The organism is Amorphus coralli DSM 19760 (assembly GCF_000374525.1).
Lineage (GTDB): Bacteria > Pseudomonadota > Alphaproteobacteria > Rhizobiales > Amorphaceae > Amorphus > Amorphus coralli.
In genome coordinates, this window is record NZ_KB894574.1 from 57,672 (window position 1) to 173,014 (window position 115,343).

Annotated in this window: 99 protein-coding genes and 1 tRNA gene (2 of these 100 cut by a window edge); 40 read left to right on the top strand and 60 right to left on the bottom strand. The window is 66.9% G+C overall.

The features are described from left to right. Window positions 1-330: the start of an ABC transporter substrate-binding protein gene (locus tag C507_RS0113335; protein WP_018700206.1), read on the bottom strand. The gene continues 738 nt to the left of window position 1, outside the view; 330 of the gene's 1,068 nt are visible here — the first part of the coding sequence; the start codon lies at window positions 328-330; the stop codon falls past the left edge of the window. A 97-nt stretch (window positions 331-427) separates the two neighbouring features. Further along, a complete protein-coding gene (speB, locus tag C507_RS0113340) occupies window positions 428-1,339 on the bottom strand; it encodes an agmatinase (RefSeq protein ID WP_040401158.1) in 912 nt (303 codons plus the stop codon). Window positions 1,340-1,506: 167 nt separating this feature from the next. On the opposite strand from speB, the gene C507_RS0113345 reads away from it, so the two are divergent. From C507_RS0113345 to C507_RS21335, 10 genes are all read left to right on the top strand, one after another. Continuing rightward, window positions 1,507-2,466, top strand: a complete 960-nt coding sequence (locus tag C507_RS0113345; protein ID WP_018700208.1) for a LysR family transcriptional regulator — start codon at window positions 1,507-1,509, stop codon at window positions 2,464-2,466. Between the two features lie 196 nt (window positions 2,467-2,662). Next, the gene (locus C507_RS22450; RefSeq protein ID WP_018700209.1) at window positions 2,663-3,646 is read left to right on the top strand and encodes an IclR family transcriptional regulator domain-containing protein; all 984 of its coding nucleotides are present in this window, start codon (window positions 2,663-2,665) and stop codon (window positions 3,644-3,646) included. Continuing rightward, complete coding sequence (locus C507_RS0113355) at window positions 3,643-4,800, top strand: acyl-CoA dehydrogenase family protein (RefSeq protein ID WP_018700210.1); 1,158 nt, start codon at window positions 3,643-3,645, stop codon at window positions 4,798-4,800. The genes C507_RS22450 and C507_RS0113355 overlap by 4 nt, the downstream gene beginning before the upstream one ends. Continuing rightward, entirely contained in the window at window positions 4,797-6,953 is a 2,157-nt protein-coding gene (locus C507_RS0113360) for an acetate--CoA ligase family protein (RefSeq protein ID WP_018700211.1), read from the top strand. The genes C507_RS0113355 and C507_RS0113360 overlap by 4 nt, the downstream gene beginning before the upstream one ends. Window positions 6,954-7,033: 80 nt before the next feature. Continuing rightward, complete coding sequence (locus C507_RS0113365) at window positions 7,034-7,981, top strand: tripartite tricarboxylate transporter substrate binding protein (RefSeq protein ID WP_018700212.1); 948 nt, start codon at window positions 7,034-7,036, stop codon at window positions 7,979-7,981. 24 nt (window positions 7,982-8,005) lie between these two features. Next, a complete protein-coding gene (locus tag C507_RS0113370) occupies window positions 8,006-8,473 on the top strand; it encodes a tripartite tricarboxylate transporter TctB family protein (protein WP_156829303.1) in 468 nt (155 codons plus the stop codon). A 10-nt stretch (window positions 8,474-8,483) separates the two neighbouring features. Then, complete coding sequence (locus C507_RS21330; RefSeq protein WP_018700214.1) at window positions 8,484-9,977, top strand: tripartite tricarboxylate transporter permease; 1,494 nt, start codon at window positions 8,484-8,486, stop codon at window positions 9,975-9,977. 14 nt (window positions 9,978-9,991) lie between these two features. Further along, entirely contained in the window at window positions 9,992-10,966 is a 975-nt protein-coding gene (locus tag C507_RS0113380; protein WP_018700215.1) for a YhdH/YhfP family quinone oxidoreductase, read from the top strand. A 4-nt stretch (window positions 10,967-10,970) separates the two neighbouring features. Beyond that, on the top strand, window positions 10,971-11,786 hold the full coding sequence (locus C507_RS0113385) for an oxepin-CoA hydrolase, alternative type (protein WP_051089778.1): 816 nt from the start codon (window positions 10,971-10,973) through the stop codon (window positions 11,784-11,786). Then, window positions 11,783-13,561, top strand: a complete 1,779-nt coding sequence (locus C507_RS21335; protein ID WP_018700217.1) for a metallophosphoesterase family protein — start codon at window positions 11,783-11,785, stop codon at window positions 13,559-13,561. The genes C507_RS0113385 and C507_RS21335 overlap by 4 nt, the downstream gene beginning before the upstream one ends. Window positions 13,562-13,675: 114 nt before the next feature. Here the strand turns inward: C507_RS21335 and C507_RS0113395 are convergent. From C507_RS0113395 to C507_RS21340, 5 genes are all read right to left on the bottom strand, one after another. After that, window positions 13,676-13,752 (bottom strand) — tRNA-Arg (locus tag C507_RS0113395). Window positions 13,753-14,334: 582 nt separating this feature from the next. Beyond that, the gene (gene ftsY / locus C507_RS0113405) at window positions 14,335-15,732 is read right to left on the bottom strand and encodes a signal recognition particle-docking protein FtsY (RefSeq protein WP_018700219.1); all 1,398 of its coding nucleotides are present in this window, start codon (window positions 15,730-15,732) and stop codon (window positions 14,335-14,337) included. Next, window positions 15,729-17,054, bottom strand: coding sequence for a tRNA (N(6)-L-threonylcarbamoyladenosine(37)-C(2))-methylthiotransferase MtaB (mtaB, locus tag C507_RS0113410; protein ID WP_018700220.1), 1,326 nt, complete (start codon window positions 17,052-17,054; stop codon window positions 15,729-15,731). Before mtaB ends, ftsY begins: the two co-directional genes overlap by 4 nt. 72 nt (window positions 17,055-17,126) lie before the next feature. Beyond that, window positions 17,127-18,014 carry a diaminopimelate epimerase gene (gene dapF, locus C507_RS0113415; RefSeq protein WP_018700221.1) on the bottom strand — a complete coding sequence of 296 codons (888 nt, stop codon included), beginning with the start codon at window positions 18,012-18,014 and terminating at the stop codon, window positions 17,127-17,129. An 81-nt stretch (window positions 18,015-18,095) separates the two neighbouring features. Continuing rightward, window positions 18,096-18,668, bottom strand: a complete 573-nt coding sequence (locus tag C507_RS21340) for a L,D-transpeptidase family protein (RefSeq protein ID WP_018700222.1) — start codon at window positions 18,666-18,668, stop codon at window positions 18,096-18,098. A 176-nt stretch (window positions 18,669-18,844) separates the two neighbouring features. On the opposite strand from C507_RS21340, the gene C507_RS0113425 reads away from it, so the two are divergent. Beyond that, window positions 18,845-19,558: a response regulator transcription factor gene (locus C507_RS0113425; RefSeq protein WP_018700223.1), complete on the top strand. Its 714-nt coding sequence runs from the start codon at window positions 18,845-18,847 to the stop codon at window positions 19,556-19,558. Next, window positions 19,555-20,049: a Crp/Fnr family transcriptional regulator gene (locus tag C507_RS0113430; protein ID WP_026319079.1), complete on the top strand. Its 495-nt coding sequence runs from the start codon at window positions 19,555-19,557 to the stop codon at window positions 20,047-20,049. The genes C507_RS0113425 and C507_RS0113430 overlap by 4 nt, the downstream gene beginning before the upstream one ends. A 101-nt stretch (window positions 20,050-20,150) precedes the next feature. Here the strand turns inward: C507_RS0113430 and C507_RS0113435 are convergent, their stop codons facing one another. Then, entirely contained in the window at window positions 20,151-22,286 is a 2,136-nt protein-coding gene (locus C507_RS0113435) for a putative bifunctional diguanylate cyclase/phosphodiesterase (RefSeq protein ID WP_018700225.1), read from the bottom strand. A gap of 321 nt (window positions 22,287-22,607) precedes the next feature. Here C507_RS0113435 and C507_RS0113440 point away from each other — a divergent pair, with 321 nt between their 5' ends. From C507_RS0113440 to C507_RS0113450, 3 genes are all read left to right on the top strand, one after another. Then, entirely contained in the window at window positions 22,608-23,285 is a 678-nt protein-coding gene (locus tag C507_RS0113440; protein ID WP_018700226.1) for a class I SAM-dependent methyltransferase, read from the top strand. 119 nt (window positions 23,286-23,404) lie between these two features. Next, window positions 23,405-24,352: a DnaJ C-terminal domain-containing protein gene (locus C507_RS0113445; RefSeq protein ID WP_018700227.1), complete on the top strand. Its 948-nt coding sequence runs from the start codon at window positions 23,405-23,407 to the stop codon at window positions 24,350-24,352. Beyond that, a complete protein-coding gene (locus tag C507_RS0113450) occupies window positions 24,349-24,675 on the top strand; it encodes a chaperone modulator CbpM (RefSeq protein ID WP_018700228.1) in 327 nt (108 codons plus the stop codon). The genes C507_RS0113445 and C507_RS0113450 overlap by 4 nt, the downstream gene beginning before the upstream one ends. 31 nt (window positions 24,676-24,706) lie before the next feature. On the opposite strand, the gene C507_RS0113455 is transcribed toward C507_RS0113450, so the two are convergent. From C507_RS0113455 to C507_RS0113490, 7 genes are all read right to left on the bottom strand, one after another. Then, the gene (locus tag C507_RS0113455; RefSeq protein WP_018700229.1) at window positions 24,707-26,146 is read right to left on the bottom strand and encodes a UbiD family decarboxylase; all 1,440 of its coding nucleotides are present in this window, start codon (window positions 26,144-26,146) and stop codon (window positions 24,707-24,709) included. A 65-nt stretch (window positions 26,147-26,211) separates the two neighbouring features. Then, on the bottom strand, window positions 26,212-27,009 hold the full coding sequence (locus C507_RS0113460; protein ID WP_018700230.1) for an enoyl-CoA hydratase/isomerase family protein: 798 nt from the start codon (window positions 27,007-27,009) through the stop codon (window positions 26,212-26,214). Next, window positions 27,006-28,541, bottom strand: coding sequence for an AMP-binding protein (locus tag C507_RS0113465; RefSeq protein ID WP_018700231.1), 1,536 nt, complete (start codon window positions 28,539-28,541; stop codon window positions 27,006-27,008). The genes C507_RS0113460 and C507_RS0113465 overlap by 4 nt, the downstream gene beginning before the upstream one ends. Then, the gene (locus C507_RS0113470) at window positions 28,534-29,040 is read right to left on the bottom strand and encodes a (2Fe-2S)-binding protein (protein WP_018700232.1); all 507 of its coding nucleotides are present in this window, start codon (window positions 29,038-29,040) and stop codon (window positions 28,534-28,536) included. Before C507_RS0113470 ends, C507_RS0113465 begins: the two co-directional genes overlap by 8 nt. Further along, window positions 29,028-29,855 (bottom strand): FAD binding domain-containing protein, encoded by an 828-nt coding sequence (locus C507_RS0113475; RefSeq protein ID WP_018700233.1) that lies wholly within the window; start codon window positions 29,853-29,855, stop codon window positions 29,028-29,030. Before C507_RS0113475 ends, C507_RS0113470 begins: the two co-directional genes overlap by 13 nt. Next, entirely contained in the window at window positions 29,852-32,809 is a 2,958-nt protein-coding gene (locus C507_RS0113480) for a xanthine dehydrogenase family protein molybdopterin-binding subunit (protein WP_018700234.1), read from the bottom strand. The genes C507_RS0113475 and C507_RS0113480 overlap by 4 nt, the downstream gene beginning before the upstream one ends. Before the next feature lie 445 nt (window positions 32,810-33,254). Then, a complete protein-coding gene (locus C507_RS0113490; protein ID WP_026319080.1) occupies window positions 33,255-34,106 on the bottom strand; it encodes a helix-turn-helix transcriptional regulator in 852 nt (283 codons plus the stop codon). Window positions 34,107-34,553: 447 nt separating this feature from the next. Between C507_RS0113490 and C507_RS0113495 the strand changes: the two genes are divergently transcribed. Then, a complete protein-coding gene (locus C507_RS0113495; RefSeq protein WP_018700237.1) occupies window positions 34,554-37,229 on the top strand; it encodes a cation-transporting P-type ATPase in 2,676 nt (891 codons plus the stop codon). 274 nt (window positions 37,230-37,503) lie between these two features. On the opposite strand, the gene C507_RS0113500 is transcribed toward C507_RS0113495, so the two are convergent. Together C507_RS0113500 and C507_RS0113505 are read right to left on the bottom strand one after the other, a co-directional pair. Further along, window positions 37,504-38,991, bottom strand: coding sequence for a flavin-containing monooxygenase (locus tag C507_RS0113500; RefSeq protein ID WP_018700238.1), 1,488 nt, complete (start codon window positions 38,989-38,991; stop codon window positions 37,504-37,506). A 35-nt stretch (window positions 38,992-39,026) separates the two neighbouring features. After that, on the bottom strand, window positions 39,027-39,473 hold the full coding sequence (locus tag C507_RS0113505) for a cupin domain-containing protein (RefSeq protein WP_018700239.1): 447 nt from the start codon (window positions 39,471-39,473) through the stop codon (window positions 39,027-39,029). 197 nt (window positions 39,474-39,670) lie between these two features. On the opposite strand from C507_RS0113505, the gene C507_RS0113510 reads away from it, so the two are divergent. Continuing rightward, a complete protein-coding gene (locus C507_RS0113510; RefSeq protein WP_018700240.1) occupies window positions 39,671-40,663 on the top strand; it encodes an AraC family transcriptional regulator in 993 nt (330 codons plus the stop codon). A 40-nt stretch (window positions 40,664-40,703) separates the two neighbouring features. Here the strand turns inward: C507_RS0113510 and C507_RS23120 are convergent, their stop codons facing one another. From C507_RS23120 to C507_RS0113525, 3 genes are all read right to left on the bottom strand, one after another. Further along, window positions 40,704-40,901, bottom strand: coding sequence for a hypothetical protein (locus tag C507_RS23120; RefSeq protein WP_026319082.1), 198 nt, complete (start codon window positions 40,899-40,901; stop codon window positions 40,704-40,706). A gap of 106 nt (window positions 40,902-41,007) precedes the next feature. After that, window positions 41,008-42,303: a cytochrome P450 gene (locus C507_RS0113520; RefSeq protein ID WP_040401133.1), complete on the bottom strand. Its 1,296-nt coding sequence runs from the start codon at window positions 42,301-42,303 to the stop codon at window positions 41,008-41,010. After that, on the bottom strand, window positions 42,263-42,916 hold the full coding sequence (locus C507_RS0113525; RefSeq protein WP_018700243.1) for an acyl-homoserine-lactone synthase: 654 nt from the start codon (window positions 42,914-42,916) through the stop codon (window positions 42,263-42,265). Before C507_RS0113525 ends, C507_RS0113520 begins: the two co-directional genes overlap by 41 nt. Before the next feature lie 92 nt (window positions 42,917-43,008). On the opposite strand from C507_RS0113525, the gene C507_RS0113530 reads away from it, so the two are divergent. Then, complete coding sequence (locus tag C507_RS0113530) at window positions 43,009-43,782, top strand: helix-turn-helix transcriptional regulator (protein WP_018700244.1); 774 nt, start codon at window positions 43,009-43,011, stop codon at window positions 43,780-43,782. A 27-nt stretch (window positions 43,783-43,809) separates the two neighbouring features. On the opposite strand, the gene C507_RS21345 is transcribed toward C507_RS0113530, so the two are convergent. Further along, a complete protein-coding gene (locus C507_RS21345; RefSeq protein ID WP_018700245.1) occupies window positions 43,810-45,339 on the bottom strand; it encodes an O-antigen ligase family protein in 1,530 nt (509 codons plus the stop codon). A 257-nt stretch (window positions 45,340-45,596) separates the two neighbouring features. Next, window positions 45,597-46,310, bottom strand: coding sequence for a hypothetical protein (locus tag C507_RS22835; RefSeq protein WP_156829305.1), 714 nt, complete (start codon window positions 46,308-46,310; stop codon window positions 45,597-45,599). A 650-nt stretch (window positions 46,311-46,960) separates the two neighbouring features. Here C507_RS22835 and C507_RS0113545 point away from each other — a divergent pair. The 6 genes from C507_RS0113545 to C507_RS0113570 all read left to right on the top strand — a co-directional run bounded on the left by C507_RS0113545 (window position 46,961) and on the right by C507_RS0113570 (window position 54,478). Then, window positions 46,961-48,226 carry a sugar transferase gene (locus C507_RS0113545; protein WP_018700247.1) on the top strand — a complete coding sequence of 422 codons (1,266 nt, stop codon included), beginning with the start codon at window positions 46,961-46,963 and terminating at the stop codon, window positions 48,224-48,226. A 121-nt stretch (window positions 48,227-48,347) separates the two neighbouring features. After that, on the top strand, window positions 48,348-49,115 hold the full coding sequence (locus C507_RS21350; RefSeq protein WP_018700248.1) for a tyrosine-protein phosphatase: 768 nt from the start codon (window positions 48,348-48,350) through the stop codon (window positions 49,113-49,115). Between the two features lie 9 nt (window positions 49,116-49,124). After that, window positions 49,125-49,886 carry a polysaccharide biosynthesis/export family protein gene (locus C507_RS21355; RefSeq protein ID WP_018700249.1) on the top strand — a complete coding sequence of 254 codons (762 nt, stop codon included), beginning with the start codon at window positions 49,125-49,127 and terminating at the stop codon, window positions 49,884-49,886. 315 nt (window positions 49,887-50,201) lie between these two features. Next, window positions 50,202-52,409: a GumC family protein gene (locus tag C507_RS21360; RefSeq protein ID WP_018700250.1), complete on the top strand. Its 2,208-nt coding sequence runs from the start codon at window positions 50,202-50,204 to the stop codon at window positions 52,407-52,409. Between the two features lie 2 nt (window positions 52,410-52,411). Further along, complete coding sequence (locus C507_RS21365) at window positions 52,412-53,137, top strand: J domain-containing protein (protein WP_040401134.1); 726 nt, start codon at window positions 52,412-52,414, stop codon at window positions 53,135-53,137. Between the two features lie 114 nt (window positions 53,138-53,251). After that, a complete protein-coding gene (locus C507_RS0113570; protein ID WP_156829306.1) occupies window positions 53,252-54,478 on the top strand; it encodes a tetratricopeptide repeat protein in 1,227 nt (408 codons plus the stop codon). Window positions 54,479-54,497: 19 nt separating this feature from the next. Here the strand turns inward: C507_RS0113570 and wecB are convergent, their stop codons facing one another. The 4 genes from wecB to C507_RS0113590 are packed head-to-tail and all read right to left on the bottom strand — an operon-like array spanning window position 54,498 to window position 60,654. Then, complete coding sequence (wecB, locus tag C507_RS0113575) at window positions 54,498-55,616, bottom strand: non-hydrolyzing UDP-N-acetylglucosamine 2-epimerase (protein WP_018700253.1); 1,119 nt, start codon at window positions 55,614-55,616, stop codon at window positions 54,498-54,500. After that, on the bottom strand, window positions 55,613-56,869 hold the full coding sequence (locus C507_RS0113580; RefSeq protein WP_018700254.1) for a glycosyltransferase family 4 protein: 1,257 nt from the start codon (window positions 56,867-56,869) through the stop codon (window positions 55,613-55,615). Before C507_RS0113580 ends, wecB begins: the two co-directional genes overlap by 4 nt. A gap of 4 nt (window positions 56,870-56,873) precedes the next feature. Continuing rightward, on the bottom strand, window positions 56,874-58,514 hold the full coding sequence (locus C507_RS0113585; RefSeq protein ID WP_040401135.1) for a heparinase II/III family protein: 1,641 nt from the start codon (window positions 58,512-58,514) through the stop codon (window positions 56,874-56,876). Window positions 58,515-58,569: 55 nt separating this feature from the next. Then, window positions 58,570-60,654, bottom strand: a complete 2,085-nt coding sequence (locus C507_RS0113590) for a bi-domain-containing oxidoreductase (RefSeq protein ID WP_245559691.1) — start codon at window positions 60,652-60,654, stop codon at window positions 58,570-58,572. Between the two features lie 240 nt (window positions 60,655-60,894). Here C507_RS0113590 and C507_RS0113595 point away from each other — a divergent pair, with 240 nt between their 5' ends. Genes C507_RS0113595 through C507_RS0113605 form a run of 3 tightly spaced genes read left to right on the top strand, consistent with a single transcriptional unit; the run spans window position 60,895 to window position 62,970 of the window. After that, window positions 60,895-61,623 (top strand): DUF2793 domain-containing protein, encoded by a 729-nt coding sequence (locus tag C507_RS0113595; protein WP_018700257.1) that lies wholly within the window; start codon window positions 60,895-60,897, stop codon window positions 61,621-61,623. A 55-nt stretch (window positions 61,624-61,678) separates the two neighbouring features. Continuing rightward, entirely contained in the window at window positions 61,679-62,047 is a 369-nt protein-coding gene (locus C507_RS21370; protein ID WP_018700258.1) for a hypothetical protein, read from the top strand. After that, on the top strand, window positions 62,044-62,970 hold the full coding sequence (locus tag C507_RS0113605) for a hypothetical protein (protein WP_018700259.1): 927 nt from the start codon (window positions 62,044-62,046) through the stop codon (window positions 62,968-62,970). Before C507_RS21370 ends, C507_RS0113605 begins: the two co-directional genes overlap by 4 nt. Before the next feature lie 40 nt (window positions 62,971-63,010). Here the strand turns inward: C507_RS0113605 and asnB are convergent, their stop codons facing one another. From asnB to rfbB, 20 genes are all read right to left on the bottom strand, one after another. Beyond that, window positions 63,011-64,963 carry an asparagine synthase (glutamine-hydrolyzing) gene (asnB, locus tag C507_RS0113610; RefSeq protein WP_018700260.1) on the bottom strand — a complete coding sequence of 651 codons (1,953 nt, stop codon included), beginning with the start codon at window positions 64,961-64,963 and terminating at the stop codon, window positions 63,011-63,013. An 83-nt stretch (window positions 64,964-65,046) separates the two neighbouring features. After that, a complete protein-coding gene (locus tag C507_RS22840) occupies window positions 65,047-66,180 on the bottom strand; it encodes a glycosyltransferase (protein WP_083923545.1) in 1,134 nt (377 codons plus the stop codon). A gap of 50 nt (window positions 66,181-66,230) precedes the next feature. After that, the gene (locus C507_RS0113620; RefSeq protein WP_156829307.1) at window positions 66,231-67,742 is read right to left on the bottom strand and encodes a hypothetical protein; all 1,512 of its coding nucleotides are present in this window, start codon (window positions 67,740-67,742) and stop codon (window positions 66,231-66,233) included. Beyond that, the gene (locus tag C507_RS0113625) at window positions 67,739-68,812 is read right to left on the bottom strand and encodes a CgeB family protein (protein WP_018700263.1); all 1,074 of its coding nucleotides are present in this window, start codon (window positions 68,810-68,812) and stop codon (window positions 67,739-67,741) included. The genes C507_RS0113620 and C507_RS0113625 overlap by 4 nt, the downstream gene beginning before the upstream one ends. A gap of 75 nt (window positions 68,813-68,887) precedes the next feature. Continuing rightward, window positions 68,888-69,853, bottom strand: a complete 966-nt coding sequence (locus C507_RS22455) for a methyltransferase domain-containing protein (RefSeq protein WP_026319084.1) — start codon at window positions 69,851-69,853, stop codon at window positions 68,888-68,890. Window positions 69,854-70,026: 173 nt separating this feature from the next. Continuing rightward, window positions 70,027-70,764 (bottom strand): FkbM family methyltransferase, encoded by a 738-nt coding sequence (locus C507_RS0113635; protein ID WP_018700264.1) that lies wholly within the window; start codon window positions 70,762-70,764, stop codon window positions 70,027-70,029. Window positions 70,765-70,786: 22 nt separating this feature from the next. Further along, entirely contained in the window at window positions 70,787-72,295 is a 1,509-nt protein-coding gene (locus C507_RS0113640) for a lipopolysaccharide biosynthesis protein (RefSeq protein WP_040401137.1), read from the bottom strand. Next, the gene (locus tag C507_RS22460; RefSeq protein WP_018700266.1) at window positions 72,292-73,365 is read right to left on the bottom strand and encodes a CgeB family protein; all 1,074 of its coding nucleotides are present in this window, start codon (window positions 73,363-73,365) and stop codon (window positions 72,292-72,294) included. Before C507_RS22460 ends, C507_RS0113640 begins: the two co-directional genes overlap by 4 nt. Continuing rightward, window positions 73,365-74,324 (bottom strand): glycosyltransferase family 2 protein, encoded by a 960-nt coding sequence (locus C507_RS22465; RefSeq protein ID WP_018700267.1) that lies wholly within the window; start codon window positions 74,322-74,324, stop codon window positions 73,365-73,367. The genes C507_RS22460 and C507_RS22465 overlap by 1 nt, the downstream gene beginning before the upstream one ends. Then, window positions 74,321-75,022: a class I SAM-dependent methyltransferase gene (locus tag C507_RS22470; protein WP_018700268.1), complete on the bottom strand. Its 702-nt coding sequence runs from the start codon at window positions 75,020-75,022 to the stop codon at window positions 74,321-74,323. The genes C507_RS22465 and C507_RS22470 overlap by 4 nt, the downstream gene beginning before the upstream one ends. Then, complete coding sequence (locus C507_RS0113660) at window positions 75,019-76,146, bottom strand: glycosyltransferase (protein WP_018700269.1); 1,128 nt, start codon at window positions 76,144-76,146, stop codon at window positions 75,019-75,021. The genes C507_RS22470 and C507_RS0113660 overlap by 4 nt, the downstream gene beginning before the upstream one ends. Before the next feature lie 9 nt (window positions 76,147-76,155). Beyond that, window positions 76,156-76,737: an acyltransferase gene (locus C507_RS0113665; RefSeq protein WP_018700270.1), complete on the bottom strand. Its 582-nt coding sequence runs from the start codon at window positions 76,735-76,737 to the stop codon at window positions 76,156-76,158. Further along, window positions 76,737-77,849 carry a DegT/DnrJ/EryC1/StrS family aminotransferase gene (locus tag C507_RS0113670; RefSeq protein WP_018700271.1) on the bottom strand — a complete coding sequence of 371 codons (1,113 nt, stop codon included), beginning with the start codon at window positions 77,847-77,849 and terminating at the stop codon, window positions 76,737-76,739. Before C507_RS0113670 ends, C507_RS0113665 begins: the two co-directional genes overlap by 1 nt. Further along, complete coding sequence (locus tag C507_RS21395) at window positions 77,846-78,976, bottom strand: glycosyltransferase family 4 protein (RefSeq protein ID WP_169508972.1); 1,131 nt, start codon at window positions 78,974-78,976, stop codon at window positions 77,846-77,848. The genes C507_RS0113670 and C507_RS21395 overlap by 4 nt, the downstream gene beginning before the upstream one ends. Continuing rightward, window positions 78,864-79,691, bottom strand: coding sequence for a class I SAM-dependent methyltransferase (locus C507_RS22845; RefSeq protein ID WP_169508973.1), 828 nt, complete (start codon window positions 79,689-79,691; stop codon window positions 78,864-78,866). Before C507_RS22845 ends, C507_RS21395 begins: the two co-directional genes overlap by 113 nt. Window positions 79,692-79,801: 110 nt before the next feature. Beyond that, the gene (locus C507_RS0113685; protein WP_051089779.1) at window positions 79,802-80,809 is read right to left on the bottom strand and encodes a UDP-glucuronic acid decarboxylase family protein; all 1,008 of its coding nucleotides are present in this window, start codon (window positions 80,807-80,809) and stop codon (window positions 79,802-79,804) included. 69 nt (window positions 80,810-80,878) lie between these two features. Further along, the gene (gene rfbA / locus C507_RS0113690) at window positions 80,879-81,748 is read right to left on the bottom strand and encodes a glucose-1-phosphate thymidylyltransferase RfbA (RefSeq protein WP_018700275.1); all 870 of its coding nucleotides are present in this window, start codon (window positions 81,746-81,748) and stop codon (window positions 80,879-80,881) included. Further along, window positions 81,745-82,641 carry a dTDP-4-dehydrorhamnose reductase gene (rfbD, locus tag C507_RS0113695; protein ID WP_018700276.1) on the bottom strand — a complete coding sequence of 299 codons (897 nt, stop codon included), beginning with the start codon at window positions 82,639-82,641 and terminating at the stop codon, window positions 81,745-81,747. The genes rfbA and rfbD overlap by 4 nt, the downstream gene beginning before the upstream one ends. An 8-nt stretch (window positions 82,642-82,649) precedes the next feature. Beyond that, window positions 82,650-83,213 carry a dTDP-4-dehydrorhamnose 3,5-epimerase gene (rfbC, locus tag C507_RS0113700; RefSeq protein ID WP_018700277.1) on the bottom strand — a complete coding sequence of 188 codons (564 nt, stop codon included), beginning with the start codon at window positions 83,211-83,213 and terminating at the stop codon, window positions 82,650-82,652. A gap of 2 nt (window positions 83,214-83,215) precedes the next feature. Then, window positions 83,216-84,301 carry a dTDP-glucose 4,6-dehydratase gene (rfbB, locus tag C507_RS0113705; RefSeq protein WP_018700278.1) on the bottom strand — a complete coding sequence of 362 codons (1,086 nt, stop codon included), beginning with the start codon at window positions 84,299-84,301 and terminating at the stop codon, window positions 83,216-83,218. A gap of 246 nt (window positions 84,302-84,547) precedes the next feature. Here rfbB and C507_RS0113710 point away from each other — a divergent pair, with 246 nt between their 5' ends. Further along, window positions 84,548-85,360, top strand: a complete 813-nt coding sequence (locus C507_RS0113710) for a YdcF family protein (protein WP_026319085.1) — start codon at window positions 84,548-84,550, stop codon at window positions 85,358-85,360. Here C507_RS0113710 and C507_RS0113715 read toward each other — a convergent pair. The 4 genes from C507_RS0113715 to C507_RS0113730 form a co-directional block, all read right to left on the bottom strand. After that, window positions 85,348-86,370 (bottom strand): NAD-dependent epimerase, encoded by a 1,023-nt coding sequence (locus tag C507_RS0113715; RefSeq protein WP_018700280.1) that lies wholly within the window; start codon window positions 86,368-86,370, stop codon window positions 85,348-85,350. The two genes, C507_RS0113710 and C507_RS0113715, sit on opposite strands and share 13 nt — an antisense overlap. Before the next feature lie 73 nt (window positions 86,371-86,443). Then, on the bottom strand, window positions 86,444-87,727 hold the full coding sequence (locus C507_RS0113720) for a nucleotide sugar dehydrogenase (RefSeq protein WP_018700281.1): 1,284 nt from the start codon (window positions 87,725-87,727) through the stop codon (window positions 86,444-86,446). 143 nt (window positions 87,728-87,870) lie between these two features. Next, window positions 87,871-88,767, bottom strand: a complete 897-nt coding sequence (locus C507_RS0113725; RefSeq protein WP_018700282.1) for a methylated-DNA--[protein]-cysteine S-methyltransferase — start codon at window positions 88,765-88,767, stop codon at window positions 87,871-87,873. A gap of 79 nt (window positions 88,768-88,846) precedes the next feature. Beyond that, complete coding sequence (locus C507_RS0113730) at window positions 88,847-89,362, bottom strand: DUF2244 domain-containing protein (protein WP_018700283.1); 516 nt, start codon at window positions 89,360-89,362, stop codon at window positions 88,847-88,849. Between the two features lie 22 nt (window positions 89,363-89,384). Here C507_RS0113730 and nth point away from each other — a divergent pair, with 22 nt between their 5' ends. From nth to C507_RS0113750, 4 genes are read left to right on the top strand one after another with little or no spacing between them, the layout of a single operon-like run. Beyond that, window positions 89,385-90,134, top strand: a complete 750-nt coding sequence (nth, locus tag C507_RS0113735; protein WP_018700284.1) for an endonuclease III — start codon at window positions 89,385-89,387, stop codon at window positions 90,132-90,134. A 53-nt stretch (window positions 90,135-90,187) separates the two neighbouring features. After that, window positions 90,188-90,931, top strand: coding sequence for a trehalose-phosphatase (gene otsB / locus C507_RS0113740; RefSeq protein WP_018700285.1), 744 nt, complete (start codon window positions 90,188-90,190; stop codon window positions 90,929-90,931). Next, window positions 90,928-92,706, top strand: a complete 1,779-nt coding sequence (locus C507_RS0113745) for a glycoside hydrolase family 15 protein (protein WP_018700286.1) — start codon at window positions 90,928-90,930, stop codon at window positions 92,704-92,706. Before otsB ends, C507_RS0113745 begins: the two co-directional genes overlap by 4 nt. An 8-nt stretch (window positions 92,707-92,714) precedes the next feature. Beyond that, window positions 92,715-94,097, top strand: coding sequence for an alpha,alpha-trehalose-phosphate synthase (UDP-forming) (locus C507_RS0113750; RefSeq protein ID WP_018700287.1), 1,383 nt, complete (start codon window positions 92,715-92,717; stop codon window positions 94,095-94,097). Window positions 94,098-94,267: 170 nt separating this feature from the next. Here C507_RS0113750 and pdeM read toward each other — a convergent pair whose 3' ends face one another. Together pdeM and C507_RS0113760 are read right to left on the bottom strand one after the other, a co-directional pair. Beyond that, window positions 94,268-94,984 (bottom strand): ligase-associated DNA damage response endonuclease PdeM, encoded by a 717-nt coding sequence (pdeM, locus tag C507_RS0113755; RefSeq protein ID WP_018700288.1) that lies wholly within the window; start codon window positions 94,982-94,984, stop codon window positions 94,268-94,270. Next, a complete protein-coding gene (locus C507_RS0113760; protein WP_018700289.1) occupies window positions 94,981-97,506 on the bottom strand; it encodes a ligase-associated DNA damage response DEXH box helicase in 2,526 nt (841 codons plus the stop codon). The genes pdeM and C507_RS0113760 overlap by 4 nt, the downstream gene beginning before the upstream one ends. Before the next feature lie 192 nt (window positions 97,507-97,698). Between C507_RS0113760 and C507_RS23685 the strand changes: the two genes are divergently transcribed. Next, entirely contained in the window at window positions 97,699-98,103 is a 405-nt protein-coding gene (locus C507_RS23685; RefSeq protein ID WP_169508974.1) for a type II toxin-antitoxin system PemK/MazF family toxin, read from the top strand. A 165-nt stretch (window positions 98,104-98,268) separates the two neighbouring features. Here the strand turns inward: C507_RS23685 and C507_RS0113765 are convergent, their stop codons facing one another. From C507_RS0113765 to C507_RS0113775, 3 genes are all read right to left on the bottom strand, one after another. Then, complete coding sequence (locus C507_RS0113765; RefSeq protein ID WP_018700290.1) at window positions 98,269-99,660, bottom strand: ABC1 kinase family protein; 1,392 nt, start codon at window positions 99,658-99,660, stop codon at window positions 98,269-98,271. A gap of 257 nt (window positions 99,661-99,917) precedes the next feature. Beyond that, window positions 99,918-100,079 (bottom strand): hypothetical protein, encoded by a 162-nt coding sequence (locus C507_RS23290; protein ID WP_018700291.1) that lies wholly within the window; start codon window positions 100,077-100,079, stop codon window positions 99,918-99,920. Window positions 100,080-100,123: 44 nt separating this feature from the next. Beyond that, the gene (locus tag C507_RS0113775) at window positions 100,124-101,965 is read right to left on the bottom strand and encodes a M3 family oligoendopeptidase (protein WP_018700292.1); all 1,842 of its coding nucleotides are present in this window, start codon (window positions 101,963-101,965) and stop codon (window positions 100,124-100,126) included. Window positions 101,966-102,186: 221 nt separating this feature from the next. Here C507_RS0113775 and C507_RS21400 point away from each other — a divergent pair, with 221 nt between their 5' ends. Further along, window positions 102,187-103,839 carry a L,D-transpeptidase family protein gene (locus C507_RS21400; RefSeq protein ID WP_018700293.1) on the top strand — a complete coding sequence of 551 codons (1,653 nt, stop codon included), beginning with the start codon at window positions 102,187-102,189 and terminating at the stop codon, window positions 103,837-103,839. Between the two features lie 277 nt (window positions 103,840-104,116). Then, the gene (gene mepK / locus C507_RS21405; protein WP_245559692.1) at window positions 104,117-105,808 is read left to right on the top strand and encodes a peptidoglycan L,D-endopeptidase MepK; all 1,692 of its coding nucleotides are present in this window, start codon (window positions 104,117-104,119) and stop codon (window positions 105,806-105,808) included. A 130-nt stretch (window positions 105,809-105,938) separates the two neighbouring features. On the opposite strand, the gene C507_RS0113790 is transcribed toward mepK, so the two are convergent. Together C507_RS0113790 and C507_RS0113795 are read right to left on the bottom strand one after the other, a co-directional pair. Then, window positions 105,939-106,217 carry a DUF2312 domain-containing protein gene (locus tag C507_RS0113790; RefSeq protein WP_018700295.1) on the bottom strand — a complete coding sequence of 93 codons (279 nt, stop codon included), beginning with the start codon at window positions 106,215-106,217 and terminating at the stop codon, window positions 105,939-105,941. Window positions 106,218-106,488: 271 nt separating this feature from the next. Next, window positions 106,489-106,803, bottom strand: coding sequence for a DUF1244 domain-containing protein (locus C507_RS0113795; RefSeq protein ID WP_018700296.1), 315 nt, complete (start codon window positions 106,801-106,803; stop codon window positions 106,489-106,491). Window positions 106,804-106,990: 187 nt separating this feature from the next. On the opposite strand from C507_RS0113795, the gene C507_RS0113800 reads away from it, so the two are divergent. The 5 genes from C507_RS0113800 (at window position 106,991) to C507_RS0113820 (ending at window position 113,155) form a co-directional block, all read left to right on the top strand. Further along, window positions 106,991-107,914, top strand: coding sequence for a DMT family transporter (locus C507_RS0113800; RefSeq protein WP_018700297.1), 924 nt, complete (start codon window positions 106,991-106,993; stop codon window positions 107,912-107,914). A gap of 283 nt (window positions 107,915-108,197) precedes the next feature. Further along, on the top strand, window positions 108,198-108,653 hold the full coding sequence (locus tag C507_RS0113805; RefSeq protein ID WP_026319088.1) for a DUF1036 domain-containing protein: 456 nt from the start codon (window positions 108,198-108,200) through the stop codon (window positions 108,651-108,653). Then, window positions 108,650-110,086, top strand: coding sequence for a pyruvate kinase (gene pyk / locus C507_RS0113810; protein WP_018700299.1), 1,437 nt, complete (start codon window positions 108,650-108,652; stop codon window positions 110,084-110,086). The genes C507_RS0113805 and pyk overlap by 4 nt, the downstream gene beginning before the upstream one ends. A 329-nt stretch (window positions 110,087-110,415) precedes the next feature. After that, entirely contained in the window at window positions 110,416-112,581 is a 2,166-nt protein-coding gene (locus C507_RS21410) for a glycosyltransferase (RefSeq protein WP_018700300.1), read from the top strand. Window positions 112,582-112,663: 82 nt separating this feature from the next. Beyond that, entirely contained in the window at window positions 112,664-113,155 is a 492-nt protein-coding gene (locus C507_RS0113820) for a hypothetical protein (protein WP_018700301.1), read from the top strand. A gap of 38 nt (window positions 113,156-113,193) precedes the next feature. Here the strand turns inward: C507_RS0113820 and C507_RS0113825 are convergent, their stop codons facing one another. The 3 genes from C507_RS0113825 to C507_RS0113835 form a co-directional block, all read right to left on the bottom strand. After that, complete coding sequence (locus C507_RS0113825) at window positions 113,194-114,537, bottom strand: aspartate aminotransferase family protein (protein ID WP_018700302.1); 1,344 nt, start codon at window positions 114,535-114,537, stop codon at window positions 113,194-113,196. Window positions 114,538-114,657: 120 nt separating this feature from the next. After that, window positions 114,658-115,086 (bottom strand): universal stress protein, encoded by a 429-nt coding sequence (locus C507_RS0113830; RefSeq protein WP_026319089.1) that lies wholly within the window; start codon window positions 115,084-115,086, stop codon window positions 114,658-114,660. 29 nt (window positions 115,087-115,115) lie between these two features. Beyond that, a protein-coding gene (locus C507_RS0113835) for a TRAP transporter permease (protein WP_018700304.1) crosses the window boundary here: on the bottom strand, window positions 115,116-115,343 show its 3' portion. Its footprint extends 2,391 nt past the window's final position; the window shows 228 of its 2,619 coding nt (coding positions 2,392-2,619); the start codon falls outside the window, past its right edge — the gene reads right to left on this strand; it ends in the stop codon at window positions 115,116-115,118.

A 115,343-nucleotide genomic window follows, 5' to 3' on the forward strand; every position in this document is an offset into this window, starting at 1 on the left:
GATCGTGTCGGGCGCGGTGCCCTCCGGCAGCTCGCCGAGGATGCCGGCGTCGATCGCGCGCGGCACATCGATGCCGTCGATCACGAACACGTCCCAATCGCCGGGCCGGGACTGCTCCACCAGCGACAGGGCGGTGCCGGTGCCCTCATACTCCTTGAGATTGACGCGGACGTCGTGCGCCTCCTCGAAGGGCCGGATCAGCTCCGGATCGGTGTGGTCGCACCAGACCAGCGCGTTGAGTTCGCCGGCGGCCAGCGCCGGGCCGGCCGCGACCAGCGCGATGGCCGAGGTGCCGATGGCCAGGAGGCTCTTTCGCATCGTCGTCGTCATCATGTCGTTCCCCTGCAGGTTGTTCCGGTGAGGTGGATCGGCGCCGTTCGCGGCGCTCGGGATTGAAAGGTGTGTCAGGTGTTGGACGGGAGCGGCCCTAGTAGCGAACTCCCGGCAGGACGCAGAGCATCTCGTAGAGAAGGTTGGCGCCGATGAGCGCGGTGTTGCCGGAGGGATCGTAGGGCGGCGAGACCTCGACGAGATCGCCGCCGACGAGGTTCAGCCCCCGGCAGCCGCGCACGATCTCCAGTGCCTGCCAGGTGGTCAGCCCGCCGATCTCCACGGTGCCGGTGCCCGGCGCGAAGGCCGGGTCGAGGCTGTCGATGTCGTAGGAGAGGTAGACCGGGCAGTCCGGCCCGATCGTGCCGCGGATTTCCTCCATCAGCGGCGTCATCGACTTGTGCCAGCAGGCCTCGGCCGGCACGACCGTGAAGCCCTTCTCCCGCGACCAGTCGAAATCCTTGGGCGAATAGCCGGTGCCGCGCAGGCCGATCTGGAACACCTTGTCGGGCTGCAGGCAGCCGTCTTCGTAGGCGCGGCGGAAGGGCGTGCCGTGGCCGATGGTCTCGCCGAACATCAGGTCGTTGATGTCGGCGTGGGCATCGACGTGGATCAGCGCCACCGGGCCGTGCACCTTCGCGACGGCCTTGAGAATCGGATAGGTCAGCGTGTGGTCGCCACCAAGCGTCAGCGGAACGGGGCCGTGAGCGAGGATCGCGTCGTAGGCGGCCTCGATGATGCCCACCGTCTTCTTGAGATCGTAGGTGTTGATGGCGACGTCGCCGATGTCGGCAACCTGCAGGCTTTCGAAGGGACGCGCCCCGGTGCCGAGATTGAAGGGCCGCAGCATGCAGGATTCCGCCCGGATCTGGCGCGGGCCGTGGCGGGTACCGGAGCGGTTGGAGGTTCCGATGTCCATCGGCACGCCGACGAAGCAGGCGTCGAGCCCCTCGGCGGTCTCCGCCATGGGAAGGCGCATCATAGTGGCCGGGCCGGCAAAGCGCGGCATGTCGTTGGCCCCAAGCGGCTGGTTGAGAAGCCTGTCGTTCACCCGCGCATCCCTCGTCTGCCAATGGCGATGCTTTCGCCGTGAAGGAAAGCTTAGGGGATTGCGAAACGTTGAAAAAATAGGCCAGGCTCAAACGTTGTCTTGACGATCATCAAGGTATTGAAGCCATGCGCCTCGCCGGATCCGACCTCCGCCTGCTCGTCGTGTTCGATGCCGTTGTGCGCAACGGCGGCTTCTCCGCGGCGGAAGCCGAGCTGAACATCGCCGCGTCGACCATTTCCAACCACATGACAGCGCTGGAACAGCGGCTCGGCATCAAGCTCTGCCAGCGCGGCCGGGTGGGCTTCGCGCTGACGGAAAAGGGACGCAGGGTGCACGAGTCGGTGCGGCGGCTGTTTCGCTCCATGGCCGATTTCGAGGCCGACACGGAGGCGCTGCGCGGCCGGCTGACCGGCGAGCTCCGGATCGCGCTGGCCGACAGCATCCTCACCGACCCGAGCTGCCGGCTGACCGAGGCCATCGCCGCCTTCAAGACCACCGCGCCAGAGGTGTCGCTGTCGCTGGTGCAGGAGCGGCCACAGGAGCTGCAGGCGCGCATCCACGACGGCACCTACCATTGCGGCATCGGCAGCTTTCCCCACCCGGTCTCCGGGCTGGACCGGGCCTTCCTCTACGAGGAGACGCACGAGCTCTATGTCGGGCGCGGCCATCCGCTGTTCGACCGGCCGGAGACCGAGATCACCCCGGCGGCGCTGCAGAAACACGGCATGGTGCGGCGCGGCTACTGGCGCGAACAGGACCACAAGCGCTTCAGCCTGGGCCGGGCGGAGGCGACGGTGCACCAGATCGAGCCGCAGCTCATGCTGATCCAGTCGGGGCGCTATGTCGGGTTCCTGCCGGACCACGTGGCGGCGCCGTTCGTCGCCGACGGCTCGCTGCGCCGGCTCTGTGCCGGCGAGATCTCCTATGTCTGCCGGTTCGAGCTGGTGACCCGTACCGGCCACCGGATGACCGAGGTGCTGAGGACCTTCCTGCGCGCCTGCCTGGAGGCGCACGGCACCGACCCCGAGCGCGATGACACCGCTCCCCCGAGGAACTGCTGCCGCAGGCGCGGCCGACGCGGATAGCACGGCCGCTTAGCCAGCTCATCGTCCGGCTCACCCTGCATTGTTTCCGGATTCCGGAATGCGGCGGCGAAGGCCGTCGCCATGCGATTTCGCCTGTCCTGCGGCGATTTTCGCTCGTCCGTCTCCCCCCGGTTGACAGATCCGGAAAACGAATTCCTAATATCGGAAAATACCGATAATCGGAATACCTGAGGAAATGCCAGAACCCAAGAACCAGCTCCAGACGCTGCAGCGTGCGTTCGACGTCGTCCGGGTCGTGTCGGAGGCGGAGCGTCCGCTATCGACGTCCGAGATCGCCGAGGCGATCGGAACCGGCACCACGATCGCCCACCGCATCGTCCGGTCGCTGGAGGCGAACGGCTACCTCGTTCGCGACGCCGACAAGCGGTTCACCCGGCCTGAGAGCGGCGGCATGACCCGCACCCTCGACGAGGGGCTGCGCATCCTGCGGGAAGTGTCCGCGGCCGGGGCGCGGGGCGTCACCGCCGCGACGCTTGCCGGGCGGATGGGGCTGACCGCGAGCCAGGCGGACGCCGCCCTCGACCAGTTGGCCCGGGCCGGCCTGGTCGACACCCGCTCCGGCGGCGAATGGGCCATCTCTCCCGGCATCCTCACCTATGCCCGACCGGTTCTCAGCGAGAACGCCCAGCTGGCCGCCCTGCGCCCGCTGATGCGCGACCTCGCCGAGACCTACGGCGAGACGGTGACCTGGTTCCGCCGCGCCGGCTGGGACCAGGTGGTGGTGGAGATGATCCCGAGCATGCGGCCGGTGCGCTACGTGCTCGATCCCGGCACCCGCTTTCCGCTCTATGTCGGCGCCGGCGGCAAGGCACACCTGGCCCAGCTTCCCGGCGACGAGGTGGACGCCTATCTCGACGGCCTCTCACCGCAGATCTTCACGCGCTTTTCCGTCGATCTCGACGCGCTGCGCCAGGAGCTCGTGCTGATCCGCTCGCGCGGCTACGCGACGTCGATCGGGGAACGCGTGGAGGGGGCGGCGGCCGTCGCCGTGCCGGTGCCGACCCACGAGGGCGAGGTGGCCGGCGTGCTCGGCGTGATGATGCCGATCTTCCGCATCACGCCGGAGGATCTGGGCGCAATCGGCGACGACCTCGTGAGCCGTACGCGCGCACTCTTTTCCGGCGGGCTGACGCCGCCGATGACAGGCAGGACGGGATGATCCGGGACAACGACAAGCTCGATGCGCTTCTTTCCGAGGTCCACGACTGGGTCCGCGAGGTGGCGCACCCGAACGAGGACCGCGTCGCGGAGGCCGATGAGGTTCCCGCAGAGATCGTCGCCGACATGGCGGCGCGCGGCTTCTTCGGCTGGTCGATCCCGGAAGAGTATGGCGGGCTCGGCCTGACCACCGAGGAGCTGATCCTGGGCGCGCTGGAGCTCTCCCAGTGTTCCGTTGCCTACCGGGCGCGGGTCGGCACCAACACCGGCATCGGATCGGAGGCCCTGGTCGCCGACGGCACCGAGGAGCAGAAGCGGCGCTTCCTGCCGCGGCTCGCCAGCGGCGAGGCCACCGGCTGCCTGTCGCTGACAGAGCCGAACGCCGGTTCCGATGCCTCCAACATCGAGACCACGGCGCGCCGCGACGGCGACGCCTACGTGATCGACGGCCGGAAGTGCTACATCACCAACGCGCCGATCGCCGATCTCTTCACCGTCTTCGCGCGCACCGATCCCGACAGCACCGGCGCGCGCGGCGTCAGCGCCTTCATCGTTGAGCGCGGCACGCCGGGCCTGTCCACCAGCCCCGGCTACCGGATGATGGGCCAGGCGGGTTCGCCCGTCGGCGAAGTCATCCTGGAGAATTGCCGGGTTCCGGCGGACAACCTCATCGGCGGCGTCGAGGGCGTCGGCTTCAAGACCGCGATGAAGGTGCTGAACAAGCAGCGCATCCACCTGGCGGCGCTGTGCACCGGGCCGGCGATCCGCATGCTGGACCTGGCGCTCGACCACGCCACCACGCGCCAGCAGTCCGGCCGGCCCATCGTCGACTTCCAGCTGGTGGCCGCGCTTCTCGCCGACTGCCAGACCGAGATCCATGCCGCGCGCGCCCTGATCCTAGAGACGGCCCGGGCCCGCGACGAGGGCCGCGACATCGCGCTGGAAGCCTCGATCTGCAAGTACTTCGCCTCGGAGATGTGCGGCCGTGTGGCCGACCGCGCCGTGCAGGTATTCGGCGGCGCCGGCTACGTCGCCAACCACAGCCCCATCGAGCGCTACTACCGCGACGTGCGGCTGTTCCGGATCTACGAGGGCACCAGCCAGATCCACCAGCTCAACATCGTCAAGCAGACGCTGCGCCGGAGGGCCTCATGAGCGCTCAGGCAGCCGTGCTCGAGACGAGCGTGGCGCGCACCTCCACGGACGCGCCGGACCTGGAGCGGCTGTTCCGGCCGCACGCCATCGCCGTCGTCGGCGCCACCGAGACGCCCGGCGCCGTCGGCAGCCAGGTGGTGGAGAATTTGAAGCACCATGCCTATTCCGGCACCGTCTACCCGGTGAACCCGAAATATGAGCGGGTGCACGGCTTCCCCTGCCATCCGGACCTGGCCGCGCTGCCGGACACGCCGGACCTCGTGGCGATCGCGGTGCCGGCGAAACACGTGGCGGCGGTAGTGGAGGCGGCGGGCCGCAAGGGCATTCCGTTCGCGGTCATCTTCGCCTCCGGCTTCGCCGAGACCGGCGCGGAGGGTGAGGCACTGCAGCGCACCCTGTCGGAGACGGCGCGGCGCGCCGGCGTGCGCCTGATCGGCCCGAACTGCCAGGGCGTGATGAACATCGCCGACCGCATCCACGTGGGATTCGGCCCGCCCTACCGGCTCACCTACAAGCCCGGCTCGGTGGGCGTCGTGTCCCAGTCCGGCGCCTTCGGCAACTCGCTCATCATGGGAATGAGCGACGAGGACATCGGCATGCGCCGCTACGCCTCCACCGGCAACGAGGCCGACACCACCGCCCTGGCAATGATCGAGGGAATGGTCGAGGACGCCAACACCAGCGTCGTCGCCGCCTATATCGAGGGCTTCCGGGACGCCCGGCCGCTGCGCCGGATCGCGGCGCGCGCCCTGGAGCGCGACGTGCCTCTGGTCCTGTGGAAGGTGGGCAACTCCAAGGCCGGCGCGAGCGCCGCGGCCTCGCACACGGCCAACCTCGCCGGCGACCCGCGCTTCTACCGCGCCGCCTTCGACCAGCTCGGCATCGTCACCGCCGGCGACGTTGGCGACATGGCCGACTGCATCCGCGCGCTGTCCGCCAAGCGCTGGGCCTACGGTCCGCGCGTCGGGATCGTGACCATCTCCGGCGGCGCCGGGGTGGCCATGGCAGACCGGGCGGAGGAGCTGGGGCTTGCCATCGAGCCGTTCGCCGAGGCGACACTGGCCGACCTGCGCGAGCGGCTTCCGGCCTTCGCCTCGGTGGCCAACCCGCTGGACGTGACCGCCGGCGCGCTGACCGATCCGGACTCCGTGCGCGAGGCGATGGAAGCCGTCGCGCGGGATCCGAACGTCGACATGCTGGCCATCGCGCTGGCCGCCACGTCGGGCCCGGCGGCGGAGACCGTGACGGAGGCGCTGAAGGCGCTGGTCGCGCGCATCGATCTGCCGGTGGTGGTGGCGTGGAACGCGCCGCACGCCGGCAACGAGACCGCCTATGGCCGGTTGGACGAGACGGACATCCCGGTGTTCCCGACGCCGGGACGGGCCATCCGGGGCCTGTCCGCCGTCTACCGGTTCGGCCTGGCCAAGGCGACCCCGCCCGAGGGCCTGGAAGGCGCGGGCGCGGAACCGGCCGCGGCGACGCGCACGCTCAACGAGGCGGCATCGAAACAGGCCATCGCGGGGACGGGGATCGCGGCGCCCGGCGAGCGGATCGCCACCACGGCGGACGCCGCGTGCGAGGCAGCCGGAGAGCTCGGCTTTCCGGTGGTGATGAAGCTCCTGTCGGAGCGCATCGTCCACAAGTCAGACATCGGCGGCGTGCGCCTGAACCTCACCACCGAGGACGCGGTGCGCGACGCCTTCGAGGCGATCGCGGCGGCCGGGCGCGCGGCCGATCCCGACACCGCGACGCCGGAGATCCTGGTGCAGCAGCAGGTGGCTGGCGGCGTGGAGGTGATCCTCGGCGCGCGCATCGATGCCGTGTTCGGACCGATGGTGATGGTCGGCGCCGGCGGCATCCTGGCCGAGATCGTCTCCGACGTGACCTTCCGCCTGGCGCCGATCCCGGTCGAGGAGGCGCGGCGCATGGTGGCCGAGACCCGGGTGGCGACGGTGCTTGCCGGCGTGCGCGGCCGCCCCGCGGCCGACGCCGAGGCGCTGGCGCGCGCGATCGCCGCCCTGTCGGAAAGGATCGCGAAGGCCGACGGCGGCCTCCAGGAGGTCGAGATCAATCCGCTTTTCGTCCAGCCGCAGGGTTCGGGCGTCGTCGCCGGCGACTGCGTCGTCCGGCTCGCCGCCGATCCGGACGGCTGACCGGAACACCAGACACCAAAAGAAGAGCGGGCCAACCCGCCGGACACGACCAGAAAAGACACTCAGGGAAGGAGACCCCAGTGAAGCACCTCACGATGAAGGCCGCAGCCGTCGCGCTGTCGGCAGCCCTCATGGCCCCCGCCGCGGCGCTCGCCGCCGACTACCCGTCGCGCTCCGTCACCGTCATGGTGCCGTTCCCGGCCGGCGGCAGCACCGACACCATGGCCCGGGCGGCAGCCCGCGAGCTGGAGGAGATCCTCGGCGTCAACGTGCCGGTGACCAATGTCGGCGGTGGCGCAGGCACGGTGGGCACGGCGCAGCTCGCCCGCTCGCGCCCCGACGGCTACACGATCGGCGTGGTTCCGGCCGCACCGCTGATCAACCAGCCGCACATGCGCGAGACGCCCTACACGATCGAGGACTTCGACTATATCTGCCAGCTCTTCTACAGCCCGCAGGCGCTGGCGGTGAAGCCGGACTCGCCGTTCAAGAGCCTCCAGGAGGTCGTGGACTACGCCCGCGAGAACCCGAACGAGCTCAGCTACGGCACCCCCGGACCGGGCTCGCTGCCGCACCTCGCCATGGAGAAGTTCCTCCAGGACACCGACGTCCAGATCAAGCACGTGCCCTTCCAGGGTGACGGCCCGGGCGTGACGGCCCTGCTCGGCGGCCATGTCGACCTCTACATGGCGATCATCTCCAACGTGTCGAAGAACGATCTCAACGCCGTTGCGGTGTTCTCCGAGGACCGCGTCGACGCCGCCCCGGACGTGCCGACCTCCATCGAGGAGGGCTTCACCACCACCGCCTCCTGGTGGGGTGGCGTGTTCGCGCCGAAGGGCATTCCGGCCGACGTGAAGACCACGCTGGTGGACGCCTGCAAGCAGACGTCGGAAAGCGCCCGCTTCGGCGAGACGCTCAACGGGCTCGGCACGCTGGTGCTGTTCAAGGACAGCGACGGTGTGCGTCAGGCGGTCGAGGAAGGCAGCGCCACGAACGGTGCCATCATCGAACGCGTCCTGAAGTAGCGGTCGGCGAGCAGGGCCGTGGCCATGCCCCGGAGCATATCGGATCTCATCGGGGGAGGCGCCTTTCTGGGCGTCTCCGCCCTCCTCTACGCACAGACGGTGGGGACCGGCTTTTCCGATGCCGAGATCGCCCGCGATCCGGTGTTCTATCCGCGGCTGCTGATGGCCCTGCTGACCCTGGTCTCGATCGGGCTCGTTGTCCGGTCCTTAGTCGGCAAACAGGAGCGACCCCAGCCGACCCCGGTCTGGTGGCGGCTCCTCGCCGTCGTGCTTCTGACGGCGGCCTATTTCCTGCTCTTCGACGTGGTCGGCTTCCTCGTCGCGAGCCTGGTCGCGATGCCGGCGCTCACCGTGCTTCTGGGTTACAGGCGGCCGCTGGTCATCGCGCTCGTGACCGTCATCTTCGTCGTCGCCACCTGGTACTGCTTCGCGGAGGTGTTCGTCATCCGCCCGCCGGGCTTCGGCCTCGACGACCTCTTCGGCTGGTTCTGAGGCGATACCCATGGACAGCATCCTCGCCGCGTTGCAGACCGTCGCCTCCCCCTCGATCCTGTTCTTCATGGTCGCGGGCACGGCCGCCGGCATCGTCATCGGCGCCATGCCCGGCCTCGGCTCGGTGCTGGCGATCACGCTGGCCCTGCCGCTGACCTTCGTGCTCGGCCCGGAAGCCAGCATCACGCTGCTTCTCGGCCTTTATTGCGGCTCGGTGTTCGGCGGCTCGATTTCGGCCATCCTCATCAACACGCCCGGCACCCCGCAGGCGGCGGCGACGCTGTTCGATGGCTACCCGATGATGAAGAAGGGCAAGGGCGGCCTGGCGCTCGGCTGGGCGACCACCGCGTCGCTCATTGGCGGCCTCGTCTCCACCGCCGTGCTGGTGCTGGCGGCGCCGCTGCTCGCCCGGCTCGGCCTGATGTTCGGGCCGGTGGAGTATTTTGCGCTTGGCCTGTTCGCGCTCACCTGCGTCATCAGCGTCGCCAACGAGGACCTGCTTCGCGGCGGCGCGGCCTGTTTTCTCGGCCTGCTGGCGGCCACCATCGGCCAGGACCCGCTGACCGGCGACATCCGGCTGGCGTTCGGCTCGTTCGAGCTCGCCGCCGGCATCGGGCTGGTGCCGTTCCTGGTCGGCCTGTTTGCCCTGTCGGAGGTGTTCTGGCGCGTTTCCGAACGCCAGTCCGGGATGCCGGACGACCTTCCGAAGAGCGCCTTCGAGTTTCCCCGCGCGGTTGAACTGCTGCAGCGCTGGAAGGTGATCGTCAAGTCGTCGATAATTGGCACCTGGACCGGCATCCTGCCGGGCGTCGGTGCCACGGCCGCCTCCATGGTGAGCTATGCCGAGGCCAAGCGCACCTCGCCCAACCGCGACAAGTTCGGAACCGGCGAACCGGACGGGCTGATCGCCTCGGAAGCGGCCAACAACGGCGTTACCGCCGGGGCGCTGGTGCCGACGCTGTCGCTGGGCATCCCCGGCGACCCGATCACCGCGGTGATGCTGGGGGCGCTGGTTATCCAGGGCATCACCCCGGGGCCGCGCCTCTTCGTCGACAACGGCGACCTCGTGACCTTCATCTTCGTGGCGCTGTTCTTCGTGAACATCGCCATGTACGTGCTCGGCGCGATGCTCTGCCCGGTGTTCTCGCGCATCCTGCGCATGCCGGAGCCGCTGCTCCTGTCGGGTGTGCTGGTGCTGATCGCCATCGGCACCTTCACGGTGAACTACAACCCGTTCGACCTGGTGGTGGCGCTGGCGGCGGGCGCGGCCGGCTTCTTCCTGCGGCTGGGGCGCTTTCCGCTTGCCCCCATCGTCATCGGCTTCGTTCTGGGGCCGATGATCGAGCAGAGTTTCCGGCAGGGCATGATCCTGAACGACGGCAACGTCCTGGCCTTCTTTACCCAGCCGATCGCCCTCGCCCTGTTCGTCCTGACCGCCGTCTTCGTGGCGCTTCCCATCCTGCGCGCCCGCAGCGAGAAGCGCGCCCGTTCCATGCCCGGATGAGAGACCCCGCGACCATGAAAGCCTACCGGATCGAGGACACCGAGAATGGACCGCGCGGCACCGTCGTGGCCATGGAGCCCGACGCGCTGGACGCCGGCGACGTGGTGATTTCCACCCGCCATGCCGGCATCAACTACAAGGACGCGCTGGCAGGCACCGGCAAGGCGCCGATCATCCGCCGCTACCCGTGCAACGGCGGCATCGAGGCCGTTGGCCAGGTGGAGACGAGCGCCAGCGACCGCTTTCGGCCCGGCGACTGGGTGATCGTGCACGGCCGCGGCATCGGGGTGAGCCACGACGGTGGCTTTGCGGAAAAGGTGCGGGTTCCGGCGGACTGGCTGGTGCGCCTGCCGGACGGGCTGACACCGCGCGAAGCGGCGATCTTCGGCGTGGCGGGACACTCCGCGGCCCTGGCCGTTCACAAGCTGGAGGAGCTGGGCGTGACCCCGGATCGCGGGCCGATCGCGGTCACGGGCGCAACAGGCGGTGTGGGCTCGCTTGCGGTCGGCATGCTGGCGCGGCGCGGCTTCTCGGTGACAGCGATCAGCTCCAAGACCGACCAGGAGGCATTCCTGCGCGGCCTCGGCGCCAGCGCGGTGCGCACCCCGCCGGCGGAGGAAACGCGCAAGCCGCTGGAAGGCGCGGAATGGGCCGGCGCGGTGGACACCGTCGGCGGGCCGCAGCTGGAGTGGTTGCTGCGCACCACCGCGCCCCAGGGCGTGGTGACCGCCATCGGCAACGCCGCCGGGATCGGGCTGAAGACCACCGTGCTGCCCTTCATCCTGCGCGGCGTGACGCTGGCTGGCATCAATTCCGACACGCCGATGGAGCTGCGCCAGCTCATCTGGAACCGGATGGCCGGCGACCTGAAGCCGGACGGGCTCGACGCGCTCGGCCGGGAGATCGCCCTGGAGGCGCTGCCCGCCTACATGGACGAGATGATCGCCGGCCGCATCCACGGGCGGACACTCGTAACCTTTGCCGACTAACGACATGCCGCAGTCCGCTGAAAGTCCGGTGGTGCGGCGCAAACACCGAGGCGCCGTGCTGGTCGTCACCCTCGACGACGCGGCCACCCGCAACGCCATCGGTCCCGACGTCAACCCGGCGATCACCCGGGCGATCGAGGCGGCCGGCGCCGACCCGCAAGTCGCCGCCATCGTCATCCACGGCGCCAACGGCTACTTCTCCGCGGGCGGAAATGTGCGGGCGCTTTCCGCCACGCTGGCCATGACCCCGGCCGAGCAGACGGACGTGACGGACCGGCTCAAGGCGATGATCGAGGCGGTGGCCGGCTCGCCGAAGCCCGTGATCGCGGCGGTGGACGGCGGCGCGGCGGGGATCGGCTTTTCACTGGCGCTCGCGTGCGATCTGGTTGTGGCCAGCGAGAACGCCCGCTTCGTGGCCGCGCAGGTGCGCCTCGGACTGACGCCGGACGGCGGCATCAGCCATTTCCTGACCGCCGCCCTCCCCCGGCAGCTTGCCGCCGAGATCCTGCTCACCGGCGGACCGGTGGAGGCCGGACGCCTCCACGCGCTCGGGCTGGTGAACCGGCTCGTGGCGCCGGGCGAAGCGCTCGATGCGGCGCTCGACTTGGCGGACGCGCTGGCGGCCGGTCCGCCGCGCGCCACCGCCCGGATCAAGGGGCTGATCGCGGCCGCCGAGACAAGCTCGCTGAGTGAGACGCTGGCGCGGGAGGGAGAGACCATCAATGCCGCCCGCCGCGACCCGGAAGCAGCCGAGGGCATCGCCGCCTTCCTGGACAAGCGCCCCGCCCGCTTCCCCATCCCCCGGAAAGACCAGGCATGACCGACACGCGCGCGCCGCTCTTCACCTTCGTTGCGGTGGGCGACACCCACGTCAATCCGCGCGACGACTTCAGCCCGTCGCCCTGGCGCACCAACGTACTCGCCAACGACCGGGCGGCGGCGGTCGTGGCGCAGATCAACGCGCTCGCCCCCGACTTCGTGGTTCACTTGGGCGACATGATTCACCCGCTGCCGGGCAGCGCCGACTACGAGGCCGCCGCGGCGCGCTTTCATGCCCTCTTCGGCGCCCTGCGGATGCCCGTGCATCTGGTCCCCGGCAACCACGATCTCGGCGACAAGCCTACCGGCTGGACGCCGGCCGCGCCGGTGGACGATGCGGCGCTTGCCGCCTATCGCGGCCAGTTCGGCGCCGACCATCACGCCTTCGAGCACGCCGGCTGCCGGTTCCTGATCGTCAACGACGAGATCTTCAACACCGGGCTGGAGGCCGAGGAACGGCAGTGGCGCTGGCTGGAGGAGGAGCTGTCACGGGGTGGGCGCACCTTCGTCTTCACCCATTATCCACCCTTCCTGCAGGCGGCCGACGAGGTCGAGCATTACGACAACCTGGCGGAGCCTGGGCGCGGCCGTTTCCTGGCGATGATCCGGGACCGCGCCGAGGCGGTCTTCTGCGGCCACGTGCACAACTTCTTCTACAATCGCGCAGGCACCACCGATCTCTACGTGGCCCCCGCGACGTCGGCGATCCGGCACGACTATGCCGACATGTTCGCGGTTGCGCCCGGCCCCGGCACCGAACACGGGCGCGACCAGCGCTCCAAGCTCGGGTTCCTGCTGGTCGAGGTCTACCCGGAGGGTCACGTGGTGCACGTGGTCCGCAGCTTCGGCGAGACGGACGCGGAGGCGGCCGCACGGGGCACGCGCCGGCCGCTCGCCAGCCCGATGATCCGGCCGGCGCCGCTAGGCGTCGATCTCAGGGTGGGCTGGGCCGACGTCCATTCCGTCGCCTTTGCCGGGGCGGTGGACGAGTTCAACCGCAAGCCGGTGCGCAACGATTGCCTCGTGCAGGCGCTCTGGGAGCTGGGCGTGCGGGAGTTGCGCGTGCCGGTGCGCGACCTTGTGGATCCGCTCTACGCAAGACGGATGCGCGATCTCGGTGCGCGCGGCCATCGCTTCACCGCGTTCTGCTACGGGCTGCCGGACGCAACCGCGCAGGCGGCCATCGCGGAGGTGAGCGCCGCCATCGCGGCGCTGGAGATCACCGGCCGGATGGCCGACCTGCCGGACCTTGCGCAGGAGGCGGCGGCAAGCGAGGCGTTCCGGCAGGTCCCGGTCACCCTGTCGAAGCTGCGGCTCTCCGCCGATGCCGAGCACGACGGCAACCGGTTCGCCCACTTCATCCGCCACGGCTTCCGGGCCGACGAGCCGGACCTTACGGCGGCGCTGGAGCTGGTGCGGGCCAACGGGTTGGCCGGGCTTGTCCTCTCCGTTCCGGGGGTGGAGCCGGCAGGTTCCGCCATCGCCGCCATCGCCCAACTGGCGGCGGATAACGCGATGCGCGCGCAGGTGCACGTGCAGCTGGCCGGCGAGGATCCGGCCGTCGAGATGGCCGACGAGGCGGCGCTTGCCGAGCGGGTGCGCAAGGCGGGCGAGGCCGCCAGGCGCGCCGGCGACCGGGTCCGGGTGTTCCTTGACACCTTCTGCGACCACGACCGGGGCTACTTCCCGCGCCTCGGCCTCGTCGACCGGCGCTACGATCTTCGCGCGCCGGGCGAGGCGCTGAAGCGGCTGGTGGAGACGCAGGCGGCCGGCTGATCGGCCTCGCGGCGCCGGTCTGCCAGGCGGAGACGCGGACGACAGGCGTCCGTCGGCGCGATCGCATCGCGTGCGGGCCGCTGGCAGGCTTCGTCAGGCGGGATGGGGAGAGGGTGGCGCACCCGTCAGGATTCGAACCTGAGACCTCTGCCTTCGGAGGGCAGCGCTCTATCCAGCTGAGCTACGGGTGCCCGCGGCGCGGGCCAAGGCCGCACGCAAAGCAAATCACGCTCGGTGGGCCGCGCGAGACCCCTTCCATATAAGATCGCGCCGTGCGCTTCAACGCCGCCGATGCGGTGGGCCACCAGTTTCTTTCAGACGCCCCAGCCGGTGCGGCGCGGGCGCCGGCCGGCCAGGCCGCCCACCCGGAGCCGGAGAGCAAAGCCAATTCGGCGTGAGGAGATTCTTTGAACCGCAATCCCGGACGCAAAACCGCAAGAGCACTTTTGCTGGGATTGGATGGCCCAGCGCGCGACCGCGCGCCGGCCGGCCAGGCCGCCCACCCGGAGCCGGTGAGCAAAGCCAATTCGGCGTGAGGAGATTCTTTGAACCGCAATCCCGGACGCAAAACCGCAAGAGCACTTTTGCTGGGATTGGATGGCCCAGCGCGCGACCGCGCGCCGGCCGGCCAGGCCGCCCACCCGGAGCCGGTGAGCAAAGCGAATTCGGCGTGAGGGGATTCTTTGAGCCGCAATCCCGGACGCAAAACCGCAAGAGCACTTTTGCTGGGATTGCTCGGACGGAAACCGGTGTCCACTTTTCCTGGAAACGCTTCAGACCCCGTCCTTCAGGCCGGCGATGGCGGCGGCAAAGTCGCGGGCGGAGAAGGGTGCGAGATCGTCGATCCCCTCGCCGACGCCGACGAAATGGACCGGAACCTTGTGGCGCGCCGCAATGGCCACGAGGATGCCGCCACGCGCCGTGCCGTCGAGCTTGGTCATGACGAGCCCGGTGACGCCGACGGCCTTGCCGAAGATCTCCACCTGATTCAGCGCATTCTGGCCGGTGGTGGCGTCGAGCACCAGAAGCACGGCGTGCGGCGCGTCCGGCGTCTTCTTACGGATGACGCGGACGACCTTTTCCAGCTCCGCCATCAGCTCCGCCCGGTTCTGCAGCCGGCCGGCGGTGTCGATCATCAGCACGTCGGCGGAGGTGGCGGCCGCCTCTTCCATGGCGTCGAAGACAAGGCCGGAGGCGTCGCTGCCCGTGGGCCGGGCGACGACCGGGCTCTTCGTGCGCTCGCCCCAGATCTTCAGCTGCTCGACGGCGGCGGCACGGAAGGTGTCGCCGGCGGCGAGCATGACGGACTTGCCCTCGCGCCGGAGCTTGGCGGCGATCTTGCCGATGGTGGTGGTCTTGCCGGTCCCGTTGACGCCGACCACAAGCACCACGAACGGTTTCTTCGAGGCATCGACGGCGAACGGCGCCTCGACGGGCTCCAGCACGTTGGAGACCTCTTCGGCCAGCACCTGGCGCAGCGCGTCCGCCTCGATGCCCTTCTGGTAGCGGGTGTCGGACAGGCGGTCGGTCACCGCCATCGCCGTCTCCACGCCGAGATCGGCCTGGATCAGCACGTCTTCCAGGTCCTGCAACGTCTCCGCATCGAGCTTGCGCTTGGTGAAGAGGCCAGTAACGCCCTCCGTCAGCGAGCTCGACGTGCGGTCGAGACCGCTCAGCAGCCGGCGGAAGAAGCCCTGCCGGGTTTCCGGCTTCGCCGTCAGGGCATCATCCGGTTCCGTCTCGGGGGCGGCTCCGGACTCCGGCCCGGATGCGGGTTCTTCAGCCGATGTCTCCGCAGGCAAAGCCGGTGCCGCGTGGTCGGGCACCTCGTCCGAGACGGGCCGCTGCGCGTCGTCGCTACCGGCATCCTCGGGCCAGGCCGCCTCGTCGGCAACGTCGGCAACCGGCGTCTCGGAAGGCGCATCGGCCGGAGTGTCCATGGCGGGCACGTCGGGTGCGCGCTCGTCTGCAGCAGGCGCGTCCGTGGTCTCGACAGGCGCAACGACCTCGCCGGCAACAGGGCTGTCGGCGTTGGGCGCCTCGGCGCCGACGGCTTCAGTCCCGGGGGCCTCCGTCTCCGGGATCTCCGGAGCCTGCTCCTCCGCCGCGCGGCCGCCGAACAGGCGCCGCCACATGCCACCCTTCTGGCCGCTTTTCTGGCCGTCACTCATGCCGCCTCCGAAACCGGTTCACCGACCAGCCGGCCGGCATCGGCGCCAAGAATACGCGTGGTCACCACCGATCCGGCCGGACCGGCCACCGAGACCGGCGTGAAGCCTTCCGTCCGCCCCAGGCCCTCGCGCTCGATCAGGACCTGGCGGACCCGGCCGATCTCGGACGCCAGGTGCGCGGCGAAGGCGCGGTCGCCCTCTGCCCGCAGCCGTGCCGCGCGATCCTTGATGGTGGCGCGGTCGAGCTGCGGCATGCGGGCGGCCGGGGTGCCGGGGCGCGGCGAGAACGGGAAGACGTGGAGATGGGTCAGGCCGCAATCGGCGACGAGCGCCAGCGTGTTGGCGAACATCGCCTCGGTCTCGGTCGGGAAGCCGGCGATCAGGTCGGCCCCGAACACCACGTCCGGCCGCAGCGCCCGGACATCGGCGCAGAAACGGATCGCTTCGTCGCGCAGGTGCCGGCGCTTCATGCGCTTCAGGATCATGTCGTCGCCGGCCTGCAGAGAGAGATGGAAATGGGCCAGCAGGCGCGGCTCGCCCTCGATCGCTTCCATCAGCGCCGGATCGACCTCGATGGAATCGATGGAGGAGAGGCGCAGCCGAGCGAGATCGGGAACCAGCGTGAGAATGCGCTGGACCAGATCGCCGAGCTTGGGCGTGCCCGGCAGGTCCGGTCCGTAGCTGGTCAGGTCGACGCCGGTCAGCACCACTTCGCGGTAGCCGTTGTCGACGAGCCGGCGGATCTGGTCGACGACCAGCCCCATGGGCACCGAGCGCGCGTTGCCGCGGCCGTAGGGGATGATGCAGAAGGTGCAGCGATGGTCGCAGCCGTTCTGGACCTGGACGAAGGCGCGGGCCCGGCCATCAAGACCATCGACCAGATGTCCGGCCGTCTCGCGCACGCTCATGATGTCGTTGACGCGGACCCGCTCGCCTTCGCCGATGCCGAAGCGGGCGAGATCGGCCCAGGTGTCGGGCTCGGTCTTGGCATCGTTGCCGAGAACGAGATCGACGGCATCAATGTCGGCGAAAGTCTTCGGCTCGGTCTGGGCGGCGCAGCCGGTGACGACGATCTTCGCGCCCGGGCGCTCGCGACGGAGCCGGCGCACCGTCTGGCGCGCCTGGCGCACGGCCTCGTTGGTGACCGCGCAGGTGTTGACCACGACGAGGTCGGAATGGCCGGCCGCCTCCGCCTCGCGGCGGATCATCTCCGATTCCAGCGTGTTGAGCCGGCAGCCGAGCGTCACGACATCAACGCCGGACGCGGCAGGGGGCCGCGCGGCGCTCTCGGTCGTCTCGGTCTCAAGGTCGGCGACGGTCACGGGCGAAACTTTCGCGGGCTGGCTGGTCTTCGAGAATGCGAGGATCTGGTCTCGGCGCGGGCGGCTGAAGAGTCAACCCGCCACGCCGGCCGCCGCCGCGCCGTCGACCGTGAAGGTGCCGGCTGTCGGGTCCAGAAACCCGGTGAAGTCGACGGCGACGGCACCGGCCATGACGATGGTTCCGTCATCGGATACCGCGATCTCGATGTCGCCGCCCGGCAGGCCGATGGTGACGTGCGGTCCCGTGCGTCCGGTCCTGAGCGCCAGCACGCCGGTGGCGCAGGCGGCGGTGCCGCAGGCGCGGGTCATGCCGGCTCCGCGCTCCCACACGCGGATATCGACCCGCCCCCTGTCGACGACGCGGGCGAGCGTCACGTTGATGCGCCGGGGAAACAGCGGATCATGCTCGATCATCGGCCCCACGCATCCCAGATCGACGGAGGCCGGATCATCGACCCAGTAGACGATGTGCGGATTGCCGACATTGACGACGCTGCCGGCGCCGATGCCCGCCTGTTCGGCCGCCGCCACACCACCGACCCGATCGGTCTCGCCGACATCGCGAGCGAGCGGAATGTCGGCCCAGCCGAAGCGCGCCTTGCCCATGTCCACGGCGATGATGCCATCGGCGCGGCGATGCGCGCGCAGCCGGCCACCGAGCGTGTTGATGGAAAGCGCCGCGGCGCCGCTCTCGGTGAGCAGCCGGTCGGCGATGCAGCGCGCGGCGTTGCCGCAGGCTTCCACCTCGCCGCCGTCGGCGTTGGCGATGCGCATGAAGACGTCGGCGCCCTCGGGATCGGGCTCCAGCGTCACGACCTGATCGAAGCCGATCCCGCCCTCGCGCGGCGACAGACGGCGGATGGCGTCCGGCACGAGCCCGGTCGGCGCGGCGCGGCCGTCGAGCACGACGATGTCGTTGCCCAGGCCGTTCATCTTCACGAAGGGGATCGAAAGGGTCATCGGGTCGCCGGTTGATGGGCCGCCGCACGGACGAGGGTGTCACCCCGTCGCGCACGCACGCGGAATATTCGGGTTTGCTCGCTATATGGCCGATCTGCGGCCCCGGAAAAAGGGGCGGGCTGTCTTTGTCCGCCGCACCGGCCGTCCCGACGTGGCAACGAGCACCGGCCGGTCGATCAGTAGCCGGTGACCAAGGCGCCGCCACACATCATGGGGCAGCGCCACACAACCGGCCGTCGGCGCAAGCCCCTCGCGGGCGCAATGCAGGAAGACGGCGCTGCCGAAACCACGGATCCGCGGGGCACGGTTATGGTCGGTGATCACGACCACGTCATAGAGATGATCGTCGCGGATCAAGCTTTCGTGCGAAGGCGCGAAGGGCAGCCTGACATGACAATTATACTGGGCCGAGCCCGCATCGTCGGCCCAGCCGTCGTCGGCGCGGATGGCGCGGAGCGGCAAATCGCCTGACGGCGGTCCCACCCGGTCGGCTCTGAACAGCACGGCCAGCGGCGAAAAACGGCCGACCGGCGTGGCCCAGTCCCCCTCCCGCTTCAGGGCCGTGATGCCGGTCCTGCCCAGGGCGCAGGCGACGACCCGGCCGTCGAAGGCGACCAGCCCCTGGGCCGCGTGGCCGGGGCGCGGGCGCACCACGATCGGGCCGGCAGGCGGCGACCGGCGCCGTCGGGAACGCAATCCGGGGACGACGGGCCTCACCCCGGCACCGCCGGCCGGGCGACGCGGCGCCAGCTTTGGGATAATAAGGCTTGCATACGCTTTTGCGTCTCTTGATGATTCGCGAGCCACGGAAGGTCACCAGAGGACGTTTTATGACCGCCCGCAAGATACTCATCGTCGATGACGACGAAGACCTCCGCGACGCGCTTGCCGAGCAACTGGGGCTCTATGAGGAGTTTCAGGTTCTCACGGCGCCCGCCGCGGCGAAGGGAATGGAAACCGCCAAGGAAGAACGCGCCGACCTCGTCCTGATGGATGTCGGCCTGCCCGACATCGACGGGCGGGAGGCGGTGAAGATCCTGCGCAAGGGTGGCTTCAAGGCACCGGTGATCATGCTGACCGCGCAGGAGGGCGATTCCGACACGATCCTCGGCCTGGAGGCGGGCGCCAACGACTACGTCACCAAACCGTTCAAGTTCGCCGTGCTGCTGGCCCGGATCCGGGCCCACCTGCGCCAGTACGAGCAGAGCGAGGACGCCACCTTCGCGATCGGCCGCTATTCCTTCCGCCCCAGCGCCAAGCTGCTCGTCGACGAGCGCGGCTCGAAGGTGCGGCTGACGGAGAAGGAAACCTCAATCCTCAAATATCTCTACCGCGCCGGCGAGAAGCCGGTGACGCGAGACGTGCTGTTGCACGAGGTCTGGGGCTACAACTCCGGTGTCACCACCCACACGCTGGAAACCCACATCTACCGGCTGCGCCAGAAGATAGAGCGCGATCCGTCGAACGCGGAGCTGCTGGTGACCGAAGGTGGCGGCTACAAGCTCGTTCCCCAGCCCGTCGCAGGCGAGGCTGACGGTCTATGAGTCTATCCCGCGATATCGCGGTGATGCGAACGACGCCGCTGCTCGCGGGATTGACCGAGGAGCAGTTGCGCCTGCTCGCCTTTTCCGGGGAAGCGAAACGGCTCCAGCCGGGCGACGTGCTGTTTTCCGCCAACGCCACGGCGAGCGGCGCAGGCGTGGTTGCCTCCGGCGCGCTGGCCGTGTCGCAGGACGTTGAGGCCGGTGGCCGGGCCCGCATGGTCGGTCCCGGCGGGATCATCAACGGACTGGCGCTGCTTCTGGAGGGGCGTCAGAGCGTCCATGCGGTGGCCGAGCAGCCGAGCGAGGTCATCGTTCTCGGTCGGTCCCAGTTCCGGCGGATCCTGACGGAGTATCCCGAGACGGCGCGCGAGCTGCAGCAGCGGCTCACCCAGAACCTGATGGCGATGACATCGGACCTGGAAAGCGTTCGCGCGCGCCTCGCCGACCTCGACGCCCGCCTCCCGGCCGGCTCGTCCCGCCGGACCGACTGAAAGCACGGCCCACCGATGCGCGGGGGCGACCCGCGCCTCGCAGCCAGGCCTGCCTCGGCCTGCTGCTCCGGGTCGGTGCCTCTCGGCCATGAGCCCGCGACCTAGTGCAGGTCGGGGAGATGGGGCAGGTGCAGACGGGCGACCTCGCCGTTGAGCGCCATGAACTCGTCAAACGACATCGGCCGGCCGAGGAAGTTGCCCTGGGCGTGGCGGATGCCGAGCTTCTTCAGCGCGGCCACCTGCTCTTCCAGTTCCACGCACTCCGCCAGAACGTCGATGTTGAGCGACGAGCAGATCCGCAGGATCCCGTCGACGATGGCCAGCTTGTGGGAGTCGAAGTGGACGTCCTGGGTAAGCTGCCGGTCGATCTTCACCTGGCGCACCGAATAGGACTCGATGTGGATGAGCGAGGAGAAGCCAGCGCCGAAGTCGTCGAAGGAGAAGCTGAGCCCGCGCTCGGCGAGATCGCGCAGCCGGTCGCCGACATGGCTGTTGTCGCGACCGGTCACGGTGTTCTCGGAGATCTCCAGAATGAAATCGTTGTAGGAGACCTGGTCCTTGTCGAGCAGGCAGGTCAGCAGCTTCAGGAACTCCGGGTTGCGGATCTGGCTGCGCGAGACGTTCATGGAGAACGGGACCGCATCGGCAAAGGCGGCCTTGTAGCTGGCCATGTGGGCAACGACCTGGTGGGCGATCTGCGCTCCGATGATCGGCGCCACCTCGTAGTCGTCGATGGCCGGCAGGAAGCTCCCCGCCTCCACCACCTGCTCGTCGCGGATCCAGCGCGCCAGCACTTCGGCCCCGACCATCGCGCCGGTCTGCAGGTCGAACTGCGGCTGGTAGAAGGGCACGATGGTTCCGATGGACAGCGCCGCGCGGATCTGGCGCATGAGATCGTCGCGGGCCTGCAACTCGCGGCCGAACCGGCTTTCATAGACCGTCAGACGGCGCTCGGGGTTGGTCTTGGTGCGGAACAGCGCCAAGTCGGCGTTGCGGTAGAGCTCGTCGCCGCCCTGCCCGTGACCGGGATAGAGCGCCACGCCGAGGCTCATGCGGACGGGGATGCGCGTGCCCCGATACTCGAAGCCAAACTCGGTGGCGCGTTTCAACCGGTCCAGCGGCGGCTGCATGTCGCCCGACGTCTTCAGATCTCCGAGGATCAGCGCGAACTCGTCGCCACCCAGCCGGGCGATGGAGTCCGTCGTCCGGATCGTGTCGAGCAGGATGTCCGAAATTTCCTTCAGGAGACGGTCGCCGGCCTCGTGACCATAGACGTCGTTGACCATCTTGAAGTTGTCGACATCGAGGATGACCAGGGCAATTTCCTCGTCGAAGCGCTTGGCGTGCTCCAGCGCGCGTGACAGCCGATCCTGGAACAGCATCCGGTTGGGCAGCCCGGTCAGCGGATCGTGGTTGGCGGTCCACCAGAGCCGGCGCTCCGCCTCCTTCTGCTCCGTCACGTCCTGCAGGACGCCGAACAGTCCGACGGTCAGGCCGTTGTCGCGCTCCACCTCGCCCATTACCCGCACGACCTTGCGCTCTCCGGCGTCGGTGAGAATGGGATAGGTGAAGGTGAAGCCCGAACCGTAGCGCACCGCATCGTCGAACTGCTTGCGCACCAGGGTCCGCGTTTCCTCCGCGAACGGTTTCAGCGCCTGATCGAGCGACATCGTCGGCACCGGCTTCATGCCGTGGATGCGGAAGACCTCCTCCGACCACGACAGCGACTGAGTCCCCAGGTCCAGGTGCCAGCGACCCGCTTTCGACATGGTCTCGATGCGCGACATGAGCATGTCGGTGCGCCGCGCCTGGGCGGTTTCGCGAGCGAACTCGACGATCTGCCGCGCGATACCGGAAATGTCGTCGAACAGGGCTGCGATGCGTCCGGCGAGCCCGGTATCCTCGCTGACCACGATCACGGTCACGATGGCCGCCGATCCGCCGAAATCGTCGTCCCGGCTGGCCACATAGGTGGCGCGCCCCGCGCTGTCGGCGTCCGGCGACAGGGACACGAGCGAACCGGTATCGGATCCCGGCCCGGAGACAAAGGCCCGCTCGACCTGGTCGGCGCAGTGTTCGTCGTAGGCTGCAACGCCCCTCCAGACGCGCCCGTCCAGCGATACGGCGACGCCTGCACCGGCAGCATCGAAGATGTGCCGGACCAGCGCGGCGACAGTATCAGTGGCTGCCGGCTGTTGTCCCGCCGGGCGGCTCTGCTGCCCAAACACGCGTGTCATCGGAGGGTAGACGCAGTCCTTCTGATCGACGCACTCCCCAAGCTCCCCGGAATGCGCGTGATTGGGCCCGGCATCTCGCAAAGCCGCCGATCTGTGCTATCGACCCGCCTTGTGTTCCGGCCAAACTTCCCGGCCGCCGGCAATCGACGGGCCCGCCAGCCGCCCTTTTCACTGTGAGGCTGGGAAAATAACCCGCAATTTATGCACGCAACAATTGTCAAAGGGAACCGGTAGATTGGGAAAAGATCGGTCTGCATCCAATCCCACCCGACGGCCAAACGGCAGGCAAGCCGCGCACTCGCCGACGCGCAGGCTCGGCCGATGAACGCAACCTGTCCGATCTGCGGCGGAGCGGAGTTCACCACCGGTCCCAACGGAAGGCTGTCGCCGGACGGCACTCTGCCGCGCTGCACCGGCTGCCGCTCGCTGGAACGCCACCGCGCCTATCGCACGGTCTTCGATGCGCTCGGCCCGGACCGGTTCGGAGACCGGACCGTCCTGCAGTTCAGCCCGGACCCGGTGGTGGAGCCGACCTGGTTCAAGGCGCATGACGTCTCGGAATACGGCACCGACACCCAGCTCGACCTGCAGGCGATCGACCGGCCGGACGCGGCGGTGGACATTGTCGTCGTGAACCATGTTCTGGAACACGTGGAGGACGATGAGGCCGCGCTTCGCGAGCTCGACAGGGTGGTGAAAGACGACGGGTTCGTGTTCCTGTCCGTGCCCGATCCTGCCCGCATCCCGGCGACCCGCCACTACGGCCGGGCGCGCGAGGACAAGCATGGCCATTGGCGGGTCTACGGGCCCGACATCCTCACGCGGATCTCCGCGACGCTTCCGCACGCCAAGATTGTCGCCATCGAGCCGGCCGATCCCGTCACCGGGGCGCCGGACCGGGCCTATCTCATCACCCGCTCCGGCGCCGTGGCCGACGACGCCACCGCCCGGCTCGCCGCGGCCGGCATCGGCGCGTCGCTCCACGGCCGGACGGCATAGGCGCCTTCACGCGCCCACGCCGCGGCTTCCTCTGGACGAACGCGGCGGCGATCTCCTAAGTCATAGGCGGGATCCGGGCCGTCTCCCGGATGCGCCTCAACAGTCGGGAAGCCTGATCCGTGGCCCAGAACCCCTACGAGATCCTTGGCGTCGCCAGGGACGCCAGCCAGGACGAGATCCGCAAGGCCTATCGCAAGCTCGCCAAGGCCAATCATCCGGACCTGAACCCGGGCGACGCGGCGGCCACCGAGCGTTTCAGCGAGATCGCCTCCGCCTACGACATTCTGGGCGACACCGAAAAACGCGGCCGCTTCGACCGCGGCGAGATCGACGCCACGGGCGCCGAGCGCCCGGATCCGCGCTACTACCGTGAATATGCCGATGCGCCGGGGGGCCACCCGTACGCCTCGTCCGCCGGTTACGAGGACATGGGCGACATGTCCGACTTCTTCTCCGAGATCTTCGGCGCCCGGGCGCGCGCCGGAGGGCATCCCGGCGGACAGCAGGACGGCCAGACCATCCGGATGCGCGGCCAGGACGTGCGCTACCACCTGGAGATCGATTTCCTGGAGGCCGTGACCGGTGCCACGCGGCGCGTGACCATGCCGGACGGCAAGGCGCTGGACATTGCCATTCCCGAAGGCCTGCGCGACGGTCAGACGATCCGCCTGAAGGGCCAGGGCGGACCGGGCTATGGCGGCGGACCGGCCGGCGACGCCTTCGTGGAAGTCAGCGTTCGCCCGCATCCGCGCTTCACCCGCGAGGGCGACGACATCGTTCTGGTCCTGCCCATCGCGCTCGACGAGGCGGTGCTGGGGGCGAAGGTCGAGGTGCCGACCACCACCGGCCGGGTGAGCATGACCATCCCGAAGGGCGCCAGCGGCGGCCAGACGCTGCGTCTGCGCGGCAAGGGCGTGAAGACGCGCGGCGGCGGCCACGGCGACCAGCTCGTGCGGCTTCAGGTGAAGATGCCGGAGACCATCGACGACGAGCTCGCCGCCTTCATGGAAACCTGGCGCGAAAGCCACCGCTACGACCCGCGCAAGGGCATGGGAGAGGGCCGATGAGGTACACCGAGGACCAGGTCGTCGCCGAAGTCCGTACCCTGACCGTTGAACGGCTCCGGGCCTGGGTTGCGGAAGGCTGGATCGTCCCGGCGACCGGCGAGACCGCCATCTCCTTCACCGAGATCGACGTGGCGCGGGTGCGGCTTGTCTGCGACCTCGCCGACGAGATGGCGGTGGGCGACGAGGCGATCCCGGTGATCCTGTCGCTGATCGATCAGGTGCACGGACTTCGCGGCGAGCTGAAGCGGCTGGTCTCAGCGATCGAGCGCCAGCCGGAGCCGGTGCGCGCCTCCATCCGCCAGGAGATCGCGGCGCGGGACTGAGCCCGGGCTGCCAGCGGCGAACGGCCTACGCCTACCCCTGCCCGAGCTTCACGAAGGCGCCCACATCCGCGCCGGGATCCAGCACGGCGTCGAGGTCGATCTCCTCCTGGCCGGGCACCCGGATGCGCTTGAAGGTCATCTCCTCAGCGTCCAGCGGCTTGGTCGCGTCGAGCCCCATCTTGGCACCCACCCCATCGTCGGTGGACGGGTCGAGCTTGGAGCCCTGGGCGTGGGGGATGACCACCAGGTCGCGGTCGGCCTGAAAGCGGGTCGCCACCGCCCATTCCACCTCATCCGGATCGAAGATGTTCACGTCCTCGTCGACCACCACCACGTGCTTGATGTCGTAGTGCGCCGCGAAGGCCGCCATGATGGCGTTCTTGGCAGAGCCCTCGAACCGCTTCTCCATCTGGACATAGAGATGGTAGCGGCAGGTGCCGCCCTTCGGCAGGTGGACGTCGCGGACCGTCGGCACGTTGCGCTGGATGGAAGACAGGATCGTCGCCTCGCGCGGAATGCCGCCGAGGATCAGATGCTCCAGGCCACCGCCGACGATGGTGTGGAAGATCGGGTCCTTGCGGTGGGTCACCACGTCGACCTCGATCACGTGGCGATCGGCGCGCGGGCCGTAATATTGCGGGAACTCGCCGAACGGCCCCTCCGGCGCGCGCTCCTTCGCAAGCACCCTCCCCTCGATGACGATCTCCGCCGTGGCCGGCACGCGCACGTCGCTCGACAGGCACTTCACCACGTCGACCGGGCTGCCGAGAAGCGCACCGGCCACCTCCATCTCGTCCTGGTCGAGCGGCAGGATCGCCTGGGAGGCCAGCAGCAACGCCGGGCAGGTGCCGACCACGATGGCCACGTCGAGATCATCCCCGGCTTCCGCCGCGGCATCGAAATAGGACAGCGTGTGGCGCGGCAGCAGCAGCGCGCCGAGGCGGTTCGGCCCGGACACCTGCAGCCGGTGGATCGCGACATTCTGCACGCCGGTGCGCGGATTGCGCGCGATGGTGAGGCCGGCGGTGATGTAGGCGCCGGAATCATGCTCGTTGTGGGTGGGGATCGGCAGGATCTTCGTCAGGTCGGGATCGCGGTGAACTACCTCCTGGCAGGGCGCGTCGGCCGTCTCCTTCCAGGCGAGCGGTTCGATCACCGCGTTCTGGAAGCGCGGCAGAAGCTCCGCCTCCTCGATGCCAAGGGACTCCGCCATCCAGGCGCGGCTGGAGGTGAGGCCGGAGACGACCGGAACGGCATGGCCGTCCGGGGCGGGAAACAGCGTCGCCTTCACGCCATCGAGCCGATTGGCGATGCCGGCGATCTCGAAGGCGAGCTTGGTATTGGGCTGCGCGATGGCCAGCCGGTCGGTCGCCGCCAGATGGGTGAGCCAGGAGCGCAGGTCGTGGAACGCGCGGTCGTTGCGGCGCGTGATGTCGCGTGCGGCGCTGGCCGCGGTATCGGTGCCGGTCACCCTGATCCCCTTCGTTCCGGTGGTGGGGGGGGGGGAGCCGTGTCCCGCCCCGTATCGCGGCTGTGTCAGCTGCCCTTGAAGGCGGGCTTGCGCTTCTCGTGGAAGGCCTCGACGCCCTCCTTGAAGTCGTCGGATTGGCGCAGGCGGCTGTAGCAGTGGCCTTCCAGTTCGATGGAGGTGGAAAGGCTGGCGTCCTCGGTATCGTTGAGGAGCTTCTTGGCGGTGCGCTGGGCCAGCGGCGAGAAGGTACGCAACTCGTCGACGAGGGCGTCGGTGGCCGCTTCCAGCTCGGCGTCCGGCACGATCTCCGACGCGATACCCCAGTCATAGGCTTCCTGCGCGGAGATCCGTCGCGAGCGCATGACGATGTTCTTGGTGCGGGTGATGCCGACGATCTTCTGCAGGCGGGCGGACCCGCCGGAGCCCGGGATCTGGCCGAGCTTCTGCTCCGGCAGCGCGTACTGGCAGGTCTCCGATACGATGCGGAAATCACAGGCGAGCGACAGCTCGAAGCCCACGCCGAAGCAGTAGCCGCGGTTGGCCACGATCACCGGCTTGGCGCAGCGCGCCGGCGCGGCGATGTTGTCCGCCAGCTTGGAGACGGTTTCGGGCGAGGCTTCCATGAAGCCCTTGATGTATCCGCCGGAGGAGAAGTTCTCGCCTTCCGCGCGCACCACGATGACCCGCACCTCGTCCAGCGCATCCAGCGCCTCGAACGCCTTGCGCAGCTGGTCACGCTGCGGCATCGAGACGACATTGAAGGGCGGACGGTCGAGGACGATGTCGGCGCGCTCGCGCGCGGCGTCGATGTCGATGCGGAAACCGTCGAGGTCTCCGAGTCCGAGATCGGTCGGACTGGTCATGCGGCAGGCTCCTTTGTAGGCGGACTGGATTCGGGTTCGTATTCGCCGGCGGCGAGCTTGCGGCGCAAGAGCTTGCCGACCGGGGACTTGGGCAGTTCGTCGACGAAGACGTACTTGCGGGGGCGCTTGAAATTGGCGAGGCCGGACTCCCGGCACCAGGCGTCGAGGTCGCTCTGCTCAACGGGTTTCGCGCGCTTGACGAAGGCGGCGACGATCTTGCCCCAGCGCTCGTCGGGCAGGCCCACAACGGCGACGTCGGCGACGGCGTCGTTCAGCGACAGGCAGCTCTCCACCTCAATGGGCGAGACGTTCTCGCCGCCGGTGATGATCATGTCGTCGACGCGGCCGACCACGAACAGGTTGCCGTCGGCGTCGAAGTAGCCGCTGTCGCCGGTGAAGTACCAGCCATCACGCAGCGCCTTGGCATCGGCGTCGGGGCGCTTCCAGTAGCCCTCGAAGGATTCGTCGCCGGCGAGCAGCGCGACGATCTCGCCCTCCTCGCCGGTCGGGGCCAGGTCATCGGGCGACGGGGCACCAAGCGTCACCACGCGGATCTGCTGGTTGATGCCGGCACGCCCCGCAGAGCCCGGCTTGGCGACGGCGTTCTGATCGACGGTGAAGGTGTAGATTTCCGACGATCCGTAGTGGTTCACGAACAGGTCCGGCTTGAAAGCGGCATCGAGCTTTTTCAGGAGCCCGTCGGTCATCGAGGCGCCGGCGAAGCCGAGCTTGCGCACGCTGGAAACATCGAACTCGGCGAAGCGCGGGTGGTGGACCAGGTCGTGGTAAAGCGTCGGCACCAAATAGAGGTTGGTGATCCGCTCCTCGGCGATCAGCGCCAGCGCGCGCTCCGCGTCGAAGCGCGGCAGGCAGACGAAGGTGCCGCCGATCACCGACATGGCGATGAGCGAGCGCACGCCCATCGTATGGTAGAGCGGCATGACGCCAAGCGTGCATTCGCCGTGGCCATAGACGTTCTGGGCGACATGAGCGATGCCGCCGGCGCGCTCGGCCCGGTGACGGCGCGGCACGCCTTTGGGCTTGGAAGTGGTCCCGGAGGTGTAGAGCATCACCGACCAGGCGTCCGCGCCGACGCGGGCATCGGCGAGCGGCGCATCGGCGGCAAGCGTGGCCTGGAAGTCCGCACCGTCCACCGACAGCATGGGGAGGGTCTGCGCCTTCTCCGACGCCGCGACTGCCTCACTCCAGGCGTCCTCGATATAGAGCGCGCGCGCCTCGGCATCCTCGATGGCGTAGTCGATCTCGTCGGCCTTGGCGCGGAAGTTGAGCGGCGTGATGATCAGCCCGGCGATCTGGCAGGCCCAGTGCAGGGTTGCCGCCTCGTAGCGGTTCGACAGCAGCGTCACGACGTGATCGCCGGGCTTCAGGCCAAGCGTGTCGAAGTGGGCCACGACCGCGGAAATCGTCGCGTACCACTGCGAATAGGTCAGGCGCACGTCGCCATCGACGATGGCGAGCGCGTTCGGATCGCGCGCGACGCTGGCGATGAAGCTCTGGCCCAGATCAAGCATGGCTTCCCTCCCTCAGGCTTCTTGCGGCCGCGACCGCCGCGCGGACGATCGGGCCGTAGCCGGTGCAGCGGCACAGATGGCCGGACAGATGCTCGCGGATCTCCTCCTCGGAGGCGTCCGGCGTCTCCTGCAGCAACGCGTCCAGCGACATCAGGATGCCGGGCGTACAGAAACCGCACTGCAGGCCGAAATTCTGCCGGAAGGCCTCCTGCAGCGGCGACAGCGTGTCGTCGGCGCCGGCGAGGCCCTCCACGGTGCGCACGTCGGCGCCTTCGGCCTGGACGGCGAGCGTCAGGCAGGAGCGCGCCAGCGCCCCGTCGATCCGGACCGTGCAGGCACCGCAGACGCCATGCTCACAGCCCACGTGCGTGCCGGTCGCGCCGATGACGTGACGCAAAAAGTCTGTGAGCAGCATCCGCGGCTCGGCCTCGCCGGAGACGGGGCGGCCGTTCAGGGTGAAGCGGACGGTGTGGCGGCGGCCGGACGTCAGGCGCGGCATCGGGCGGCCTCCTCAAGACTCTGCCGGCCGAGCCGGCGGACAAGCTCGCGGCGGTAGCGCGCGCTCGCATGCAGGTCGTCACGGGCGTTGAGTGCCCAGGCGAACTCGTTCAGCGCATCGTCGAAATCGCCGCTGACGGGCAGCGGCAGGGTGCGGACCATCGGGCGATCCGCGACACCGCCGACCGCGAGGCGCGCCTCGCTGGCGTCCACCACCGCAGCACAGGCAACGATGGCAAAATCTCCGTGCCGTCGGCCAATTTCCCGGAAGGCGTACCCGGTCGATGGCGCGGCCTTCGGGAAGGACACGCTCTCGATCATCTCGCCGGGCTTCAGGTCCGTGGCCATCATGCCGAGGAAGAAGTCGGAGGCCGACACGGTCCGCGTCCGCCTGCGCGCCCGGAGCACGATGCCGCCCTTCAGCGCCGTCAGGACAAGCGGCAGCTCCGCGCTCGGATCGGCGTGCGCGACAGAGCCGCAGACGGTGCCGCGGCTGCGCGTCTGCGCGTGCCCGACCCACGGCAGCGCCGCGGCGACGAGCGGCAGATGCCGCGAGAGGCCGTCCCACGCCTGCAGCTTCGCCTGGCGCACCCCCGCGCCGATGCGGATCGTGTCCTTCTCTTCCGCAATGCGGCCGAGCTCGTCCACGCCCATGATGTCGACGAGCAGCGAGGGCTTGGCGAGCCGCATGTTGAGCATCGGCATCAGCGACTGGCCGCCGGCGATGACGCGGCCGTCCTCGCCCGCCTCGGCCAGCGCCTCGGCCGCCTCGGAAAGGCTGTCCGCCTTCAGGTAGTCGAACGGGGCCGGTTTCATTTGCCGCCTCCGATCAGGCTCTTGAGCCGGCTCATGACCCCGCCGCCTGAACCGCCGCCGCCGGCCTGGCGGGCCAGCGCCTGGAAGAACTGGCCGATGACGACGCGGGCCGCGCCGTCGAGCAGGCGTCCGCCGACCGAGGCGACCTTGCCGCCGATTTCGGCCTCGTAGGTGTAGGCGACGAGGGTCTCGTTGGGACCCCGCTCGGTCAGGGTGACGCGACCGGTGCCGCGGCCGAAGCCGAGCCCGCCTTCCGCGCCGCCGGAGAGCGTCACGGCCTCGGGCGGATCGAGATCGGAGAGCTCGATCTCGGCCCGGTAGCGGCCCTTCACCGGTCCGACACCCAGCGTCACGTCGGCGCGGAACAGCGTGTCGGACACCTTCTCGACACTGTGCGCGCCCGGTACCACGGCCTTAAGCGTCTCCGGATCGAGGAGCATGTCCCAGATCTTCTGGCGCGGCGCGGCAACCACAGCCTCGCCCTCGCCGCGCAGCTTGCGGCCGCCCTCGTCGGCCACCGGCTTCGGCTGTTCCTTCGGCTCCGGCTCCGGCGCGTAGAGGTGCTCGGAAATCTTCGACGGCGTCAGCGGCAGCGTCACGTCGGAAATGCCCAGCGCGTCGGCCACCGCGTTGGCGATGCACACCGGCGTGGACATGCAATTGCCCTCGCCGACGCCCTTGGCACCCAGCGGCGTGAACGGCGACGGGCTCTCGAAGTGGAGGATCACCGGGTCCGGCACCTCCATCGTGGTCGGGATCAGATAATCGGCGAGCGTGCCGGAGAGGAAGCTGCCGTCCTCGGCGTAAGCGTATTCCTCGTAGAGCGCCGCGCCCAGCGCCTGGACGAAGCCGCCGGTCACCTGGCCGTCGACCATCGCCGGATGCAGGATCCGGCCGCAGTCGTGCATGGTGACGTAGCGGTCGATCCGCACTTCGCCGGTGTCGCGATCGATCTCCACGCCGCAATAGTCGAAGATGAAGCCGTGGCAGAGCGAGGAGTTGACCTCGTCGTCCGCGGTGGGCGCGACCAGCTCGTCCGGCGTCCAGAACACAGTTTCCTGGATGGTGTGGTCGACGCCGTCGGCGAGCGTGGCCGGCGCCCAGTGGCTCGCAGCAGCGACGCGCGAGAAAGAGATGGCGTTTTCCGGATTGGCCTTCGCCACCAGCTTGCCGCCCTTGAACGTCACGTCGTCGGGCTGGACGTTGAGCTGGCTGGCGGCGACGCGCTTGAGCTTCTCCTTCAACCGGTCGACGGCAAGCTTCGTGGCGCCAGCCACGGCCGGGGCGAAGCGGCTGGAATAGTTGCCCGAGGCGATCGACCAGGCATCGCGCGCGGTGTCGACGTCGGCCGTGACGCGGATTGCCGCCGGATCGAGGCCGAGCTCGTCGGCGACGATCTGGGCGAGCACCGTGCGGTGGCCCTGGCCCTGGGGGACCGAGGCCACCTTGACGGAGACGCCGCCGAGTGGGTCGAGGCCGATGGTGGCCACCGCCTGGGCGCCGTTCTTCGGACCGGCCCTGGCGCGCTCTTCCGCCGTCAGGACCGTGGTGATGTAGCCCATGTTGGAGACCGACGGCTCGACGACGGCAGCCATGCCGATGCCGTAGATGCGCCCCTCGGCACGGGCGGCGTCGCGCCTGGCGATCAGCTCGGTGAGCCCGCCGTCGGCAACCGCCACCTCCAGCGCCGCCGGGTAGTCGCCGGAATCGAGCAGCGCGCCGGTGGCGGTCTTGTAGGGGAAGGCGCCGGACGGCACGAGATTGCGGCGGATCACGTCGAGCGGATCGAGCTTCAGGGTGCGGGCGATCTCGAAGACGAGCCGCTCCAGCGCGAAATAGACCTGCGGCCCGCCGAAGCCGCGATTGAGCCCGGTCGGCGTCTTGTTGGTAAGCACCACGCGGTTGTGAATGGCGACGTTCCGGATCGCGTAGGCCCCGGTCATGTTGCCGTGCATCCGGTAGAGGGTGGCCGGTTCCGGCGCCCTCAGGTGCGCTCCGCAGTCCTCGATCTGGTCCCAGGAGAGCGCGGTGATGGTGCCGTCGTCTTCGACCGCCGCCTCGATGCGGGTGGCGCGGTTGGTGGCGGAGACGGACGCCGTCAGATGCTCCAGCCGGTCTTCCACCCACTTGACCGGGCGGCCGGTGGCGCGGGCCGCTGCCGCGACCAGGATCATGTAGGGAAAGACGCCCTGCTTGATGCCAAAGGAGCCGCCGGAATCGCGCGGCGTGTGCAGCCTGAGCTTGTTGCCGGCGACACCCAGCGAGCGCGCCACCACGGCATGGATGGAGAACGGCCCCTGGAAGTTGGCGAGCACGTCGTAGGTGCCCTCGCCCGGATCGTACTCGGCGACGACGCCGTAGGTCTCGATGGGCGTGCAGGCGTTGCGCGGATAGGTGACGTCGATGCCGATGGTGTGCGGGGCTTCCGAGAAGGCCGCTTCGGGGTCGCCGTAACGGAAGGAGCGCTCGGAGATGACGTTGCCGCCGAGCCCGTCGTGGAGCACCGGGGCATCGGGCTCCACCGCCGCGCGCACGTCGACGACTGCCGGCAGCGTCCGGTAGCGCACGTCGACGAGGTCGGCGGCGTCCTCAGCGACATAACGGTCGGTGGCGACGACCATGGCGACTGGCTCGCCGACATAGCGGACCCGGTCGCGAGCAATGGGCCAGCACTCCACCGGCGCCTTGACGCCGACCACCATGGAACGGGTCAGCGCGCCGATCTCCTCGCCGGTCAGGACAGCCGCGACGCCGGGAAGCGCCCGGGCCGCGTCCGCGTCGATGGAGACGAGCTCGGCATGGGCGTGGGGCGAGCGCACGATCGCCGCGTGCAGCGTGCCGGGAGGCGCGCCGAGATCGTCGATATAGCGGCCGCGCCCTGTCAGCAGGGCGGCATCCTCGAAGCGCGGTATCGACCGGCCGAGAAAGCCTTCGGCATCCCGTGCCTGCACCATCGGCAAGCGACCTCCTTACTCAAACGCCCGACGGGCGACCCCTGCCGATCGCCCCGTCCGTCCAACTCTTCGCCCCGGTCCGATGTCCGGCGCCAGTCCCTGTACCGCCCCCGGCCTAGATGGTGATCGCCTGCAGCAGACGCTCCCGGTCGCCCGCGTCCTGCGGGCTGCCCGATACCGTAATCTGCCCGCGCTCGATGGCGCTCACGTCGATCAATGCGAAGAGGACCGCGGGCCGCCCATACCGGAGCGTCGCGCGTGTTACCGAAGAGTCTCAAAATCGCCTTGGCGTTGGACGGGGCGAGGCGGCTCCCCCGCATCACGCAGCGTCGGACCGGCCCGGGCGACGGACCGGACCATGCGGGGGAAAAGTCGGGGTCCATCCCTCGGTGGACCGGCTTGTGATGCCGTGAGGCAGCGCCGACGAGCGGTCCGGGCCAGCGCTTCAGAGCTCCGAGGCGCTCAGCCGGGCAACGGAGCGGAATTCGCTCGGCGACGAGCCCGCGTGGTCGCGGAAGAAGCGGGTGAAATGGGCCGGCACGCTGAAGCCCAGCCTGTCACTGATGCTGGCGAACGTGTCGTTGCCCGCCACGGCATATTCCACGGCCTGTTCCATCCGCGCGACGTTCAGGTAGACGCGCGGGCTCATGCCGTAGCACTTGTCGAAAAGCCGAAAGAAATGCGCCCTCGACAACCCGACTTCCCGGGCCAGGCCATTGACGTCGACCGAGGCGCCGGGGTCCGAGCGGATCAGGTCGGCTGCGCGCCGGATCCGCCAATCGATGCCGCCGCGGGCGAGGTCCCGATAGGACATCGAGACGGTCCGCCAGGCGGTAAAGCGCTCGATGACCGCGATCATCAGGTCCGACAGGAGTTCTTCCTGCTGATCCCTGGCATCCGGCTCGTGGACCATGGTCATCGCCAGCCTGTCGGTCAGCGACCGGACGCGCGGCGAAACGATCCCCATCGGACGATCGAAGAAGCCCGGCCCGCCGCTGGCACCCCAGTTGGGCCGGAAGCTGCGCAGCCAGGTCGGCTCGACATAGAGCGCCAGGATGACCGTGCGCGGCCGGGCGGGATCGTGAACATAGGCATGCGGCTGCCACGCGTTGACCAGGACGGCGGTGTCGTCGGACAGCGACACGACCTCGTCGCCGACCGAAAAGCGCGTATCCGCCCCTTGCACCTTGAGCAGCACGTGGCAATGCGGATGGGCGTGGCGCACGAGCGACCGGTCCATGTCGAGAAGCGCGACCCTCCCGAATTCCCCACAGGCAATACGCAGCGCGTTCGACACGGCATTCTCCCGCACCCACGCCCAACGGCCGGAGCGCTCGGACCCTCAACGTCCCGCAATTCTAACAGAGTTACGACAGATTGCGCCAAAAGGTCGCCAGACCGGGGAGCCATCACCGAGGCAGACGAGGTCGCCGGCACCGCGGGGCTGGTCCGCGGCGGCAAGGGGCGCAGGATCCCATCGCCAGCGTGATCGCACTTTCATCCAGCGCAAAGACCCTGCGACCGGCACCGCCCAGTATGGGGAGCGCAGCGGCCGGATCCCCGGTCGTACGCCGCCACTGTCTGCCTCCCGCCGCCGTCTTCCGCCGAGCCTGCTTCCATGCTGCAATCCGAGCCAGAAGCCGATCCGTTTAGAAAAGGATCATCCATGCGACTGCCCTGGGCTTCCCCGACCTCGTCTCGCCCGAGCGATCCTCCTGCGGTCGCCGTGCCCCAATGGCACGCCATGGACGCCGATGCCGCTCTCGCCGCGCTGGAGACATCCTCCACCGGGCTCAGCACCGGCGAGGCAACCGACCGGCTGGATCGCCATGGCCCGAACCGGCTGCCGCAGACCGCGCACCAGAGCGCCCTGACCCGCTTCCTGCTACAATTTCACAACCTGCTGATCTACGTGCTGATCGCGGCGGGGGCGCTGGCATTTGCCATCGGACACGCCACCGACTCCCTCGTGATCTTCGCGGTCGTCCTGCTGAACGCCATCATCGGCTTCGTGCAGGAGGGCCGCGCCGAACGGGCGCTCGACGCCATCCGTGGCATGATCGATCCGCACGCCTCGGTGATCAGGGACGGCCACCGGCTGTCGATCCCGGCCGACGAGATCGTGCCAGGCGATATCGTGCTGCTTGAGGCCGGCGACCGGGTGCCGGCCGATCTCCGCCTGATCCGCGCCCGCAGCCTGCGCGTCGAGGAGGCCGTCCTCACCGGCGAGTCGGTGCCGGTGGACAAGGCGGTGGCGCCCGTTGCGGCCGACGACCCACTGGGCGACCGCCTCTCGATGGCCTTCTCCGGCACCTTCGTCACCGCCGGTCTGGGCATCGGGATGGCGGCAGCCACCGGCCCGGCCACGGAGCTCGGCAAGATCAGCGCGATGATCGGCTCGGTCGAGCGGCTGGCGACGCCCCTAGTGCGCCAGATGGCGGGTTTCGCCCGCCAGATTACCCTGGTGGTCCTCGCCGCCTCCGCGCTGGTCTTCGCCTACGCGGCCAACGTTCAGCACTACACCCTCGACGACGCCTTCATGATCGTGGTCGGGCTGGCGGTGTCGGCGATCCCGGAGGGTCTGCCCGCCGTCATGACCATCACGCTGGCCGTCGGCGTGCAGCGCATGGCGCGGCGCCACGCCATCATCCGCCGCCTGCCGGCGGTGGAAACGCTGGGCTCGGTGTCCGTCATCTGCTCCGACAAGACGGGAACGCTGACGCGCAACGAGATGACGGTGCGCAATGTGGCGACCGCGGACGATCGCATCTCGGTGGACGGTACCGGCTATGCGCCGGAGGGTGAGTTCCTGATCGACGGCGCGCAGGTCGACCCGCCGGAGGTCGCGGTGCTGGAGGAGCTGACGCTTGCGGCGCTCCTGTGCAACGACGCGACCCTGCGCCAGACCGCGGACGGCTGGACAGTGGGCGGCGACCCGATGGAGGGGGCGCTGGTCTCGCTGGCGATGAAGGCCGGGCACGACGCGGCGGCAGCCCGGGCGGGGTTCCCGCGCATCGACGAGATCCCGTTCGATTCCCGCCACCGCTTCATGGCGACGCTGCACGCCAGGGACGGACGCGATCCCGTCGTCTACGTGAAGGGGGCGCCCGAGGCGCTCATCGACATGTGCGCGACCGCGGAGACGACAACCGGTCCCCGCCCCATCGAGGCCGGCTTCTGGAAAGCCCGCATTGAGGACATGGCCGCCGACGGAGAGCGCGTGCTGGCGCTGGCGCGCCTCGACCCGGCAGCCGGCACCACCGACATCGAGCCGGAAACGCTCGGGTCCGGACTGTCCCTGCTCGGCCTCGTCGGCCTGATCGATCCGCCGCGCCCGGAGGTCCTAGAGGCGGTCGCCGAGTGCAAGGCGGCCGGCATCCGGGTGAAGATGATCACCGGCGACCACGTGGCGACGGCCCGCGCCATCGCCGCCCAGCTCGGGCTGGGTGATCCACCGGCCACGGCGACCGGCTCCGACCTGGACGCCTTAGAGGACGGGCACTTCCGTGCCAAGGCGGCCGCGGCGGACGTGTTCGCGCGCACCAGCCCGGAGCACAAGCTGCGGCTCGTCGAGGCGCTGCAGGCCGACGGCTCCATCGTCGCCATGACCGGCGACGGGGTGAACGACGCGCCCGCCCTGAAGCGCGCCGACGTCGGCGTCGCCATGGGCGAGAAGGGGACGGAAGCCGCCAAGGAGGCGAGCGAGATGGTGCTCGCCGACGACAATTTCGCCTCCATAGTCGCGGCTGTGAAGGAAGGCCGCACGGTCTACGACAACCTGACCAAGGTGATCGCCTGGACGCTGCCCACCAACGGCGGCGAATCCTTCACCATCATCCTGGCGATCCTGTTCGGGCTGACGCTGCCGGTGACCGCCGTCCAGATCCTCTGGATCAACATGGTGACGGCCGTGGCGCTCGGCCTGACGCTGGCTTTCGAGCCGACCGAGCCAGGCACGATGGCCAGGCCCGCGCGGCCGGCCCACGCGCCGCTCCTTTCGGGACGGCTGATCTGGCGCATCCTGTTCGTCTCGGCGCTGATGGTCTGCGGCACGTTCGGCATTTATGCGTGGGCGACCCTGCAGGGGCTGAGCCTGGAGACGGCGCGCACTATGGTGGTCAACACCATCGTCGTGATGGAGATCTTCTATCTGTTCTCCGTGCGCTACGTGCACGGCACGTCGCTGACCTGGCAAGGCGTGCTCGGAACCAAGGCGGTGCTGATCGGCGTCGCGACGGTGGTGGTCGCTCAACTGGTCTTCACCTACTTCCCGCCCTTCCATTCGGTATTCGGCACCGAACCGCTGACCCTCGACCAGGGGCTGCTCACCATCGTGGCCGGCGTCGCTCTCCTGATCGTGGTGGAGATCGAGAAGCGGATCGCGGCCGCCGTCACCCGAAACCGGGAGGCGGCGGCCTGAGCCAGAAGGCCGCCCTCGCGGAGCGATGAGCGAAGCGAATGCGCGTGAGCGGATTCCTCAAGTCGCAATCGCGGACGGAAATCCGGTGCCCACTTTTCCTGCGATTGGCTCTTTTTACTCCGCAAAGCCGGACGCCGAACCGGTACCCACTTCGCCTGGCCTTGCTCCCTACCCCGCAATCGCGGACGGAAAACCGGTGCCCACTTTTCCTGCGATTGCTCCCTACCCCGCAATCGCGGACGGAAAACCGGTGCCCACTTTTCCTGCGATTGCTTTAGCCCGCCCGGTACTGGGGCGCGGAGGCAAGGAAGGAGCCGTAGGCAGCCGCGTCCGGGTAGGAGAACTGCTCCGCGAGCGGATTGGCCCGCTTGCGCTTCGTCGCCCCGATATCGGCGAGCAGCTCGTCGAGATGACGGAAATGGAAGGGTGCCGAGCACAGGCCGCCATAGACCTGGGCGGCAGGCCGCTCGCCCCGCCGCCAGGCAAGGTTCGCCTCGATATCGGCTTCCATCTCCGCCCGGCTCGGCTGCCGGGCTAGCTGGCCGTCGGCGTAGCGCACCAGCCAGTTGGCGATCATTTCCGCCGACAGAACGCTGCAGAAGGACGAGTTGAAACCGACGAAGCCCATGTCCGGCAGGTCCGGATTCACCGACAGCCGGTAGACGCGGTACTGGCCGTCCGGCTCGATCAGCTTCTCCCGGTAGGCCGGATCGAGATAGGGCACGCCGAGCTTCCAGCCCACGGCGAGCACCACGACATCGGCCTCCAGCCTGTCACCGGTGGACAGGATGACCTGACCTTCCTCGTAACGCTCGATGGTGCCCCTAATCGGAACCACAGTCCCGGCATTGAACGCCTCGAACAGGCCCGGCGTGACGATGGGCAGCGAGCAGGATACGTCCTTCTCGATCGGGTTGTCGGGCACCATGTCCCACTTCTTGAGCCCGAGCTGCAGCTTCAGGAGCGTCTCCAGGCCGCGGAAGTTGGCCCAGACCAGCGGCTTCGTCGCCGCGGCCAGCGCCCGGGCGAGCGGCCCCCTGCCCCAGCCGTTGAACTGGCTTTCCTGGGCCCGCATGTAGAGCAGCCGCTTGAAGTTGATGCCGCCGATGAAATACGGCACCCGCCAGACATTCTCCCGGTAGACCAGCGTCACGGACTTCGCGCCGTTCTGCGACGCGTTCACCGCGATGTCGGTGGCCGACTTGGAGCCACCCAGCACCACCACCCGCTTGCCGCGGATCATCTCCGGGTCGGTGTACTCCGACGAATGGGTGACCGTGCCGCCGCCCGCCTCGAACTCCTCCTGGCCGGGATGGCTGATGATGTTCTTGTCGGAAAACTGGCCGGTGCAAACAGCGACGAAGTCGAAGTCCTCGGTGCGGGCGCTGTCCGGACCCTCCAGTTCCAGCGTCCAGCCCGGTGCCCCATCCGGCCGCCGGGTCATGGAGCGCACGGCGGTGTCGAGGCTAAAGATCTCGTTCAGCCCATGCCGGTCGGCATAGGAGCGCAGATAGGCGTGCACCTGCGGTCCCTTCGGCCATTCCGGGTAATCCGCCGGCATGGCCAGGTCGGTGTAGCGGTAGAGATCCTTGGGGGACTGGGTCTGCACCCCCGGGTAGGAGCGCGAGGGCTCCCAGACGCCACCGATGTCGTGGGTGCGCTCGAACGCGTGGACGTCGTGGCCCCGCTCCTTGAACGCCTTGGCGGCCGCAAGACCGCTCACGCCGCCGCCGATCACGGCGACCTTCTTTCTCGTCACCATGGTCATCCTCCGTCTGGTCGGGATCGGGCGTCGGCTCAGCCGGCGTCCGGGGGCGGGAGGAAGTCCACGTCGTGCTCGGCGGAAATGCGCACAAGCTCGGCCGGGTCGGTGACATTGTCCAGTTGGGTGAACAGCTCGTAAAGGCGACCAGCCGGCGCGACGCCGAAGACGCAGGTGGCGGTTGTTCCAGATCGATTGAAGATGCCGTGCGCCTCGTTCTGGGGCATGCGCACGGTGTCGCCGGCCTTCGCCACGTGCTTGTCCGGACCGAACTCGATCTCCAGCTCGCCGTCCAGGACCGTGATCCACTCGTCCTGGGTGGTGTGGATGTGCGGCGGCACGAAGGTCCCGTCCGGGATCACGGCGTGCCACACGAAGGCGTTGTCGCTCAGAAGCTTGGGTGTGTAGGTGTGGCCGACGACGTTCCAGGCGGTATCGTTGATCCCGTCGGCTGCGGCCGTGACGCCTGCTTGAAGTTTCATGATGGAAGGCTCCCCTTTTTGCTTATGGGACCAGCCTAGATCCGCTTGCCGCGCGCCCGGTATCCGAAAAACGAAACAATCGCCCTGCCCGGCCGAGCAGAAGCGCGCGGTCCTCTTGACCCGCGCGCGGTTTCACCTGGCTGACGACTGCGCGAACGACTTGACACTGCGAAAAGCGGAACGGCATCCTTTCCCTCATGCGGACGACCGAGGCACGGCCGGCGCCGCTCGACAGGTTCCGGCTGTTTGCAAGCACCGAACTGGACGAGGCCCGCGAGATCGTCGCGCGGACCTTCTGCGACCATCGGCTTCGCCAGGTGCGGGCCGGTGAGCGCCTCGACGCGCGACACAACCACGCCCCCGGCCAACTCTTCTCGCTCAACTACATCCGCTATGGCGCGGACGTGGAAATCGAGCCGGGCGAGCTGGGCTCCTTCTACCTGATCCAGATCCCGATCAGCGGCACCGCCACGATCCGCAACGGACGCACGGAAGTCCTCGCCGGCCCGACCCGTGCCAGCATCCTGAACCCGGACCGCCACACAGCCATGCGCTGGCACGCCGGCTGCGAGAAGATCCTGCTGCAGGTGGATCGTGAGGCCCTTGGCGCGCTGGTGGAGAGCCTGTCGGGCCATCGGCTCGCCGGGCCGGTGAGGTTCGACCCGGAGATCGATCTTGAGAGGCCGGAAATGGCGGCCTGGATCCGCCGGGTCCGCGCCCTGGTGGCGGAGACCGATGCCGGCCGGCTCATGCCCGGCACGCGGGATCCGTTCCGCCAGCTTCTGGAGGAGGAGCTGCTGGGCCGTTTCCTGGCACTCCAGCCAGGCAATGCGCGCCACCTGGTGGATGGCGTGCGAGACCGCGCACAGCCAGGCCACGTCAAGCGCGCGCTCGCGTATATCCGTGCCAACCTGGACGGCCCCGTCTCGCTTGCCGACCTCGCGGCGGCGGCAGGCGTCAGCGGCCGCACCGTACAGCTCGGGTTCCAGGCAAGCTTCGGCCTATCACCGCTGCAGGTCGCGCGGTCCGAGCGGCTGAAGCAGGTCCATTTCGCCTTGCTGAGCCGCAACGACGACACGCCGATTGCCGAACTGGCCTCGGCCTGGGGCTTCTCGCACATGGGCCGGTTCTCGGCCCTTTATCGCCAGGCATTCGGCTGCCTGCCCAGCGAAACGCGCGCACTGCACTGAAGGCCTCACGCCTCGTGTTCCGCAGCGCTGCGCCGAGGCCTCAGTGAAGACGGCCCGCCAGCCTGGTTTCCTTCCGAGCCGGCTCGGCCATGTGCTCCATCGCCACGGCGATGTGGTATGCGGCGGTGGTGTCCTGCGGTTCGATGGACTGGCGGATATATTCCAGCATCGCGATCAGTGTCTGCCTGTCTGATTTCTGCTCTTGCGACATTGCGGTCTCAGGTCCGGTCTTGCGCATGCCGCCCCGCCCCCGGGCCGCACGCTGTCTTGTTCGCTTGCCCGCCCGCAGCCTCGACGACGGACGGGAAGCCCTCGATGGGTCACCTGCAGCAACGGCCGTTGCGTCAGGCCGCCCGGTGCAGTTCGCGCTTGGTAACGGCGCCGCGCGGATGCAGCCGCATCTGCAGCGGCGGCGGGATGATGGTGATCACCGGCTTCGGCGGCGGCGCCGGCTCCGACGACACCAGTTCCACCTCGAAGGATGCCGCGATCTCCAGGGCGATCAGCTGCAGTTCCAGGAGCGCCAGCGACATGCCCACGCAGACCCGCGGTCCGACACCGAAGGGCATGTAGGCGGCGCCGCTGTGGATCCGGTTGATGTCGAAGGTCTCCGGGTCCGGCCAGTAGCGCGGGTTGCGCTGCATCTGCCACGGGCTGATCAGCAGCGACGTTCCCGCCTTCAGCTGCCGTCCGCCCATCTCGATCGGCTTCTTCGTCTCGCGCGACAACCAGTAGGCGGACGGGTAAAGCCGCAGGACTTCCTTGACGAAGGCCATCGTGGTCGTGGCCCGCGACAGGCGCGAGGCGTCGACGTCGCCGTCCGGCGTGCTCACCTGCCGGGCCTCGTCGGCGATCTGACGCGCGAGATCCGGATGGCGGGCCAGAAAGTAGAGGATCCACGCCGCGGCCGAACCGGACGTGTGATGCCCGGACAGGAGCAGGAGGAGGATTTCCTCGTGCATGGCCTTTTCGGACAGGTCCAGCTCATCCAGCGCGGAGATCAGGCTGTGGCGCTTGGCATCCGAGCGGGCCTTCTCCACCACGAACCCCATGGTGTTCTTGGCGGCGGAGAGCTTGGCCTTCTTGCGCGCCTTCACCCAGGGGAAGTCGGGGATGATCTTGAAGATCTCCGCCGCAAGATCGTCCTCGGCCAGGTGCAGCGCTGTAATCAGTGCCGTCTCGTCGGCCGCCGACAGAACGCCGTGGCCGAACAGGATCGTGGAGACGATCCGCACCGCAAGCGGCGCGGTGGCCTGGTGGGCATCGAACGTGCCTTCCCGGGCCAACATCGCCGCGTGCTGACGGATGACCGCGGTGATTTCGGGCACGAAGCTGGACGACACCCCCTTGGCGAGCTGGCCGTGGATCGCCGCGCGCCGAGTCCGGTGTTCCTCGCCGGAGAGCACCATGGAGCTCTCGCCGATGATCTCGCGCAGCTTGTAGATCAGCTGGCCCTTGTCGATGGTGTCTTCCGGCGCCCGCAGGATCGGCTTCACTAGATCCGCGTCGGAGACGAGATAGACCGGCCCTGCCCCCATGGAGAGGGGCACCAGCGGGTCGCTCGCACCGTTGCCGCGGCTCTCGAAGAAGCCCAGCTGGTCACGCTGAAACGCGATCAAGTCTGCCAAAGGTAGTTTCATCGGTGACCTCCAGAAGGCTCCGGGGAACGGAGAAAAGCATGCCGAGGCGCCGGCGCTGCTCGTGGATGGGGATTTCGCCGGCAACGCCGAAGATGACGCGGCCACGGACGTCGCGGCCGACGGGGCGGGGCTCGCCATAGCGCCGCGTCTTGATGCCGAGGCGTTGGAGAAAGCGCTCGTGGCGCAGATCGACCAGGGCCGGCAGGGCGCGCGCGCCCCGACGTTCGGCAAAGTCGAACATCGCCGCATAGAGGGAAATGGCCAGGCCGGAGCTTTCGGGATGAATGCCGAAGCGGCTGATCTCCCACGCGGTCACGTCCGCCGGGAAGGCCTCGGCCGGCGCAAGCCCGGGGAAGGCATCGCGCACCAGGTAGGGACGGTCGCAGCGGATCGCACGGAAGCAGCCGCGCAACTCGCCATCACCGAGAAGCGCGCAGTACTCCGTCATGTCGGTGTCGAACTCGTCGCGCTCGAGCCCATTCTCGGTGTTCAAGATCCAGCCGAGCTGGTCGGAGAACAGGGCTTTGCGAAACTGCGCCACCTCCCTGTAAAGTTGGGGGCGATCCGCCTGCCGGAACAGGATCGCTTTGGTTTCTTTCGGCGTGTCTCGCATGGAACTGGTGTCCTCTCGGGGCCAAGCCGAGGGTGCCCCAAGAGCCGTGCGAACGGGCATCCCCCAAAATGGGGAGATTTGTCGGAACAGGTATGAAGGCTGAGGAAATCATCGCGCGGGTGGAGGCGAGCTCGTCCCTGAACGAGCTGCATCTGACGCTACAGGACTATATCGAAGCGAAAGGGTTCGCCGCCTTTTCGTTCATCGACAACAGTCAGCACGGCGAGTCTGATCCGCTTGTCCTGAATTCCATTTCAGCCGACTGGGATCGCGCCTACCGCGACAACCAGTTTCTCGACGTCGATCCCTGCCTGCCGATCGCACGCACGAGCAACACCCCCTTCACCTGGTCGGACCTGCCGCCCATCGAACGCCGGGGCCGCCGCAAGCCCCGCGCCCAGCAGCTCATGGACGCCGCGCAGGACCACGACTACCGCAACGGGCTCGTCATTCCGTTTCACTATCGCGACCGGCTCGGCGCCTACTATTCCAGCGTCTGCACGCTTTTCTGGACCACGTCGCCGCGCGACTTTGTCAAGCGGCTGCGCTTCGACCGGCACGAGATGCACATGGTGCTTCTCTACTGGGCGCAGCAGGCCGTCGATGTCTCCACGAAATCGCAGAATGGCAGCCGCGTCAGGCCACCGAACCAGGAGGGCGCCAACAGCACCTACCTGACCGAGCGCGAAAAGGAGGTTCTGCTGTGGTCGGCGCTTGGCAAGACAAGCGCCGATACGGCCGACATCCTACAGATCTCCAAGGACACGGTGGATTCGCACATCAAGTCGAGCATCGAGAAGCTCGACGCCACCAACCGTACCCACGCCGTGGTGCGGGCAATCTTCCTCGGACTGATCATGCCCTGACGCGCGGCCCCGGAGCGCGCGCCGGGCTCACTCCGTCCAGTTCAGCGAACGGCGATCGCGGGGCGGGCTCGGCGGGGAGCTGGGCCCGGACCCAGGCCGCACCGACCCTCCCTCCCGTTCTGGACGGTCGCGATGCGACCCGGCCGCGTTACGGGTGCCACGCCCGCGGCGGCGGGCCGGGCTCTCCCGCTCGCAGAGCGGCGGCACGAGAAGCGCGCAGAGACAAGCAAACGTGGCCTGGGCTGCGATGGTGCGCAGTGGATAGTCGACCACCGAATGCGCCAGGAAGAGCGCGATGCCGATGGTTGCGGCGCGGGCAAGCATCGTGTCCAGCCTCGTTTCGGCGGTGGTGCGCCGGGTCCAGACGCGCACCGATGCCAGGACCAGCCAGACCAGGAACACGGCCATCAGGATCAGCGCAGGGAGCCCGGCCTCCAGCACCAGTTCGAGCCAGTCGTTGTGGGCCCTGTTGACATAGGCGTCGGTGAGCGCCTCCGGCCGGTCGAACAGCCGGTAGAGGGGCTGGAACGTCCCGAAGCCCCCGCCGACGGGAAAGACGGACCAGGCCGCCTCACGCGTGATCGACCAGATGGCGAACCGGAAGTCGTCGCCGCCCACCGTTCCGAACCGCATGATCAGGCCGGACAGGGCATAGTTCGCGATCATCACCAGGGCGATCAGTCCGATGACGACCATCAGCCGCCCGGCCGACGCCCGCGATCCGCGCGCCGACTGGAAATCGAGGAAAAGGGCGCCGGAGCCGAGGGCCAGGGTGGCGAGCAGGATGCCCGCGCGCGACAGCGTCATGGCAGCGCCGAGAAGGAGCAGGATCGCGGCCAGCGCGTACACGACGGAAAGGACCTGCCCGTCCGACCGGCGCTTTCCGGCGACATGCACCGTCCACGCCAGCACCAGCGGCAGAACCGCGCAGAGAAAGGCGGCATGATGGTTTCTGTTGGCGAAGAAGCCGACCGAGCTGTCCCGGTTGGTGATCGTGTAGAGCCGCAGCGGGCTGTCCTCTCCCTGCGCAAGCTGCGCGAGACCAAGAAAAACCGTGAAGACGGCGAAAGCGGCAAGGAGCAGGGTCAGGATCCGTCTTTCGCGCAGGCCCGTGGTCAGCAGCGCGAGGAAGATGGCAGCGGCCGGGAGCAGCGACAGGAACGCCCTGAGCGTCGCCGGCGGATCAAGCGACAGGGGCCACCAGGGCCGCGCCTCGCCGATTAAGGCGAACGTCTCCGCGACAAAGCCCCGGCCGGGCAGGTTCGTCCACAGGCCGGGCGGCAGCGGAACGAGTTGCAGAAGCGGCAGGAGGAGAAGTGCGGCGAGGAGGACCAGCGGGAACCGGACCTGGGACAGGCGTGTGGCAGGTACGGCTGCCAGGCGAATGAGCGCTGCGGCAAGCAGCGGCAGGGCGGCCAGTTCGGCACCTGCGTCGGTGGCAAAGCCCGCGATGGAGGCCCCGCCCAGGACAAGGGTGATCCCGAAGGTGACGACAGTCAGCGCAAATCCGGCCCTGACAGACTTTTCGGAGCGCTCAATAACCGCTGAAGAGAGCACAGTCGGTGATCCATTCGCCCCGACAGACAGCGCTTCGGGCGGAAGAGTAAAGACCGTTGCTGCGGGATCGGCGGACCAACTCCGCCCAAGCTGCAGAGATGCTGGCAGAGCTCACAATCATAGCAACACAGATGCCGCAACAACCTGCGACGTAGAAATGCCAGCAGCACCCAATCGCTGCCAAGAGCCCCAAGACCCGAACGGGATTGCCGGCTAAGCTGCCATGTGAAACGCTCAGGCTTCAGCCGGCCCTGACATCAGGGACTAGCCGGCGTGTCGTCTTCATCTTCGGCAGCCACTTCACTTACCGCAACTGTAGCCCCCACGGCGACGGCAGCGACAGCGGCGACGCCGCCTACAGCCACAGCCGCAGTGGAAACGCCCAGCGTGCCTGCAACTGCACCGAGCGCCCCTCCAAGCCCCCCGGCGACACCGGCCGTACCGGCCGCGGCGGCACCGGCAGCAGCACCTGCTCCCGCACCCGCGCCCGCCGCACCCGCGCCTGCCGCACCTGCACCGCCCGCCGCACCAGCACCACCGGCCTGGGAGGCCGCACCGGCCGCGGCGGCAGCGCCCGCCTGAGCGAACGTTCGGACATCGGACTGCACCATCAGGCAGCCACAGCCATCAACCGCAAACGCATCAATCACCGCAGGCGACGACAGGACCTGGGAAAAGGAGCCCGCTTCCACGGTTGCCACGCCGCCCTCCAGGACCAGAACGCGGTCACCGATCGAAAGAGACGCTTCCGACCGGGCGGGGGTGAAGCCGTTTACGCCCGACGCCATCACGCGTCCCTCGACTCCAGAGAGCGAGGCAAAGCGGCCCGGGCCGATTTCCACCAGAGGCTCCGCGAAGGCGCATGCCCCATTTCGAACCAGAGACTGACATTGACCAGAGGATGCACCGCTGGCTTCTGCAATCGACAGGCTGGCCAAAATCACTATCGAACCGACAAACAGCGACTTCATGAAACACTCCCCAAGGCCACGAGCCTCTCATATCCACAACCCATGCATGACTGCATGTCTACGCCCTCGCAATGCCGAAGCGCCCGTATTCGATCCCGGCAATACTTTGCATAACCCCGCCCCAAAGACAACCGGAGCGTTTGGCCCATGCCACCACACCAGGCACTCCGCCGGGCACGATACAGGCGGAAAACGGCGGCTTAACGCAACCCGAATCAACCAAAAAAGCGCATGGCAGAGACGCCCCGCCCCAACTGGCTCGACCACACCCGAGCGGCCGGAAAGTCAATACAGATCGATTCTGTAGAACATGAAACCGCAGAAACGCATATACTCTTTGCTTTTCAGCCTCCTGAAACCGGACAACTACTGCAGTTAACATGCACATCGTTTTCAATAATTCTACTCAATTTCAATCATCTCATGCTATGACTCCCGTTGCGCTCATGGATCACGTCACGGGCAAAGAGCGCCTTTGATGGGAGGCGCGATACGCGCTTGCGCAACATCTCTCTTAAATTGTATCGGAGAAGGTCATTCTCTAATAGCTAACTCACATTCCGTTCTCCCTGATGATTCGGGGGGCAAAACTCGACGAAAGCACCTGACGGGACATGTTGGCGCTCAAGGACACAGTCGGATCAGGTCGGTTGGATTCCCGCTGGCTTGCACTGTCGGCCCTGCGCATCCGCTATCAGCTTCTCGCTGGCCTCCTGATGGCATCCGTCCTGCCTGCCGTGTTGCGGGGTCATGGCGATCTTATGGGCTATTGGGACAGCACCAGCGGCCGCAGCACGGTTCTCGGCACGGCCATGGCCGTCACGCTCGGCATCGCTTTTCTGCGTCAGCTCACGCGCTTTCCCGGCGTCAACGACACCTACTACGTGCTGCCCAGCTTCGGGCTGGCTTATGGCACGATGATGCTGACCTTTTTCCTCTTCCGGCTAGACTACAGCCGATTCCAGTTCGTCGTCAGCTTCGCGATAGCCCTCGGGCTGTTCTTCGTGCTCTACTTGGTTGCGCGACGCTTCGAGGTCTACAGATTTGCCGTGTTACCAGGCGTGGATCTGCGCGGTCAGAGCCGAACACGAAACGTGGAGTGGATCCGGCTTGACCAGCCATCGCTGCCAACTGCAGCCATCTACGGCGTCATTGCCGACCTGCGGAGAGATCTGCCGGAGGATTGGGACCGGTTCATTACCGATTGCGCGCTGAAAGGCGTCCCCGTCTTCCACGTGAAGCAGGCGATGGAATCGCTGACCGGCCGGGTGGAGATCGAGCATCTCTCGGAGAACACGCTGGGGTCGCTGCTTCCGAACAGAGCCTATCTGCGCATCAAGGAACTTGCCGACTGGTTCGGCGCGCTGGTCGCCATCTTTCTGCTCGGCCCGTTTCTGTTGGCCATCGCGGTGGCGATCCGGCTCGATTCGAAGGGGCCCGCCCTCTTCCGGCAAACGCGCATCGGCTACCGGGGAAAGCCGTTCACCGTCTACAAGCTGCGCACAATGACGGTGGATGCGTCCGAGCGCGCCGGACGCGAAGCGGCCATCACACGCGACAGAGATCCCAGGGTCACGCGGATCGGGCGACTTCTCCGGCGCACCCGCATCGACGAACTGCCCCAGATCATCAACATCCTGCGGGGCGAGATGAGCTGGATCGGGCCGCGACCGGAGGTTCGGATCCTGTCGGAATGGTTCGAAGCCGCGTTACCCTTCTACCCCTACCGCTACATCGTTCGCCCGGGGATCACCGGCTGGGCGCAAATCAATCAAGGCCACGTGGGAACCGAGCACGAGGTGCTGGAGAAGCTCCACTACGATTTCTTCTACATCAAGAACTACTCGCTCTGGCTCGACATCCTGATCTCCATCAGGACGGTCGGGACAGTTCTGAGCGGTTTTGGAGCGCGTTGAGAACAGGCTCACGGGACTGGTGCCGACCTGACCGGCCGAACGGTGGCCAGATGGCACCATGCGCGCGCAGCCTTGGATGGGTCCCCCGCTCACGACCGGGGAGGAATGCAGGCCGACTTGGATGATCGATCTACACAGCCATCTTCTGCCGGGTGTCGACGACGGGTCTCCCGACCTCGAAGTGTCGCTGGACATGGCGCGCATCGCCGTCGCCGATGGCATTCGGATCATGGCCTGCACCCCGCACATCACGCCAAGCCTCTACGAGAACGACGGGGCGCAAATCCGCGAGGCCGTCGCAGCCCTTGCCGAAAGACTGCTGGAAGCCGGCGTCGACCTCTACCTCGTCACCGGGGCCGATGTTCATCTTGCCCCTAAGCTGATCGAGCGGATCAGGTCAGGCCGGGTGCCGACGGTCGCCGACAGCCGCTACTTCCTGCTGGAGGCGCCGCATCACGTGGCGCCGCCCCGCATGGAGGAGGTGATCCGGGACTTCCGCTCGGCCGGATATGTGCCGATCCTGACGCACCCGGAGCGGCTGTCCTGGATCGATGCCCACTATGGCTACATCAAGCGCATGACCGCCGCCGGAGCCTGGATACAACTCACGGCAGGGTCGATCACCGGGACGTTCGGGCACCAGCCGCGCTACTGGTCCGAGCGCATGCTGGACGAAGGTCTCGTGCATCTGATTGCAACCGACGCACACAACACCGGTCGGCGGCGGCCGGCCATGAGCAAGGCCCGCGAAGCCGTCGCAGCCCGTCTCGGCGAAGCGGAGGCGGAGAATCTCTGCTTTGCCCGCCCGCTCGGCATTGTCAGGAACCGCGCCCCTGCCGACATCGTCGCCGCGCCGGCCTTCGCCGCCGCCGGCACAGCGACAACGTAGGGGACGAGCGTGGGACGTCTGCCGATCATATCCCTCTTCGTCACGCTGCTTGCGCTCGCGGGCTGCGTCGGCACCGCTCAGCACGGATCCAACGGTTCGACCACCACAACCGCGGGTCCGCCCGCGCCCTCCGCGGCGCCCCAACCCGGGGCCAGCGCTGGATCCGGCCAGACACCTCGGACCACGCTGCCCTCGGCTGCTGCGCGGGTCGGAACGGAGTACCGGCTTTCGCCGCTCGACATCGTCGAGATTTCGGTCTTCCAGGTACCGGATCTGACAAAGACCGTCGAAATCAATGCGCGGGGCGACATCGCGCTGCCGCTGATCGGAACGGTGCAGGCGGGCGGCAAGACCACCACCGAGCTTCAAGAGGAAATCGCGGCGAAACTGGCAAAGGACTATCTGCAGTCACCGCAGGTCAGCGTCTTCGTGAAGGAGTATCGCAGCCAGAAGGTCACGGTCGAAGGCGCGGTGGTTTCCCCGGGCGTCTACGAGATTCCCGGACAGGCATCGCTGCTGCAGGTGCTCGCGATGGCGAAGGGGATTGATCGAGTCGGCGACGACAACAGCGTCATGATCTTCCGCAACATCGACGGCCAACGCATGGCGGCCGCGTTCGATGTGGACAAGATCCGCAAGGGAGAGAACGACGATCCGCAGGTGCTCGCCGGCGACACGGTGGTCGTGGGCGAGTCACAGGGCGCTGTCGCATGGCGCAACATCCGCGAGAGCGCGGGCATTGCAAGTGTATTCCGGCCAACAGTGTTCTGATAGGTTGTATTCAGGGCCTCGAATGAGGTTACGATGGACGCTTGGGATATAGACGACGAAACGCCGAAGCGACGCCGGCCCGGTCAGGATGAACCGGGGGCGGACCAGGATCGTGCGTCGAATTCAGACGCGCCGGGCACGTCAGGCGCCAGCGGCGGCGGAAGTCCCGATGACGGTCCGGACCGCGGCGAAGCGGGGCCGGCACGGCTTCCTACCCAGACCGGGACAGGCAGTGAACATGGCGGCGGGACACGTCGCCAACTCCGCGCACAAAGCGCGTATTCGCCACGACAAGACCTCGCCGCCACCGGCGTGATGTCGCCCGCCCTCGCAGGGGGCCTGGCAGGTGCCGATTTTTCGAGCGACGGCGGCCTGCTCGACTTCAAGCGATATGTGGGCATCCTCTACAAGCACCGCTGGCTCGTCGTCGCCGTGACGGTCGTGGTCGTCTGCATCGGACTGGTGCACACGCTTCTCCAGACTCCGATCTACCGGGGAAGCGCGACCATCGAGATCAAGCGCGAGGTCGCCAACCTGAGCGGGCTGGCCGGGCTGGACGCGCGCGAGGCCGGAGCCTCGGTGGAATTCTACCAGACCCAGTACGAGCTGCTGAAAAGCCGCGCGCTTGCCGAGCGCATCGTCGCCAAGCTTCGGCTTGCCGAACAGCCGGACTTCATGACACCGCCGCAATCGATGCTGAAGCGGCTTACCGGCGGCATCATCTCGACCACCCATGCACAGCAGAGCCAGGTCAACACCAAGGCCCTGGAAGCTGGCGCCGTCGGCCGGGTAATGGGCGGGCTCAGCGTCCAGCCGGTCCGCAACTCGCGCGTGGTTCAGGTCAGCTACGACAGCCCGAGCCCGAAATACGCCCAGCTCGTCGCCAACGGGGCGGTCGAAGCCTTCGTGGAGATGAGTCTCGAGCGCAACTACGAGGCCTCGGCCCATGCTCGCAAGTTCCTGGACGAACGGCTTCAGGACCTGAAGCTGAAGCTGGAGGAGTCGGAGCGCAAACTCGTCGACTATGCCGAGGCGAAGGACATCCTCACCACCGGCGACGAGCGGACGCTGGCGATGACCAACCTTGAGGAGATCAACGAGGCTCTCACCGAGGCCTCGAAGGAGCGGCTCAAACAGGAATTGCTGTGGAACCAGATCAAGGACAAGGCGGCGCTGCCGCAGTCGCTGGAGACCGATGCGATCGAAACCTACCGCTCCCGGCGCGCCGAGCTGCTGCTTGAGTATCAGGACAAGCTGAAGGTCTTCAAACCCGGCTATCCCGACATGGTCCAGCTGCGCGCCCAGATCGCGGAAATCGACAAGCAGATTGCCGAGGAGATGGATCGCATCAAGGAAGCGATCCGCCTCCAGTACGAGGCCGCGGTGAGCGAGCATGTCTCGCTCACCGAACGGCTTGCCGACCTGAAGCGCGACGTCACGGACTACCAGGAACGCAACATCGATTACACGATCCTGAAGCGGGAGGTGGACACCAATCGGACGCTCTACGAGGGGCTGCTGCAGCGCTACAAGGAGCTGAGCGTGGCGGGAGGTGCCGGCAATCCGTCCAATATCTCCATCGTCGACGAGGCGCAGCGCCCCGGCGCGCCCTACAAGCCGAACCTGAAAATGAACCTCGTGCTGGCGCTCATGTTCGGCGGTGTCGCAGGCGGGCTCGCCGCGTTCGCACGCGAGTTCATCGACGACAGCTTCAAGGATCCCGAGGAAGTCGAGCAGATCCTCGGCCTGCCACTGATCGGCATCATTCCGGATGTCGACGAAGCCAGGTTCAGCGAGCAGATGGACGATCAGCGCTCGCCCCTGAACGAAGCCTACCGCTCGCTGCGCACCGCCCTGCAATTCTCGACCTCCGCCGGCGTTCCCAAGACGATCCTCGTGACCAGCAGCCGGCCCTCGGAAGGAAAGTCATCCACCGCCTTCAACGTGGCGCGCCAGTTCGCGCAACTCGGCATGCAGGTTCTTCTCATCGACGCGGACCTGCGCAAGCCATCGCTGCACCGGCTCATTGGCTGTGTCGGCCACCGGGGACTGTCCAACTGCCTGGTCGGGAACGCACGGCCGCCCGATGTCCTGCAGCGCACCGACTATCCGAACCTCGAGTTCATGCCGGCGGGGCCCCTGCCCCCGGATCCGACGGAGCTGTTGGCCAGCGCGCGGATGGCGTCGCTGCTCGCCATCGCCTCGGAGAAGTACGATCTGGTCATCGTCGACACCGCCCCCGTGGGGGGCATGGCCGACGCGCCGATCCTTTCCAACTTCACCGAGGGCTGCCTGTTGGTCGTCGAGGCCCACAAGTCGCCGCGGAACGGCGTGTCCAACGCGCTGAAACGTCTCCACTTTGCCCGCGCCGACGTGCTCGGCATCGTGCTCAACAAGTTCAACCTGAAGGCATCAGGTTACGGATACGGCTATGGGTACGGCAGCGACCACTACTATGGCTACGGAGACAACGGGGCGACGGAAGAGCCGGAGGCGATCACCGACGAGACGAGGGGCGCCTGACGATGCGCTCCGCGGTTCCCCGAGGGTTGTTCACCGCGCTTGAACTGTTGCGCAAGCCCTCGATGGCCGATGTCCTGCGCCAGCAGGCCTCGCTGCCCGAAGACATCGGTACGATCATTCGCGTTGCCGGTGGGTGCGAGGAGACCATTTTCCGGCTCTCCCAACAAACCGGCAAGCCGCGGAGACTGCTCGTCAAGGCCGCGCGCTTCTACCTGGAACAGGTGCTTTTCTACTCCGAAACCGACAACTACCGGATCCTGGGCCTCTCCTCGGACGCATCCCAACAGGAGGTGCGCGAACACGGGCGCTGGATTCTGCGCTGGCTGCATCCCGACAACCAGCAAAGCGACTGGGACGCCGCATTCGCAAGTCGGGTTGCCACCGCATGGAACGCGCTCAAGACCCCGGCCAGGCGAGAGGCCTACGACCGCACCGTTGCCGGGCAGCGGGCCCGCGCATTTCGCAAGCGGCCTCCCGTGCACCTCGCGCAGCCGCTGATTTCCCTGCCGGAGCGAAAGCGCAAGCGCACCTTCGGGGCCAGCAGGACCGTGCGAATTACAGCCGCATCGATGGTCTTCCTCGGCGCGCTGCTTGTCCCGTTCGACAGGGAAAGCCCGCATTCGGCCGACACCCCTCTCGCCTCCTGCAGCGACCCCCTCTCCGTGGCTGCGCTGATCTGCGGCGAACCGGCGACCGCATCGACGGCATCGGCCCTGTCGAACGATTGAGGGGCGACCTGAGTGGCGGAGAGACCGGGGGGACACACGAGCGGACGGCCGCAACACGGCCCGATGGCAAGCGGCGGGCTCAAGCTCGTCGGATCGGCACGGGGCCGGGTCGCGATGGCTGGCCTTGTCGCCGCCGGCCTGCTGCTCATCTGGTCGATCATCGCCGCTGTCGAGACGGACCCGATCCCGGCGGACCAGGAGCAGACCAGCGCACGGCCGGCCTCCTCCGACGCCGCCTCGCTCCTGGCTGCGGCCGAAGCAGAAATGGCCAGGGGACCCGAAAACACGGACTGGAAGCGCGTGACGATAGCGGCCCGGGCGGCCCTTGCCGAAGATCCGCCCACCGGTCGAGCCCTCGGCTACTACGGCCTTGGCCTTGCGGGCACCGGTGAGTCGGACCAGGCGCTCGCCGCCATGCGACTTGCGGCCGACCGCAGCCTGCGGGATGTCATTCCCCACACCTGGCTCTACAGTCACGATCTGCAGTCAGGCGACTTTGGCTCCGCGCTTTCCCACGCCGACGTGATCATTCGCTCCCAGCCGGAGCTGCGCTACATCTTCTACGATTCCATGCGCCAGCTGACGGCGCTTCCCGGCGGGCTCAACGCCCTCGCCACCGCGCTCGCAGCCGACCCGCCCTGGCGTTCCGAGTTCCTGCTGCGCACCCTCGACCAACCGAGCGATCTGGACGGCCCGACCGCGCTGTTTGCGCAGTTGCAGGAAAGCAGATCGCCTCCGCTCAACCGTGAGGTCGCCCCGCTGCTCACGGCCCTTGTGGATGCCGGCCGGTTTCAGGATGCACTCCTGATCTGGCTAAGGATTTTGCCGCCGGACCAGTTTGCCAGCCTCGACTACCTCTCCAACGGTGATTTCCGTTTTCCCCTGAGCGGACTGCCCTTCGACTGGACCTTCACACCGATTCCCGGCGCGGAGATCTCGATTGCCGCAACGATCGACGGAGAGGACGCTCTCACCGTGCAGTTCTTCCGAGGTCGCGTGCCGTTCAGGAACGTCACGAAGCTGCTCGTTCTGCCGCCCGGCCGCTACATCTTCACGGGACGCGAGCGCGCCGATGATCTGCAGACCGAACGCGGCATGGCCTGGAAGATCGCCTGTGCCGGACCAGACGGCGAAACTCTTGCCACCACGCAGCCATTGAAGGGCCGAACCGGCTGGCAGGACTTTGAGACCACGTTCACCGTTCCGGCAGGCGGGTGCCAGGCGCAGTGGCTCCGGCTGGAGCTTGATGCCCGGGTCGCCCTGGAAGAAGACGTGGCAGGCGGGGCCGTCTGGTACGACGACCTTGCCATCCGTCGCACCGGTACCGAACCAAGGACCTGAGTGCCCGACCGAAGCGGGTTCAGAGCGTCCGCGCCAGGATCTCGACGATCCGCTCGGCGGCGTGCCCGTCCCACTTTTCCGGCACCCGAGCCACACCGGGCGGTCGGTCCAGAACCTCCCCGGCCACCGCCAGGATCCGGGCCTTGTCGTTGCCCACGAGGGCGTTCGTTCCCTCGCTGCAGGTGATCGGGCGCTCGGTGTTGTGGCGCAAGGTCAGGCAGGGCACTCCAAGGACGGACGTCTCCTCCTGGAGCCCGCCGGAATCTGTCAGGACAAGGCGGGCATTCATGTTGAGGTGCAGGAACTCAAGATAGCCAAGCGGCTCACAGGTCCAGAGGCCATGCTCCGGCACCCTATCGCCGCTGGTGAGAAACCCGCCGAGCCCTGCCTGGTCAACCATCTTGCGGGTGCGCGGATGGATCGGGAACACGACGGGCATCCGCTCCGAGAGTTCGGCAAGGGCCTCCAGGATCCCTTTCAGGACTGCGGGATCGTCGACGTTCGAGGGCCGGTGGAGTGTCACCGTCATGTAGTGGCCGGGAGCCAGCCCGAGTCGTGCGGCCAGCCCCAGCGCCGCAGCCATGGAGCGATGCTTCATCAGCGTGTCGATCATGACGTTCCCGACGAAGTGGATCCTGTCTTCGTCCACGCCCTCGGCTCGAAGGTTGTCGTCGGCGAACCGGTCCGTGGTGAAGAGATAATCGCAGAGCACGTCGGTGCAGAGCCTGTTGATCTCTTCCGGCATCGTCATGTCGCGCGAGCGCAGGCCCGCCTCCACGTGCGCCACCTTGATGCCGAGCTTCTTGGCGGTGATGGTGCAGGCCATGGTCGAATTGACGTCGCCGACGACGACCACCAGGTTCGGGCGCTCGGCCTGGCAGACCGTCTCGAACGCCATCATGATCCGGCCGGTCTGGTTCGCGTGGCTGCCCGACCCGACCTCAAGATCGAGGTCAGGCCTGGGCATCCCCAGATCCTCGAAAAACGCCTTGCTCATCCGCTCGTCATAGTGCTGGCCGGTATGCACCAGCCGCTGCTCGAAACGGTCGTCGCGGGCAGCAAACGCTTCGATCAGGGGCGCCATCTTCATGAAGTTCGGGCGAGCGCCGACAACGTTGAGGATCCGCGCCTTGCTCATGTCGGAAGGCTCCTTGCCTCGGTTCGGCGCTCGGCCGCCACCTCTTCCAGACTGGTCAGCATTCTGTGGGCCAGGACTTTTCGATCGTAAGTCGGGGCCGCCTCAAGACAACGCTGCCGAAATCCGGCAAGGACCGTCGGAGCGGCCTCCAGGCGCCGGAGTTCGCCGACCAGGGCCTCGGCATTCTCCGGCTCGAACACAAGCCCGACGCCCTCGCGCTCGACGATCTCGGCCGACTCGCCCGCGACGCCGTGCAGGACCGGGATCCCCATCCCCATGCATTCGAAAAGCTTGGAGGGAATGACGGTGGTGAAGAGATCCGCCTCGCGGAGGTGGATCACGGAGACGTCGAGTAGCGACCAGTAGCGCGCGACCTGGTCCTTCGGCACGCTGTCGATGAAAACGACGTTGGCGAGCCCTCTCGAGCGCGCCTGCTCGACGAGCGCCTGCTTGCGGGCGCCGTCTCCCAGAAGCAAGAAGCGGAACCTGTCGCCACTTTCGTCCTGCAGGCGCTCCGCGGCATCAAGCAGCGTCTCCAGGGCATGAGCCATGCCATGTGTCCCGACATAGCCGGCGACAAACGTGTCCTTCAGGCCATAGCGCTCGACAAGCTCGGCGTCCTTCGGCCGCGGTGCAAAACGGGAGACGTCGACACCGTTCGTGACGACTTCGATTTTCCCGGGCTCGATGCCGCGTTCCACGAGGTTGCGCTTAAAGGAGTCTGTCACGGACACGATCCGCGCAGCCTTCCGGTAGAGAAGGAGCTCCAGCCGCTCCAGCCAGCGCAGGGTGCGACCGTCCCGCATGGCGCCGACCGCCCGGATGGACTCCGGCCAGAGATCGCGGAGTTCGAAGACGAAGGGAATGCGCTTCGCCCGGCTGACGGCATAGGCCGCGCACACGGTGAAGAACTGCGGCGAGGTGCCGATGACGAGATCGGCCCCGCGCACGAAGGGCGCGGTAAGGATGGCCGACACCATGTAGCTAACATAGTCGAGGGTGCGCAGCGTGAACCCGTCGTTGGCGGTGATGTAACTCCAGACCCGAACCACCCGGATGCCATCCATGGTCTCGCTCTGCCAGGGCCGGTTCCGGTAGCCTTCGTAGACTTGGCCCCTGGGGAAGTTGGGCGCGCAGGTCACCACCGTGACCTGGTGTCCGGCCCTCACCCATTCGCGGCAATGCTCGAAGGTCCGCGATGCGGGCGCGTTGACCTCCGGCGGGAAGTTGTCGGTCAGGAAGAGGATGTGCACGCGCTCACCATTCGAGCGTGAGCGCGACGCTCGGGCCGGAAAACCGGACCGCGAGACATCGGTTGGGCTGCAAAAGGCCGAATTCCGGGTGCCATGTCGCCTCGACCGGCGACGCCTCCCCGCCCTCAACGGTCCAGCTCACCTGCTCCCCTCCCCGCAGCGTCAGATGGCCGCTGCGCCCGTTTCCGTCGACCTCGACGCCCGGGTGCAGGAAGACACGCTGAACGGCTGTGCCGAATTGTCCGTCCAGGCGATCGATAACGGACAGCGTCGCCTCGCCGAAACGCCACTCGCGCGTGTGTTTTACCCCATTATTCAGCCTTAGATAACCGGTGTGGGCGCCTGAAACAACGGGCCCTGCCTCCCGGTTTGCGATGCGGACAGCGATGGGCCGGGCCCGGCGCGCCACCCGGAAGCCGCTCCAGACCTCGCTGGAGTTCTGCCCGTCCACCTCCACCGTCGAGTGTGCGGCGGTGGAGCGCTGGCGCAGCCGCTCTGGGCTCGTCCCGTAGAGCGACGTCCCCGAGTTGACGATCGTGCGCTGGCCGAAAAGCGAAAGCTCGAAGGAGAGTGTGTCGGCATGGGCATGGCCCGGCAGGTAGTCGGGGCCGATGGGCGCCACGTCGAGAAGGGCAACGAAGGTCGGGCCGGCGACCCGCACGTAGCCACTGTCGGGCAGCGTCGAGACGCCGGGCTCCGATTGGCCTGCAGCCGGCAGCCCCAGCCGGGCCGCGTAGGCACTCAGTTCCGGACAGGATGGCGCAACGCCGAACGCGGCGTCGTTGAAGAAGGCGATGTCACCATCGGGATGCACCATCGCGGCCAGCCAGTTCTGCATGAGATCCGCGGCGCCCCGCCACTCCGCCACCTGCGTCGCCGGCAGCACGCCCGGATGGACGAAGTCGAGATTCAGAAGATCGAGCAGGTCTTCCAGGATCAGCGCGTGGTACATCGGGCTGCGTTCGAAATGGCCGCCATCCGGCAGAATCTGCTCCGGCACCTCGCGTGCGAGGATGGAAAGCCCGGCCCGCCGCCACTGATCGGCCTCGCTCCCCTCGAAGGCCGTCCCGGCGAACACCAGCGCCTTCGCGTTGGCGAAGAGGTGATTGCCGAGAAGGTGTCGTTCGAGACGGCCGGCCAGCGCCCGGCTCTGGATCGCCAGGCTCGCGATCGCATCCGGCGCAAGCGTTCGCCCGGCAAGATGCGCCTTCAGCCAGTTCACGATGCGCAATGACAGCGGATAGGGATGCCAGCCGAGCCCGCGCGCCGGCGGGTTCTCGGCGATCCAGCGGGCGATCAGGCCGCTATGCCATGCCTGGCGTTGCGGCGCGTCGAGGGCATTGAGGTCGTCGAAATAGTGGAGATTGTAGCGCCAGAGGAGATCGCGGTCCGGCCTGTCCCAGTCGGCCGCCTCGGCGATCTGACCTGGCTTGTTGAGCAACACGACGGCGTCGGGACCGATCATCGATGGCCGCCGGGCAGCCGATTGCCGCCACGCGCCTACCGGCTGACGCAGGTCCGGAGCCGGTCCAAGCCGGGGCTTCGGGTGGTACAGCCGGTGCCAAGCCCGGCCGTAGATCTGCTCGGCTCTCAGAAAGCGCACCGTATGCCAGAGGCGCAGCGCGTCGCCCACGGCAGCCTTCATTCCCGCCACCCCCCTGCCACCAGCGCGAGCAAGCGGCACCGGATTGGCCGGGGACTCATTCGCTCGCCCCCCTGGCCAAGGCCAGCGTGGCACGCGAGACCTCGAGAAGTTCCTCGAACGGGATGGGTGCCGGTCCACCCTGCCGGACGGCCTCGACGAAGGCGGCCGCACAGGCCCGCTGGCCCTTGTCCTGGCGCCACAGCCTCTGGCGACGGAAGCCCTTGAAGCCGTAGCCCTCCAGGCGGCGGAAATTGTCGAGCCGAAGCACCCGCCCCGAGGAGAAGACCTCCAGTCGTTCCTTAGCCAACCCGCTATGGCCATTGGCGAAATAGTGGATCGTGCCGATGGAGCCGTTCGCGAAGGCAAGCTGCAGGCTGACCGTGTCGCCGGTGGCACTTTCCATTGCCCTTGTCCGGACTTCGACAATGGCCGCCCCCGCCAGATGGCGCAGCAGGTCCACGAAGTGACAGACTTCTCCGACGATCCGACCGCCACCCACCTCCGAATCCTGGGTCCAGTGTTCCGCCGGGATCGCGCCAGCATTGACGGTCATCGTCATCGCGACCGGCTCGCCAGAGCCTGCAAGCAGCTGCCTGGCGCGGACCACGTTGGGGGCGAAGCGGCGATTGAAGCCCACCATGACGAGCCGGCCGGTTCCCTCGGCGATCCGGGCCTCCTGGGCTGCCTCGATGGCGTCCAGCTCCTCGGGCGACAGGCCCAGCGGCTTTTCCACGAACACGTGCTTTCCCGCCGCGATCGCCCTCAGGACCAGATCCGCGTGGCTGTCGTGGCGGGTGGTAACCACGACGGTGTCGATGGTGTCGTCCGCGAAGATCCGCTCGGCGTCAGTCGTCGTCTCCGCAAAGCCGAACTTTCGCGCCGCGTGCAGGCCGCTGACTCCCGCCGCGGAGGCAACCGACCCAAGCTCCGCGCCCGCCGCCCTGAAGGCTGGGATCAGAACCTTGGAGGCGTAATTGCCGGAGCCCACGAAACCGATCCGTGCCGGACCGGGGGCAGCCGAGGCGTCCCTTAGCCTTACCGTGCGAACCGGTTCTGCGCGCGGCTCTGCCTGATCGGAGGGATAGTCGAAGAGGATCCCGAGCGACGGCTCCTTGCCGCCCATCACCGCATAGGCGCGCTCGGCCTCTAAAACGGCGAAGCGATGGGAGATCAGTGGCGCAACGTCGAGCTGGCCTCCGGCCATCATGTCGAGGACGGCCTCGAAGTTGCGCTGCTCGGTCCAGCGCACGAAGCCGACCGGGTAGTCGTTGCCCTTCTCCTCGTAGGCCGGATCGTAGCGGCCCGGCCCGTAGGAGCAGGAGACCTGGAAGGTCAGTTCCTTCTCGTAGAAGTCGGCCCGCGAGAGCTCCAGCCCGGTCACGCCAACGAGCACGATACGGCCGCGCTTGCGGCACATGTGCGCCGCCTGCCGGATCGGCTCGCTGGACTTCGAGGAGGCGGTGACGATGACCGCGTCGACGCCCCGCCCGCGCGAGAACGCCGTGGCTGCGGCCACCGTATCGGCACCCGCTGATAGGTCCACTGTTTGCGCGCCAAAGGAGGCGGCCAGGGCCAGCCTGGCCGGGTCGTAATCGATGCCGAGGACCCGGCAGCCATGACTTCTCAAAAGCTGTACGGCCATCAGTCCGATCAGCCCGAGACCGGTGACGACCACCGCTTCCCCGAGTGTCGGCTGGACCAGCCGGATCCCCTGCAGGGCGATGGCACCGACCACGGTGAAGGCCGCGGCATCGGACGAAACGCCGTCCGGCACCCGGGCGCACAGGTTGGCAGGCACGGCCACGATCTCCGCGTGCTTGCCATTGGAGGCCACGCGGTCGCCCGGAGCGAAGCCGGTGACACCCGGACCGACGGCGATCACCGTGCCCGCGTTGCAGTAGCCGAGCGCGAGCGGCTGATCGAGCTTGGCACGCACGGTCTCAAGCGTCGGCGCGAGACCATCGGTGCGCACCTTGTCCACGACCTGGCGCACCTTGTCGGGCTGCTGGCGCGCCTTGTCGATCAGGCTGGCCTTCCCGAACTCGACCAGCATCCGCTCCGTGCCGGCGGATACAAGCGTCCGCTCGGTGTGGATGAGCACTTGCCCGAACCCGGGCAACGGAGCTGGTACGTCGGCCACCTCGGTCGTTCCATCCCTGAGGTTTTGCAAGACCTGCTTCATCCGGATCCCCCGACCGGGCTGCGAATCCGGATCGCCCATCGCGCGACCCGAAGCACCCACACCCATCGCACTTGGTAGCCATGAATTCCTTAGATTGCCAGCGCCACACTCTGCAACTAATCCCCGGCCCTCGTGCCCCCGCTATCTTCGCTGTCTACGGCCGGCACGCCGGCGGCAAACGATCAAGCGGGATTGGCAATGGACAGGACGGCAACGCTCGGACTTCCCTACATTCTGGGCTCCCAGGCGCAGAAGCATGTCACGCACAACGAGGCGCTCGATGCCCTCGACGTGCTGGTCCAGCTGACCGTGCTCGATCGCCACCTCCCGGAGCCGCCATCGGAGCCGGAGGAGGGAGACCGCTACATCGTCGCCTCACCTGCCACCGGAGACTGGCTCGGCAGGGAGGGTCAGATCGCGGCCCGTCAGGGCGGGGTGTGGAGCTTTCTGGCACCCGGCGAAGGTTGGCGCGCCTTCGTGACCGACGAAGCGACTGCGTGCATCTTTTCCGCCGGAACGTGGCAGACCGAGGCAGGCGGCATCATCGGCGCCTCGCAGGTCGTGGCCCAACAGGCGCATGGCGCGGAGACCCGATTCGTCCTTCTCGAGGAGGAGCTTTCGCTTTCCGGCGCCTCGGCGGACACGACGACGACCATCCCGAACCGGGCCATCGTCTTCGCCGTCACGACCCGAACGACCGAGCCGATCTCAGGCGCCGCGTCCTACGACTGCGGGATTGCCGGCGAGATCGACAAGTACGGCGGCTCGCTGGGGATTGCGGCGGGCAGCACCAATTCCGGCGTGACCGGGCCAACGGCCTTCTACGCGGACACTCCCATTCGCCTCACGGCGAACGGCGCACCCTTTTCCGGCGGCAAGGTCCGGGTGGCCATCCATGCCCTGCTCTGCAGTCCGTCGACATCGTGAAGCGGACCGCGGGCCCGGCCCACCCGTCCCAACCCCAAACAGAAAGGCGACTGCGATGTCAGGCACCACGTCCGGCGTGGCCTTCTCCGCTTCCGGCGAAGACGTGACCATGCAGGTCTTCCGCGGAAAAACACTGTCCTTCGAAATCATCTGGGGCGGCGATAGCCCGGTCGACCTAACCGGAGCCTCGGCGGTTCTTCAGGCCCGCGACCGGGAGGGGGCGCTCCTTCTCGATCTTTCCACCGGCAATGGCGGCATCGCCATCGACGGGCCGGCAGGCAGGCTGGTCTTCTCCGCCCCGCCGTCCGATACGGCCAGCGTCTCCAGTCCCGGCGTCTACGAGGTGGAGCTGACGACCGCGGCCGGCGCCGTTCATCGCGTGATCAGCGGACTCCTCGTCCCGGTCGAAGAGGTGGTGCGATGACGGGCGCGACCGAGGTGAGGCTCGTGACGTCGCCTGTCGCCGCAACGATCGGGCAGAGCGGGATCACGGTCATGCTGACGCAGGGGCGGGTGACGACCGCGCTGGCCGGCCTTGCCGGCCCCCAGGGGCCGAAAGGCGATGCAGGACCCGACGGCGCACCGGGCGCGGGCCTTGCCCCTGGCGGTGCGCCGGGCCGCATCCCGGTCAAGCAAGGCCTGGTGGATTTCGAGACCGGCTGGTCGGCGCACTTCACCATCGACCCGGCCAGCGGATGGGCGGGAGCTGGAACCGACGACCCGGAAGGGCCCCTTCACGTTCGCGGCAGCGGCCGTGCGCTGCTTCTCGAGAACGCCAATGCGGACGGAAAGCGCTGGACGCTCTGCCCCGGCCATCCCGGTGCCTATGACGAAAGCCTGATCTTCGCCTTTGCCGACGATATCGCGGACGCCTCCAAGCACGCGCTGCGCCTTCAAGCCGGCCAGCCGATGTCGCTTCCAAACGGATGCCTCGTGGCCGATGGCACCATGTTCGGCAGCCAGAGCTCGGCGGCGCTCGCCTTCTATCAGCCTTTCACCGGGAGCGGCAGCCGCATCAGTTTCCGTGGAGGCTTGAACAGCGGGACCGCGCACCTGGCCATCGAGGGCGTTCATCACGACGGCGCCTTCCACGGCGGCCGGGTGATGACCCTCTATCACAGCGCCGATGACGGACAGCAGGTCGCCATCGGAGATGTCACCCCGACGGCAACCCTGCATGTGGATGGGCCGATCCGCTGCGCCGCCACGGCCAAGGCAAATATCCCGTCCGCCGCGGCAAGCGGTGCGGGCGCCACGATCTACGTGACGGATGCTGCGGGAGGCGCCCGGCCGTTCTGGTCCGACGGCGCCGACTGGCGTGACGCTGCGGGCACGCTTCTGGCGTGAAGCCTCCCTGTCCTCGTGCCTGCCGCGGATCGCCCCAGGCTCAGTCAGGCGTCCCTGGTGTCAAGCGCCCGGCCGTCCAGGCCGAAGGCGGACGGTCGATGAAGATCCGGCACCACATCTCGACGCAGATCAGCGCGAAGATCGGATAGGCGGCATCGATCTGCCCGGCCCTGTCCCGCTCCACGAGCCGCGCGACGGCTTTGGCGTCGAAGATTCCACGTTGCCGGATCGCATCCTGCCCGAGCAGGTCGCCAACCAGCGGACGCAGCTCGTGGCGAAGCCAGTGCCGGAGCGGTGCGCCGAAACCGGTCTTGGGGCGATGGATGACGTCGTCTGGCAGGATGCCCTCCATCGCCTTCTTGAAAATCCATTTCCCCGAGCGCCCGCGCTGCCGCAAGCGATCCGGCACCGCCGCAGCGAAATCGACCAGATCGGGATCGAGGAGCGGCACGCGTACCTCGACGCCATGCGCCATGGCCATCCGGTCGGTGTAGTTGAGGTTGTGGTCGGCGAGGAAATGGCGACACTCCAGCGTCAGCATGCGATCGAGACGGGAGGCGCCGTCCGGGACGGTCGCGAGGGTTTGCGCAAGCGGAGCCATCACCTCCTCTGCGCCGATGCCGGAGCGGAACTCCGGAGCGAGCAGGTCCAGTGCCAGGGCCGGTTCCAGCCACGTGAAATAGCGCGTCATCCGCGCGTCAGGCGAAAGGTTGGCGTGCGCGAAGCCCTTGCGCAGACGCCGCAGGGCAACCGGGCCGGTGGGCAGTTTGGCCGCGCCTGCCGCGATCGCCTCCCGGGCGGCCTCCGGCAACCAGGCCCAATGCCGCTCCTGCTGAAGCGCGTAGTGGCGCCGATAGCCGGTGAAGATATCGTCGCCGCCCGCCCCCGACAGAAGCACCTTGATGCCGGCCTCCCGGGCGAGCCTTGCGATGAACAGCGCGTTGAGCGGCGCGGGATCCGCCTGCGGCTCGTCGAGATGGAACACCATGTCTTCCAAATGGTAGATCATCTCGGGTCCCACGGTGACCTGTTCCAGATCGACGTCGAGCCACGACGCCACGCGCTCCGCATAGGGCAGATCCTCCGCCATCCCCTCGACACCGGCTGCGTTCCTTCCGTCGAACGCAATGGTGAAACAGGTCAGCCGTTCGTCCGTGTGCCGGCGCGCGTGGGCCACAACGGCGCTGGAATCGAGCCCGCCGGACAGGAAGGCACCGACCGGAACGTCGGCAACCATCTGCCGCTCCACCGCGCGGCCGACGTGCTCCCTCACTCCGGCGACCGCCTGATCGACGCTCATCTGTCGCGCGCCCGACCGGCCGAACGGAAGGTCGTAATACGACCATCGGCGTTCGATCCGTCCCTCCGCGAGGATCGCCGCCATTCCCGGCTCCAGTTTCTCCACCCCGGAAAGGATCGTTCCCGGCGCGGGCGACCAGAGCAGCGCGAGATGGCGGGCCACCGCTGCCGGATCGATGGCGCGCGAGACCGACGGCTCCTGGAGCAACGCCTTGATTTCGCTGGCGAACACGATCCCGTCGGGGGTCTGCGCGAGATAAAGCGGCTTCACGCCGAGCTGGTCGCGGGCCAGGAAGAGCCGGCGCTCAGCCTTGTCCCAGATGGCAAAGGCGAACATGCCGTTGAGCCGGGCAAGCATGGCCGGCCCGTCCCGCAAGTAGAGGGTCAACAGCACCTCGGTGTCGGTGCGGCTGCGAAATGCAAAGCCGTCTTCGACGAGCTCGTCCCTCAGTTCGCGGAAATTGTAGAGTTCACCGTTGTAGACGATGACGGCGCGGTCGGTCGTGTCCCGCATCGGCTGATGGCCGGCATTCGACAGATCGATGATGGCGAGCCGGCGATGCGCCAGTCCGATCCCGGCCTCCGGATCCGAGAACACGCCGTCGCCATCGGGTCCGCGATGAGCAATCGCCGCGCTCATGGCCGACAGGACCGCCGGGTCGAAGCGTCCGCTAAAGCCGGCTATGCCGCACATGATCGGCTCCCAGGAGAATCTGTGGCCACTCTCATGGAGATCGACGAAGTCGACTACCCGGAACCCGCAAAGGTTTTGTCATTCTAATCAATGTGTACGAAGTTCGGAGGTTCACCTCCCTGCTCAAGCCAAGCATAAAATTTCTGCATGTCTGCGGCGATAGCATCCCAGCCAAAGTCACGGATCATCCAGTCTCTTCCGCGCCTCCCCCGAGCAGCAAGGCTGCCAATCGGCTCTTTCAAGGCTTCGTCTAGCGCTGCAAACAATGCGCCTTGGTTATTCTCAACCCACCATCCAGCCCCTTCGACTTCCAGCCCTGACCATGGGGCGCCCTTTGTCGTGATGACTGGTGTTCCGGCAGCGAGTGCCTCGGCTATTGTCATTCCAAAATTCTCTGAATGAGTTGGAAGCACATAAAGATCAGAATTACTGTAAGCTTCAATTTTTTCCTCGCCATACAGAGCGCCGACAAAAGAAACCCGTTCAAGACGAAGCTCAGCAGCAAGCGCCCTCAGCTTACAACCGTACCCTTTCTCGTCCGGCCCGGCGATGATCAGGTCCCAATCTGGATGGCGCCCTTGAAGATCCGCCCAGGCGCGAAGCAACAAATCAATCCCCTTGATTGGATGAAGCCTTCCTAGGAAGAGCAAGCGACGACGACGAACCCTTATCTTTTTTCGTAGATCGGGGATATCCACACCATTCGGAATAATTGCGACCGGTTGATCAAATCCCGCATGGCGAATATCGCGGTACTCCTGCCAGGAAGTGGCATGAAACGCCGTGACACCGCGGGCGGCACGACCAACAAATACACTCCATAATATTTTCTTACGCCACTTTGATACTTCGAGAGCCGGAGCTGCCAGCGTGCCTCGCGGCGAAATTACACAGATCTTACCCGCACCAGAAGAGGATATTGATGGATAGACATTAATCTCCGTCCACAAACCGTGCCCATGAACTATATTCACATCAGGCAAAGAAACCTGCTCTCTCAGCCAACGCAACATTCTCGGCGACACGCCAATGCGGCGCAGCCCAGGCAAAGAAGGAAAACCTTTCACGAATTCTTTTTGAAAGCCCGGTATAGGCTCCATGACCGCAAGATTAACTCCATATCCCTGACGAATAATTTCTTCGCAAAGACGCGATACGGAGTATGTCGGCCCGCTGGCTTGAATGTTTATTGCTGGAATCACGTGAATTGAGCGCATCCGTTTGATCCCTGAAAGTATCCATTTGGAATAACTGATGGGAACTCAGATTATCTTTTTATCACCCAGAGCTGCCCAACCACGAGAAACGGCAGCATGCGCAGCAAACCAGTTAAAGCCGCTGCCACGTTCGACGGGACGAGCGCCAGGATCGGCAGGGTGCCCAGGAAGATGACCCATCCACCCAGCCCAAGCGGTGTGAATGCGCTGAAGGCGATACGCTGGAGCACTCCGATCACGAAGAAGCCCAGCGCGATCATCGCGTAGCCGCCGCCGAAGTAGAAGTAGGAGACCGGCCCCATCGCCGTGGCGGACCGTGTATCTATGCCGCGGCCCAGCACGACCGCCGTGAACCACCAGCCGTCATTGACCACCGTCTTGCCCTGCCAGATGAAACGGGGAATGAACGCGTTGAAGGGAATGAGGAACAGATCCGTGACGAAGCGCGGCGCGTGCTCGTCGAGTTCATCGTGGCGGTGGGCGTAGTCGATACTGACAGCCGTGAAGGTGATGAGATCGGTTCGCGCGGCAATTTCGCCTACGGTCGTCGGTGCTCCGCGGTGGGCATAGGTGAGTTCGCCCGTGGCGGCGGACCAGAACGTCCCGACGATTGACGACACGCTCGAACTGTCGAAGCTCGGATCCAGGTAGCGGGCTCGCCGGAACGGCTCGATGGTCTGGAAGGCGGCGACGAGCATGACGAACGACAACGCGATCAGGGTGAACGACACGCGCCCCCGGGCCATGTAGTAGGCGACGCCGAGAATGATGATCGGCATGACGACCTGGCTCTTGAAGCCCCCCAGGAAACCCGTCGCGAGCTGCCAGAGCAGAACGACGACGAAGAACAGCCAGAGCCCGAGCCCCTTCCGTCTGCCTTTGGAAAAGACCGCCAAGCTGAGAACGAGGAAGGCCAGCGATCCGGCCTGATTCATCAAGGTGAGCCAGGCGGCGACATCGCGAGTCTGCTGCAGCCGCTCCAGATCGGAGCTGTACCCGAAGATGCCAAGCCGGATCTGGATCAGCACCGCCAGGACCGACAGGGCGAACAGAGCCACGACGACCGGCATGTTCGGATTTAAGCTGGCGGACACCAGGTTTCGGCGCAGGAGAAACCGCTGGATGACCCCGGCTAGACGGATCCCGGTTCCCGCATTGTAGCCGCGCCACATGCAGAACACGGCGATCAGGACACCCAGCAAGGAGAGATTCAGCCAGAAGAGATAGTCGCCTTTCCAGGCAATGAAGCGGGCCGCAACCGGATTTTCGACGCCGAAGACGGACGGGATGTTCGGCAGAATGTAGTCCTTGCCGAACAGCATGATCGAGGCGAGGACAGGCGGCTGAACCAGCGCCATGCGCCGGCTGTGCCGGAACACGCGCCGGATTTCCCAGGTGATGATGCCGATCAGGACAACGTTCAGCAGGATGAAAAGCGTCCGGCCAAGCGTGTCTCCCTCCGCCATGTCGAACAGGACCAGCGGCAGCGATGCCGCGGCAACCGCCGACAGAAAGACCAGCATCCCCCGGGGCTGGAAGCTCTCCGCCGCTCCCCACCTCATGGCGCTGCCGACCAGCCGGCAGCCGGCAAAGGAAAACCGCACTGCGAACCATCGAGGGTGGCCAGGAGCAGGGCGAGCCGGTGGCGATAGGTGTGTTCCGCGTGGGCCCGGCGCTTGCCAGCCTCGGCAATTTCCAGTCGCTCGGCCTCACGCGGAAGATAATGATCGATCAGGCGCTTGAGGTCCTCGACGCCCCGGAAGGTCACGAGTTCGCTGCCATCCACGAACAGCGAAGACAGGCTGGGACGCCAGTCGACCAGTTGAAAGGCCCCTATGCCGGCGGCCTCGAATATCCGGACATTTGCCCCCCAGATCTCCCCGTAGTGGAGATTGTTCACGACGATCTTCGCGCCAAGGAAAGCGCGGGCCTTGTCGGCATTGAAGACGGCCCTCCCCCGCGCCATCGCCTTGACCGGACCAAGCGGCAGCCAGAGCGGAGGCGCCGCACCCCAGATGCGCACATCGTAAGCGTCGAGCTGGCGAAACAGCGCCACGCGCCAGGAATGAAGATTGCCTGCCGTGGCAATGTCGCAGCGGAACTCGTTCCCGATTCCGTCGCCGTCCGGCAGCCGATGCCGATCCGGGTTGAAGGCCTCCGGCAGATAGAAGACCCGGTTGCCTAGAACCCCGCGGAGCATCGAGACCGCGTAGGGGTCCTTGAAGAACAGCGCGTCATAGGGCGCGTTCAGAAAGAAGGCCTTTCGGAAGTTTACGATCGCATCCGGAAACCACAGCGTCACGGCCGCCCCGGAGCGACGCTTCAGCTCGGACACGTCCTCCGGCCAGAGAAAGTCGTGGCAAACAATGACAATATTGACCGGGCCGCGCTCCAGTTCCTTCCAGAGCGCGCGCATGCGTCGCGCCCGGACGAGGGGCACGTTGTCGCTTGCCCCATGCAGCACGCTGCGGACCTGATCGACACGCTGTCCAACGCGTCCCGGCAGCCGGCTCATGCCGGGCTCGAACCGCCGTACCCCATGGCCCATTGCGGCAAGCGTTTCGGCGATGTGGAGCGCGAAACCTTCCGTGTAGAATTTTCCGATGACGAGGATGGTCGACGGGGCGGTCACGCGCAGCGCTCCCCCCGTTTCATCGCCGTGCGGGCCGGCGGCCTGATCCGTTTGAGTCTCGCCCCCCTGCCCATGTCAGTCGGCCGCCCGCTCGCAGACGACGAGTTCGATCCGCGCCCAGTCTTCCGGCAGAACTGGGCAGACGGCCGTGTCGAGGAGCCGCATAAAGCCGGTATAGAGATAAAACCAGGGTGAACGTCCCATTGCGCTGCCAAGCGCAAACAGCCGCTCCAGTCGATCCTCATAAGCCCTCAGCTTGACGTAAGCCGCCGGCGACTGGAACCAGGTCTTCTCCAGGCCCCTGTGCTCAATGATGCGGAAACCGCCGGCCTCGAACGTGCTCTGGTTATCCCGCGGCCGCTCGTAGCCGTAGTGGCCATCGCCATCGATGAATTGTCGCTTGTACAGGGCAGGATCGACGGATTTGTAGTGTCGGATGAGCGGGTTGTCTGTCTCCACGTCGTAAAGGAAGATGATCTTTCCGCCCGGCTTGAGGACCCGTCGACACTCCGCGAGGATGCGGGACTTGGTCTGCGGCGGAATGTGCTCCCAGAAATAGGAACTGACCACCGCATCGACTGCCCCATCCGGCAAGGGAATGCAGTCGCCGGCATCGCATTGCACGCGCTGCTGATAGGGCAGGCCCTTCAGCGATACCATGGACAGATCGCAGCCCACCATACGGTAGCGCTTGCCGAAATAGGCCACGCCGGACGCGCATCCCAGTTCCACGACCCGCGCTCCTTCGGGCACATGCCGCCGGACCATCCAGGGATATCCGTTGACGAGCAGCCACAGTGGCCATGCATGCCAGATGCGCTCGCTCTTTGGGAGAAACCGTGTCTGGTTGAGATAGGCGCCTTCGTAAAAGGCATTCGGGGCATCCAGAACGCTGACGATTCCATTGTGAACCGGATAGGAGCGGCCGCACTCCGCGCACCGCATCTCCTGATCGGACACCGCTTCCAGACGGGTGTGATCCCGGGGACAGACAAGCTCAAGCGTCAAACTGTCTCCGATCATTCCTTCCTCGTCCGCCATCTGGCCTCAGGTTCGCGCAGGCCATCGCGACCGAAATGGCGTGGGCAGCGACCCGCTGCCCCGGAGTCGGCAACTTTTAGTATACTCAGACCACCCAAAACACCAATCGCGTCCAGTTAGCGAGGTCCGGGCATGCGCTCGCCCGAGCGCGGATCACGATCCTGCCCGCGACTTCAAGCTGTTTCGCTGTCGACGAAATAGCCGTTCATGACGGCGTACCCAACCATCTGGTAGCCGGCCTCGGCCAGATGACGATAGATCGGATTCGCTTTGGGCCTCTCAAGATCGAAGCCGTGCATTTCGATGACGATGAGCGCGGGCCGGTAGACGCCCAGATCGAGAGAAAAAAGAACCTCCAGGTCGTGCCCTTCCACATCAATGGCCAGGAGATCAAATCGGTTCGGCGCGTCCGCCGCCTCAAGCAGGGACTGCAATGTAACAGCCCTCACATGCCGCTCGGACGTCACCTCGCGGCTCTTGCTCCACGCGCGCGAGTGGTCGGGATCGACTGACGAGATCCGATCGTCCGCGAACTCGGTGAAGACGAGGTCACGGGTCGACGAAGAGACTACCGCACACACGGCTCGATCGTGCGGTCGGGCCCGCCGATAGAGTGCGACGAGAGCCTCGTTTGCATCGATGCACAATCCCCGCCAGCCTCGCCGGTAAAAGAAGAAGGTGCTTGAACAGCGTACAGGGTGATTACAGCCGACATCCACGTAGTAGCCCTGACGGTCACCCAGGATCGCGTCGATGATCCTGTCTTCGCCGGTCTGGGAATAGCTCGCGATGCCAAACCGATCGGCAGCCAGCCGAACAACGTCCGTCACCAGGAGCCGCGCAGCATCAATGCCCCGAAACTGGCGGAAGAGCAGTCGAGCCCGCTCCGTGCGGGATGCCAGCAATGCCATTGCACACTCTTCCCGTCTGGTTTCAGGACTGTCGGCGCCGGACAGCCCACCCAAGCAGCGCCGCAGGACGGAGAAGCGCACGCTCCTCCTTAGTCAGAACAAGGGCGTATGTCGAGGCGAGGGTGAGCAGCACGACGGCAATCCGCGCCGTCACTTCCCCTGGCGATGGAATGGCGTCCGCCGAAAGTGTCCTGACCGCATTCACGGCTAAAACGCCGAGTGGAGCCATAGCCCAGCCCATCCAGCCAAACGACACCCCGCTTGCCCTGAACCAGGATGCCCCGGCAATCAACGCAACCAACAGCGCAAACGCATAACCTGCAAGTTCAGCCAGCAGGAACCCGGTAAGGCCAAGGTCAGGGATCAACAGGACCGCCAGCAGGATGAACAGACTTGCCTGAAACAGCGACAACGTCCCCATCGAGAAAACCCGCCGAGAGGAAAGCAGTGCGTTCGTCACGATTCCGTAGCAGGAAGCAAGCACGGCCGTCAGCAACCCTATGCTGGCCGGACCGATCGCAGCCCCAAAGTCCCGACCGAACACAACCGGCACCAGCCAGGGCAGCGCCGCGGCCAGGCAGATGGCCGTCGTCACGGCAAAGACAAAGATCAGCCGGAAGTTCAGCATGATTCGGCAAGCAAATTCTTCGGCGCTCTGTGTCCTGGTCCGCGCGAACATGGAAATCATCGCAGCCGCGGCGCTGGTCGGCACGAAGGACACGATCGTCGTGATGGCGATAACGACACGCAGATAGCCGGCGGCCTCCAGTCCGGCGTGCCGAACGACCAGCCCTTGGGCCACATAGGCTCCGGGTATCGCGATCGTTCCCGCCACATAATAGGGGACACCGAACTTCATGAGCGTGGCTGCGCGTCGCGCCAGCTGAGCGAAGCTCAGGGAAAGCGCCTCGCGACCAAGCGAGTGGCGCGTGGCAAGGGTCAGCCCGAGTGTCGTGGCAGCCTGCGCAGCGATGAGGCCGCCGACGGCGCCACCCACATCGGCGATCAAGGCACCGAGAGAAATGGCGATCAGGTTCATGACCGCCGAAGCCAGCATCACTAATGCGTATTCGGCGAACCGGTGAAGGCCGGCCAGGGTGGCGTAGCAGAACTGCGAAAGTGACTGGAGAACGACCGCCACACCCGCAATCCGGATCCAGATTTCGAGGTCGGGCCGATCGAAAAGATGGTCAGCGATCGTTTCCGAAATGGCCAGACAAGCCAGGCCTCCCAGCGCGCCGCCGAGCGCAAGAAGCACAAGGCCGGCTCCGAGCAGTTCCTCCATCCGCCGGCGGCCCTCGGTCCCACTGTATCCCTCGGCCGTGGTGACGTGTAGCGCGGCATCGATACCCAGTCGGGAGAGCCCGTAAATGCTGGTTGACGTGGCGGAGACGACGCCGTAGACGCCATAGCCGCTCGCCCCGAGAATACGAGCGAGGATGATGGTCGTGACCATCCCCAAGACCCGTTGGACGAATGACTGGCCGACCAGCATGCCGACGTTGCGGGCATAGTGACCGAGGCCACTCACGACCGACCTGCGCGTCTGGCATTGCGGGCACGCCAGGCATTCCGCGTCAGCGGGATTTTCGAGTTCGCCCAGCGTCCCCACCCGATCGCGAGATTGCGCGGGAGAGAGGGCCCTGGGCCATACCGCGCGGTTGCCGCCGGCAACCGCCAGGGCTGGCGCAACGCCACGAAGACCTCACCGTAGAGATCACGCAACGCACTCTGGCCGTAGCTGCGGACAGGCGCGGCTCCGAACGCGCGGCGCGTTCCATTCACGATGTCCTGCCACCGCCGCGCATAGGTGTGCTCTTCGAGCGCAGCCCGCAGCCCCTCTGCGGCAATCGCTTCGCGCTCGGCGTCATGCGCCAGGTAGTGATCAATCTTCTCGACCGCCTCCTCGGCCGACGCGTAGCAGACGCAGTTCACGCCATCCTTGAAGATCTCGTCGAAGCCGTTGCCGACCCTGTTCGTAACCAACAGTGCACCGGAGGCCCAAGCCTCGAAGACCCGCATGTTCACGTCGCCGTTCACCGCGACATTGAAGACGATCTTGGAACGTCCGTAGATGCCGGCCATTGCCTCGGGCTTGTAGAAGCGGGCGTAGTCATTCGTGCCATAGCGCGGCAAAACCGTTGTCAGGATGGAATGGCGTGGTGTGCCCTCCACCCCGAGTTGCCCCACGAACCCGACATCAAAGTCGCGGAACTCCGATGGCTTGTGGTGCACGTGTGGAGCGCAGGCGAGTGGCAGCCAGTGCGAATGGCGGTGGCCGACAGCTTCAAAAGCGCCGACATAGTCTTTCTGCGCCACGAAGACCGCATCGAAGAAGCGCGACAGCGCCAGCCGATGCGCCAGTCCGCGATGAACGTCGATCATGTAGGCCGCGGTCGGGCACGGCAGGTCCTCGATGCCGAGCGGCCAGTCGGAGGCCGGATCAACGTACACGAAGAGGTCGTCGGGGCCGATCCGGGAGAGGTCTGGCCGTTCGGTCCAGACCTTCAGCCCATACCCGTCCATCCGGCTTGCCGGCCCCTCGAAGTAACGGGCCGTGGTGTGCCGTTCCGGACTGCGAAAGAGGTGAACGGTCGCCATTACGCAGCCTCCGCACACCGGCCACCGACCAGCGACCGCATCAGCCAGCGGACGAGCCGGAGCGGCGCAAGATCGTAGTCGGTGGTCGATTCGCCGCTGGCTTCGATGAGCCCCGGTCGTCTTCGAACGACCGCATAGCCGAGCCACTTGAGGGTCTCGGCGCTCAGCCGGAGCCGGAACCACCACCAGGCAAGGCGCCCTCCGACCGAGCCAAGATCGAGATAGGCCAGACGGTTCGCGGCATGGATCTCGTAGAGGAGCCTGAGCCGCTTCCAGAAACTGGAGGACGTCCGGCCCATATAGGCGTCGGGGTAGTCGTCCGGCCGCGCCCATCGTACGCTGATCAACGGCTCGTCCACGTAACCCACGGCCCCGCGCATGGAGAGGCGCATCCAGAGATCCACGTCGGCGATCAGACCGAACTGCTCGCGCATACCGCCCGACGCGACCCAGTCCAACCGCCGGATCATGGCCGTCCCGCGAACGGGGCATCCCCAGCACGGGAATAACGACTGTTCCAGGAACTGGCGGCCGTCCACCCGGGACGGGAGTTGCTCCCGATAGACGAACGCGCTCTCATGCACGCCGTAGGCGTTGAAGACGAACGTCATGTCGTCGTGTGCTTCGATCAGATCTAGCCAGCGCTCCAGCAGATCGTGCCGGTAAAGATCGTCGTGGTGAAGGAGTGCGACGTATGGGCGCGCGGACTGCGCAACAGCAAAGTTGGCATTGCCTGCCATGCCCATGTTGTGCGGCGTCCTGATCGCGCGGATCCTTGGATCCAAGCGGGCCATCCCCTCCACGATGGTGAAGGTGCCGTCGGTGGAACAGTCGTCGCTGACGATCACCTCGCATCCTTCGAGGGTCTGGTCGAGGACCGTCTCCAGCGTCGAGCGGATGACGGATTCGTGGTTGTAGGTGAGAAGGCAGACGGAGATCCGCTCGCCGCGCGACGTCATGGCTTCAGCACCTTCAACAGGATCTGCCCTCCGAACAAATTTGGGTAGTGCCGCTCGCCCCAGCGATCGATCGCTTGCGACCAGCCGGACGGCAGAACATGCCGGCGCAGCCACCAGAGCGGCACGCTTCCCTGCACGCCCTTGTCGATGACCCTCAGGTCGGGCGCCGCGGACAGCAGAACGGCTTCGACCGTCCGGAAGGTCATGAACCGCAGGTGCGTTTCGTCCATCAGCCCCACAGGCTCATAATCGAAACCACCGAACAGAAACCGGATCCTCTGCCGCCACACGACGATGTTCGGAACGGCGATCAGGATCATCCCCCCTGGCTCGAGAAGATCTGCAAAACGGGAGAGCACGTCGGCAGGCTCGCGCAGGTGCTCCAGAACGTGCGAAAAAAGCATCGTATCAAAGCGCTTCGCAGCGAACTCCGCCGGAAAGGCCCGTTCAATGTCGAAGGTCCAGCACCGGTCGAGGTGCTCCGCCGCGATCTGTGCCTCTGCCTTGGAGTGAGTGATGCCCTCGACGGAGACCGGGCTGAACTCACGCCGGAGACTGGTGGCATTGTCACCCGCACCGCAGCCCACATCGAGAACCCGACCCCAGTCGCCGTTCCCGTTCAGCGCAAGCAGACGCGGGTTGCCCTGGTTGGCATAGACCCTCGGCGGATGGTTGGGAGTTCCCTCCGACAGGCTCATGCGCGCAGCCTCTCCGCCAGCAGATCAGCATAGAAGCGCGCCGTACCGGCCACGCCGAGCGGCGCGACGAGGGAGCGGTTTCGGATCGCATGGTCCTCGAAGAGCGAAGGATCTCGAACGTAGCGCTCGACCCGTTCGACGAACGCGTCCGTGGTCGGCGCGCACCTGAAACCGTTCTTCCCGTCTTCGACCAAAGTGCCGACCCCAAGCACCCGATCGCTCACCACCACCCCCATGCCGGACGCCATGGCTTCGAGGATCGTGAAGTTGCCGTTGGAGAAGCAGGCGGGAAGGATTAGAATGTCCGAGTGCGCATAGACGTCCGAAAGGTCCTCCCAGGATTTGAGTCCGGTGAGGAACTCCACATCACCCGCCAGCCCGAGTTCATCGATCCGCTGCCTGCAGCGAGATCCCAGCTCACCGGCGGCATTCATGGCAAGCCGCGTTCCCGGATGCCTGTCGCGAACGGCGGCGAAGATCTCGATCGCACCGATCGGATTGTAGATCTCGGTCATCCGGTTGGCGAAGAGCAGCGTGTAGGCGTCCTTTGCGCCTCGGATCGGGTGGTTCAGATAGTCGTCGATATCGGCGGCATAACGTCCGGCGACAACAGCATCGCCGAAGCCGAACTCGTCGCGAAACTGCGGAACGATGTCTTCCGAAGTGGTCATGACCAGATCGACATCCCGATAGAGATGGCGGATCGCACGCCATGCGGGGCCATTGCTCCGCAAGTGTCCCTTGGAATCCCGCGATCGCTCCGTCAGTACCACTGTCCGACGTCCGTTCCGGCGCGCCCAGCGGTACGCGCTGTAGTTCGCCGGAATGGAAAAGCCGCCAAGCATGACGACGTCCGGATCGAAGTCCTCGATCAGCCGAGACAGACCGGTCACCACGTAGCGGCCCTGAAGCAGGCCGGACGGGACAAAGCGGACCTGGTCAAGAACGCGGCAATTTGGACCGAGATCGATCCGCCACCAGGCGCCCCGCGTCCGGTCGGGATGTTCGTAGAACCAGAACTCTGCATCGAAATAGGGCTGCAGCGCCTCGCACAGCTTGATCTGGTGCGGGACCGCAATCGAACTGAGAAAGAGCAGCCGGTCGCGCCGGGGAAACCTTTCCATTGCGTTGGTCTAGGCCTCGCCGTTTTCCGGCGCGCCCTGTCCGGACAATAAACGGGCTTCCAGGTCCAGCAGATCACGGCTGCGCTCGCCGACCTGGCGGCCGCCCGCGTAGATGCCGAATGCCGCGCACGAAGCCTTCACCAGGCTCAGCGCACCGATGGCCACCCCCTCCTCCAGCGTCACGCCCGGCAGAATGACCGAGCCCGACCCGACGATCACATGCTTTCCGAAAAAGACGTCGTCGACCTGCACGCTCTTGAAGCGCGCTGGCACCATTGGATTGGTCATCGATCGTCCTGAGTAATCATCGTTCGATGAATAGATCGAAACGCGAGAAGAAATGTTGCAGAAATCGCAAATACGGATCCGGCCCGTCCCAATCAGACTGGAATAGACTGCAATGTGTACATAGTCGCCGATCTCAATTCCACCTTCACCCGCCGAAAGAACGCAGAAATCATCGATACGAACATTGCTGCCAAGCGATATGTCGCCGGGATTGTACAAGGAGGACTTGCGCGAGATGAGGACGTTTTCGCCGAACCGCCCCAGCCCCAGATCTGCAAGCTCGTCATCCGTGTAAAAGGCCATCAGCGCGCCTCCCGGATGGCGTCGATGACCCGGTCCTGAACGTCCGCCGTGAGGGTTGGGTACATCGGCAGGCAGATGACCTCGCTGGCGACCCGCGTGGCAACCGGCAGGTTGTGGGCGGCGGCGCTCGGCAGGCCGCGATACATCGGCATCGTGCTGATCAGGGGATAAAAATAGCGGCGCCCGAAGATGCCCCGGTCCTTCAGATGGGCGTAGAGCCCATCACGCGAGACGCTGAAGGACTCCGTCACCCGGATGGGGAAATAGGCGTGATTGTACCGCGTCTCCGCAGGTTCGGACGGGAGCACGAGGCCTTCCATGCCGCCAAGCGCGTCGTGGTAGCGGCGATGCACCGCGCTGCGCCGCTCGATCGCCTCGTCGATATGCCGAAGCTGAAGCAGGCCCATGGCCGCCTGCACCTCATTCATCTTTCCATTTATGCCCGCCTCGACGACGGTCACTTCGTCGGCGAAGCCGAAATTCTTCAGGTAGTCGATATGCTGCTTGGTCTCGGCATCCGGGCAGACGATCGCTCCGCCCTCGAAGGTGTTGAAGACCTTGGTGGCGTGGAAGCTCAAAACCGAGAGATCGCCGTGCCGCAGCAGGCTTTCTCCGCGAAAGCCGACGCCAAAGGCATGGGCGGCATCATAGATCACCTTCAGGCCTTGGGCGCTGGCGATCTCGCCGATCCGACCGACCTCCGACGGAACACCGTAACAGTGCACCGGAAGGATCGCGGTCGCTTCCGGGCCGATCGCCGCCTCGATCCGGTCCGGGTCGAGATTCATCGTTTCCGCATCGATGTCGACGAAGACCGGAGTGAGATTGTTCCAGACAAGCGAATGCGCGGTCGCCACGAACGAATAGGGCGTGGTGATCACCTCGCCGGTGATGTCCAGCGCCTGCAGGGCGGTGACGAGCGCAATCGTTCCGTTGGTGAATAGGGAGAGGTGCTCGACGCCCAGATAGTCCGCGAGCGCGCGTTCGAACTCCTGGTGGAAGGCGCCATTGTTGGTCAGCCATTTCCGCTCCCAGATCGCCTCCAGATAGGGAACGAAGTCCTCAAGCGGCGGCAGGAAGGGTTCCGTGACATGGATCGGGCGGTCAGTCACTGGCCGGCTACCTCGCGGTAGAGCGCGAGATAGGCATTCGCCACCCTTTCCGGGGAGTAGCGCTCGACATTCCGAAGGCCTGCATCCACCACGGCCTGCCGATAGGCAGGGTCCTCCAGAATGCGATCGAACCCGGCGCGGATCGACGCCACGTCGAGCGGATCGACCAGGCAGGCGCCATCGCCGGCGACATCTCGAAGCGGCGCGACGTCGCTTGTCACCAGTGGACGACCGATGGCTTGCGCCTCGATGATCGGAACGCCGAAGCCCTCGCCGGTGGAGGCGAAGGCGACAATATCGCAGTCGACATAGAGGGCGTGCAGCGCCTCGGTCGACAGGTCGACATGGGTCTCGTGATCGATCCCGTTGCGCTCAAGCGCCGTGGCAAGCTCAGCGTCGATCCGGCCGACGAGCACCAGGGTCACATCGAGGCCGCGAAGCGCTTCCGCCAGGCGGACCACGTTCTTGTAGGGTTTGGTGCCCACCTGCAGGATCCGGATGCGCCCGCGCGGAAACGGTTTCGGCGAGGGCCGGAACTGCGGTCGATGGCAATTGTCGACGACCCTGACTGTCGAAGGATCCGCCTGAAGATCATGGCAGATGGCTGATCTGGTCTCGTCGGACACCGCCGTTGTGGCCGCTGCCCGGCGCATCGGGAGCAGCATCCAGAACCATTTGTAGAGCCAGCGTTTCGCCCCAGTCAGGCCAAACCGGAAATTGCCGAGATCATGGATGGTAATGACCGTCTTCCGACGCGGCAGAAGCAGCGCCAGATAGGTGATGTCGCCGGTCACGTGGTAGATATCGGCATCCAGCCGCCGCAGCGCGAGCGCATCCGCCAGCGCCATTGAGCGGCCCCGCGCCTCGTACTCGACGACATCTGCCTGGCGGCTGACTTCACCGGCAATCGCATGGAAGAGCTCCTCGATGCTGAAGGCATTCGATCTCCGCTTCCTGTAGACATATGCGATGCAGATACCCCCACGTGACGGGAAATCCTGAATAAGGGCGAGATCACGCAAGCTTCTGGACGACAATCCCCCCTCCACGACAAATGAGGCGACCAAAAAGCCCCGGATGAGAGACTGCGTACCAACGCCTAGACTTGAAATAGGCAAGTGCAGCATGGGCATCCATACTTACAAAGGCGTCATCGTCGGATACGTGAGGAAATCTGTCCCACAGGCTAAAGTCCGGCGAAAGCCTTCTATAGTCCAGTGATACAGAACAACCCAGACTAAGCTTGAACTCTCGCCAGAAACGGCTTGGTATCGCGATCACCATGCGAAACACGATCCATTCTCGAAGGGGTATCGCAAACTTGCCGACGCGCTCGGCGATAGTGAGATCGGAATAAGGTCGCTGTTGAAGCTTCTTGACTGTCCATGGCCGGCAGTTCCACGCAGGACAAAGAAACGCAACGCCTCCAGGTTTCACGACTCGGGAAATCTCGTCGAACGCCAGTTCGACTTCCGGCACGTGTTCGAGCGTTGCAAAGCTGAAAAGAAAATCGACCGACTCGTCCTTCAGTGGAAGGGCGCGCGCATCCGCTTCCGCGACACGGAGCACCTCGCCGTGGCGCTGTTTCGCGAGGCGGAGTGCCGTTCCCGAATACTCGAAACCGAGCCAGTTCGCATGACAGCGGTGAAGATCGCCCAAACCGCAGCCAACTTCCACGACACGAGCATCGTTACCCAGCCTCAATTTGCCGAGCCATGCCCTGACAGCCTCCATCTGAATGTTCGGCCTCGTGTCTAGGGCGCCCGGCAACAGCCCGGCATAGTTGTGGCCTCCGACCTCATAGACGGTGTCGTAGAGCGACTTGGTGCTGGAGGCATCCAAGCTTTTTCGTGCAGAGGAGGACTTCTCATGCCGACAGATCATTGTTGCTGACAAGCCTTCCCCGACAGTCTCGGTTTCCCGGTACGCACCCATAATTCGCAGGCGCCTTGCTAGGGCACGCTCGACAAAAGCCTATCGAAATAGGCGATCGTGCGCTTCAGGCCCTCTTCCAGTGCAGTCGTCGGCTGCCAGCCGAGCGCATCGCGCGCCAGCGTGATGTCGGGCTGGCGCTGCAGCGGATCGTTTTCGGGGAGCGGCTTGTGCACCAGAGACGACGTCGATCCGACCATCTCGATAACCAGATCGGCCAGTTGCCGGATGGTGAACTCCCGCGGATTGCCGATATTGACGGGCCCGGTGAAGTCGTCCGGTGTCGCCATCAGCCGCCTGAATCCGTCGATCATGTCGTCGACGAAACAGAACGACCGCGTCTGGCTGCCATCGCCATAAATGGTGATGGCCTCCCCCCGCAGCGCCTGCACGATGAAGTTGGAGACCACACGCCCGTCGTTGGGGTGCATGCGGGGGCCGTAGGTGTTGAAGATCCGGGCCACCTTCACCGGCATGCCGTGCTGCCGGCGATAGTCGAAGAACAGCGTCTCCGCGCAGCGCTTGCCCTCGTCGTAGCAGGAGCGCGGCCCGATCGGATTGACGTTGCCCCAGTAGCTCTCCGGCTGGGGATGGATCCTTGGGTCGCCGTAGACCTCGCTCGTGGAGGCCTGCATGATCGGGCAGCGCAGGCGCTTGGCGAGCCCCAGAAGGTTGATCGCCCCATGCACCGACGTCTTGGTCGTCTGGACGGGATCGTGCTGATAGTGTATCGGCGAAGCCGGGCAGGCGAGGTTGTAGATCTCGTCGACCTCGACATAGAGCGGAAAGGTCACGTCGTGGCGCATCAGCTCGAAGCGCTTCTGGCCGATCAGGTGCTCGATGTTCTGCCGCCCGCTCGTGAAGAAGTTGTCGACGCACAGGACCTCGTCACCTTCCGCGATCAGGCGCTCGCAGAGATGCGAGCCCATGAACCCAGCGCCGCCGGTGACGAGCACGCGCTTGCGCACGCCGAGCGAACTCCGTCCGGACGCAGGGTAGGGGCATATCGTGGTACTGCGATCGGACATGGCACAGCCTCTTGGACCGTGTAGCAGATGGAAATCAACACCTTTTGATTGCGAATCTGCCGGCACAAATCAAGCAGGATCGACAAGGGTCGCGATGTAGCGGCCATAATCGCTTGCGCCGAAGGCTGCAGCCAGGACCAGAAGCTCGGTGCGGCTGATCCAGCCGCGCGAATAGGCGATCTCTTCCGGACAGGCGATCCGCAACCCCTGCCGATGCTCCAGCGCGCGGACATACTCTGCTGCCTGCATCAGCGATTCCGGCGTCCCTGTATCCAGCCAGGCAAAGCCCCGACCGACACGCTGCACCGCCAGGTCGCCCCTTTCCATGTAGGTCCGGTTGACGTCCGTGATCTCAAGCTCGCCTCGGTCGGAGGGCCGCAGCGCCCGCGCGATCGACGGCGCATCGCCGTCGTAGAGATAGAGACCGGTCACGGCCCAGTTCGAGCGCGGCCGCTTCGGTTTCTCCTCGATGGACGTGGCCTTGCCGTCCTGCGACAGGGTGACCACGCCGTACCGGCCCGGGTCGCCGACCTGGTAGGCGAAGATCGTGCCGCCGGACAGGCTTGCGACCGCCTCTCCCAACAACTCCGGAAGACCGTGACCGTAGAAAATGTTGTCGCCGAGTATCAGTGCGCACGGCCCGCCCTCCAGAAAGTCCTCGCCGATCGTCAACGCCTGGGCGAGGCCTTCCGGGCGCGGCTGCTCGGCATAGGTGAGCGACAGGCCCCACTGGCTTCCGTCGCCGAGCATCTGTCGGAAGAGCGGCACATCGCGAGGCGTGGATATCACCAGGATCTCCCGGATCCCGGCCAGCATCAGCGTGGTCAGCGGATAGTAGACCATCGGCTTGTTGTAGACTGGCAGGAGCTGCTTGGAGACGACATGGGTCATCGGATAGAGGCGCGTTCCGCTGCCTCCCGCGAGAATGATGCCCTTCATCGGATGGTTCCTTCCCGAATGATCCGCTCGACGCAGATCCGCAGCGATGACCGCCAGTCGGGCAGCCGGATGCCGTGCACGGTGGCGAGCTTTCTCGTATCGAGGCGCGAGTTCAGCGGACGGCGCGCCGGCGTCGGATAGTCCGCGCTGGCGATGCGGATCACCCGTGCCGACGGCCCACCGGCTGCAGCCGATACCGCGAACGCTGTCTCCGCCACGTCGGCCCAGGAGGCCTCGCCGCCGTTCGCCACGTGGAAGATGCCGCGCAGGCCCATGTCCCCCGGACGAGTTGCAAGGCTGAAGGCGACTGCGAGGGCCGCTTCGGCGAGGTCCCCGGCGTAGGTCGGAGCGCCAACCTGGTCGTCGACGACCTTTACGGCTTCCCGATCTTCCGCCAGACGCAGCATGGTGCGCACGAAGTTCCGCCCGTACGGCGCATGGACCCAGGAGGTGCGCAGAATTGCGCAATTGTGCGCAGAATTGCGCACCGCATCCTCGGACGCGAGTTTCGTGGCTCCGTAGACGCCCAGGGGATGGGTCGGGTCGGTCTCGCGCCAGGGCCGTGCGCCGCTGCCGTCGAACACGTAATCCGACGAGACATGGATGACCGGCACCCCGAGCGCTGCGGCCGCCCGGGCAACGGCTTCGGCCCCTTCCACGTTGATCGCATGCGCGACGTCCACCTCGCTTTCCGCTCGGTCCACGTCGGTGTAGGCGGCCGCATTGAGGATGGCGGTGGGTCGGACACTTGCCAGTTTTTCGGCCAGGCCTGCCGGTGAGGCGAGATCGAGCTCGGGCCGACCCAGGAAAACAGGCTGCCACCCGACCGTCTCCGCCCGTTCGGCGAGCGCGCGGGCGAGTTGCCCCGATCGTCCGATCACGGCGATACGCATCGCGGCCCCTACCGGTCCCATTCGGAGATCGCCGGCAGTTGGGCAAGCCTTGGCAGGTCCCGATCCTTGTCGGAGAGAACCGCCTCGCCAGGGTCTACCGGCCAGTCGATGCCGATGTCCGGGTCATCCCAGGCAAAACCGGCATCGTGGTCGGGCGAATAGAAGGCCGTGACCTTGTAGACAATCTCCACGTTGGATGTGAGCGAGCAGAAGCCGTGCGCGAAGCCTTTCGGCACGAAAAGCTGCAACCCATTGTCCGCCGAGAGTTCCTGCGCCACGAACCGGCCGAAGGTCGGCGAGGAATGCCGCATGTCCACGGCCACGTCGAAGACCGCCCCGCGGACCACGCGCACCAGCTTGTCCTGGGCAACGGGAGGGAACTGGAAATGGAGCCCGCGTACCGTCCCTTTCGCGCTCGAGTGGGAATGGTTCTCCTGCACCCAGTCCACTGGCAGGCCGGCGTCGCGGAATACATCGTCGCGATAGACTTCGGAGAAAAAGCCGCGATGGTCCCCGTGCCGGCGTGGCCGCACGATCATCACGTCCGGAATCGCGGTTGCCTCGATCTCCACCTCTAGCGAGCCTCCCTCCCAGCAGCAGCGCCCGCGCCAACGGCACCCAACCGCTCGCCGCGATAGACGCGGCGTAGCGGCTCCCACCATGCCTGATTGTCGAGATACCAGCGGATCGTCTTGCGCAGCCCGCCCTCGAAACTCTCGCTCGGGGACCAGTTGAGGTCGCGATCGATCCGCGACGCATCGATCGCGTAGCGCAGATCATGGCCGGGCCTGTCGGGCACGAAACGGATCAGGTCGGAGCGCGGGCCCGCCTCTCCCGGCACCATCTCGTCGAGAAGCGCACAGATCGTCCGCACCACCTCAATGTTCCGGACTTCGGTGCGACCGCCGATATTGTAGACGTCACCGGGCCGGCCCTCGGTGGCGACCAGCACCAGGGCGCGGGCGTGATCCTCGACAAACAGCCAATCGCGCACGTTGTCGCCGGTGCCGTAGACAGGCAGCGGCTGGCCGTCGAGTCCGTTCAGGATCATCAGCGGGATCAGCTTCTCGGGAAACTGAAAAGGCCCGTAATTGTTGGAGCAGTTGGTAACGATCGCCGGCAGGCCGTAGGTCTCGCGCCAGGCGCGCACGAAATGGTCCGAAGCCGCCTTCGACGCCGAGTAGGGCGAGTTCGGACGGTAGGCGGTCTCCTCGGTGAATTGCCCCTCGGAGCCGAGCGTGCCGTAAACCTCGTCGGTGGACACGTGGTGGAAACGGAACCGGTCGCGCTCGTCACCCGCCAGCGTCTGCCAGTGGCGCGAGACTTCCTGCAGCAGCGCGACGGTTCCGACGACGTTCGTCGTCACGAAGTCCATCGGCCCGTCGATCGAGCGGTCGACATGGGTTTCGGCAGCCAGGTTGAGAACGATATCCGGTCGGAAGTCGGCGAGGAGCGCGCCTACCCGGGGCGCGTCGCCGATGTCGGCGCGGATGAACCGGAAGCGGGGATTCGAGCGGACCGACGCCAAAGAGCTCAACGTGCCCGCGTAGGTGAGCTTGTCCAGCACAACCACGTCGGCATCGGTGTCCGACAGCAGAAGACGGACCACGGCCGAGCCGATGAAGCCCGCCCCTCCGGTTACCAGAAATCGCTTCGCCACGACGGTCTCCCGGCGGCTGCTGCACCACCAGGATGAGGTGTGCGTCACCGATGACGCGTCGCTTAGCAGGGCGTCCCCGCGCATTCAACCAGCATTCTTACGTTGCAACCCCTCATCCCACTGGCGCCATGCGCGTATCCGCGGCATTCATGTGCCGGTAGGCTTTGCCCCATCCCCCGAGGCGCCATGACGCTCGGCGACCCTCACGGCGCCCATCGCGCACCCCTTCAGACCGCAAGGCGCCACATGCTTCCGGTAATCGACAGCATCCTGCGCTTCCTCGTTACGCCGTCTAACGCGATCGTGGTGGTGCTCGCTGTCGGCCTGATCCTGCTGGTCGTCGGCCGGCACCGCAGCGGGCTCGGACTGGCCGGCCTCGGAGCAGTTCTCATCGTCCTGTTTGGATACACCACGCTCGGCCTCGCTCTGCTGCGACCGCTGGAGGATCGGTTTCAGCCCTCTCCGACGGTCGCCAGCGACCCTCGGGGCATCATCATCCTCGGCGGGGCCATCAATGCCGCGATGATGGGCGACGGACGGCCGATTTCCATCAGCGGCGCCGGTGACCGGTTCACCGTGGTGGCCGGCCTGGCCCGCCGTTTTCCCGACGCGAAGATCTTCATCGCAAGCGGCGGTTCCCCGGCCGATGCCTCGGGCGCGACCGAGTTGTCCGTCGGCAAGCGGCTGCTGCAGAGTTTCGGCGTGGAGGGCTCCCGGATTTCCGGAGACATCCGCTCGGCCACCACATGGGACAATGCCCGCTTCGCCCGGGAGGCTCTTCTGCCACAGACCGGCGAGACCTGGATTCTGGTAACCTCGGCCTGGCACATGCCCAGGGCGGTCGGGGCCTTTCGGCGGGCCGGCTGGGGCGGCCTCGTCCCCTGGCCGGTCGACTACCAGACCCGGGACGGCGACTGGCCTGGTCTCGTCGCCAGACTCTCCGCCGGGCTCGGCCTGATGGACGCCGCCGCCCACGAATGGCTGGGCCTGCTCGCCTATCGGCTGCGTGGCAGGTCGAATGACCTGTTTCCCGGTCCTGAGCCGGCTCAGGAGCCGTAATAGTCCCGGTACCACCGGACGAACCGGGCGACGCCCTCACGCACCGGCGTGGCGGGCTTGTAGCCCACCGCCGCCTCCAGCTCGGAGACATCGGCATAGGTGTCGGGCACGTCGCCCGCTTGCAGCGGCAGCATCTCCTTGATTGCGGGCTTGCCGACAGCTTCCTCGATCGCCTCGATATAGGCGGACAGCTTCACCGGCGCGTTGTTGCCGATGTTGAAGATCCGGAACGGCGCATTGGACGACCGCGGATCGGGATCCGACGGGTCCCAGGCGGGATCCGGCTCGGCGATCTGGTCGGACACCCGGATCACCCCTTCCACGATGTCGTCGACATAGGTGAAGTCGCGGGTGTGGTTGCCGTGGTTGAAGACCGGGATCGGCTCACCGGCAAGGATGTTCTTGGTGAACATGAAGAGCGCCATGTCCGGCCGTCCCCATGGCCCGTACACCGTGAAGAAGCGCAGGCCCGTCGTTGGAAGGCGATAGAGATGGCTGTAGGAATGCGCCATCAGCTCGTTGGCGCGCTTGGTGGCGGCGTAGAACTGCAGCGGATGGTCCACCCCGTCGTGCTCCGAGAACGGCATTTTCGTGTTGGCGCCGTAGACACTCGAGGTGGATGCGTAGGTCAGGTGCGGCGTCTGCGCGTGCCGGCAGGCCTCCAGGATGTTGGTGAAGCCGATCAGGTTCGATTCCACATAGGCATGCGGATTGACCAGGCTGTAGCGAACGCCCGCCTGGGCCGCGAGATGGATGACCCGGTCGAAGCCATGGGTGGCGAAGCACTGCTCCACCGCCTCCCGGTCCGCCAGGTTGGCCCGCACAAAGGCGAAATCGCCCTGGGCGCGGGCCGCGGTTTCTTCAAGAACCTTGAGACGTGCTTCCTTGATGGCGGGATCGTAGTAGTCGTTGACCACGTCGAACCCGACCACGGTGTCACCGCGCTCGATAAGGCGCAGGGCTGTCTGGAAGCCGATGAAGCCGGCGGCGCCGGTAACGAGAACCTTCATGGGGCGGCCGGTCTTTCTTGTTCTGTCCGATTGATGTGTCCACCGCGCAACCGACATGCCGGCAGCGACGGAATTATGGCCGCCACAGGCGGACCGCTTCGGGTTTCCGGCCTCGGTCGAGGCGGGCCTTCAGATCCATCACCACCCCGTCACCGGACGACAGCAACCCGGCGATGAAATCCCAGCCCCGCTCCAGATAGGACGCATGCGGCACCGCCAGGACGACCGCGTCCGCCTCGCCAAGCGCGGTTTCCGGCACCAGATCGAGACCGTACTCGGCGCGCACCTCGTCGGGATCGGCAAGGCAGTCGGACACCGCAACCTCCATCCCGAAGCGCTGGAGCTCGCGGATGACGTCGATCACCTTGGAATTGCGGATGTCGGGCACGTTCTCCTTGAAGGTCACGCCCAGCACGGTGATCCGCCGACCGGGACGCGGTCGGCTGGCAACAAGCTGAACGCAGGCCCGCCCGATCCGCGCGCCGGCATCGTCGTTGGTGCGCCGGCCCGCCAGAATAACTTCCGGGTGGAGGCCAACCATCTGGGCCTTGTGGGTCAGATAGTAGGGATCGACGCTGATGCAGTGACCGCCCACCAGCCCCGGCGTGAAGCGCAGGAAGTTCCACTTCGTACCGGCCGCCGCCAGCACGTCGTATGTGTCGATGTCCATGCGCCCGAAGATCTCGGAGAGTTCGTTCATGAAGGCAATGTTGAGGTCGCGCTGGGCGTTCTCGATCACCTTCGCCGCTTCCGCCACTCGGATCGACGGGGCGCGGTGGATGCCGGCGGTGACCACGGAGCCGTAGACGGCGGCCACCACGTCGAGGGTGGCGTCGTCCTGACCGGCAACGACCTTCACGATGGTCTCCAGCCGATGCTCCCTGTCGCCGGGATTGATGCGCTCCGGCGAGTAGCCGACGGTGAAGTCGCGGCCGCAGGTCAGGCCCGACGCGCGCTCAAGCACCGGCACGCACTCATCCTCGGTGGCGCCGGGATAGACGGTCGATTCGTAGACGACAATGGCACCGGGGGAGAGCGCCGCGCCGACCGTCTCACTTGCCGCCATGACGGCGCTCATGTCCGGGCGGCGGGCGGCGTCGATCGGCGTCGGCACGGTGACGATGAAGAAGTCCGCGTCCCGGAGCGCATCCGGGTCGGCGGAAAAGCGGATCGACGAACCGGAGAGAGCGGCGGCATCCACCTCGCGGGTGTGGTCGCGCCCGGCCTGCAGCTCCGCCACCCGACGCCGACTGATGTCGAACCCGATGACCGGTGCGCCGGACGCGGCAAGCGCAACCGCCACCGGCAGCCCGACATATCCAAGACCGATCACCGCGATGCTGCGGTCGTGCTGCATCATCCGTCCCCCCGCCGAGCGACCAACCGTCTTTGGCATGGCATGATCCGTAGATCATTGCTCGCCGCAGAGAAAGTCCGACGGTGGCGGAAGACCCGGCGTCCCGAAGCCGGGAGAGGTGCAATCGCCGTTTTCGCAGTGTGTCAAGCCGCGAAGCGGCCGGCCTCCCAGCCGAGAATGGCCCGCTTACGCGTCAGCCCCCAGTGATAGCCGCACAGGCTGCCGCCCTTGCCGAGCACCCGGTGGCACGGCACCACGAAGGAGATCGGGTTGCGGCCCACCGCCGAGCCCACCGCCCGCATCGCCCGGGGCCGACCGATGTGGCGGGCCACATCCGTGTAGGTGGTCGCCTCGCCCGGCTTCACCTTCAGCAGCGTCTCCCAGACCTGGACCTCGAAGTCGGACCCGATCAGGACCACCCGCACCGGCTGGTCGGCCGTCCAGGCCCCCGGTTCGAAGATGCGAACCGCCGTCGCGGCGGTTTCCTCCGGCGCCTCGCGGTACGCCGCATTCGGCCAGCGGCCGGCCATGTCGTCGAAGGCCGCCTGCTCCTCTCCCGGATCGGCGAAAGCCAGGCCGGCAAGGCCATAGTCCGTGACCATCAAGAGCGCGTTGCCGAACGGGCTTGCATGCCAGCCCCAGCGGATCTCGATACCCCGGCCGCGCTCCCGGTAGACGCCGGGCGGCATCGCGACATGGGTGACGAACAGGTCGTGCAGCCGGCCCGGACCGGACAGCCCCGCCTCGAAGGTGGCGTCCAGAACGCTGGCCCGTTCGTCCAGAAGCCGCAGCGTGTGATCGAGCGTGACGGCCTGCAGGAACTGCTTCGGGGTCAGCCCCGCCCAGCGGTCGAAGACGCGGGTGAGCTGCACGGGCGTCACCCCGACCGACCGGGCGATGTCCGGCACGCTCGGCTGATCCTGGTAGCGACGGCTGATCTGTTCGAGCGCCCGACGGACAATGGCGTAGTCGCTGCCGGGCTCTTCGGAGGAAGGCGCCGGCACGGCCTCCGGCAGACTGTCGATTGCGGGTCCGAGCATGGCGCGGGGCTCCTTGTTTGTCGTCATGGAGCCACCCAACACCGCGCGCGGCGCGCGCGCGACCCGTTTTCGAACGCCGTCACGCCGCGCGTGGTCCGCCGCTGCGCGCATCCGCCAGCGCCGAGCCGAACGCGCTCGCGAAGCTCTCCCGGTCGTCGGGATTGAGGAAGGCCCCAAGCACAAGGCTGCGGCCGTGCGACATCAGGTCCAGCCGCGTGACGCCCTCGTCGGCCAAGCGGGTTACGCTGAGGCGGGCCCAGGCCGGATTGAAGCGGTGCTCGCGCAACCGCCCGCTGGCGGTCACCTGGCGAACCAGCACTTCCGTCGTGGAGACGTGGACCTCTTCGAAGGCCCGGGCGGACCGGTAGTTCAGGCGGAACGCAAAATAGAGAAGACCGACGTCGGCCACCATGAACAGCGCCACCGGCCAGGCGCCGATGGCGTAGAAGCGCACGCCCGACCACAGCGCGATCAGCGTGGCGATGCCCATCATCACCAGGAAGCCGCGCCGTCCGAGCGAGCGATGCGGCGTCAGCACCGCCGAAAAGAACGGTGCGCCGGTCTCGCGATCCCAGGTCGTGTTGCCCTCTGTCATGGAACCCAATTATAGAACCGAAATGGCCGAATCGAAGACCACGTCGCGCACCCGATCCGCAAACGATGCCAAGAGCGGCGCGGCGAAGCCCAGAGCCCCGAAACGCCGGGCGCTCTCCGCCACCCGCACATCCTATACGAAGGCGGAAATCGAAGAGATCTTCGAGCGCTTCCATGCCCGTGAGCCGGAGCCGCGCGGCGAGCTGCTCTACGTCAATCCCTACACGCTGCTGGTGGCCGTGGTGCTGTCGGCCCAGGCCACCGATGTCGGGGTGAACAAGGCAACGCGCGGCCTGTTCGCCGCCGCCGACACCCCGGAAGCGATGGTCGCGCTTGGCGAGGCCGCGGTGCGCGATCACATCAAGACCATCGGCCTCTACCGCAACAAGGCGAAGAACGTGATCGCGCTGTCGCAGGCGCTGATCGCGAACCACGGCGCCGAGGTGCCGCGCGACCGCGAGGCGCTGCAGGCGCTGCCCGGCGTAGGCCGCAAGACGGCGAACGTTGTCCTCAACATCGCGTTCGGGGACCCGACCATCGCCGTGGACACCCACATCTTTCGGATCGCCAACCGGATCGGCCTTGCGCCCGGCAAGACGGTGGACGCCGTCGAGGCGCACCTGGAGAAGGTCATCCCGGCGCGCTTCAAGCAGCATGCCCATCACTGGCTGATCCTGCACGGGCGCTATGTCTGCAAGGCGCGGAAACCCGACTGCGTGGCTTGCCTGATCGCCGACATCTGCAAGAGCCCGGAGAAGACTCTCGCCGCCTGACGGCCCGCGACCGGCGGTCGACCCGGCCCCACGCCTCGGCTAAAAGGAAAGCCATGACGCATCCTCCGATCCCGTCTCGTCCCGCCGTGTTTCTCGATTTCGACGGGACCCTCGTGGACATCGCGGAGACACCGGACGCGATCGTCGTTCCCCCCGAACTGCCCGACATCCTGCAGCGCGTCCAGGAGCGCGTCGAGGGCGCGCTCGCCATCGTTTCAGGGCGCCGGATCGCCGAGATCGACCATCACCTGGCGCCGCTGGCGCTTCCCGCCGCAGGTCTGCACGGCATCGAGCAGCGGCGCCGCGACGGTGGCGCCGTGCTGGAGATGCCCGCGTCCGAGCAGCTTGCCGTCCTGCATGACCGCCTCGCGCACTCCGGTCTGATCTCCGGCGGTGTCAGCCTGGAGGACAAGGGCGCCGGCCTCGCCGTTCACTATCGCCGCGCGCCGGAGCGCGGCGACGCGGTGATCGACACCCTGCGCGACATCGCCCGCGATCTCGACGAGCTTCACCTGATCGAGGGCAAGATGGTCGTCGAGGCCAAGCGCGGCGACGTGAACAAAGGCACGGCCATCACGGATTTCATGACCGCCGCACCCTTCCTCGGCCGGACGCCGGTGTTTCTTGGCGACGACGTGACGGACGAGGACGGGTTCCGCATCGTTGCCGGGCTCGACGGGGTGCCCGTCAAGGTCGGCGACGGCTTCACCGACGCCCCCTTCCGCCTGGCCGGAAGCCGGGCCGTCATGGACTGGCTCCACCGCCTCGCAAACCCGGAGACCTCGCTGGCATCATGAGCTCACTCGACCTCGGCCTGATCGGCAACTGTTCCGTCGCCGTCCTCATCGACAAGGACGCCCGGATCGTCTGGTGGTGCCTGCCTCGCTACGACGGGGAACCGGTCTTCCACTCGTTGCTCGGAAGCCGCTCGGGCGACCCCGCAGACGGCGCCTTCACGGTCGAGATCGAGAACCAGGTCCGCACCGAGCAGAGCTACGTCACCAACACGGCGATCCTGTCGACGAAGCTGTTCTCCGAAGACGGCTCGGTGGTGGAAATCCTCGATCACGCGCCGCGCTTCGAGGCGCGCGGCCGCATGTTCCGACCCACCCAGATCGTCCGCCAGGTGCGGCCGCTGGTGGGCCGGCCGCGCATCCGCATCCGCATCCGCCCGGTGTTCGGCTGGGCCCGCGCCGCGCCGGAGATCACCTCCGGCTCCAACCACATCCGCTATGTGGGCGATGGCATTGCCCTGCGCATGACCACCAACGCGCCGGTCACCTACATCCGCGAGGAAACGTGGTTCCAGCTCGACCGCGAGCTGGCGCTTTTCCTCGGACCGGACGAGACCCTCACCGATCATCCGGTGAAGATCGCGCACACCTTCGTGGAGAACACCGAGGCCCACTGGCGCGGCTGGTCGCGCCGGCTCGGCCTGCCGCTGGAATGGCAGGACGCCGTCATCCGGGCCGCCATCACGTTGAAGATGTGCACCTTCGAGGAGACCGGCGCCATCGTCGCCGCGATCACCACCTCGATCCCGGAGGCGCCGCATTCGGGCCGGACCTGGGACTACCGCTACTGCTGGCTGCGCGACGCCTTCTTCGTCGTCCGGGCGCTCAACGGGCTCTCGGACCTGGAGACGATGGAGAACTATCTCCGCTACATCAACAACATCATCGCGATGACCGACGGCGGCCACGTCCAGCCCGTCTACGGCATCGGGCTCGAGCGCGCCCTGATCGAGGACACCGTCGATCTGCCGGGCTATCGCGGCATGGGGCCGGTGCGCATCGGCAACCAGGCCTATGAGCACTTCCAGCACGACGTCTACGGCAACATCGTGCTGGGCGCGGCCCAGGCCTTCTTCGACCAGCGCCTGTTCCGGCCCTCCGGCGTGGAGGATTTTCACCAGCTGGAGGCCATCGGCGAGAAGGCTTACGAGCTGCACGACAAGCCCGACGCGGGCATGTGGGAGCTGAGGACCCGGGCGCGGGTGCATACCTCTTCGAGCCTCATGTGCTGGGCGGCGCTCGACCGGCTGGCCAAGATCGCCAACCGGCTGGGCCTCGATCCGAAGGGCTGGCGTGCCCGCGCCAACGAAGTGCGCGAAACCATCCTGAAACGCGCCTGGAACGAGGAACTCGGAGCCTTCACCGAGAGTTTCGAAGGCACCGACCTCGACGCGGGCCTGCTGCTGGCGGCCGAGGTGGGACTGGTGTCACCCCACGATCCGCGCTTCGTCGCAACCGTGGAAAAGATCGGCGAGACGCTTCGTCACGGAAACCACCTCTATCGCTACGCCGCAGCAGACGATTTCGGACGACCTGAAACCGCATTCAACATCTGCACGTTCTGGTACATAGACGCGCTCGCGCGGCTCGAGCGCACCGAGGAGGCCCGGGAAATCTACGAATCCATGCTGGCAAGCCGGAACCATCTGGGACTGCTCTCCGAAGACGTCGATCCGTCGAACAGCGAGCTGTGGGGCAACTTCCCGCAGACCTACTCGATGGTTGGCATCATCAACGGCGCGATGCGCCTGAGCCGGCGCTGGGACAAGATGGTCTGAGGGGGGAAATGGGACGTCTGGTAGTCGTTTCGAACCGTGTTGGGCCGCTGAAGGACACCGGCCGGGCCGGGGGTCTGGCCGTTGCGCTCGTGGACGTGCTCCGGGAACGCGGCGGCGTCTGGTTCGGCTGGTCGGGCAAGATATCCGAGGAGGGCACCTTCTCGCCGCTGCGCGAGCAGTCCTCCGGCAACGTGCGCATCGCCACGATCGACCTGTCGGAAGCCGACTACAACGAATACTACGCCGGCTACGCCAATCGCTGCCTGTGGCCGACGATGCACTACCGGCTCGATTTGACCGACTTCGACCGGAAGTTCGACGAAGGCTATCGCCGGGTGAACGAGCGCTTCGCCACGCGCCTGAAGGCGCTTCTGGAACCCGACGACATCATCTGGGTCCACGACTACCATTTCATGCTACTGGGTGCCCAGCTGCGCGCCATGGGCGTGGAGAACCCGATCGGCTTCTTCCTGCACATTCCCTTCCCCGTGCCGGAAGTCCTGACCGCGCTGCCGAACCATGCCGGCATGGTGCGCTCGCTCCTCGCCTATGACCTGATCGGCTTCCAGTCGGAACGCGACGCGTCCGCCCTGCGCCGCTACCTTCTCGAGGAGGCCGGGGCCAGCGAGGGCGAGGACGGGTCGCTTTCGGTCCTGGGCCGCAGCGTCGAGCTTGGCGCCTTCCCGATCGGCATCGATGCGGAGACTTTCGCCGACTATGCCGTGTCGGGCGAAGGTCAGCGCAACTACCGTCGCCTGAAGACGCTGCTCAACGGGCAGATCCAGATCGTCGGCGTCGACCGGATCGACTATTCCAAGGGCCTGCCGGAACGCTTCCGCGCGGTGGAGCGGCTGTTCGAGGACTATCCGGAGAACCGGGGGCGGGTCTCCTTCATGCAGGTGGCTCCGCCTTCGCGCTCGGAGGTGCGGGCCTATGCCGACATTCAGCGTTCGCTGGAGGGCCTGACGGGTCGCATCAACGGACGGTTTTCCGACATCGACTGGACGCCGATCTCGTTCCTCACCCAGTCGCTGCCCCGCCGGGCGCTGGCCGGCATCTATCGGGCCAGCCTCATCGGCCTGGTCACGCCGCTGCGCGACGGCATGAACCTCGTCGCCAAGGAGTATGTCGCGGCACAGGATCCGGAAGATCCCGGCGTTTTGGTGCTCTCGCGCTTCGCCGGTGCGGCGGAGGAGCTGCGCGAGGCGCTCATCGTCAACCCCTATTCGATCGATGCCATCGCCGAAGCGCTGCAGACCGGCATCCGCATGCCCCAGGACGAACGCAAGGATCGGTGGGAGCGGCTTTACAGCCGGATCACGCACACCACTGCCGCGCGCTGGTCGCGCAATTTCGTCGATCGGCTGACCGAGGCGGCAGCGCGCAACTGATCGTCTCAGGCACCGCCTGGACAGAAAAACGGCGCCGGGTGGGGGGACTCGGCGCCGCGAGGCTGACGTCAGATTATTGTCATCAGACTGTAGCGATTCCAATCTCTCGCAGGAAGCTCGTTCATTAGGCGCTGCTTAATTGTAGGGCAGCGCGCGCTGCCGCGATTCGCTCAGGCAAACAGCCGGTCCGGACCGACGGCGTAGACCTGATCGCGGCCCAGAAGGAAGGCGCGTACGTCCGACCGGCGCGGCCACAGGCCGTGAAAGGCCGAATGCCGAATATCCAGCCCGCCGGTGTAAGCGCCGAAGGCCGGCATCACCGCCCGCATTCCGCATCCCACGAAGCAGCGGCAACGGACCGATTTGCCCCGCCCTGACACCCGCGCCACAGGGTGAAGATGACCGGCCACCTCGGGTACCGTGACGGGCCCTAAGGAGGGTTCGTGCCGGAAGCAGACCCCGCCGATAACGATCTCAGGCACCACGCGGCCACCCCAGTCGGTCGGCGGCTCCGGGTCGTGGTTGCCCGTCACCCAGACGAAGTCCGCCCGCCCTGCCAGGGTGCGCACGACCCGGCCGGAGGCCTCCGAGAGCCGTTCGCCGGCGGTGCGGTCGTGAAAGGAATCGCCCAGTGCCACGATACGCTTCGGCGAAAAGCGCGCCACCACGTCGGCAAGTCGCGCCAGCGTGGCTTGGCTGTCATAGGGCGGAAGGAAGGTCCGCCGGCGGGCGAACGAGCTCCCCTTCTCCAGATGCAGATCGGCCGCAACCAGCGTCTCGTGCTCTTCCCAGTAGAGGGCGCCCGACGGGTCGAGGATCGCGGACATGCCGCCGATCTCGACCGCCCTGTATGTGCGCACCGGTGCGGAGATCGGATGGGCATTCATCGCATCGCCTCCTCGATCAGCGCCTCACCGGCATCGGCCAGAATGGATTCGTCAGCCTCTCCACCCACCGATTCCTTGCCGATGTCGAGAAGGATGGGCACCGCCAGCGGCGACACCCGTTCGAGCCGCTTATGGACGATTCGGCCCCGGATGCGCGACAGCATCTCGCCCAGCCGATGGATGTCGAGAAGCCCAGCCGCCGCATCGTCCCAGGTCGCCCGCATCAGGAGATGGTCTGGCTCGTGCTCGCGCAGAACGTCGTAGATCAGGTCGGTGGAGACGGTGACCTGCCGGCCCGTCTTCTCCTTGCCCGGGTGGCGGCGCTCGATCAGGTGCGAGACAACGGCGCAGGCGCGGAAGGTCCGCTTCAGGAGATAGCTTTCCGCCAGCCAGGCATCGAGGTCGTCGCCCAGAAGATCCTCCTCGAACAGCGCATCCACCGGCAGGCGGCCACCGGAGAACAGCGCCCCCATGTCCTCCAGCGCCCAGATGCCGAGCGCATAGTCGGAGGCGACGAAGCCCATCGGCTTGGCGCCGAACCGCTCCAGCCGGCGGGTCAGAAGCATGCCCAGGGTCTGGTGGGCGAGCCGGCCCTCGAACGGGTAGGCCACCATGTAGTGCCGGTTGGCGCGCGGGAAGGTCTCCACCAGGAGCTCGCCGCGGGTGGGCAGCACCGAGCGCAGCCGCTGGACACTCAGCCACTCGCGCACCTGGTCGGGCAGTCGCTCCCAGCTCGCCTCGTCGGCGAGAAGGCCGCGCACCCCGTCTGCGAGGTAGGTGGAGAGCGGGAACTTGCCGCCCGCGTAGACCGGGATTTTCGGGGTGTCGTCCCGCGCCTTGGTGACCAGCACCTCCTGCTCGCGCATCGCCTCGAAGCGCAGCACCTGGCCGGAGAACATGAAGGAGTCCCCCGGCGACATGGTCTCGATGAAATATTCCTCGATCTCGCCGAGCACCCGGCCGCGACCGGACAGGAGCCCCGCCTTGCCGCGCCCGACGAGCCGGATCTTGACCAGCGGCGCCTCGACGATGGTGCCGACATTCATGCGGTAGCGCTGGCCGACGCTCGGGTGCGCCAGCCGCCAGCGCCCGTCCGGCATCTGCCTGATCTTGGCGAAACGCTCGTAGGCCCTGAGCGCGTAGCCGCCGGTCGCCACGAAGCCGATCACCTTGTCGAAGGTCGCGCGGTCGACGGCGCGGTAGGGGAAGGCGGTGGTCACCTCGCGGTGCAGCTCGTCTGCATCGAAGGGGGCTGCGCAGGCCGCGCCGAGCACGTGCTGGGCGAGCACGTCGAGCGCCCCATCACGGATCGGCGGCGTGTCCTGGGCGCCGATATAGTTGGCGTCCAGCGCCGCCCGGCATTCCAGCACCTCGAACCGGTTGGCCGGCACCAGGATCGCCTGGGAGGGCTCGTCGAAGCGGTGGTTGGCGCGGCCGATGCGCTGGGCGAGCCGGCTCGCCCCCTTCGGCGCGCCGACATGGATCACGAGATCCACGTCGCCCCAGTCGATGCCGAGATCGAGGGTCGAGGTGCAGACCACCGCGCGCAGCCGGTTTTCCGCCATCGCGGCTTCCACCTTGCGGCGCTGGGTGCGGTCCAGCGAGCCGTGGTGAAGGGCGATCGGCAGCGTGTCCTCGTTGATGCGCCACAGCTCGTGGAAGAGCATTTCCGCCTGGCTTCGCGTGTTGACGAAGACCAGCGTCGTGCCGTGCGCCTTGATCGCCTCGTAGACCGCTGGCAGCGCCCAGCGCGCCGAATGGCCGGCCCACGGAATGCGGTCCTCCGCCGTGATGATGCGGATGTCGGGACGCGCCCCGCCCGCGACCTGCACCACTTCGGAGAGACGCGGTTCGCCGGGATCCTCCTGCGGCACCAGCCAGGCGCGCAGGCCATTCGGATCCGCAACCGTTGCCGACAGGCCGACTGTCCTGAGGGCCGGCGCGTGGCGACGCAGTCCGGCAAGTCCCAGCGCCAGCAGGTCGCCGCGTTTGGAGGTCACCAGCGCATGCAGCTCGTCGAAGATCACCACCTTCAGCTCGGAGAAGAAGCGCTCCGCCTGCCGGTCGGCGAGCAACAGCGCCACCTGCTCCGGCGTGGTCAGCAGGATGTCCGGCGGCACCCGCTTCTGGCGCTGACGGCGGTTGACCGGCGTGTCGCCGGTCCGGGTCTCCACGCTCACCGGAAGCCCCATCTCCGCGACAGGCGCCTCCAGGTTGCGGGCGATGTCGACGGCCAGCGCCTTCAGCGGCGAGATGTAGAGGGTGTGCGGCCCCTCGCGGGAAAGCGCGTTGCGCCGCTTCTTCTCGGCGGCGAGGTCGATCAGGCTCGGCAGGAAGCCGGCCAGCGTCTTGCCGGCGCCGGTAGGGGCAATCAGAAGCGCCGAGCGGCCGGAGCGCGCATGGGCGAGCAGGTCGAGCTGGTGCGGCCTCGGCGTCCACCCGCGCGACAGGAACCACCCGGCGAACGGCTCCGGCAGCAGCGCGGCATCGTCACGGGTCGGCTCGGACGTCGGCGCGATCATGGGCGATCAGCGGCACGGATGGAACGAAAAGGAAACATCGACCCATTCCAACTCGGCTTTGATGCAGAGTGCAAGGGGACAGACCGCGATACAGTTAGGAGAGGCGGCATCAAGCCTCCCCGATACGCAAAAGGCTTCGAGCCAAGAGGAAATCGCTCTAAGGTTGCCAACCGGCGGACGAGACGGCTTCTTATGGCAATCAATTTTCATCCCCATGCCGGCACCGTTCTGGTTTGCGATTTCGCAGGGTATGTCGAACCCGAGATCTGCAAGATCCGACCTGTCGTTATCATTTCTCCACGGCTCGCTTTTCGTGCCGGGCTTGTGACCGTCGTCCCCATAAGTCTCACTGCACCCAGACACACCGAGCCCTACGTTGTGAGACTGTCCAAAAATTATCACCCGACCGAAGACGACGATTTACCCTGCTGGGCGAAGTGCGATCTGATCGCGAACGTCAGACTGGGTCGTCTGAACGGGTTTAAGGTCGGCAGGCGGAAATGGGAAACGCCGCGAATGACCCCGGAAGATCTCGCTGCTGTCCGTGAAGGCGTTCTTTACGGCCTTGGATTGCAGCACTTGCTTAGAGTGACATGAAAGCGCATATGTAGTGCCGTATCCCGTCTATCGGGCTTTAAGACCCAGCTTGCTGGGCAGGCTGCCCATCGAACGATGACAAGTTCCGGGCGGTCTTGAATTCGAGTTCGTCCCAAAACCCCGCTTCGGCGGGGTTTTGTGCTTTCTGGCCTCTCTGCGGAGCCCTCAAGCCGCGCGGTGCCACTCCGGCTCCGGCAGGCCCGCCTCGGCGAGTGCCGCCTTCTGGCGCCCGGCGATGCCAGCCTCGTCGACGCCGTCGATGGCCGACTGGAAGAGCTCGTAGAAGTTCAGCTTGGCATCGAGATGCAGGAACACCGCACCGAGCCCGATGGCCGCCCGGTCCATGAACACGAACTCGCGCGGCACCGTCACCGGCCCCTTCTCCTTCAGCGCCTGGTGCACCGAGAAGGCCTCGCGGCGGCCGTAGTCGCCGGGCTTGGTGCCGTCGGCGATGGTGCGCACCCGGTCGTCCAGGAGCGGGCCGTAGATGAAGCGCGCCCAGATGTTCAGGACGTCGATCAAATCGTTGGAGAGTCCCTTGAAGCCCCAGCGCTCGTAGGCCGACACGATCCGGTCGCGGTCGTCGTCGGCGAGCCCCTGGTAGAGATCCAGCACGCCCTGGATGAAGCCCGGCGGGAAGATCCGGATGCACCCATAGTCGAGCAGGTTGATACCGCCGGGCCGCCCGTCCTGCTCGTGGACGGTGTAGTTGCCGAGATGCGGGTCGCCGTGAATGACGCCGACGCGGGCGAACGGCCGCCACCAGGCCCGGAACATGGTCTCGGCAAGCCGGTTGCGGTCCTCCAGCGGATGATCGCGGAAATCCAGCAGTCGGCGGCCGTCCAGCCAGGTGAGCGTCAACAGGCGGCGCGTTGACAAGTCGGAATGCACCTCGGGCACCACGATGCCAGGCTCCTGCGAGAGCACCGAGCGGTAGAGCCGGGCGTGCCGCGCCTCGCGGGTGTAGTCGAGTTCCTCGCGCAGCCGCTCCCCGATCTCCTGGGCGATCTGGCTCGTGTCCAGCGCCGGGCTCATCCGGCGATGGATGGAGAAGATCCAGGAGAGCTGCTTCAAGTCCGCCTCCACGGCGGAGTCCATGTCCGGATACTGAAGCTTGCAGGCAAGCTGCCTGCCGTCGTGGCCGACCGCCCGGTGAACCTGGCCGAGCGAGGCCGCGGCAGCGGGCTGATGCTCGAACGAGGCGAACTTCTGCTGCCAACCCGCCCCCAGTTCGGCCGCCATGCGCCGCTTGACGAAGGCCCAGCCCATCGGCGGCGCATCGGACTGGAGCGTCGCCAGCTCGGCGGCATATTCCGGCGGGAGGGCGTCGGGGATGGTGGAGAGAAGCTGGGCCACCTTCATCAGGGGACCCTTCAGGTTGCCGAGGGCAGCGGCCAGTTCCCCGGCATGCTCGTCACGCTGCAGCTCCCGTCCGAAGAAGCGGGCCCCGATCATCTTGGCCGCGACACCGGACATGCCGGTGCCGACCCGGGCATAGCGGGCGGCCCGGCCGGAAAACCGGTTTCGCTCGCTGTCCGATCCCCGATCAGTCGCCATGCTGGTCAGCCTTTCATGCAGAGTGAAGCCGACTATCTAGCCCGTCCGGACGGAAAGGCCAGAGCGACACGAACGCGCGTGAGCGACAATATCCGGTCCCGAAAATCCCGGACGGAAAACCGCATTCGCCCTTTCCTGGGATTTCGCGCCTTCACGCAAATCCCGGACGGAAAACCGCAAGAGCACTTTTCCTGGGATTTCGCGCCTTTACGCAAATCCCGGACGGAAAACCGCAAGAGCACTTTTCCTGGGATTTGCTAGCGCCGCATCATCCACAGGCCGCCGATCAGGATGGCGAGGACCGCCAGGAAGATCAGCAGCACGACCATGGCGGCGGCGCCGAGGATCGCCCCGAGGGTCTTCCAGAAGCCAAGCGTGGCGATCAGGATGATCAGGATCAGAAAGAATACAAACGGCATGTCAGCCCTCCTCTCGGGGCGCCGCGCGGCCAGCTGCCGGTCGGTCAGGCCCCCTCCGCCTCCAGTTCGTCGATCATGCGCTCGATGACGCCCAGACCCTTCTGCCAGAAGGCCGGGTCCCGCGCATCAAGGCCGAACGGCGCCAGGAGTTCCGAGTGATGCTTCGTGCCACCGGCGCGCAGCATGTCGAAATAGCGATCCTGGAACCCCGTCTCCGCCTTCTCATAGACCGCGTAGAGCGAATTCACGAGACAGTCGCCGAAGGCGTAGGCGTAGACGTAGAACGGCGAGTGGATGAAGTGGGGCACGTAGCACCAGTAGGTCTCGTAGCCCTCGCCGAGGTTGATGGCCGGGCCGAGGCTCTCGCGCTGCACGTCCAGCCAGATCTCGCCGATGCGCTCGGAGGTCAGCTCGCCCTCGCGCCGCTCCAGGTGGATGCGCCGCTCGAAGGTGTAGAAGGCGATCTGCCGGACCACCGTGTTCAGCATGTCCTCCACCTTGGAGGCGAGCATGGTGCGGCGCTGCTCCGGCGTCTCCGCCGTGGCCAACAGGCTCTGGAAGGTGAGCATCTCGCCGAACACGCTGGCGGTCTCTGCCAGCGTCAGCGGCGTCGGCGCCATCAGCGAGCCGTTCGGCGCGGCCAGGAGCTGGTGCACGCCGTGGCCGAGCTCGTGGGCGAGCGTCATCACGTCCCGGGTTCGGCCCTGGTAGTTGAGCAGCACGTAGGGGTGGACGCTCGGGATGGTCGGATGCGCGAAGGCGCCCGGCGCCTTGCCCGGACGCGGCGGCGCATCGATCCAGCCGTTCTCGAAGAAGCGTTCGGCGAGCGCCGCCATGTCGGGCGAGAACCGGCCGTAGGCCGCCAGCACCTTTTCCCGCGCCTCGTCCCACGGGATGATCCGGTCGTCGGAATCCGGCAGCGGCGCGTTGCGGTCCCAGAACTCCAGCTTGTCCTGGCCCAGCCAGCGCGCCTTCATCGCGTAGTAGCGGTGCGACAGCTTCGGATAGGCCTCGTGCACGGCCTCCACCAGCGCGTCGACCACCTCGCGCTCGACCCGGTTGGCGAGATGGCGGGAGTCGGCCACGTCCTCGAAGCCGCGCCAGGTGTCGCTGATTTCCTTGTCCTTGGCGAGGGTGTTGGTGATCAGCGTGAAGGTGCGGATGTTCTGCCCGAAGACGGACGCGAGGGCTTCCGCCGCCTGCCGGCGGACCGACCCCGAGGGATCCTGCAGCTTGTTCAGCGCCTCCTCGAGGGTGAGCTTCTCCTCGCCGATGGTGACGGTCATCGCCGCCATGGTCTCGTCGAACAGCCGGTTGAAGGCGCCGCGCGAGGTGACCGACTTCTCGTGGAACAACCGCTCCAGCTTGTCGTCGAGCTGGTAGGGGCGCTCCTTGCGGACGTCCTCGATCCAGGGCCGGTAGTGGGCAAGCGCGGGATCCTGAAGCGCAGCCTCCATCACCGCGTCGTCGATGTGGTTCAGCTCCAGCGTGAAGAACAGGAGATGCACCGTCGCGGCGGTGAGCCTGTCCTGCACGTCGCCATAGAACTTGGAGCGCTTCGCATCGGTGGTGTCGCCGGCATAGACGAGACCCGCGTACGACACGAGCCGCCCGAGCTTCTCGTCGATCGCCTCATAGGAGGAGATCACCGCGGCCAGAGCCGCACCGCCATTGGATCCTTCGGCGAGTTCGCCGAGCCGTCCCTTGTAAGCTTCCTCGAACGCCGCGCATTCCGACAGGGCCGCGGCGAGGTCTTCGGTGACCTCGGCGGAATCCATCGCCGGGTAGAGATCCGACAGGTCCCATTCCGGGAGCCCCTTGGCGCCGGCGAGTGGCGTCGCGGCGGCATCGGCGTTGCGGACCAGGCGGGAAGAGAAGCTCGTCATCCGGACAATCCTGCTGAAAGGGAGCGCATCGTCAGGCCGGCAGCCTGGGCGCTCAGCGGTTTCTCGCGTGGAATGCGTCAGGCATAGCGTGGCCGAAGAGCCACATCCTGAAGCCGATCGGAACCGCCGCCCGGACCGGGCGACGGGTATTTGGTTGCTAGTTGTTCACTCCTTACCCCTAATTCAATGTTCGAATCGACGGGCTCGGGAGGAGCAGGCTGATGCGTTTGAAGGTTCTCGCCGGTCTCATGGCCGCGGCGATGCTCGCCCCGGCCAGTGCCCACGCGCTTCCGGCCGGCCCTGCCTCCCAGACCGCGCTGGCCGACGAGCCCCGCATCGCGCCCACCCCGACAGCCAGGCCGGTGACTGCCGCCAATGGCACCGTCCGCGCCGGGCTTCTCGGCCTCGACCCCGTCGTTGGCGAGAAGGACCGCTATCGCGACGCCCTGATCGCCTTCTACGAGGACCGGGACTTCCAACCGGTGTGGATCTCAGACGGAGCGCTGACCCCAGCCGCCCGAGAAACCATCGCACGGCTTCGCGACGCCGCCTCCGACGGCCTTGACCCCGCCGGCTACCGGATCGTCGAGCGCGACCTCGAGACCGGCCCGCATCCCACCGCTCCCGACCTGGCCGCGGAGGAGATCAGCCTGTCGCGCGCCGTGATGGCGTTTGCCCGCGACGCCCAGTCCGGGCGCATCGATCCGGTGCGCGTCTCCCGGCTGGTCACACTCGAGCCGCTGGTTCCGGACGCGGTGGTCTCACTGAAACGCGTCGCCTCCGCCACCGACCCAGCAGGCGCGCTGGACGCCTTCAACCCGCCGCATCCGCAGTTTCAGGCGCTGAAGGCGAAGCTCGCGGAGATCCGAGACACCTCGCTGGAGCGGCTGCAGCCGGTTCCCGCGGGCCGTAACCTGCGCCTCGGCGCAACCGACCCTCGCGTCGGCCTGCTGCGCCAGCGCCTCGGCGCCACCCTGCATCGCGGCAGCGACGTCAGCGTCTACGACGCGGAGATGGTGGAAGCCGTGAAGGCCTTCCAGGCGGAGCACGGTCTCCGTGCCGACGGCATCATCGGTCCGAACACGCTTGCCGTGCTCAACCGCGGCCTCGGCGGCGATCCGGAAACCGGCATTCTGGTCAACATGGAGCGCTGGCGCTGGATGCCGCGCGAGCTCGGCGCCACCAGCGTCTTCGTGAACATTCCCGCCTACAAGGTCCGCATCCTTCGCGAGGGGACCGTGGCCTACGAGGGCCGGGTCATCGTCGGCAAGCCGCAGAATCCGACGCCGATCTTCACCGACGAGATCGAGCACATCGTCGTCAATCCCTACTGGAACGTGCCCTACTCCATCGCCAGCAAGGAGATGCTGTCGTCGATCCAGAAGAACCCGTCCGGCTACTTCGCCAAGCGCGGCTACGAGGCGGTCTACAAGGGCAAGGTGGTCAACCCGGCCTCGGTCAACTGGAGCCCCGCCGCCCTGCGGAACGTCCGCATCCGGCAGAAGCCGGGCCGCGGCAACGCGCTGGGCAACATCAAGTTCATGTTCCCCAACAAGCACGCGGTCTACCTGCACGACACGCCGAGCCGGAACCTCTTCTCGCGGCAGGTCCGGGCGCTCAGCCACGGCTGCGTCCGGGTCGACCAGCCGCTGGACTTCGCCGACGCTCTCCTGGCGGAGGAGCAGCACTGGAACGCGGCCCAGCTGAAGAAGCTGATCGGTGGCGGCGAACGCTATCTGAACCTCGACCGGCACATCCCGGTCCATCTCGCCTATTTCACCGAATGGGTCGACGATGACGGCGCGCTGGTCCACTTCTCCGACATCTACGGCCACGACCGCCGGCTGGCGAAGCTGCTGGACGCCGCCGACTGAGGCACGGACGCGCGGGATACCTGCCGGTCGCGGCGCGGCGCTCCACCACAAAGTGCACCCCCAAGGCCCGTTCGCCACAAAAGCGCCCGCATCGGCCGGAATTGATCGCTCCGGGAGGATCCGCATCACGAGCGGGCGGCAAAGCGCCCTGCACCGCGGCGCGCCGTGGGGTCGGCTTTTCATCGGCTGTGCATTACGGTAAATCCTCCTTAACCCGTTCCGCCCTATCTGCAGGGTTCGGGATTGAAGCTGTCGCTTACGAGCCAAGGACTGCGTCTTGGACCAGCTATCGAACGGGATTGGTCGTTTCTCCACCATGCGCAAAGTCCGCAATGCCGCGACGGCACTGGCCCTTGCTTTCACCGTCGCGCTGACCAGCGCGCCCGAGGCCAACGCCGCGCGCAACCGGACCCTGGATCTCTTCTTCACGCACACCGGCGAGAAGCTGAAGGTCACCTACAAGCGCAACGGCCGCTACGTCCCGTCGGCGCTTACCGAGCTCAACCGCTTCCTGCGCGACTGGCGCCGCAACGAATCCATCGACATGGATCCGGAGCTGTTCGACCTTCTCTGGGAGATCCAGAACAGTGTCGGCAAGGGCAAGACCATTCACGTGGTGTCTGCCTACCGGTCGCCGGCGACCAACAACATGCTGCGCTCGCGCTCGCGCGGCGTCGCCAAGTTCAGCCAGCACATGGCCGGCAAGGCGACCGACTTCTACATCCCCGGCGTGTCGACCGCGCAGATCCGCAAGGCCGCCTTCAAGCTGCAGGTCGGCGGCGTCGGCTACTACCCGAATTCGCGCAACCCGTTCGTTCACCTCGACACCGGCAGCGTCCGCGCCTGGCCGCGCATGACGCGCTCGCAGCTGATGGCGCTGTTCCCCGACGGCAAGACGGTGCACCTGCCGTCCGACGGCAAGCCGCTCAAGGGCTACGAACTCGCCAAGGCCGAGCTCGCGGCCCGCGACCGCGGACAGCGCACCCGCGTCGCCTCTTCCGGCGGCGGCATCGGCAGCTTCTTCGGTGGCGGCGACAGCCGGCGCGACACGCTGGTGCGCGCCGAGGCGGGATCGGGTTCCGGCAAGAACATCATCGCCGCCCTGCTGAACCGGGACGACGACGACGTGGAAGACACCGTCGAGCGCGAGCTGACGGCCGAGGAGCGCGCCCGCCCGGTGCGCACTACGACCTCCTCCGCTCTGCCCGGGGTGAACCTGACGGCGCCGGACGACGAGGTGCCCGCCGCCCGCCGCGCGCCCGCTCCGGCGGCCCCGGCTGCTCCGGCCGCCGCCGAAACTCCGAGCGCACCTCCGCCGGTTCCCACCGTCCGCCCGGTGATCGCGAGCCCCGACAACGGTCCGGCGCCCGAGGAGGCTCCCGCGATCCCGTCGCCGGCGCCTGAGATCACGCCCGAGGATGCGCCGACGCCCGAGGCGGTGCTCGTGGCAGCCCTGCCGAAGCCCCGACCGGACTACGCCGCGCCGCTGACGGAAACCGCCAGCCAGGAGGCGGCCCTCGCCAGCCTGCGCGAACGCCTCGACGGCGGCTCGGACATCCCGGTCTTCGGCTATGCCAGCGCCGCCGAAGGCTCCGACAGCATCGAGAACGTCCTCTCCGCCACGGCGGCCATGGTCGACGGATCGCCCGCCCAGGCCCCGACCCCACCGGCCACGCCGACTGTCACGGCCGACATCGCGCCGGCGCCCGGCGACGATCCTACGGCCACCTTCTTCGGCGCTCCGAACCGCGACGACTCACGCTTCCTGATGGGCGACAGCTCCATGCGGACCATGCAGTTCGCCTGGCTCTCGCATCCCCACCAGGGTCAGATCGGCATGATCACGGCGTCAAGCCGCCTGATGGGCGGCTCCGGCACGCTCGACGGCGGCTCCGGCGGCCTGCGCACGGACCGGTTCGAAGGCATCCCGCAGGTCTACATCACCCAGGCCTACGCCGCCCGGCAGTAGTCGGCTTCGCGGCCCGAACGCACACCAGCCACGTCCCTCGTCCACGCGGCCACCAACGAAAAACCGCCCGGCGGAGGGCCAGGCGGTTCTTGGCAGTCGCGTCTCGTCCGGCCGGACGACGGTTGCGGGCTCAGGCCGCCGACGAGGTCTCGTCGCCTTCCATCCGCACCATGCCCAGCGCGTGCATGTAGAGATCCAGGAGCGCTTCCTGTTCCTGGCGCTCGGCGGAATCCTGTTTCCGCAGCCGCACCACCGTGCGCATGATCTTGGTGTCGTAGCCGTTGGCCTTGGCCTCGGCGTAAACGTCCTTGATGTCATCCGCGATGGTCTGCTTTTCCTCTTCGAGCTTCTCGATGCGCTCGATGAAGGCCCGGAGCTGGTCTCCGGCCACACCGCCAGGATTGCTCATGATGCGGTTCCCTTTCCATTCGACCGGGAAGGTGACCCTTCCACCGAAATCCGTTGCAGCCGGCCCCCTGTTTCCGGGAATGCCGGCCCGTTGATCACCCGCGCGGCGCGGTGCGCTGCGCATGGGCGGAGTACGGGTCTAGCGTGCAACCGGTGAAGCATTCGTTCAGATCGCGACATCTGGCTCCACGGGGCGCGCCGGCAGCCCGGTTTCCTGACTCACGCCAGCGATCCGGTCAAGCCGCAGCCACCGGCCGGCGCCGGCCCGGCGTTCAGCCGTGCGTCTGCGACGACGAGAAGGCGGCCTGCTGGTCGGCGGTGGCCGGCGTCTGGTGGCGCTCCTTCCACGTCTCGTAGGGCATGCCGTAGACCCGCTCACGCGCCGCAGCGCGCTCGATCTCGATGCCCTTCTCGGCGGCCGCGTCCTGGTACCAGTTCGACAGGCAATTGCGGCAGAAGCCGGCGAGGTTCATCAGGTCGATATTCTGAACGTCCGTGCGCTCGCGCAGATGCGCCACAAGCCGCCGGAAGACGGCCGCTTCGAGTTCGGTCTGGGTCTGGGCGTCGATCTCGGTCAGGTCGGTCATGTCGGTCTCCGTGTCGGCTGCGGGTGCCCCAGCGCCTTTGCCTCAACCATAGAGATCGCGACCGGGATCCGGAAAGCCCCCAGGCGCAAGCGCCGTCACGCCTCGGTGTTTGCCGCTCGACGCTTTGCTTCGGTCCAGGGGCGAAATGGTCTAGGAGGGGGAGGATCCTTGGCAGACGGAGCCTTCCTTGACCCCGCCCGTCCTTCCCGCCACCGAGCCGTCGTCCAACGTCTCCCGCGTGGCGGTTTCCATGCTGTGCCTGGTTGCGGGCGCCGTGGCGCTCGGCGTCTCGCCCCTGTTCGTGCGCTTCGCCGATGTCGGCCCGCTCACCAGCGCCTTCTGGCGGGTCATGCTCGCGCTTCCGGCGCTGTGGCTCTGGACCCGGATCGAGGTGGGCGGGCGGCGCGACGGAGACGCCCCGCCCTGGACGCGGGCGACCGTCCTGGCCGGCCTCTTCTTCGCCGGAGACCTGGTCTTCTGGCATCTGGCGATCATGCACACGACCGTCGCCAACGCGACGTTCCTCGCCACCATGGCGCCCGTCTGGGTCATCCTTGCCTCCGGCCTGGTGATCCGCGAAGCGGTGCCGCGAGAGGCCGTCTCGGGCCTGCTCCTCTGCCTGCTTGGCGCGGCCCTCCTGATCGGCTTCAGCTACTCCTATGCCCCGGAACGGCTCGACGGCGACGGATTCGGCGTGATCACCTCGATGTTCTTCGGCGCCTACGTGCTGGCCATGCGCGTCGCGCGCCGATCCGCCCCGCCCGGCCTGCTCATGTTCCGCAGTGGGCTGGTGACGGCCGCCGTGCTGTTCGTGGTCGCCGTCGTCATGGAGGACAAGACGCTGCCCAGCTCGTGGGCGGGGCTGGCGTCGCTTCTGGCGCTGGCTCTGCTGGCCCATTCCGCTGGCCAGGGCCTGCTTTCGTTCGCCCTTGGCCACCTGACGGCGGCCTTCTCCTCCCTGGTGATGTTCCTGGAAGCGCTCACCGCGGCGATCGCCGGCTGGCTGGTCCTGAGCGAGGCGCTGTCAGCGGCCCAGGCTTTCGGCGGTGCAGCCATTGTCGCCGGCCTCTGGGTCGCGCGGCCTCGCCGGGCCCGCGTTTCGAAACGCTGACGGCTTATCCACTGCCGGATGGCCGGCTGGACGGCTTCCGCAGGTCTCCGTCAAAATATGGCCTCACTCGGAAGAAAGGGATCATTAACCATCCGGGGGGCATCTAGTATCCGACCATGCAGCGTTGGTTCGGGCGTAGCGATGCGACCGATCGATTGACCGTTCGGTTGCGGCAAACAGTGGTTGCGGCGCGTTGACAATCTGGCACGAAATCCGCAAAAACTGGCCTCGGTCCGAGCGGCCACGCGTTGCAAAAAGAGGTTTGGGACCCGGCGAACGCAGCATGCAGCGCCTTCCACGACATCTTCTCTCCGCTCTGGGCACGATGTGCATCCTGGCGGCTTCGGCAACCGGCTTCGCGGCTCCCGCGGCGGCGGACCTGAGGCTGTGCAACAAGACCGACGATCAGGTCGGTGTTGCCGTCGGCTACAAGAACGCTGAAAGCTGGATCAGCGAAGGCTGGTGGAACCTGCCGGGTCAGAGCTGCGAAGTCCTGCTCGAAGGGCCCCTGAGCGCCCGCTACTATTATCTTTACGCGCTGGACTATGTGCAGGGCGGCGAGTGGAGCGGCTCGGCCTTCATGTGCACGCGGGAGAAAGAGTTTACGATCACCGGTATCGAGGATTGCCTGGCGCGCGGCTTCGAGCGCACGGGCTTCGTCGAGATCGACACGGGTGAGCAGGTCTCCTGGACCGTTCACCTCACAGAACAGTCCCGATCAGGAATGGGTGGCAAATGAGGCGGTCGCGATGCACCAAGATTCTTGCGACCCTCGGCCCATCCTCCTCTGACGAATCCACCATCGAAGCCCTCTTCCGGGCAGGTGCGGACGTCTTCCGCATCAACATGAGCCATACCGACCACGCCAAGATGCGCGGCTTGGTGGCGGCCATCCGGAGCGTGGAAGACACCGTCGGACGTCCCATCGGCATCCTTGCCGACCTTCAGGGACCGAAGCTCCGGCTCGGCGTCTTCGGCGACGGCAAGGCCGAGCTGGAGGAAGGCGCGACCTTCCGGCTCGACGCCGACACCACACCGGGCGACGCGACGCGCGTCCAGCTCCCCCATCCCGAAATTCTCGAAGCGCTCGAGCCCGGTCACCGGCTGCTGATCGATGACGGCAAGGTCAAGCTCGTCGTCTCGGCGGTCGGCGAAGCCTGGGTGGAGGCGACCGTCGAGGTTGCGGGCACCGTCTCCGACCGCAAGGGCGTCAGCGTTCCCGACACCACGCTCGCCCTGTCGGCCATGACCGAGAAGGACCGCCGCGATCTCGACGCCGTCGTGGAGTCCAAGGTGGACTGGGTGGCGCTCTCCTTCATCCAGCGTCCGGAAGACCTGGCCGAGGTCCGCAAGATCACCCGCGGCCGGGTTGGAGTGATGGCCAAGATCGAGAAGCCGCAGGCGATCGAGCGGCTGGACGACATCATCGAGCTGTCCGACGCCCTGATGGTCGCCCGTGGCGACCTGGGCGTGGAGATGCCGCTGGAAAAGGTGCCGGGCCTGCAGAAGCGGATCACCCGCGCGGCGCGGCGCGCCGGCAAGCCGGTGGTCGTCGCCACGCAGATGCTGGAAAGCATGATCAGCTCCCCGACGCCGACGCGCGCCGAGGTGTCCGACGTGGCAACCGCCGTGTTCGAGGGCGCCGACGCCGTCATGCTGTCGGCGGAATCGGCGGCCGGCCAGCACCCGGTCGAGGCGGTCCAGACCATGGACCACATCGCCACCGAGGTGGAGCTGGACGACAACTACGCGACCATCATCGCCGCCCAGCGCATCGCGCCGGAGCCCACCGGCGCCGACGCGATCGCCGCCGCGGCCCGCCAGATCGCCGATACGCTGAACCTCTCGGCGATCGTCTGTTACACCTCGTCCGGTGCCACGGCGCTGCGCGTTTCGCGCGAACGGCCCTCCGCGCCCATGGTCGTGGTCAGCCCGGTCAGGGCGACGGCTCGACGGCTGGCGCTGGTCTGGGGCCTCCACTGCGTGGTCAGCCCCGATGCCCGTGACGTGGACGACATGGTCGATCGCGCCTGTGCCGTGGCCTTCCAGGAGAAGTTCGCCCGGCCCGGTCAGCGTCTGATCACGCTCGCCGGCATTCCCTTCGGCACTCCGGGCGCCACCAACCTCCTGCGCGTCGCCTATGTCAGCGACGACGGCCGCGGCGGCGCCTGAGCGGGCGCTGCCTGTACGACGACCTGCCCTCCGCGCAAGCGCCGCTGTCGCCGCCGGCCCAAGCTGCATCAATCAAAAGGCGTATTCCCGATTTAGGCATTCTATGATTGCGATTCCTCGGCCATCAATGCAATCTTTGATTGCTGTCGAGGGAGGCGCGCGTGGACGGGGGAGCAGGACAGGGTCTATCGCGCACTCCGATTGAAGGCTTACGGACACCTTTTGATCGGCACAGCCGGGCCGAAATCTCCCCCCGCTTAAGGACCCGCCCGGCCCGGCCGCCGCCTTCCCAGTCCGACACGCTGCAACACTTTGCATCCCGGTTCGGCATGATCGTCGCGACGGACCGGGATCTGACGCTCACTGCCGACCGTGCGCTGTCCCTCGTGCCCCATGTCGCACGGGCGCAGATCGATCCCTTGAGGATCGGCCACACAACCGAAGGTCCCATCGTGGTGCTCGCCGTGGAGACGGCGCGCCTCATCGCGGCCGATCGTCTCTCCGCCATCGCCGACAGCGCACGCGGACGGCTGCTGCTGGCCCGGCAGGCAACTCTCAGGGCCGCCGTGGCCCGCAGCGTGGCCGGCGCGACGCCCGACGAAATCCTTCGCGCGGCCGACGCCCACGCCGAGATGGGCCACCATATGGCCGGGCGTCCCACGCCCGCGACCGACACAGGGCGAACCGGCCTCCTGTCCGCCGGCCAGAGCGCCCGGCTCGCAGCCTGGCTCGGCCTTCCCTACGCCGAAACGCTCGTCCCCTGCGACAGCACCCGCTTTGCGCGCCTGGTCGAGACGCTGCCCGATCAGGCGTGCACCGTTCACGGCGACGGGCAGGCACTGCTCGCCCTGGTGCCGTCGCGCGACCAGCTGGCGAACCTGACCGCCGCCGCCTGCACACGCTCGGCCGCAGCCCTCTGCCTCGTCTTCACCCACGCCGATGCCATTCGCGCCGGCAACGGCGCCCGGCGCGCAACGCGGCAGCAGTCCGCGCCACAATGGGATCTTGGATTGCCGCCGGCGCTATCGGCGCGCCGGGTCCTGTCGCCGGCTCAACGGCTCATCGCTCCACCCCTGGCCGCCGCCGCGGCGCTGGGAGCGATCGCGGTTCCGCAGGCCGTTCCGATGATCCTGTCCGGGTTCATGGGAAGCGTGCTTCTGGCGCTGGCGGCGACGCGCGGCGCGGCAAGCGTGGCCCCTTCGGTCGTCGCCTACGCCCCGCCGCGCAGGCCGCTCCGCGACGGCTCGCTCCCGGCCTATTCGGTGCTGGTGCCGCTCTACCGGGAGGCTGCCTCCGTCCCGGCGCTCGTCCGCTGCCTGGACCGGCTCGAATATCCCCGCGACCGGCTGGAGATCCTCTACCTGCTGGAGCCTGACGACGCCGAGACCCGCGCCGCTTTCGAGGCCCGCGCGCTGCCAGAAGGTCACCGGACCCTGAGGGTCCCCGCCGAAGGGCCGCGGACCAAGCCGAAAGCCCTCAACGCTGGTCTGTCGGTCGCCACCGGCTCCCTCGTTACCATCTTCGATGCGGAGGACCGGCCGGACCCGGCCCAGTTGCGCATCGCCGCGGAGACCTTTGCCGCGGGTGGCGAGCGCCTCGCCTGTCTTCAGGCCCGGCTGGCCATCGACCACGCGCGGGACACCTGGATCACCCGCATGTTCGCCCTCGAGTATGCCTGCCTGTTCGACGTGCTGCTGCCGTGGCTCGCCCGGTACAGGCTGTTCTTTCCGCTTGGCGGCACCTCGAACCATTTCCGGCGCGCGGTCCTCCTCCGGCTGGGCGGCTGGGACCCCTACAACGTGACAGAAGACGCCGACCTCGGCGTGCGACTGACCCGGTTCGACTACGAAATGAGCCTCATCGCTTCGACCACCTACGAGGAGGCGCCGCTTCACATGCGGGCCTGGATGCGGCAGCGGTCGCGCTGGCTGAAGGGCTGGATGCAGACGTGGTGGGTCCACATGCGCCGGCCCGGCCGGTTCGGCCGGACCCGGACGTTCGCCAAGATCACCGTTTTCCAGTCGCTCATCCTGGGCAGCCTGCTCGCCATCCTCGCCTTTCCGCTCTGCCTGGCCTTCATGCTGGCCCACCTGGCCGGCGTTCTGCCGCTCGTCGGCGGCGATGGCCTCTGGCCGATGCTGGCGATCGGCTTAAACGGCACGGTGTTCGTTCTCGGGTTTTCCGCCACGGCAGCCCTGTCGGTCCGGGCGATGCGGCTGCGCGGGCTCGCCATCCCGCCCTGGCGGCTCGCCGAATTGCCCCTTTACTGGCTGGCCATGGCTGCGGCGCTGGTCATCGCTGTAATCGAGCTCGCGCGCCGTCCGCACCACTGGGCCAAGACTACTCACGGCCTCGCCCGACGGCCCAGGCTGCGCAGGCGTCGGCGACGCAATCTGCAACCGGTCACGCCCGGGGCCACCGATCAACGTGGCATAACGCCGGCTCACCATTGCGTGCGATCCGGCGCCGGGCTCCTTAAAATACCGGACGCGTGATTACATCGGATCGACTGGGATGCGGCAGGAGATACCGCCTGGCCCGCGCCGGTTTCGACGACACGTCAACGGGGGGCTTCCCATGACATCCGACAGCACGTCCGCATACCGCCAATCTTCGCTGTTCCCACCCCTTGTGGGAGCGACCCTGATCACCGCCCTCGTCGCCGGCGTCGCGGCCGACCTTACCTGGGAGGTATGGGCGCGGCTGATCACGCCGCTTCTCGTCGGCGGGCCGCTCCAGCCGGCCGCACTCGTGCAGAGCGTCTTCGGTTTCCAGAACTGGGTGCTCGCCGAGGCGATCCATGCCTTCGTCGGCGTCGTCGCCTATCCGCTCGGCTATCTCTTCATCGCGCGGCCGCTGCAGCGCGCGGTCCTGCCGGGCCTGCCCTGGTGGCTGACGGCGCTTGCCTACGGCGTCGGGCTCTGGACCTTCGCGCTCTTCGTGATGGCGCACCTGATCGCCGGGCTGCCGCCCTTCCTGGGCTTCATTCCGCTCGCCTGGGCCTCGCTTGCCGGCCACCTGCTGTTCGGCCTGACGGTCGGACTTGTGGTGAAGCTGCGCGACGTGTGATCCGGCTCAGGGGGGGGGCCAGCCAGCCCCCTCCGCCTTCAGCGGGCAACGCTCTCCAGCGCGGTCGCCATCGCCTTGTCGAGACGGTCGACCACCATGTCGGCCTCGCCCTCGGTGAGGATGAAGGGCGGCGCAATGAGCACATGGTCGCCGGCCTCGCCGTCGACCGTGCCGCCCATCGGATAGACCATCAGTCCGTTCGCCATCGCCGCCTTCTTGATGGCGGCGTTGAGCTTCAGCGACGGATCGAACGGCGCCTTGGTTTCCCGGTCGGCGACCAGCTCCAGCCCCAGGAAAAGGCCCCGGCCGCGCACGTCGCCGACATTCGGATGCTGGCCGAACCGCTCCTGGAGCGCCGCCTTCAGGTGCGCGCCCACCGCATTGACGTTGGCCAGCAGGTCGCGGCCCTCGATCTGGTCGAGCACGGCGCGACCAGCGGCGCAGGCGGTGGGGTGGCCAATATAGGTATGGCCGTGCTGGAAGAAGCCGGAGCCGCCCTCGATGGCCTGGTAGATGTCCCGCGACACCAGTGTCGCGCCGATCGGCTGGTAGCCGGCGCCGAGCCCCTTGGCGATCAGCAGCATGTCCGGCACCACACCGTCCTGCTCGCAGGCAAACAGCGTGCCGGTGCGGCCCATGCCGCACATCACCTCGTCGAGGATCAGGAGCACGCCGTAGCGGTCGCAGATATCGCGGATGCGCTTGAAGTAGCCCGGAACCGGCGGCACCGCGCCCATGGTGGCGCCCACCACCGGCTCGGCCATGAAGGCGGCGACCGTCTCCGGACCGAGCTCCAGGATCTTCGCCTCGAGCTGGTCGGCGACGCGGAGCCCATAGTCCTCCTCGCTCTCGCCCGGCTCGGCCCAGCGCCAATAGTGGCAGGCATCGACATGGTGCATGGCGTCTGTGAGCAGCGGCTCGAACTGGGCCCGGCGCCAGCGGTTGCCGCCGGCGGCCAGCGCGCCCAGTGTGTTGCCGTGGTAGCTCTGCCAGCGGGCGATGATGTTGGCGCGCTTCGGCTCGCTCTTTTCCAGGAAGTACTGCCGGGCGAGCTTGATGGCCGATTCAGCCGCCTCCGAGCCGCCTGAGACGAAATAGACCCGCTCGATCCCATCCGGCGCGCGCGCCACCAGCCGGTCCGCTAGCTGCTCCGCCGCCTCGGTGGTGAAGAAGGACGTGTGGGCGTAGGGCAGCGCGTCGAGCTGCGCCTTGATGGCGTCCACCACCGCCTTGTCGGAGTGGCCGAGGCAAGACACCGCCGCGCCGCCGCAAGCATCGAGATAGCGCTTGCCGGCCGCGTCGATCAGGAAGCAGCCGTCGCCGCCAACGGCGACCGGCAGCTCGGCCTTGGTGTGGCGCGGGAAGACGTGGGGGGACGGCATGGCAGGGCCTCGTTGTTGATCCGAGACCAGACTATGCGAAGCGGCGTTGACCGCGTCCAGCGGGATCCGACGGCGCAACGCCAGCCGGCGGCAATCCGCCGCTGCGCCAAGTGAGCCGCGTCAGTCGCGGATGACCATCACCGACTGGGGCGCGTGGCGCACCACGCGGGCGGCGTTGGGACCGAGCAGGTAGTCGCGCAGCTCCGGCCGGTGGGCGCCGATCACGATCAGGTCGCAGCCGAGCTTCTTCGCGGCGTGCAGGATCTCCTCGTAGATGGAGCCGTGCGCCACGTGGCCGACGGCCTCGATCTCCGGACCCAGCTCGGCATCCATGAAGGCGCCCAGCTGCTCCTTCGCCTTTTCCAGCGCCTTTTCCTCGAAGTTCTGCGGGAAGAAGCTGCCGACGATCGACATGCCGAAACTCGGCACCACCGCCAGCACGTGCAGTTCGGAGCCGAAGGTCTTCGCCATCGCCGCGGCCGTGGCCAGCGCCTTGCGGCCCGTGGTGGTGTCGTTCAGATCGATCGGCAACAGGATCTTCTTGTACACGCCGGCCTCCCTCGGCTTGGCAGTCTCGTTCAGAACGCCGGAACCGTCTGACGGCGGCGCTGCGACCACAGCACGATCAAGAGCAGGAGAAGCGCCGGGATGTAGAAGAGCTCCTTCGGCATCCGCTCCGCCGGCACCGCGACGCTTTCCACCACAACCGGCTCGTCGGCGTAGAAGTCCAGCTCCTGCGCCAGCCGGAAGAAGGGGGTCCCCGGGAAGGGCTCGTCCAGCGTGATCTGATCGCCGTCGGGGAACAG

Coding starts and splice junctions, on each gene's coding strand:
- C507_RS0113480 (WP_018700234.1), bottom strand. CDS start 32,809: ATGGTGCAGGCACGGGATGCCGAAGGCTTTCTCGGCCGGTCGATACCG.
- nth (WP_018700284.1), top strand. CDS start 89,385: ATGGCCGAATCGAAGACCACGTCGCGCACCCGATCCGCAAACGATGCC.
- C507_RS0113385 (WP_051089778.1), top strand. CDS start 10,971: ATGCCGCAGTCCGCTGAAAGTCCGGTGGTGCGGCGCAAACACCGAGGC.
- C507_RS22470 (WP_018700268.1), bottom strand. CDS start 75,022: ATGAGCCTGTCGGAGGGAACTCCCAACCATCCGCCGAGGGTCTATGCC.
- C507_RS0113660 (WP_018700269.1), bottom strand. CDS start 76,146: ATGGAAAGGTTTCCCCGGCGCGACCGGCTGCTCTTTCTCAGTTCGATT.
- C507_RS21370 (WP_018700258.1), top strand. CDS start 61,679: ATGTCAGGCACCACGTCCGGCGTGGCCTTCTCCGCTTCCGGCGAAGAC.
- C507_RS23120 (WP_026319082.1), bottom strand. CDS start 40,901: ATGCGCAAGACCGGACCTGAGACCGCAATGTCGCAAGAGCAGAAATCA.
- C507_RS0113760 (WP_018700289.1), bottom strand. CDS start 97,506: ATGATCGCGCCGACGTCCGAGCCGACCCGTGACGATGCCGCGCTGCTG.
- C507_RS23290 (WP_018700291.1), bottom strand. CDS start 100,079: ATGCCGTTTGTATTCTTTCTGATCCTGATCATCCTGATCGCCACGCTT.
- dapF (WP_018700221.1), bottom strand. CDS start 18,014: ATGACCCTTTCGATCCCCTTCGTGAAGATGAACGGCCTGGGCAACGAC.
- C507_RS0113475 (WP_018700233.1), bottom strand. CDS start 29,855: ATGAAACCGGCCCCGTTCGACTACCTGAAGGCGGACAGCCTTTCCGAG.
- C507_RS21360 (WP_018700250.1), top strand. CDS start 50,202: ATGTCGCCCGCCCTCGCAGGGGGCCTGGCAGGTGCCGATTTTTCGAGC.
- C507_RS0113495 (WP_018700237.1), top strand. CDS start 34,554: ATGGACGCCGATGCCGCTCTCGCCGCGCTGGAGACATCCTCCACCGGG.
- C507_RS22460 (WP_018700266.1), bottom strand. CDS start 73,365: ATGGCGACCGTTCACCTCTTTCGCAGTCCGGAACGGCACACCACGGCC.
- C507_RS21330 (WP_018700214.1), top strand. CDS start 8,484: ATGGACAGCATCCTCGCCGCGTTGCAGACCGTCGCCTCCCCCTCGATC.
- asnB (WP_018700260.1), bottom strand. CDS start 64,963: ATGTGCGGCATAGCCGGCTTTAGCGGACGCTTCGACCCGGCGGTCCTG.
- pyk (WP_018700299.1), top strand. CDS start 108,650: ATGAGGCGGTCGCGATGCACCAAGATTCTTGCGACCCTCGGCCCATCC.
- C507_RS0113520 (WP_040401133.1), bottom strand. CDS start 42,303: ATGAAACTACCTTTGGCAGACTTGATCGCGTTTCAGCGTGACCAGCTG.
- C507_RS0113380 (WP_018700215.1), top strand. CDS start 9,992: ATGAAAGCCTACCGGATCGAGGACACCGAGAATGGACCGCGCGGCACC.
- C507_RS0113500 (WP_018700238.1), bottom strand. CDS start 38,991: ATGGTGACGAGAAAGAAGGTCGCCGTGATCGGCGGCGGCGTGAGCGGT.
- otsB (WP_018700285.1), top strand. CDS start 90,188: ATGACGCATCCTCCGATCCCGTCTCGTCCCGCCGTGTTTCTCGATTTC.
- C507_RS0113795 (WP_018700296.1), bottom strand. CDS start 106,803: ATGACCGACCTGACCGAGATCGACGCCCAGACCCAGACCGAACTCGAA.
- ftsY (WP_018700219.1), bottom strand. CDS start 15,732: ATGAGTGACGGCCAGAAAAGCGGCCAGAAGGGTGGCATGTGGCGGCGC.
- C507_RS0113720 (WP_018700281.1), bottom strand. CDS start 87,727: ATGCAGCACGACCGCAGCATCGCGGTGATCGGTCTTGGATATGTCGGG.
- C507_RS0113635 (WP_018700264.1), bottom strand. CDS start 70,764: ATGGCATTGCTGGCATCCCGCACGGAGCGGGCTCGACTGCTCTTCCGC.
- C507_RS0113730 (WP_018700283.1), bottom strand. CDS start 89,362: ATGACAGAGGGCAACACGACCTGGGATCGCGAGACCGGCGCACCGTTC.
- C507_RS0113355 (WP_018700210.1), top strand. CDS start 3,643: ATGATCCGGGACAACGACAAGCTCGATGCGCTTCTTTCCGAGGTCCAC.
- C507_RS0113725 (WP_018700282.1), bottom strand. CDS start 88,767: ATGCTCGGACCCGCAATCGACAGTCTGCCGGAGGCCGTGCCGGCGCCT.
- C507_RS0113370 (WP_156829303.1), top strand. CDS start 8,006: ATGCCCCGGAGCATATCGGATCTCATCGGGGGAGGCGCCTTTCTGGGC.
- C507_RS0113570 (WP_156829306.1), top strand. CDS start 53,252: ATGGCTGGCCTTGTCGCCGCCGGCCTGCTGCTCATCTGGTCGATCATC.
- C507_RS21410 (WP_018700300.1), top strand. CDS start 110,416: ATGATCGTCGCGACGGACCGGGATCTGACGCTCACTGCCGACCGTGCG.
- C507_RS0113715 (WP_018700280.1), bottom strand. CDS start 86,370: ATGAAGGTTCTCGTTACCGGCGCCGCCGGCTTCATCGGCTTCCAGACA.
- C507_RS0113460 (WP_018700230.1), bottom strand. CDS start 27,009: ATGACCAGTCCGACCGATCTCGGACTCGGAGACCTCGACGGTTTCCGC.
- C507_RS0113825 (WP_018700302.1), bottom strand. CDS start 114,537: ATGCCGTCCCCCCACGTCTTCCCGCGCCACACCAAGGCCGAGCTGCCG.
- C507_RS21365 (WP_040401134.1), top strand. CDS start 52,412: ATGCGCTCCGCGGTTCCCCGAGGGTTGTTCACCGCGCTTGAACTGTTG.
- C507_RS0113805 (WP_026319088.1), top strand. CDS start 108,198: ATGCAGCGCCTTCCACGACATCTTCTCTCCGCTCTGGGCACGATGTGC.
- C507_RS0113595 (WP_018700257.1), top strand. CDS start 60,895: ATGGACAGGACGGCAACGCTCGGACTTCCCTACATTCTGGGCTCCCAG.
- speB (WP_040401158.1), bottom strand. CDS start 1,339: ATGCCGCGCTTTGCCGGCCCGGCCACTATGATGCGCCTTCCCATGGCG.
- C507_RS0113470 (WP_018700232.1), bottom strand. CDS start 29,040: ATGCCGCGCCTGACGTCCGGCCGCCGCCACACCGTCCGCTTCACCCTG.
- C507_RS0113425 (WP_018700223.1), top strand. CDS start 18,845: ATGACCGCCCGCAAGATACTCATCGTCGATGACGACGAAGACCTCCGC.
- C507_RS0113505 (WP_018700239.1), bottom strand. CDS start 39,473: ATGAAACTTCAAGCAGGCGTCACGGCCGCAGCCGACGGGATCAACGAT.
- C507_RS21335 (WP_018700217.1), top strand. CDS start 11,783: ATGACCGACACGCGCGCGCCGCTCTTCACCTTCGTTGCGGTGGGCGAC.
- C507_RS0113820 (WP_018700301.1), top strand. CDS start 112,664: ATGACATCCGACAGCACGTCCGCATACCGCCAATCTTCGCTGTTCCCA.
- C507_RS0113440 (WP_018700226.1), top strand. CDS start 22,608: ATGAACGCAACCTGTCCGATCTGCGGCGGAGCGGAGTTCACCACCGGT.
- C507_RS0113745 (WP_018700286.1), top strand. CDS start 90,928: ATGAGCTCACTCGACCTCGGCCTGATCGGCAACTGTTCCGTCGCCGTC.
- C507_RS0113530 (WP_018700244.1), top strand. CDS start 43,009: ATGAAGGCTGAGGAAATCATCGCGCGGGTGGAGGCGAGCTCGTCCCTG.
- C507_RS0113665 (WP_018700270.1), bottom strand. CDS start 76,737: ATGGCCTTTTACACGGATGACGAGCTTGCAGATCTGGGGCTGGGGCGG.
- wecB (WP_018700253.1), bottom strand. CDS start 55,616: ATGAGCAAGGCGCGGATCCTCAACGTTGTCGGCGCTCGCCCGAACTTC.
- C507_RS0113765 (WP_018700290.1), bottom strand. CDS start 99,660: ATGGCGACTGATCGGGGATCGGACAGCGAGCGAAACCGGTTTTCCGGC.
- C507_RS0113450 (WP_018700228.1), top strand. CDS start 24,349: ATGAGGTACACCGAGGACCAGGTCGTCGCCGAAGTCCGTACCCTGACC.
- C507_RS0113525 (WP_018700243.1), bottom strand. CDS start 42,916: ATGCGAGACACGCCGAAAGAAACCAAAGCGATCCTGTTCCGGCAGGCG.
- C507_RS23685 (WP_169508974.1), top strand. CDS start 97,699: ATGGCAATCAATTTTCATCCCCATGCCGGCACCGTTCTGGTTTGCGAT.
- C507_RS22465 (WP_018700267.1), bottom strand. CDS start 74,324: ATGACGTCGCGCGGCGAGCGGATCTCCGTCTGCCTTCTCACCTACAAC.
- C507_RS0113750 (WP_018700287.1), top strand. CDS start 92,715: ATGGGACGTCTGGTAGTCGTTTCGAACCGTGTTGGGCCGCTGAAGGAC.
- C507_RS0113710 (WP_026319085.1), top strand. CDS start 84,548: ATGCTTCCGGTAATCGACAGCATCCTGCGCTTCCTCGTTACGCCGTCT.
- C507_RS0113510 (WP_018700240.1), top strand. CDS start 39,671: ATGCGGACGACCGAGGCACGGCCGGCGCCGCTCGACAGGTTCCGGCTG.
- C507_RS21395 (WP_169508972.1), bottom strand. CDS start 78,976: ATGCTGCACTTGCCTATTTCAAGTCTAGGCGTTGGTACGCAGTCTCTC.
- pdeM (WP_018700288.1), bottom strand. CDS start 94,984: ATGAATGCCCATCCGATCTCCGCACCGGTGCGCACATACAGGGCGGTC.
- C507_RS0113790 (WP_018700295.1), bottom strand. CDS start 106,217: ATGAGCAATCCTGGCGGTGTGGCCGGAGACCAGCTCCGGGCCTTCATC.
- C507_RS0113430 (WP_026319079.1), top strand. CDS start 19,555: ATGAGTCTATCCCGCGATATCGCGGTGATGCGAACGACGCCGCTGCTC.
- C507_RS22450 (WP_018700209.1), top strand. CDS start 2,663: ATGCCAGAACCCAAGAACCAGCTCCAGACGCTGCAGCGTGCGTTCGAC.
- rfbD (WP_018700276.1), bottom strand. CDS start 82,641: ATGCGTATCGCCGTGATCGGACGATCGGGGCAACTCGCCCGCGCGCTC.
- C507_RS0113585 (WP_040401135.1), bottom strand. CDS start 58,514: ATGAAGGCTGCCGTGGGCGACGCGCTGCGCCTCTGGCATACGGTGCGC.
- C507_RS0113685 (WP_051089779.1), bottom strand. CDS start 80,809: ATGTCCGATCGCAGTACCACGATATGCCCCTACCCTGCGTCCGGACGG.
- rfbA (WP_018700275.1), bottom strand. CDS start 81,748: ATGAAGGGCATCATTCTCGCGGGAGGCAGCGGAACGCGCCTCTATCCG.
- C507_RS22835 (WP_156829305.1), bottom strand. CDS start 46,310: ATGAAGTCGCTGTTTGTCGGTTCGATAGTGATTTTGGCCAGCCTGTCG.
- C507_RS21400 (WP_018700293.1), top strand. CDS start 102,187: ATGCGTTTGAAGGTTCTCGCCGGTCTCATGGCCGCGGCGATGCTCGCC.
- C507_RS22840 (WP_083923545.1), bottom strand. CDS start 66,180: ATGCGCTCAATTCACGTGATTCCAGCAATAAACATTCAAGCCAGCGGG.
- C507_RS0113435 (WP_018700225.1), bottom strand. CDS start 22,286: ATGACACGCGTGTTTGGGCAGCAGAGCCGCCCGGCGGGACAACAGCCG.
- C507_RS0113360 (WP_018700211.1), top strand. CDS start 4,797: ATGAGCGCTCAGGCAGCCGTGCTCGAGACGAGCGTGGCGCGCACCTCC.
- C507_RS21350 (WP_018700248.1), top strand. CDS start 48,348: ATGATCGATCTACACAGCCATCTTCTGCCGGGTGTCGACGACGGGTCT.
- C507_RS0113465 (WP_018700231.1), bottom strand. CDS start 28,541: ATGCTTGATCTGGGCCAGAGCTTCATCGCCAGCGTCGCGCGCGATCCG.
- C507_RS0113345 (WP_018700208.1), top strand. CDS start 1,507: ATGCGCCTCGCCGGATCCGACCTCCGCCTGCTCGTCGTGTTCGATGCC.
- C507_RS0113620 (WP_156829307.1), bottom strand. CDS start 67,742: ATGAGGTGGGGAGCGGCGGAGAGCTTCCAGCCCCGGGGGATGCTGGTC.
- C507_RS0113775 (WP_018700292.1), bottom strand. CDS start 101,965: ATGACGAGCTTCTCTTCCCGCCTGGTCCGCAACGCCGATGCCGCCGCG.
- C507_RS0113605 (WP_018700259.1), top strand. CDS start 62,044: ATGACGGGCGCGACCGAGGTGAGGCTCGTGACGTCGCCTGTCGCCGCA.
- C507_RS22455 (WP_026319084.1), bottom strand. CDS start 69,853: ATGGCGGACGAGGAAGGAATGATCGGAGACAGTTTGACGCTTGAGCTT.